At 61.6% G+C, this 114,067-nt stretch carries 89 protein-coding genes and 4 pseudogenes; 26 read left to right on the forward strand and 67 right to left on the reverse strand.

The window, feature by feature from the left end; translation table 11 throughout:
- A pseudogene (locus ACFPTO_RS18740) lies at positions 1 to 201 on the forward strand (IS6 family transposase); the annotation flags it as partial.
- 50 nt (positions 202 to 251) lie between these two features.
- Here ACFPTO_RS18740 and ACFPTO_RS18745 read toward each other — a convergent pair.
- From ACFPTO_RS18745 to ACFPTO_RS18755, 3 genes and pseudogenes are all read right to left on the reverse strand, one after another.
- A pseudogene (locus ACFPTO_RS18745) lies at positions 252 to 362 on the reverse strand (NAD-binding protein); the annotation flags it as partial.
- 5 nt (positions 363 to 367) lie between these two features.
- Positions 368 to 1,894, reverse strand: a complete 1,527-nt coding sequence (locus ACFPTO_RS18750) for a CoA-acylating methylmalonate-semialdehyde dehydrogenase (protein WP_377713601.1) — start codon at positions 1,892 to 1,894, stop codon at positions 368 to 370.
- Between the two features lie 82 nt (positions 1,895 to 1,976).
- The gene (locus tag ACFPTO_RS18755; RefSeq protein ID WP_377713759.1) at positions 1,977 to 3,281 is read right to left on the reverse strand and encodes an MFS transporter; all 1,305 of its coding nucleotides are present in this window, start codon (positions 3,279 to 3,281) and stop codon (positions 1,977 to 1,979) included.
- A gap of 152 nt (positions 3,282 to 3,433) precedes the next feature.
- Between ACFPTO_RS18755 and ACFPTO_RS18760 the strand changes: the two genes are divergently transcribed.
- Both ACFPTO_RS18760 and ACFPTO_RS18765 read left to right on the forward strand, forming a co-directional pair.
- Positions 3,434 to 3,640: a LysR family transcriptional regulator gene (locus ACFPTO_RS18760; protein ID WP_377713603.1), complete on the forward strand. Its 207-nt coding sequence runs from the start codon at positions 3,434 to 3,436 to the stop codon at positions 3,638 to 3,640.
- Positions 3,641 to 3,936: 296 nt separating this feature from the next.
- Positions 3,937 to 4,407: a DUF6789 family protein gene (locus ACFPTO_RS18765; RefSeq protein WP_377713605.1), complete on the forward strand. Its 471-nt coding sequence runs from the start codon at positions 3,937 to 3,939 to the stop codon at positions 4,405 to 4,407.
- A 299-nt stretch (positions 4,408 to 4,706) separates the two neighbouring features.
- Here the strand turns inward: ACFPTO_RS18765 and ACFPTO_RS18770 are convergent, their stop codons facing one another.
- The 3 genes and pseudogenes from ACFPTO_RS18770 to ACFPTO_RS18780 all read right to left on the reverse strand — a co-directional run.
- Positions 4,707 to 5,252: an acyloxyacyl hydrolase gene (locus ACFPTO_RS18770; RefSeq protein WP_377713607.1), complete on the reverse strand. Its 546-nt coding sequence runs from the start codon at positions 5,250 to 5,252 to the stop codon at positions 4,707 to 4,709.
- Between the two features lie 631 nt (positions 5,253 to 5,883).
- Positions 5,884 to 7,317, reverse strand: coding sequence for an outer membrane protein assembly factor BamB family protein (locus ACFPTO_RS18775; RefSeq protein ID WP_377713609.1), 1,434 nt, complete (start codon positions 7,315 to 7,317; stop codon positions 5,884 to 5,886).
- 250 nt (positions 7,318 to 7,567) lie between these two features.
- A pseudogene (locus ACFPTO_RS18780) lies at positions 7,568 to 7,745 on the reverse strand (porin); the annotation flags it as partial.
- Positions 7,746 to 8,343: 598 nt separating this feature from the next.
- Between ACFPTO_RS18780 and ACFPTO_RS18785 the strand changes: the two are divergent.
- A complete protein-coding gene (locus tag ACFPTO_RS18785; protein ID WP_377713610.1) occupies positions 8,344 to 9,243 on the forward strand; it encodes a pirin family protein in 900 nt (299 codons plus the stop codon).
- Between the two features lie 18 nt (positions 9,244 to 9,261).
- On the opposite strand, the pseudogene ACFPTO_RS18790 reads toward ACFPTO_RS18785, so the two are convergent.
- Positions 9,262 to 9,366: pseudogene (locus ACFPTO_RS18790) on the reverse strand (LysR family transcriptional regulator); the annotation flags it as partial.
- A gap of 86 nt (positions 9,367 to 9,452) precedes the next feature.
- Here ACFPTO_RS18790 and ACFPTO_RS18795 point away from each other — a divergent pair.
- Entirely contained in the window at positions 9,453 to 10,373 is a 921-nt protein-coding gene (locus ACFPTO_RS18795) for a LysR family transcriptional regulator (protein WP_377713612.1), read from the forward strand.
- 103 nt (positions 10,374 to 10,476) lie between these two features.
- Here ACFPTO_RS18795 and ACFPTO_RS18800 read toward each other — a convergent pair whose 3' ends face one another.
- The 6 genes from ACFPTO_RS18800 to ACFPTO_RS18825 form a co-directional block, all read right to left on the reverse strand.
- Positions 10,477 to 11,982, reverse strand: coding sequence for an alginate export family protein (locus ACFPTO_RS18800; RefSeq protein WP_377713613.1), 1,506 nt, complete (start codon positions 11,980 to 11,982; stop codon positions 10,477 to 10,479).
- Between the two features lie 92 nt (positions 11,983 to 12,074).
- Positions 12,075 to 12,770, reverse strand: coding sequence for a YoaK family protein (locus ACFPTO_RS18805; protein WP_377713615.1), 696 nt, complete (start codon positions 12,768 to 12,770; stop codon positions 12,075 to 12,077).
- Positions 12,767 to 13,681 (reverse strand): VOC family protein, encoded by a 915-nt coding sequence (locus tag ACFPTO_RS18810; protein WP_377713616.1) that lies wholly within the window; start codon positions 13,679 to 13,681, stop codon positions 12,767 to 12,769. Before ACFPTO_RS18810 ends, ACFPTO_RS18805 begins: the two co-directional genes overlap by 4 nt.
- Positions 13,682 to 13,745: 64 nt before the next feature.
- Positions 13,746 to 15,635 carry an amidohydrolase gene (locus ACFPTO_RS18815; protein WP_377713618.1) on the reverse strand — a complete coding sequence of 630 codons (1,890 nt, stop codon included), beginning with the start codon at positions 15,633 to 15,635 and terminating at the stop codon, positions 13,746 to 13,748.
- Between the two features lie 28 nt (positions 15,636 to 15,663).
- Positions 15,664 to 15,831, reverse strand: coding sequence for a DUF1427 family protein (locus tag ACFPTO_RS18820; RefSeq protein WP_377713619.1), 168 nt, complete (start codon positions 15,829 to 15,831; stop codon positions 15,664 to 15,666).
- A gap of 378 nt (positions 15,832 to 16,209) precedes the next feature.
- The gene (locus ACFPTO_RS18825) at positions 16,210 to 16,896 is read right to left on the reverse strand and encodes a hydrolase (protein WP_377713621.1); all 687 of its coding nucleotides are present in this window, start codon (positions 16,894 to 16,896) and stop codon (positions 16,210 to 16,212) included.
- A gap of 281 nt (positions 16,897 to 17,177) precedes the next feature.
- Here ACFPTO_RS18825 and ACFPTO_RS18830 point away from each other — a divergent pair, with 281 nt between their 5' ends.
- The 4 genes from ACFPTO_RS18830 (at position 17,178) to ACFPTO_RS18845 (ending at position 21,805) form a co-directional block, all read left to right on the forward strand.
- Complete coding sequence (locus ACFPTO_RS18830) at positions 17,178 to 17,441, forward strand: XapX domain-containing protein (protein WP_377713622.1); 264 nt, start codon at positions 17,178 to 17,180, stop codon at positions 17,439 to 17,441.
- Positions 17,442 to 17,964: 523 nt separating this feature from the next.
- Positions 17,965 to 18,690: a gluconate 2-dehydrogenase subunit 3 family protein gene (locus ACFPTO_RS18835; protein ID WP_377713624.1), complete on the forward strand. Its 726-nt coding sequence runs from the start codon at positions 17,965 to 17,967 to the stop codon at positions 18,688 to 18,690.
- A 5-nt stretch (positions 18,691 to 18,695) separates the two neighbouring features.
- Positions 18,696 to 20,468: a GMC family oxidoreductase gene (locus ACFPTO_RS18840; protein WP_377713626.1), complete on the forward strand. Its 1,773-nt coding sequence runs from the start codon at positions 18,696 to 18,698 to the stop codon at positions 20,466 to 20,468.
- Positions 20,465 to 21,805, forward strand: coding sequence for a c-type cytochrome (locus tag ACFPTO_RS18845; RefSeq protein ID WP_377713628.1), 1,341 nt, complete (start codon positions 20,465 to 20,467; stop codon positions 21,803 to 21,805). The genes ACFPTO_RS18840 and ACFPTO_RS18845 overlap by 4 nt, the downstream gene beginning before the upstream one ends.
- A gap of 80 nt (positions 21,806 to 21,885) precedes the next feature.
- Here ACFPTO_RS18845 and ACFPTO_RS18850 read toward each other — a convergent pair whose 3' ends face one another.
- From ACFPTO_RS18850 to ACFPTO_RS18880, 7 genes are all read right to left on the reverse strand, one after another.
- Entirely contained in the window at positions 21,886 to 22,860 is a 975-nt protein-coding gene (locus ACFPTO_RS18850; protein WP_377713630.1) for a sugar kinase, read from the reverse strand.
- A gap of 137 nt (positions 22,861 to 22,997) precedes the next feature.
- Positions 22,998 to 23,795: a sugar phosphate isomerase/epimerase family protein gene (locus tag ACFPTO_RS18855; RefSeq protein WP_377713632.1), complete on the reverse strand. Its 798-nt coding sequence runs from the start codon at positions 23,793 to 23,795 to the stop codon at positions 22,998 to 23,000.
- Positions 23,796 to 23,815: 20 nt separating this feature from the next.
- Positions 23,816 to 24,991 (reverse strand): porin, encoded by a 1,176-nt coding sequence (locus ACFPTO_RS18860; protein WP_377713634.1) that lies wholly within the window; start codon positions 24,989 to 24,991, stop codon positions 23,816 to 23,818.
- Between the two features lie 294 nt (positions 24,992 to 25,285).
- On the reverse strand, positions 25,286 to 26,719 hold the full coding sequence (locus ACFPTO_RS18865; protein ID WP_377713635.1) for an MFS transporter: 1,434 nt from the start codon (positions 26,717 to 26,719) through the stop codon (positions 25,286 to 25,288).
- Between the two features lie 78 nt (positions 26,720 to 26,797).
- On the reverse strand, positions 26,798 to 27,682 hold the full coding sequence (locus ACFPTO_RS18870) for a shikimate dehydrogenase family protein (RefSeq protein WP_377713637.1): 885 nt from the start codon (positions 27,680 to 27,682) through the stop codon (positions 26,798 to 26,800).
- Positions 27,683 to 27,695: 13 nt separating this feature from the next.
- Positions 27,696 to 28,691: a 2-hydroxyacid dehydrogenase gene (locus ACFPTO_RS18875; protein ID WP_377713639.1), complete on the reverse strand. Its 996-nt coding sequence runs from the start codon at positions 28,689 to 28,691 to the stop codon at positions 27,696 to 27,698.
- An 86-nt stretch (positions 28,692 to 28,777) separates the two neighbouring features.
- Entirely contained in the window at positions 28,778 to 29,554 is a 777-nt protein-coding gene (locus ACFPTO_RS18880) for a glucose 1-dehydrogenase (RefSeq protein WP_377713641.1), read from the reverse strand.
- Between the two features lie 179 nt (positions 29,555 to 29,733).
- Here ACFPTO_RS18880 and ACFPTO_RS18885 point away from each other — a divergent pair, with 179 nt between their 5' ends.
- Positions 29,734 to 30,621, forward strand: a complete 888-nt coding sequence (locus ACFPTO_RS18885; RefSeq protein ID WP_377713643.1) for a LysR family transcriptional regulator — start codon at positions 29,734 to 29,736, stop codon at positions 30,619 to 30,621.
- A gap of 156 nt (positions 30,622 to 30,777) precedes the next feature.
- On the opposite strand, the gene ACFPTO_RS18890 is transcribed toward ACFPTO_RS18885, so the two are convergent.
- From ACFPTO_RS18890 to nosZ, 8 genes are all read right to left on the reverse strand, one after another.
- Positions 30,778 to 32,715: a nitric oxide reductase activation protein NorD gene (locus ACFPTO_RS18890; protein ID WP_377713645.1), complete on the reverse strand. Its 1,938-nt coding sequence runs from the start codon at positions 32,713 to 32,715 to the stop codon at positions 30,778 to 30,780.
- Between the two features lie 34 nt (positions 32,716 to 32,749).
- Positions 32,750 to 33,583, reverse strand: a complete 834-nt coding sequence (locus ACFPTO_RS18895) for a CbbQ/NirQ/NorQ/GpvN family protein (protein ID WP_377713647.1) — start codon at positions 33,581 to 33,583, stop codon at positions 32,750 to 32,752.
- Between the two features lie 154 nt (positions 33,584 to 33,737).
- Positions 33,738 to 34,013, reverse strand: a complete 276-nt coding sequence (locus ACFPTO_RS18900; RefSeq protein ID WP_377713649.1) for a cytochrome C oxidase subunit IV family protein — start codon at positions 34,011 to 34,013, stop codon at positions 33,738 to 33,740.
- A gap of 29 nt (positions 34,014 to 34,042) precedes the next feature.
- Positions 34,043 to 34,768, reverse strand: coding sequence for a cytochrome c oxidase subunit 3 (locus ACFPTO_RS18905; protein WP_377713651.1), 726 nt, complete (start codon positions 34,766 to 34,768; stop codon positions 34,043 to 34,045).
- Between the two features lie 207 nt (positions 34,769 to 34,975).
- Entirely contained in the window at positions 34,976 to 36,493 is a 1,518-nt protein-coding gene (locus ACFPTO_RS18910) for a cbb3-type cytochrome c oxidase subunit I (protein WP_377713653.1), read from the reverse strand.
- On the reverse strand, positions 36,490 to 36,951 hold the full coding sequence (locus tag ACFPTO_RS18915; RefSeq protein ID WP_377713655.1) for a c-type cytochrome: 462 nt from the start codon (positions 36,949 to 36,951) through the stop codon (positions 36,490 to 36,492). Before ACFPTO_RS18915 ends, ACFPTO_RS18910 begins: the two co-directional genes overlap by 4 nt.
- A gap of 784 nt (positions 36,952 to 37,735) precedes the next feature.
- Positions 37,736 to 38,218, reverse strand: coding sequence for a c-type cytochrome (locus ACFPTO_RS18920; RefSeq protein WP_377713657.1), 483 nt, complete (start codon positions 38,216 to 38,218; stop codon positions 37,736 to 37,738).
- A gap of 187 nt (positions 38,219 to 38,405) precedes the next feature.
- Positions 38,406 to 40,361, reverse strand: coding sequence for a TAT-dependent nitrous-oxide reductase (gene nosZ / locus ACFPTO_RS18925; RefSeq protein ID WP_377713659.1), 1,956 nt, complete (start codon positions 40,359 to 40,361; stop codon positions 38,406 to 38,408).
- A 555-nt stretch (positions 40,362 to 40,916) separates the two neighbouring features.
- Here nosZ and ACFPTO_RS18930 point away from each other — a divergent pair.
- Complete coding sequence (locus ACFPTO_RS18930; RefSeq protein ID WP_377713661.1) at positions 40,917 to 42,320, forward strand: aminotransferase-like domain-containing protein; 1,404 nt, start codon at positions 40,917 to 40,919, stop codon at positions 42,318 to 42,320.
- Positions 42,321 to 42,379: 59 nt separating this feature from the next.
- On the opposite strand, the gene ACFPTO_RS18935 is transcribed toward ACFPTO_RS18930, so the two are convergent.
- From ACFPTO_RS18935 to ACFPTO_RS18955, 5 genes are all read right to left on the reverse strand, one after another.
- Positions 42,380 to 43,846 carry an aminotransferase-like domain-containing protein gene (locus ACFPTO_RS18935; protein ID WP_377713663.1) on the reverse strand — a complete coding sequence of 489 codons (1,467 nt, stop codon included), beginning with the start codon at positions 43,844 to 43,846 and terminating at the stop codon, positions 42,380 to 42,382.
- A gap of 731 nt (positions 43,847 to 44,577) precedes the next feature.
- Positions 44,578 to 45,951 (reverse strand): sigma-54-dependent transcriptional regulator, encoded by a 1,374-nt coding sequence (locus ACFPTO_RS18940; protein WP_377713666.1) that lies wholly within the window; start codon positions 45,949 to 45,951, stop codon positions 44,578 to 44,580.
- Positions 45,941 to 47,812, reverse strand: coding sequence for an ATP-binding protein (locus tag ACFPTO_RS18945; protein WP_377713668.1), 1,872 nt, complete (start codon positions 47,810 to 47,812; stop codon positions 45,941 to 45,943). The genes ACFPTO_RS18940 and ACFPTO_RS18945 overlap by 11 nt, the downstream gene beginning before the upstream one ends.
- 91 nt (positions 47,813 to 47,903) lie before the next feature.
- Positions 47,904 to 49,232 (reverse strand): 2-hydroxycarboxylate transporter family protein, encoded by a 1,329-nt coding sequence (locus ACFPTO_RS18950; RefSeq protein WP_377713761.1) that lies wholly within the window; start codon positions 49,230 to 49,232, stop codon positions 47,904 to 47,906.
- Between the two features lie 419 nt (positions 49,233 to 49,651).
- Complete coding sequence (locus ACFPTO_RS18955; protein ID WP_377713670.1) at positions 49,652 to 51,667, reverse strand: sigma-54-dependent Fis family transcriptional regulator; 2,016 nt, start codon at positions 51,665 to 51,667, stop codon at positions 49,652 to 49,654.
- A gap of 556 nt (positions 51,668 to 52,223) precedes the next feature.
- On the opposite strand from ACFPTO_RS18955, the gene ACFPTO_RS18960 reads away from it, so the two are divergent.
- The 4 genes from ACFPTO_RS18960 (at position 52,224) to ACFPTO_RS18975 (ending at position 58,935) form a co-directional block, all read left to right on the forward strand.
- Positions 52,224 to 54,368 (forward strand): hydantoinase/oxoprolinase family protein, encoded by a 2,145-nt coding sequence (locus ACFPTO_RS18960; RefSeq protein ID WP_377713672.1) that lies wholly within the window; start codon positions 52,224 to 52,226, stop codon positions 54,366 to 54,368.
- An 11-nt stretch (positions 54,369 to 54,379) separates the two neighbouring features.
- Positions 54,380 to 56,704 carry a hydantoinase B/oxoprolinase family protein gene (locus ACFPTO_RS18965; RefSeq protein ID WP_377713674.1) on the forward strand — a complete coding sequence of 775 codons (2,325 nt, stop codon included), beginning with the start codon at positions 54,380 to 54,382 and terminating at the stop codon, positions 56,702 to 56,704.
- A 23-nt stretch (positions 56,705 to 56,727) separates the two neighbouring features.
- On the forward strand, positions 56,728 to 57,237 hold the full coding sequence (locus ACFPTO_RS18970; protein WP_377713676.1) for an acetone carboxylase subunit gamma: 510 nt from the start codon (positions 56,728 to 56,730) through the stop codon (positions 57,235 to 57,237).
- 138 nt (positions 57,238 to 57,375) lie between these two features.
- Positions 57,376 to 58,935, forward strand: a complete 1,560-nt coding sequence (locus ACFPTO_RS18975) for a class I adenylate-forming enzyme family protein (RefSeq protein ID WP_377713678.1) — start codon at positions 57,376 to 57,378, stop codon at positions 58,933 to 58,935.
- A 139-nt stretch (positions 58,936 to 59,074) separates the two neighbouring features.
- Here the strand turns inward: ACFPTO_RS18975 and ald are convergent, their stop codons facing one another.
- From ald to ACFPTO_RS19055, 16 genes are all read right to left on the reverse strand, one after another.
- Positions 59,075 to 60,190, reverse strand: a complete 1,116-nt coding sequence (gene ald / locus ACFPTO_RS18980; RefSeq protein ID WP_377713680.1) for an alanine dehydrogenase — start codon at positions 60,188 to 60,190, stop codon at positions 59,075 to 59,077.
- Between the two features lie 448 nt (positions 60,191 to 60,638).
- Entirely contained in the window at positions 60,639 to 62,207 is a 1,569-nt protein-coding gene (locus ACFPTO_RS18985; RefSeq protein WP_377713682.1) for a methyl-accepting chemotaxis protein, read from the reverse strand.
- Positions 62,208 to 62,356: 149 nt separating this feature from the next.
- Entirely contained in the window at positions 62,357 to 62,653 is a 297-nt protein-coding gene (locus ACFPTO_RS18990) for an EthD family reductase (RefSeq protein WP_377713684.1), read from the reverse strand.
- Positions 62,654 to 62,839: 186 nt separating this feature from the next.
- Positions 62,840 to 64,441, reverse strand: coding sequence for an FAD-dependent oxidoreductase (locus tag ACFPTO_RS18995; protein ID WP_377713686.1), 1,602 nt, complete (start codon positions 64,439 to 64,441; stop codon positions 62,840 to 62,842).
- A 14-nt stretch (positions 64,442 to 64,455) separates the two neighbouring features.
- Positions 64,456 to 65,049 carry a hypothetical protein gene (locus tag ACFPTO_RS19000; protein WP_377713688.1) on the reverse strand — a complete coding sequence of 198 codons (594 nt, stop codon included), beginning with the start codon at positions 65,047 to 65,049 and terminating at the stop codon, positions 64,456 to 64,458.
- Positions 65,046 to 65,246 carry a hypothetical protein gene (locus ACFPTO_RS19005; RefSeq protein ID WP_377713690.1) on the reverse strand — a complete coding sequence of 67 codons (201 nt, stop codon included), beginning with the start codon at positions 65,244 to 65,246 and terminating at the stop codon, positions 65,046 to 65,048. Before ACFPTO_RS19005 ends, ACFPTO_RS19000 begins: the two co-directional genes overlap by 4 nt.
- Positions 65,247 to 65,390: 144 nt before the next feature.
- Positions 65,391 to 66,113, reverse strand: coding sequence for a hypothetical protein (locus ACFPTO_RS19010; protein ID WP_377713691.1), 723 nt, complete (start codon positions 66,111 to 66,113; stop codon positions 65,391 to 65,393).
- Positions 66,110 to 66,577 carry a hypothetical protein gene (locus ACFPTO_RS19015; protein WP_377713693.1) on the reverse strand — a complete coding sequence of 156 codons (468 nt, stop codon included), beginning with the start codon at positions 66,575 to 66,577 and terminating at the stop codon, positions 66,110 to 66,112. Before ACFPTO_RS19015 ends, ACFPTO_RS19010 begins: the two co-directional genes overlap by 4 nt.
- Before the next feature lie 29 nt (positions 66,578 to 66,606).
- The gene (locus tag ACFPTO_RS19020; protein ID WP_377713695.1) at positions 66,607 to 67,554 is read right to left on the reverse strand and encodes an electron transfer flavoprotein subunit alpha/FixB family protein; all 948 of its coding nucleotides are present in this window, start codon (positions 67,552 to 67,554) and stop codon (positions 66,607 to 66,609) included.
- A 16-nt stretch (positions 67,555 to 67,570) separates the two neighbouring features.
- Positions 67,571 to 68,320 carry an electron transfer flavoprotein subunit beta/FixA family protein gene (locus ACFPTO_RS19025; RefSeq protein ID WP_377713763.1) on the reverse strand — a complete coding sequence of 250 codons (750 nt, stop codon included), beginning with the start codon at positions 68,318 to 68,320 and terminating at the stop codon, positions 67,571 to 67,573.
- 40 nt (positions 68,321 to 68,360) lie between these two features.
- The gene (locus ACFPTO_RS19030; RefSeq protein ID WP_377713765.1) at positions 68,361 to 68,777 is read right to left on the reverse strand and encodes a MaoC family dehydratase; all 417 of its coding nucleotides are present in this window, start codon (positions 68,775 to 68,777) and stop codon (positions 68,361 to 68,363) included.
- A gap of 11 nt (positions 68,778 to 68,788) precedes the next feature.
- A complete protein-coding gene (locus ACFPTO_RS19035; protein WP_377713697.1) occupies positions 68,789 to 69,229 on the reverse strand; it encodes a MaoC family dehydratase N-terminal domain-containing protein in 441 nt (146 codons plus the stop codon).
- A 10-nt stretch (positions 69,230 to 69,239) separates the two neighbouring features.
- On the reverse strand, positions 69,240 to 70,424 hold the full coding sequence (locus tag ACFPTO_RS19040) for a lipid-transfer protein (protein WP_377713699.1): 1,185 nt from the start codon (positions 70,422 to 70,424) through the stop codon (positions 69,240 to 69,242).
- A 182-nt stretch (positions 70,425 to 70,606) separates the two neighbouring features.
- Positions 70,607 to 71,641, reverse strand: coding sequence for a CaiB/BaiF CoA transferase family protein (locus ACFPTO_RS19045; RefSeq protein WP_377713701.1), 1,035 nt, complete (start codon positions 71,639 to 71,641; stop codon positions 70,607 to 70,609).
- On the reverse strand, positions 71,638 to 72,789 hold the full coding sequence (locus ACFPTO_RS19050; RefSeq protein WP_377713703.1) for an acyl-CoA dehydrogenase family protein: 1,152 nt from the start codon (positions 72,787 to 72,789) through the stop codon (positions 71,638 to 71,640). Before ACFPTO_RS19050 ends, ACFPTO_RS19045 begins: the two co-directional genes overlap by 4 nt.
- 13 nt (positions 72,790 to 72,802) lie before the next feature.
- Positions 72,803 to 73,636: an SDR family NAD(P)-dependent oxidoreductase gene (locus ACFPTO_RS19055; RefSeq protein ID WP_377713705.1), complete on the reverse strand. Its 834-nt coding sequence runs from the start codon at positions 73,634 to 73,636 to the stop codon at positions 72,803 to 72,805.
- A gap of 237 nt (positions 73,637 to 73,873) precedes the next feature.
- Here ACFPTO_RS19055 and ACFPTO_RS19060 point away from each other — a divergent pair, with 237 nt between their 5' ends.
- Complete coding sequence (locus tag ACFPTO_RS19060) at positions 73,874 to 74,869, forward strand: AraC family transcriptional regulator (protein WP_377713707.1); 996 nt, start codon at positions 73,874 to 73,876, stop codon at positions 74,867 to 74,869.
- Between the two features lie 110 nt (positions 74,870 to 74,979).
- Here the strand turns inward: ACFPTO_RS19060 and ACFPTO_RS19065 are convergent, their stop codons facing one another.
- From ACFPTO_RS19065 to ACFPTO_RS19095, 7 genes are all read right to left on the reverse strand, one after another.
- Positions 74,980 to 77,007, reverse strand: coding sequence for an acetoacetate--CoA ligase (locus tag ACFPTO_RS19065; RefSeq protein WP_377713709.1), 2,028 nt, complete (start codon positions 77,005 to 77,007; stop codon positions 74,980 to 74,982).
- Positions 77,008 to 77,016: 9 nt separating this feature from the next.
- Positions 77,017 to 77,880 carry a hypothetical protein gene (locus ACFPTO_RS19070; RefSeq protein ID WP_377713711.1) on the reverse strand — a complete coding sequence of 288 codons (864 nt, stop codon included), beginning with the start codon at positions 77,878 to 77,880 and terminating at the stop codon, positions 77,017 to 77,019.
- A gap of 9 nt (positions 77,881 to 77,889) precedes the next feature.
- Positions 77,890 to 80,133, reverse strand: a complete 2,244-nt coding sequence (locus ACFPTO_RS19075; RefSeq protein WP_377713713.1) for a hydantoinase B/oxoprolinase family protein — start codon at positions 80,131 to 80,133, stop codon at positions 77,890 to 77,892.
- 28 nt (positions 80,134 to 80,161) lie between these two features.
- Positions 80,162 to 82,291 (reverse strand): hydantoinase/oxoprolinase family protein, encoded by a 2,130-nt coding sequence (locus tag ACFPTO_RS19080; RefSeq protein ID WP_377713715.1) that lies wholly within the window; start codon positions 82,289 to 82,291, stop codon positions 80,162 to 80,164.
- Positions 82,288 to 82,737 (reverse strand): acetone carboxylase subunit gamma, encoded by a 450-nt coding sequence (locus ACFPTO_RS19085; RefSeq protein ID WP_377713717.1) that lies wholly within the window; start codon positions 82,735 to 82,737, stop codon positions 82,288 to 82,290. Before ACFPTO_RS19085 ends, ACFPTO_RS19080 begins: the two co-directional genes overlap by 4 nt.
- 9 nt (positions 82,738 to 82,746) lie before the next feature.
- On the reverse strand, positions 82,747 to 84,669 hold the full coding sequence (locus tag ACFPTO_RS19090) for a hydantoinase/oxoprolinase family protein (RefSeq protein WP_377713719.1): 1,923 nt from the start codon (positions 84,667 to 84,669) through the stop codon (positions 82,747 to 82,749).
- Positions 84,670 to 85,178: 509 nt separating this feature from the next.
- Positions 85,179 to 86,534, reverse strand: coding sequence for an aminotransferase family protein (locus ACFPTO_RS19095; RefSeq protein WP_377713721.1), 1,356 nt, complete (start codon positions 86,532 to 86,534; stop codon positions 85,179 to 85,181).
- 401 nt (positions 86,535 to 86,935) lie between these two features.
- Here ACFPTO_RS19095 and ACFPTO_RS19100 point away from each other — a divergent pair, with 401 nt between their 5' ends.
- Positions 86,936 to 89,665: a winged helix-turn-helix domain-containing protein gene (locus ACFPTO_RS19100; RefSeq protein WP_377713723.1), complete on the forward strand. Its 2,730-nt coding sequence runs from the start codon at positions 86,936 to 86,938 to the stop codon at positions 89,663 to 89,665.
- A gap of 158 nt (positions 89,666 to 89,823) precedes the next feature.
- Here ACFPTO_RS19100 and ACFPTO_RS19105 read toward each other — a convergent pair whose 3' ends face one another.
- The 4 genes from ACFPTO_RS19105 to ACFPTO_RS19120 all read right to left on the reverse strand — a co-directional run bounded on the left by ACFPTO_RS19105 (position 89,824) and on the right by ACFPTO_RS19120 (position 96,606).
- Complete coding sequence (locus ACFPTO_RS19105; RefSeq protein ID WP_377713725.1) at positions 89,824 to 90,804, reverse strand: WD40/YVTN/BNR-like repeat-containing protein; 981 nt, start codon at positions 90,802 to 90,804, stop codon at positions 89,824 to 89,826.
- An 80-nt stretch (positions 90,805 to 90,884) separates the two neighbouring features.
- A complete protein-coding gene (locus ACFPTO_RS19110) occupies positions 90,885 to 93,245 on the reverse strand; it encodes an efflux RND transporter permease subunit (RefSeq protein ID WP_377713727.1) in 2,361 nt (786 codons plus the stop codon).
- A 76-nt stretch (positions 93,246 to 93,321) separates the two neighbouring features.
- On the reverse strand, positions 93,322 to 95,166 hold the full coding sequence (locus ACFPTO_RS19115; RefSeq protein ID WP_377713729.1) for a DUF1302 domain-containing protein: 1,845 nt from the start codon (positions 95,164 to 95,166) through the stop codon (positions 93,322 to 93,324).
- Between the two features lie 75 nt (positions 95,167 to 95,241).
- Entirely contained in the window at positions 95,242 to 96,606 is a 1,365-nt protein-coding gene (locus tag ACFPTO_RS19120) for a DUF1329 domain-containing protein (protein WP_377713731.1), read from the reverse strand.
- Positions 96,607 to 97,220: 614 nt separating this feature from the next.
- On the opposite strand from ACFPTO_RS19120, the gene ACFPTO_RS19125 reads away from it, so the two are divergent.
- The 8 genes from ACFPTO_RS19125 (at position 97,221) to ACFPTO_RS19160 (ending at position 106,641) form a co-directional block, all read left to right on the forward strand.
- Positions 97,221 to 97,952 carry a GntR family transcriptional regulator gene (locus ACFPTO_RS19125; protein ID WP_377713733.1) on the forward strand — a complete coding sequence of 244 codons (732 nt, stop codon included), beginning with the start codon at positions 97,221 to 97,223 and terminating at the stop codon, positions 97,950 to 97,952.
- An 88-nt stretch (positions 97,953 to 98,040) separates the two neighbouring features.
- Positions 98,041 to 99,360, forward strand: a complete 1,320-nt coding sequence (locus ACFPTO_RS19130; protein WP_377713735.1) for an NAD(P)/FAD-dependent oxidoreductase — start codon at positions 98,041 to 98,043, stop codon at positions 99,358 to 99,360.
- A 125-nt stretch (positions 99,361 to 99,485) separates the two neighbouring features.
- Positions 99,486 to 100,817: an MFS transporter gene (locus ACFPTO_RS19135; RefSeq protein ID WP_377713737.1), complete on the forward strand. Its 1,332-nt coding sequence runs from the start codon at positions 99,486 to 99,488 to the stop codon at positions 100,815 to 100,817.
- A gap of 81 nt (positions 100,818 to 100,898) precedes the next feature.
- On the forward strand, positions 100,899 to 101,807 hold the full coding sequence (locus ACFPTO_RS19140) for a dihydrodipicolinate synthase family protein (protein ID WP_377713739.1): 909 nt from the start codon (positions 100,899 to 100,901) through the stop codon (positions 101,805 to 101,807).
- Positions 101,807 to 103,309: an aldehyde dehydrogenase gene (locus ACFPTO_RS19145; protein WP_377713741.1), complete on the forward strand. Its 1,503-nt coding sequence runs from the start codon at positions 101,807 to 101,809 to the stop codon at positions 103,307 to 103,309. Before ACFPTO_RS19140 ends, ACFPTO_RS19145 begins: the two co-directional genes overlap by 1 nt.
- A 131-nt stretch (positions 103,310 to 103,440) precedes the next feature.
- Positions 103,441 to 104,367 (forward strand): aromatic amino acid DMT transporter YddG, encoded by a 927-nt coding sequence (gene yddG, locus ACFPTO_RS19150; RefSeq protein ID WP_377713742.1) that lies wholly within the window; start codon positions 103,441 to 103,443, stop codon positions 104,365 to 104,367.
- Positions 104,368 to 104,486: 119 nt separating this feature from the next.
- On the forward strand, positions 104,487 to 105,527 hold the full coding sequence (locus ACFPTO_RS19155) for a type I glyceraldehyde-3-phosphate dehydrogenase (RefSeq protein ID WP_377713744.1): 1,041 nt from the start codon (positions 104,487 to 104,489) through the stop codon (positions 105,525 to 105,527).
- A 295-nt stretch (positions 105,528 to 105,822) separates the two neighbouring features.
- Positions 105,823 to 106,641 (forward strand): FkbM family methyltransferase, encoded by an 819-nt coding sequence (locus ACFPTO_RS19160; protein ID WP_377713746.1) that lies wholly within the window; start codon positions 105,823 to 105,825, stop codon positions 106,639 to 106,641.
- Positions 106,642 to 106,681: 40 nt separating this feature from the next.
- Here the strand turns inward: ACFPTO_RS19160 and ACFPTO_RS19165 are convergent, their stop codons facing one another.
- The 5 genes from ACFPTO_RS19165 to ACFPTO_RS19185 form a co-directional block, all read right to left on the reverse strand.
- Entirely contained in the window at positions 106,682 to 107,512 is an 831-nt protein-coding gene (locus ACFPTO_RS19165; protein WP_377713748.1) for an alpha/beta fold hydrolase, read from the reverse strand.
- A 91-nt stretch (positions 107,513 to 107,603) separates the two neighbouring features.
- Positions 107,604 to 108,752: a pyridoxal phosphate-dependent aminotransferase gene (locus ACFPTO_RS19170; RefSeq protein ID WP_377713767.1), complete on the reverse strand. Its 1,149-nt coding sequence runs from the start codon at positions 108,750 to 108,752 to the stop codon at positions 107,604 to 107,606.
- Between the two features lie 65 nt (positions 108,753 to 108,817).
- Positions 108,818 to 109,462 carry an RraA family protein gene (locus tag ACFPTO_RS19175; protein ID WP_377713749.1) on the reverse strand — a complete coding sequence of 215 codons (645 nt, stop codon included), beginning with the start codon at positions 109,460 to 109,462 and terminating at the stop codon, positions 108,818 to 108,820.
- Positions 109,462 to 110,142 (reverse strand): RraA family protein, encoded by a 681-nt coding sequence (locus ACFPTO_RS19180; protein ID WP_377713751.1) that lies wholly within the window; start codon positions 110,140 to 110,142, stop codon positions 109,462 to 109,464. Before ACFPTO_RS19180 ends, ACFPTO_RS19175 begins: the two co-directional genes overlap by 1 nt.
- A 28-nt stretch (positions 110,143 to 110,170) precedes the next feature.
- On the reverse strand, positions 110,171 to 110,830 hold the full coding sequence (locus ACFPTO_RS19185; RefSeq protein ID WP_377713753.1) for an RraA family protein: 660 nt from the start codon (positions 110,828 to 110,830) through the stop codon (positions 110,171 to 110,173).
- Between the two features lie 194 nt (positions 110,831 to 111,024).
- On the opposite strand from ACFPTO_RS19185, the gene ACFPTO_RS19190 reads away from it, so the two are divergent.
- Positions 111,025 to 111,945 (forward strand): LysR substrate-binding domain-containing protein, encoded by a 921-nt coding sequence (locus tag ACFPTO_RS19190; RefSeq protein WP_377713755.1) that lies wholly within the window; start codon positions 111,025 to 111,027, stop codon positions 111,943 to 111,945.
- 121 nt (positions 111,946 to 112,066) lie between these two features.
- On the opposite strand, the gene ACFPTO_RS19195 is transcribed toward ACFPTO_RS19190, so the two are convergent.
- Together ACFPTO_RS19195 and ACFPTO_RS19200 are read right to left on the reverse strand one after the other, a co-directional pair.
- Positions 112,067 to 112,270 carry a cold-shock protein gene (locus tag ACFPTO_RS19195; protein ID WP_293040414.1) on the reverse strand — a complete coding sequence of 68 codons (204 nt, stop codon included), beginning with the start codon at positions 112,268 to 112,270 and terminating at the stop codon, positions 112,067 to 112,069.
- A gap of 1,083 nt (positions 112,271 to 113,353) precedes the next feature.
- The coding region (locus ACFPTO_RS19200) for an AMP-binding enzyme (protein WP_377713757.1) at positions 113,354 to 114,067 on the reverse strand (714 nt) is incomplete at its 5' end.

Below are 114,067 nucleotides of genomic sequence, written 5' to 3' on the forward strand. Positions count from 1 at the left end.
CGCAGGCGCGAGCGCCAGATGTGTGGTTTTCGCGACGCATTTCGCACACAGGCCTTTCTCTCATGTTTCGGACCGATCCGGCAGCACTTCGCATTGCCCAGACATCAGATGAACGCGGTATGTCATCGCACCATACTCAATAAACGCCTCGCCGTCTGGCATGGTTGGACCGTCGACTCTAAATCCGATCATGCCATCTGATCAGGATACCTACGTTTAGCCAGAAACATAGACTGTGCTCGTCAAGTTGACAAAGCCAGTGCCACACCGAGCGTCATGGCTTCGGAAACCCCTGCCATCGTGACACCAGGAATCAGGTTATTGCAGATCTTCGCTACCTGCCCCGTACCCACATCCCCACAACCGGTCAACGCAGGCTGATAGTGGTGTTGACGCCCTCGTTCACCGTTGCGTCGTCGAACCAGCGCGCGGTGACAGTCTTGGTCTGCGTGTAGAACTGCACAACCTGCTTGCCGTACGGGCCGAGATCGCCGAGCTTCGAACCGCGTGAACCGGTAAAGCTGAAGTACGGGACCGGCACAGGAATCGGAATATTGATGCCGACCTGGCCGATATCGATCTCGCTCTGGAATTTGCGAGCGGCCGCTCCGCTCTGCGTGAACAGGCCCACACCGTTACCGAACGGATTGCGGTTGACAAGCGCAATCGCCTCGTCAAGCGTAGCCACCTGGAGTACCACGAGCACCGGTCCGAAGATTTCGGTCTTGTAGATATCCATGTCGGTCGTGACATCCGAGAAGATCGTCGGCCCGATGAAGTTGCCGTCTTCGTATCCCTTGACAACCACGTCGCGGCCATCCAGCAGCAGCGTCGCGCCCTCCTTCACACCCGTTTCGATCAGGCCCAGCACACGTTGCCTTGCGGCCCGCGACACCACCGGCCCGATGTCCGTATTCGGTTCGCTGCCTGCATTGACTTTCAGCAGCTTCGCCTTTTCGACCAGTTCCGGCAGCCATTGCGCGGACGAACCGACTAGCACAACGACCGAGGTCGCCATGCAGCGCTGCCCCGCAGCGCCAAAACCCGCACCCGCCAACGCGTTGAGCGTGTGTTCGCGATTGGCGTCAGGCAGCACCACGGCGTGATTTTTTGCGCCCATCATCGACTGCACCCGCTTGCCGTGCTCACTGCCGAGGCGGTACACGTGCGTGCCCACTGCGGTCGAGCCGACGAAAGACACCGCCTTCACATGCTCGTGCGTGCAAAGTGCATCCACCACTTCCTTACCACCGTGCACGACGTTGAGCACGCCCTTCGGCACACCGGCCTGCAGCGCAAGCTCGACCAGCATCATGGTCGACAGCGGATCCTGTTCCGACGGCTTCAACACGAACGTGTTGCCGCACACGATCGCCATCGGAAACATCCACAGCGGAATCATCGCCGGGAAGTTGAACGGCGTGATGCCGGCGCAGACGCCGACCGGTTGGCGCAGCGTATACGTGTCGACGGCGCCCGCCACGTTCTCCGAAAATTCGCCCTGCTGAAGCGTTCCAATGGATGCCGCATGTTCCACCACCTCGAGGCCGCGGAAGACATCGCCTTCGGCATCGGGAATGGTTTTGCCCTGCTCCGCGCTTAGCGTTACCGCGATCCGTTGCAGGTTCTCCCGGATCAACGCCTGAAGCTTCAGCATGATCCGCATGCGGGTGCCGATCGGCGTCTTTTTCCAGGTGGCAAAGGCAGCGTGTGCCGACTGCACGGCCGCCTCGATCTCTTCCCGCGTCGCAAAAGGCACGTATGCCAATACCTCCTGCGTTGCAGGATTGGTGACCTCTCGCCATTCCGTTGTTCTGGAGTCGACGAACTCTCCGTTAATCAGCAGTTTTACCTTCTGAATACCTGCATTCAATTCTTTTGCGACTGCGTTCATGATTGACTCTCTTTGCGCTTCGGTGGCGAGACGGTGCCACCGATATTGACGAACAACTAAAGGGAAGCGGGAAATTCTGATGTCAGCGCGACGGCGTGCTGTGCGTGCCGACCCGCATGCAGAGGGTGCAGATAAACGCAATCACTCCCAAAGCGATCATGTAGGCGACAACGTAATGAGGACTACCGCCACCGGAGGCCAGCAGTGCCGTTGCAATCATCGGTGCGATTCCCCCACCCAGGACACCCGCTACCTGGACGGACACGGAAATGCCGCTGTACCGGATTTCGGCCGGAAATTGCACGGCAAAAAGCTGCGACTCGGGTGCATAGAGAATTGGAAACACGACGCCGACGCCGAGGACCATGGCCCACCAAACCGTCGTGTGGTCGCGCGTTTCGAGCATGGTGAAGAACGGCGCGGCGAACAGGCACATCAGCACCAGCCCGATCATGAATAGGCGCTTTTGTCCGATCTTGTCGCTCAGGTATCCGGCGAGTGGCATCGTGACAAGCGATAGCACGGCACCCGCCGTAATGGCGTGGAGAACGTCCGTTTTCGGGATCTTCAGCTGGTTCGCCGCGTAAGCAAGTGCAAAGGCAACGACCAGATAAAACCACGTGTTCTCCGCGGTACGCGCCCCGATGATCAGCAGCAGCGTGCGAGGGTACCGCCGGATCACGTCGACGACCGGCGCCTTTACAGGCGGCCCCTCACGCTTCATCCGCTCGAAGTCCGGCGATTCAGGAACCTTGGCCCGGATAACCCAGCCGACCACCAGCAGCACGACACTCGCGAGAAACGGAATGCGCCATCCCCACGCCAGCAGATCCGGTTCGGGCAACACGGCAACCGCCGCCATGGCCACCGAGGAAAGAATTAACCCGAAGCCCACACCCGCTTGCGGCAGGCTGCCGAAGAAGCCCTTCATGCCTGGCGGCGCATGCTCGACGGCCATCAATACCGCCCCGCCCCACTCACCGCCCACCGCCATGCCCTGCAGAAACCGCATCGCGACCAGCGCTGCCGCTGCCCAGTAGCCAATGCTCTGATATGAAGGGATCAGGCCAATGGCAATACTCGGCCCCCCCATCAGCAGCAATGTGGCCATCAGCATCGACTTTCGGCCAATACGATCGCCGAAATGACCAAACACGATGCCACCCATCGGCCGTCCGATAAATCCAACGCCATAGGTCCCGAAAGCGGCGAGAGTTCCGAGAATCGGATCCAGAGTTGGAAAGAAGACCTTGTTAAAGATGAGCGCGGCAGCCGTCCCATACAGAAAGAAGTCGTACCACTCGATGGTCGTGCCAGCCATGCTCGCCCAGCCAGCGAGCACGTAGTGCCTCACCGATTTGCGTGAAGCCGGCATGCTTGCGGGCATGCTCGACTCGGCGGAATGAAAGTCCATGAAGTCTCCATAATTGTTCGATGTACGTGCATCGATCTCGTTGGCGCCGGTCCTTCAAGCTCAGCGTGTGACCGAGTATAGTTTCTCGAATTTCCACGGGAAATGGACTTAAAAGCCCATCCGATATGCAAAAATCCACAAGCGATTTTCAGGGAGTCAATTGGGACGATCTGCGCTGCTTTCTCGCTTTGGCGCGAGCGCGCACGGCAAGTGCCGCCGCGAAGCGGCTTGATGTGGACCACACCATAATTGCTCGCCGCATTCGCGAACTCGAAGCGTCACTCGGCACGGTGCGATTCGAGAAATCACGATCGGGCGGATTACCGGTTTAATTCGGATATTTGACGATTAATCTGCCAGCGAGCATCCAGAAGAGAAGCGTCGTCCTTGAGCCTCACTCTGGTGCGATCAAGCAGCCACGGTCGCACGCACGTCGCTGACACCTCCGGCCCCGGTGGACCTGATCGAATACGCCGAGATGCTCCGCGGCACCAACGCAGCGTAGCAATTTAGCGAACCCCGCGAACCGCTTTCGCAATTCAGCGCCTCTATAGGGCAAGTGGAAGCCAGAAGCGCTTCCATCCCAACCCGGGATCGCCAGTCCCTAACCAGGAGGAACTTGAAAATCATGAACCGCTACATTCGCTCGATGACGGCTGGCTTTGTCGCCACGGCGGCACTGTCGCTGCTGATGCTGATGAAGGGGGCCATGGGTCTTATGCCCGCATTGAATCCGATCGCCATGCTCACCGACATGGCGCACGCGCAAATGGGAATGCCGGCCTCGCCGATGGTCGGCTGGGTGGCGCATTTCATGATCGGCACCGTCGCGTGGGGCATCCTGTTTGCGCTGCTGTTCGACAAGCTGCCTGGCCGCAGGGCGTCGGTCAAGGGTATGTCGTTCTCCGTGCTGGCCTGGCTGACGATGATGGTCGGGCCGATGCCGATGGCCGGTGCCGGCCTGTTCGGGTTGGCGCTGGGCATGATGGCACCCGTCATGGCCCTGGTGATGCACCTTATTTGGGGTGCCGTGCTGGGATATGGCTACGGCCGTTTTCAGTCGAATACGGGTGCCGGGCACTCTGCCATCTTCTCGTAAGCAGCAATTGCCGTAATAGCCGGAGGACAGTGGACCGGGGATCGGAAAAGGAATGACGGCCAAGGTTGCATCACCGCCGAGAAAGTCCTGATGACCTTGCCATCACGCCAACGATGAAAGCGCAGCCCTGGTTGCGCGTTCATCGTTCCAGGAGCCGGTCGGTTGGGCAACCGCCCGTAGCTGCAGCATCATGGATCAGCGCCGATGGCGCGATGGGATGCAGCAGAGCATCAGCCGCTGTGGAAACTGCCGGGATACTCCCCGATGAACAGGCTCTTCAAAGGTCAATTGAACGACAATCAGAAGTTGTATTGGAAATACACCTGGCTGAAGTTGGCGCCCGGATTGGGATGTTTGAGGCCAGCATTGGATACATGCTGAAATCGCAGCCCAACAAGGTAGTTTTGGTGTGCACCGCACTGCGCGCCGACGCCAACCATGTCGGCAAACTGAAACGATGAGGAGAATGTACGGTCATCCGTCTCGCGGACATGTGAAAGAAGGCGGACACCCACGCCGGCTTCGACATAGGGGCGAATCCACCCTGTAGAGCGGACGAATCGAAATACCGGTGTGGCGCCGAATTCCCAGATGGCTGGATTAACGGAATGACTTTCGCGAACGTTCCAGTAAGCCACGTGAACTTCAGGCACCACCGTGAAGTGCCAGGCTCCGATCTGCCACCACTGCAGGCCCGGGTCCCATGCGATTCCGAAATCGGTCTTCCTGACGTCATGGTCGGCGACACCTGCCGCGACCTGTACGCCGAATGTGTCGGCGGCCGCGTCTGCCGAAGCAAGCGAGAGCGCACAAAAGGCGGCGATTAATACGAGTGCGTCTTTCAACTTCTTTTCTCACGCAGTAGCGGGTGGCCCGTTAGCCTGTAGACGGATTGGCCGCGAGGGATTTGGCGACCGGATATCGCACAGTAGTCCGCGTGCCTTGCTGTTCCGAGGCGCCATTTCCGTTCACCGAATTGGCACTTTCCGCATTCGACCCGCAGGACGGCTTGACAGTGTAGGGTGAAGGATCGTCGATGAGTAGCAGGCAATATTGAAACAGTGCTTTTTCATCGACGAAACAGCGCTGTACTCACCACACCCCGATCTCGATATCGCACCCGGCAAGCCGGGCGCGAACCTCGGGCAATAACGCCTTCGCACATCGACATCATCCGGAAGACGGGCATCATCGGTTATGCGCCGAAGTTGACGCCTGCCCCGAAGCGTTCATAACATCTGCAGCGAAAGCCCGATTACCCGGTCAGGCCTTTACCGTGCAAATCGTGTGAGTCAAACCAGAAACCCCAATACAAATCCACCGTAGAAGTTATCCAGGAATCGGCCGGCCCGCTAAAACGTTGGGCCGGCCGATTTTCCGCTCTGCTAGCGAAGTCTCATCCTGTGTGCCAGATCTTTCTGGTAATCCGGTTCAGCATTCGAAAAATGTCACCGGCGAATTGGACTTCGTTCGACGCTACTGTTTTGCTACGGCAAATGCGTAAAACTTGTGCTTGTCTCCGGCATAAGGAAGTCCGAGGATCTTGGTGTGATACCCCGTTCCCCAATACACCGTTCCGTCGACGATCGCCGCACCGGCAACGACAGCACCGCCGCTCTCGAAGCTCCACTTGATTTCACCGGTGGCCGCATCGAGTGCATACATGTTCGCGCCGCTGCCTGCGAGCGAGCCCGCATAGACCACGCCGTTGGCCTCGGACATCGCAACGGTGTCCATCATCTGCTGCGGATCGGCCGTGCGCCAGAGCACTTTGCCCGTCGCCGCATCAACGGCCGCCCAGATTCCGCCCTTTGTCGTCGTCGTGCCCTTCGGTGAATCGACAGTGATGGATTCCTTGTTCAGGTTGCCAATCGACACATAAATCCGCTTGCCGTCGGCCGCGGTCCCCCACAACATCCCGCCGAGCAGACTGCCGGGGCCGACCTGGGCATGCCACACGACCTTGCCGCTCTTCGGATCGAGCGCCCAGTAGGCGCCGCTCTTCTGACCCGCGCCAACCAGCGTCCGCTTATGTCCGCTGATCGTCGTCGTGAACAGGTTGGGCCCCGAACCGAAATCGTAATCGGGGCCATCCTTGTGGTCGAAGTTCGTCGACATGTCGGCGGGCAGCGTGCGTGTGGCCCACGCGATTTTTCCGGTCTTCAGGTTGAGCGCCACGAAGCTGTCGATGTGATTATCGGGCGCATCCGTGGTGCAGTTCTCTTGTGTCGGATATCGGCAAACGCCTTCCGGGACCGAGAAGTTGTTGCCCGTCGTGACGTACAGCAGGCCTGTTTCGTGATCGATAGCGGGCGTGTTGCCCCAGACCGAACCGCCCGTATAGCCTTCGGGCACCATGTACGTTTTCCAGAGCAGCTTGCCGGTCGTTGCATCTAGCGCGACGACGCTGCCGCGGTAGTGCGGTGTTTCGTCCAGTGCCTCGGCCCGCGACGACATCCCGGCGTAGACGACACCATTGTCGACGACGGCCGAACTGGTGACGATGGCGGTCGGCTCCGTTTCAACCTGGGTGCGCCACAGCAGTGAACCGTCATCGGCCTTGACCGCGATGAGGTAGGCCCCGGTCTTGTTGTTGGCGATCTGCGTGCCCTGGCCGATCACCAGCATGCCTTTCCAATACGCGGGCGTGGTGCGCGATGCGTCATTTGGAATGCCGCTAAGATCGCTGACCTTCTTTTTCCACTTCACTTGCCCGGTCGCAGCATCGACAGCCCAAAGCGTGCCGCCAAAATCCGGAAAATAAACGACGCCATCGACCACCGCCGGCGTAGCGGACACGTTTCCATCCGTGTCGAGCGTCCAGCGCGGAGCGAGTTTCTCCACGTTGTTCAACCCGACCGCGCGCTCGCCCGATGCGCTGCGCGTGTTGTAGGCAGTCCGTCCTGCCATCGGCCAGTCGTTTGCACTTTGCGCCGAGGCGGGACCTGCTGCCATGACGCCGCCCATCAGCACGACTGCAGTAACAATGGATGGGTTTCTCCAGCGAAGCCACGAATGCCGCTGAGTGCCTTTTCTGCTGAGCTCGTTTTGCATTTTGCCTCTCCGTGAAGCGATTGATTGCTGACCGGTACAAAACCGATCCCCCAACAAACGCACCGACCCACTGCATCCTTCAAAGTATTCCTTGCGACCATGCCATTCAGACTACCTGGAAGCGGTCGAGCATACCGATCTGCACACCACGCACCGGCGCGCCGGGCCACGTCGGCGGCAAGCCGGTCACGTTCACCCCGCGCAATGTGAATCCCTTTCCCCGAACGGTCGCGCACATATGCGTAGCCGAGCGAAGCGTTAAAGGCCGACGTGAACGCGTAGCGCCATCATCACGGTCGCATCGAATCCGGCGATATGCGGCGACAGATACGTGATTGCATTGCTAACGTATGGCGTGATCCTGGAAAATGCTTACAGACCTTCCTCAACGAAGAATACACGAGCAACATAAATGCGGTGATAGGCATTCGTCGAACGCGGTGTTCGATAAAACAGAAATATGCATTGCAGTGAAAGATCTGAAATATCGCGTGCATCGTTTCACTGAAGCGAACCGCGTGTTTGTGCTTTTGAACCTTCTCAGCAGGTGAACGATCGAAATAACCTGCCGGACATAGACCAACCGAGTCGTTTCAATAAAGGAAGACGGGAAACGAATGATAACTTTGGGAAGATGTACATGGAGCAGCGCCCCTGAATGTCCGGAAACAAGTCACCCGCTTAAACCAACGGGTAGGCGTAAGACTGTGTTTTCGACCAATGCATGAGGCCACCCCAAAACAATCGAGGCGTCTGGCGAAGCGACTGTATTACCGCACCGCACTGTTGCAGCAGGCCTCCTTGTCTCAACCGTCGCTCGACTCTATCTTCTCCGCATCGAAGCGCTTGACGCTCGGCAATCAATGATTTCTGGAGATGGCCATGAAGAAAATCCTCGGTGTCCACAACGCGCCGCCGCAGCATTGGGTCGGTGATGGTTTCCCCGTGCGCTCGCTGTTCAGCTATCAGGACCTGGGCAAGGCGGCTCTTAGCCCGTTCCTGCTGCTCGACCACGCCGTACCGACCGAGTTCGGCCCAGCCGCCCATCCACGTGGCGTCGGCCAGCACCCGCACCGCGGTTTCGAAACCGTGACGATCGTGTACCAGGGAGAACTTGAGCACAAGGATTCGACCGGTGCCGGTGGCCTGATCGGCCCCGGCGATGTGCAGTGGATGACGGCCGGCGCCGGCATCCTCCATGAGGAATTCCATTCCCACGCGTTCACAAAGCGCGGCGGCACCATCGAAATGGTCCAGCTGTGGGTGAATCTGCCGGCCGTAGACAAGATGAGCGCCCCCGGCTACCAGACCCTGCTCAATGCGGATATCCCGTCGGTGGCGTTGCCGGAGCAAGCAGGCCAGCTGCGCGTGATCGCGGGCGAATTCGCTGGCAGCCTCGGCCCCTCGCATACGTTCACGCCGATCGACGTGTGGGACATTCGCCTGAACGCGGGCCATACGGTCCGGTTCGAAGCGCACGACGGTCACACGCTTGCGCTCGTGATATTGCGCGGCACGGTCAAGATCAACGGGGAGACAGTCGCGCGCGATGGGCAGCTTGTCCATTTCGATCGCACTGGCACCGTGGTCGAGATCGAGGCAGACGGCGAGGCAGGCGTGCTGTGGTTGTCCGGCGAGCCGATCGACGAGCCCGTGGTCGCTTATGGTCCGTTCGTGATGAACAGCGAGCGGCAGATTCACGAGGCGATGGCCGATTTCAATAGCGGCCGCTTCGGCGAACTCACTGGCGCGAGGGATGGTGGCTACACGCGCCGCAATTGAGCAGATCGGCTCGCACCGCTCTACGCGAATGCGCTCCACCCAATAGTCGCTTAGCAGACGCACGTTCGGTAGCAGGCCCCGGCGCGACGGGAATACGGCATGAATGATGCCGCCCGCCGGGGCTCATGCAAATCTTCAGCATCGCGATACCATGAGAACCCTCTTCAAGTAACATCGAAAAAACGAAATAGCATTAATTCTATTTTTATATGCAAACACTCCCTGACCTTGAAGCGTGGGCAATCTTCGCGCGCGTTGTCGAAGCCGGTTCTTTCGCCAAAGCCGCAGACTCGCTTGGCATCTCCCAGCCAACGGTATCAAAAGCCATTTCCCGTCTCGAGCGCCGGCTTGGCACGGCACTCCTCTACCGCAGCTCGCGCCAGCTTTCTCTGACGCCAACGGGTGAACTTGCCCGAGCACGGGCCCTGCGCATCCTGACCGAAGGCGAAACTGTGGAAGCCGAGGCGTCCGCGCAAGCGATACAGCCGCGAGGCATGGTGCGCATTACCGCGCCGATGTCATTTGGAATCCGGTATCTGGCACCGCTGATCCCCACGTTCCTTGACCGCTATCCAGAAGTGAATGTCGACCTCTCCCTGACCGATCAGATTGTCGATGTGATGGCCGGCGGCTTCGACGTAGCCATCCGCATCGCGGAGCTTGGCGATTCGTCTTTGCGCTCACGCCGGCTCTGCGTCGTTAATCGACCGCTGGTAGCCGCCCCGGAGTATCTCGAACGTAGCGGACGACCCGTACATCCACGAGACCTCGCACAACACGAGTGTCTTATCTATACGAATCTGCCCACGCCCGAGTCATGGCAATTCCGGCATGTATCCGGCGAGGAATGTTGCGTAGCGATAAAGGGCAGAATTCGTAGCAACAACGCGGACGTGATCGGTCCAGCACTTCTGGCGGCCCAGGGCCTCGCCTTACAACCTGAATTTCTTGTATGGGACGCGATCAAACAGGGGCAACTGATCGATGTGTTTCCAGACTGGAGGATCAGTCAAATTAACGTGAATCTCGTGACTCCGCCGAACATCCTGCGCCCAGCACGGGTCACCGCGTTACTGAATTATCTGGCGGAGTGCCTCGCGGCGGCGCCATGGGCTCACGTTGACGCGTGACGACCACCTGGCGCCCGTGTCGGGAAGTTTGCACAATCTCGATCTGCACGTCCAATGCCCCGCCAGGAAAATAGCTCTGCCAATGCTCATGCGCTTGCGGGGCTTACCATCCATATTTCAGTTCGAATCCGGCGTAGTCGGCGTTGTGCCCGCCCGCCTGGCGGATCGCGTTGCCCACCTGGAAGTGCACGGCTTCGACCGATCCGATCAGGTTTGCCGCAATCGTCCAGTCCGCACGCAACTGCACGTACATCCCGGTCCACAGACTGCCCTTGCCAGCGGTACCCGGCACGGCCTGATTCGCCTGCTGATAGACGGCGTCGCCGGTCGTCTCGCGCCACTGAAAACCCAGCGCGCCGAGTAGCGCGAGATTCGCCGTCGGCTTGAGTGTGATGGACGGCTTGATGTGAACAAGATTCGAATAGCCGGTGTAGCCTGCGAGCGTGAAATAATAGCCGTTCGAAAACAATGAGTTGAACGTCTCCACACGACCATCGTGCGGATGGCGGTCGCCCGAAGCCGCGTCGATCTGCAGCGCGACGTGTGGCGACCACGGCAGGTCGAGCGTGTAGCCCGCAATCGAACCCATTGCCCACGCAAGGATTGTGTTGCCGCCCACGGTCCCTGTCTGAAGCATGCCCTCGACGTCCCAGTCGAAGCGATCACGCGTACCGGAATAGCGCATGTCCCAGACGTCGCGGCGCTCGACGCCATTCGCATCGAGAAACCTTGCATTGCTACGGTTGTAGCGCGACCAGTAGCCCGACAAATCGCCCGGTCCCACCGACTGGCGCTCGAAACGCACTCCGCTGAACGTCAGATCGCGGTTCGACACGTCGTCGAACGCCGTTTCATCGCGGTTCTGCACAGGCTGTGTGGCGTAGGCGATGAAGCGCCACTTCTGGTATTCATAGTCTGCCCAGATTGCGTCATACGCCTGACGCACATTCGGCCCGTCGCGCACGGAAATGAAGCGCTGCAGATCGAATGCCATTTGCTGGCGGCCAACGCGAAACTTGAATGTGCCGCTGCCGAGCGTGCCCGTATAGGTCACGAATGCCTGCTCCAGATCGAGCGGATTCTTGTCCACCGGCGTGACCATGTTCTTGCCAAACGCGCGTGCATCCTGGAGTTGCACGAAGAACTGCCAATGCTCGGCGAGATGCGCGTCTGCATGGACTTCGATGCGCTGGATCAAATATGTGTCCGACTGCGCGGTGCCGATTCCGAACAACGGCGCATTGTTGGTTTCGACGCGTTCGCGCAGATTCACACCCAGAGACAACCAGGAAGCACGGTCCTCGCCGAGGGGGACGTACTTCAGACCGTCCAGCGGCTCGCGGGGAACGCAGGGATCCGCAAGAACCGACCAGTCTTCCTGCCAGCGATTGAACAGCACGGCAGGGCGTTTGACATCGCACACGGATATCGATGTCTCCGTGCCCGCCGAAGCACCTGCACCCGTATCGTCCGCGAGGTTCATCGCTGCTGCGGGTGGTGGAACCGTATCCGCGCGTGCGACGTCAGTCCCTGCCAGCAGCACACCGGCGATAGCAGTAACGCTCGCCGCTTTTTCGAATCGGCGCCCGTACCTCGTCGTTGACGCCATGATTTCCTCTGCCGTTGTGGGTACGTGGTTATATTTGTCCGTCATTTCGTGCGGCTAATGAAATCGGGGCGGCTCCTCCCAGCCCCGCAAAATCATGCGCGCCGCGGTGAGGTCGCGCGATCGTGCTCTCCGGTCATCAGCACCAGCCCCAGGAGTGCGCAGGCAGGTGCGAGCAACGCCCAGAAGCCCAGGTAACGCAGACTCAGCGCGCCTGCGACCGCGCCCGTTGCGAACGCAACGATAGCTGGCATCATGCTGGCGAATCGCGCGCGTGCCGCCGCGCGCACACCGGCCTCCGTGCCCGTGGACAGCAGGTCGACTGCGTCCAGGATCGCCTGTGTGACGTTGCCCGTCATCACCGTATTCGGCACGCCGGGGCGCTGGATCAAACGCGGATGCGCGTTCTGCACGCCCATCGCGATCGCCCCGACCATGCCCGCCATCATCGCCGGCAGACTGTCGGGCTGGCTGATCGGCGTCGCCCAGACACCGGCGAAACAAAAGCCGAACATGAGCACCGCCTGTACCGCATGCAGCACGCGCGCACCCTGGCGTGCATGCCGCTCCGACAGCGACCGCACGAGCAAACTGCTGAGAACGACTCCGACGATGAAAGCAGGAAACACCATCAGTTTGAGCAGAACGCCCCGGCCGAAACCTGCAACGCCAGCGCCAATCAGCACGAAGTTACCCGTCACGTGCGCGGTGAACAGTCCGAACAATGCAACGAAGCTCAGCGTATCGACAAAACCGGCAATGGCGGCAAGGACGGTGTCCTCGGATTTCATTTCGCCATGCCAGCGTGGATTTCAGCGATGTAACCACCCGGGAACCGGACAATCGCGGCTTCGCGTCCGTCCGATGTGAACGGCGGCACCAGTACGCTCACGCCGGCAGCCTTCGCCTTCTGCAGCGTCTCGTCCAGATTCGATACTTCGTAGCCTGTCGTTTCCCGCCCGAACGGGTACGGCAGATGGCCATCCGTCACGAGAACGGTCATCTTGCCGAAGCCCGATTCGATTCGAATGCGGCGATAGGTATCGCTCGGCCGCCCGATTTCGATGCCGGGTGCGGCGGGCACATCCGAGACCACCTTGCCGTGTGAAAACTTGACGAAATCGTGAACCAGCTTGTGCAGGTTTTGCGGTGAAACGTAGACGCGGTTCTCGGGAACGGTCTGAAGCGCATCGTAGTGCGGCGCCTGGGTATGCCAGTAGAGCTGCATATTCATGCCGCCCGGCCACTGGATAATCGCGTCGCGGCCGATCGGGTCCGGAAACGGATCAACGATCACGTCCGCGCCATTCGCACGCGCCGCTTTCACGGCTGCGTCCATGTCCGTGACGAGGTAACCCGTACGTTCCGTTCCGAACGGGTACGGTATGGGCGTCTTGAAGCCAAACACGGAAATCGTGCCCACCGGCGTGAACACGAGTTGCGACATCGTCTGACTCGGCGTGGGCGTAACCTGGAAGACACCCTGCTTCGATTTGCTGCCGCCGAACGTCGCGACAACACTGTCGGTGAAGCGGTCATAATCCTCTGGCGAGACGTACACATGCGTCGTGTCGTATTGCGGCCCCACGGCAACGGATGGCGTCCCGGCTGCGATCGCCGGCGGCTTCGCGAACGCCACCGGCACGGCAGCGAGTCCGCCCGCGATCATCGCGGCAACCCATGCCGCGCGAATTGTCTTCATAACTGAATTCCCTTGTTGATTCATCGTACTGTTTGGTCGATCGGGCACGGCCATCGCCGCCATATCAGATTGCCCAGCAGGAGCAGCCCAACGCCCCCCAGAAACCATTCACGTCCGACGTCGGCAATGCACTACTCCACGCACCCGCATGTGCGTGACCATGCACATTGCACGCGCTTGCGCATCCGCACATCGCCGCCGCAGCGGCACGCTGCAACGGCGCGCCGTTGCGCTGCGTCGCGCCCCAGCCGCCGTAGCCGCCATACTGTCGCACCGGCGACCAGTCGGGCATCGCAGGCGGAATCGGTGCGTCGTATTGCGAGAACGGGCCGGCACCCCAGACGATTCTTCCGCCAACGACCGTCAGCAATGCGGTTGTGTCTGCAATATCGTCCTCGGGACACGAAAAGAAGTCGCGGTCCGGCACGATCAGATCGGCTAGCTGCCCGACCGCAATGCGCCCCTTCTTGCCTTCTTCGTTCGAGAACCAGGTCACGTACTCCGTCCACATGCGCAGCGCCGTCTCGCGGTCGAGCAGATTACGTTGCGGATACATCCGCATTCCGCCGACCGTCTTGCCGCTCACCAGCCACGCAAGCGACACCCACGGGTTATACGAAGCCACACGCGTCGCATCGGTGCCCGCGGAGACCTTCAACCCCTTTTCCAGCATCTTCGCGACAGGCGGTGTCGCTTCCGCCGCGACCGCACCATATCGCTCGACGAAGTATTCGCCCTGATACGCCATCCGGTGCTGAACCGCGATGCCGCCGCCGAGCGCCGCGATGCGGTCCATCGAACGTTCGGAGACAGTCTCCGCGTGATCGAAGAACCAGTTGATGCCGTCGAGCGGAACGTCCTTGTTGACCGTTTCGAATACATCGAGTGCGCGACTGATGGTTTCGTCGTAGGTGGCGTGCAACCGCCAGGGCCAGCGATTCTGCGCGAGCACGCGCACCACGCCTTCGAGTTCGCCCTCCATCTCCGGCGACAGATCCGGGCGCGCAACACGGAAGTCCTCGAAGTCGGCCGCGGAAAACACGAGCATTTCACCGGCGCCGTTATGGCGGAAGTAATCCGTGCCATCGTGATACTTGACCGTGCGGGTCCAGTTCACGAAGTCCTCTTTCTCTGCCTTCGGTTTTTGGGTGAACAGGTTGTACGCGACACGCACAGTCATCTCGCCCGCCTCGTGCAGCTTGCTGATGACCTCGTAATCCTCCGGATAATTCTGCGAACCGCCTCCCGCGTCGATCGCGCCGGTTACGCCCAGCCGGTTGAGTTCACGCATGAAATGCCGGGTCGAATTGTATTGATACTCCAGCGGCAGCCTGGGGCCTTTCGCAAGCGTCGCATACAGGAGCGCGGCATTCGGATTAGCCAGCAGCAGGCCCGTGGGATTGCCCGCCGCATCGCGCAGAATCTTGCCGCCCGGCGGCTCCGGTGTGTCCTTCGTGTAGCCGACGACGCGCAGCGCGGCAGCGTTGAGCAGCGCACGGTCGTAAAGATGGAGGATGAACACGGGTGTATCGGGCGCGACCGCGTTGAGTTCCTCGATTGTCGGCAGGCGTTTTTCCGCGAACTGGTGCTCGGTGAAGCCACCGACCACGCGCACCCATTGCGGCGCAGGCGTGATCGCCACCTGCTGCTTGAGCATTTCCATGGCGACGGCGAGCGAGCGCACGCCATCCCAACGCAACTCCATGTTGTAGTTGAGGCCGCCACGAATCAGATGCAGGTGATTGTCGATCAGGCCGGGCAACGCAGGACGACCACCGAGATCGATGCGCTTCGTCGCGCCGCCCGCGAGCGGCACGATATCGGCATCGCTGCCGACGGCGACGAAGCGGCCATCGGCAATCGCCACTGCAGTGGCACCCGGATTCGAGCGGTCCAATGTGGTGAACCGTCCGTTATACAGAATGAGATCGGGTTGGGCTGCGATTGTACTCATGGGGGTGTCCTCGCTTCGCTCATTTCGTTTAAAGACCGACCAACGGCTTGAGACTCGGAATAGCCTGCACGCCGATCAACATGCCGAGCAGGCCAATGAGGGCAACCAGTGGCGGCGCGGGCGAGCGGACCTTCAAGGCGCTGTAGATCACGCCTATCAGCACGCCCGCACCAAGCGATACCAGATACGATTTCATACGATCATTCCCTCCGGGGAAGCTGGAAAACGGGTCATTGCATCCCTGCTCGCTCAACCTGCATCTTGATTCGATCCGTAATTGCTTAATTTTGCAGTGCTACGTGATTGGGAAAATGCCTAGCCATTTGATGCTTATGTTGTCGACGTGCCGATCTTCTCAACCGGAAATCGTGACCTGTATTAGGGCGGCGCTGCCGCAACGCGTGTCGCGGCATCACAAGCGAATGCCTTGCACGGCATCCGGCCGGTGCGCCTCGCGCAACGTCGAGGTGCCCGTCACGAAACGGCAGACAGTCTCAGCCGACGCAACGCCTTCGCCAGGAAAACGCCGAATCGGCTATCGACAAATCAACCTCGGAAATCGCCGTGAGCGCAATCAGATCGCCGGCACGGCGGGAAGCGCCTCGTGCGATGTGGCGGCACGCTGCGGGGCTTTGTGGACCATCGTGTAGGCATAGTCGATTCCCATGCCATAGGCGCCCGAGTGCTCCTTCGCGATTGCCATGACCGCATCGTAGGTTTCCCTGCGTGCCCAGTCGCGCTGCCATTCGAGCATGACCTGCTGCCAGGTGACGGGTACGACCCCCGCCTGGATCATGCGCTGCATCGCATAGTCATGCGCTTCTTTCGATGTACCGCCCGACGCATCGGCCACCATGTAGATCTCGTAGCCGCCCTCCAGCATTGCGCACAGGGCAAACGTGTTATTGCAGACCTCCGTCCAGAGGCCCGACACGACCACCTTCTTGCGGCCGTTCGCAGCAAGCGCGTCGCGTACCTTCTGGTCGTCCCACGAGTTCATCGACGTACGCTCAAGCAGTTTCTGGCCCGGGAATACGTCAAGCACTTCGGGATAGCTGAACCCGGAGAAACTCTCCGTCTCGACCGTCGTGATCGTAGTGGGGATATCAAACGCCCTGGCCGCCTTGGCCAGCGCGACGACGTTGTTTTTCAGCGTTTGCCGGTCGATTGACTGCACGCCAAAGGCCATCTGCGGCTGCTGATCGATGATGATCAGTTGGCTGTTTTGCGGAGTGAGTACTTCAAGCTTCGGATTGCTCATGACGAATATTTCCTTTGATCCGCAGATAGAGGTATGCCGTCACTCCGGAGTAACCGGAATGAGTCGAGTGGGTAATACGCCGGGAATTGCGTCCTCCAGCCGTAGTCATTTAACACGCAAATTCAAAAAATGAACATCGAACAAATGGAATTCAAGCGATGCCTGGATTTGCATGTTTAAACGGATGTTTGCCCTTTTTTTATTCCGTCAAACCCGATACGCTTCCAGAACATTCACAGTGTTCTGTCTGTCGCCGGTCGACCGTTAATGGAACCCGCATCATGAAACCTTATGTCTATTCACTGCTCACTGGCATACTGGCCGGTGTGGTCTACCATACGATCGGCGTTAATTCCCCTGCTCCGCCCACCATTGCGCTGGCCGGCCTGCTCGGCATGCTGGCTGGCGAGCAGATCCTTCCCGTCGCGCGCCGTATGATGTCCGGTATCAAGCTGAAAGCAGCATGGCGCGAAGCGAAATGCAGTCAGCACATGTTCGGTTCTCTGCCGTGCGCCAAGCTGCCGGATGGATCCGCAAAAGACTAGCGACGATCCTGATGCACCATCGCCGGTAGATGGATGAACAACCTTGAATTCTTTCAATACCTGCCGTTGTTGAATGATGGCCCTGCGCAACGCGCATGTGACCACCTTCCAACAACGTGGCAAAGCCTATACCCTTGCACATACTGTTATGTGCCGCCCCAAGGGTACTCGTCCGGCAAGCTTCGAAGCACGTCTCTTCGACCATGGCTAAACTCCAGGGCACGGTCGACACGGTTTGATCTGTTGAACTCACGATAGCTTCTCTGCCGATCAGCAACCGGGATGCCGTATGCATTTCTGCTTGCCGATGAGTTTCTTTGCGAGCGAAAACCGCGCTGAAACAGCAAACAGCTCGCCTTGTCGAAGTCATCCCGCATACCCGATACCGACGCCACGTGCACATGGAAACCGACAAACTTAAATTCCTGCTGCACAATGACGTCGCGCAAAGCGACGTCGCACATGCGCCGCGACCGGCGCCGAATGCTCCTGCTCCCCCGATCACAACAGGAGGACACGCTCCATGTCCGATCAACCTGACGTCAGCCGGCGCCGTTTCCTTCGCTCCTCCGTGGCCATCGTGCCGGTCGCCTCGCTGGCGGCTTGCGAACCGCGCTCATCCACCTCGTCCGAAGCGTCGCCGTCAGGCGCATCGGCCGCCGTGGCGGCTACGCCATACAAGCCGAAGTTCTTCGACACGAACGAATGGCGCTTCATCAACGCAGCCGTGGATCGCCTGATTCCACACGACGACGAAGGTCCCGGCGCGCTGGATCTCGGTGTGCCCGAGTTCATCGACCGGCAGATGGACACGCCCTACGCGCACGGCGCGACCTGGTACATGCAAGGCCCGTTTCAGCAGGGTGCACCTGAACTCGGCTATCAACTGAAGCTCGTACCGCGTGATATCTACAGGCTCGGCATCGCCAGTGTCGATCGCTATTGCATCAAGGCGCACGGCGAACCGTTCGCCGCGCTCAATGACGCCACGCGCGACACGGTGCTCGCCTCGCTGGAATCGGGTCAGGCCGACCTCGGCGACGTGCCGGCCGCTGCATTCTTCGGGCAGTTGCTTCAAAACACGCGCGAAGGCTATTTCTGCGACCCGGTGCACGGCGGCAACCGTGGCATGGGCGCGTGGAAGATGATCGGTTTTCCCGGCGCGCGCGCCGATTTCATGGACTTCGTGAACCAGAACGGCCAGGCCTACCCGTATGGCCCGGTTTCCATCAACGGGGAGCGCACCTGAGCATCATGGAAAAGAAACCGCATGTCGATGCCGTGATCGTCGGGTTCGGATGGACCGGTGCGATTCTCGCAAAGGAACTCACCGAGGCCGGGTTGAAGGTCGTGGCGCTGGAGCGCGGCGAATACCGCGACACCTATCCGGACGGCGCGTATCCCAACACGATCGACGAACTCACGTACAACATCCGCAAGAAGCTCTTTCTCGACCTCTCGAAAACGACGGTATCGATCCGCCACGGCATCAACGACACCGCGCTGCCATACCGCCAGCTGGCCGCGTTCCTGCCCGGAGAAGGTACGGGCGGCGCCGGGCTGCACTGGTCCGGCGTGCACTTCCGGATCATGCCCGAAGAACTGCGGCTACGCAGCCACTACGAGGAACGTTACGGCAAGAAGTTCATTCCCGCGGGCATGACGATCCAGGACCACGGCGTGAGTTACGAGGAACTGGAACCGCATTTCGACTTCGCGGAGAAAGTGTTCGGCACCTCGGGCCAGGCGTATCGTGTCGGCGGAAAGATCGTCGGCGACGGCAACGTGTTCGAGGCGAACCGCAGCAGTCACTTCCCGCTCCCGGCCCAACTGAACACGTACTCGGCGCAGCGCTTTCACGATGCGGCGAAGTCGCTCGGCCTGCACCCGTACCGGATGCCGTCCGCGAACACGTCCGGACCGTACACGAACCCTTACGGGATGCAGATGGGGCCGTGCAACTTCTGCGGTTACTGCAGCGGATACGCGTGCTACATGTATTCGAAGGCGTCGCCGAACCTGAACATCCTGCCCGCGCTGAAGCAGGAACCCCACTTCGAACTGCGCTCGAAATGCCACGTGATGCGCATCGAACTCGACGACACGAAAAAGCGTGCGACCGGCGTCACCTACGTCGATCCAGCCGGGCACGACGTGTTCCAGCCAGCGGACCTCGTGATCGTCGCCGCATTCCAGTATCAAAACGTGCGCCTGCTACTGCTCTCGGGCATCGGCAAACCGTATGACCCGGTATCGGGGGAAGGTGTCGTCGGACGCAATTTCGCGTATCAGAACCTGTCCACCATCAAGGCGTTCTTCGACGCGAACACCTGGACGAACCCGTTCGTCGGCGCAGGCGGCAACGGAGTCGCGGTGGACGATTTCAATTCGGACAACTTCGACCACGGCCCACTCGGCTTCGTCGGCGGCTCTCCGCTCTGGGTCAACCAGTCGGGTGTCAAGCCGGTGAGCGGCATCGCTACACCGCCAGGCACACCCGCGTGGGGCAGTGCGTGGAAGAAGGCAGTCAAGGAAGCGTACGCGCATACGATCTCGATGGATGCCCATGCATCGAACATGGCGTACCGCGACGTCTACCTCGATCTCGACCCGACTTACCGCGACGCATACGGCCAGCCGCTGCTGCGCATGACGTTCGACTGGAAGGATAACGACATCCGGATGGCGCAGTACGTCACCGCACAGATGAAGAAGATCGCCGAGGCGATGGGTCCGAAAGCGATCAGCGTATCGACACGCCAGTCCGGAGCGCATTTCGATTCCCGCGTCTATCAGACGACGCACCTGGTCGGTGGCGCGATCATGGGCCTCGACCCGAAGACGAGCGCGCTGAACCGCTATCTGCAAAGCTGGGACGTGCACAACGTCTTCGTGATGGGCGCGTCCGCGTTTCCGCAGGGCACGGGCTACAACCCGACCGGCATGGTCGCGGCGCTCGCCTACTGGTCGGCGAAGGCCATCCGCGCGCAGTACCTGAAAAATCCGGGCCCGCTGGTGAGCGCATGAACAAGATCCTCTGCAAACTGATCCTGCCTGCACTGACGGCAGCCTGCGGCGCCAGCACGGCAGTCGCCGCAACCGCGCCGGTTGACGCGGCGCTCGTTCAGCGTGGCGAGTACCTCGCGCGTGCGGGCGACTGCATCGCCTGTCACACAGCGAAGGACGGCAAGCCGTTCGCGGGCGGGCTAAAGTTTGGCACGCCGATTGGCGCGATCTACTCGACGAACGTCACGCCCGACGCCGACACCGGCATCGGCGCGTGGACGCTCGACGAGTTCGGCCGCGCAGTGCGGGCGGGCGTACGCAAGAATGGCGACACGCTCTATCCCGCGATGCCGTACCCGTCGTATGCCAACCTGACTGACGACGACGTAAAAGCGCTCTACGCATACTTCATGCACGGCGTCGCGCCGGTGCAGCAGAAGAACCGCGCAGTCGACGCCGTCTGGCCGCTGCAGATGCGCTGGCCGCTGTCGTTGTGGCGCTGGATATTCGCACCCGCGCCGAAGCCGTTCTCGAACGCGTCGTATCCGGACCCTCAGCTCGCACGCGGCGCGTACCTCGTGCAGGGCCTTGGCCACTGCGGCGCGTGCCACACGCCGCGAGCGGCGACGATGCAGGAGCGGGCCTTGAGCGATGCGGACGGCCTCGACTACCTGGCAGGCGGCGCGCCAATCGACGGCTGGGTGCCGACGAGCCTGCGCGGCGAGACGCGCACCGGTCTCGGCACATGGAAGACCGAGGACATCGTGCAGTTCCTGAGAACCGGCCGCAATGCGCGTACAGCCGCGTTCGGCGGGATGACCGACGTGGTCGCGCACAGCACGCAGCACATGAGCGACAGCGACCTCGACGCGATTGCACGCTATCTGAAAACGCTGCCGCCGAAAGCACAGGGCGAAACGCCCTACGTCTACGACGCGAAAATCGCAACTGATCTACGCAACGGCAACGCCGGAGCGACCGGCGCCGCCGTCTATCGCGACAACTGCATGGCCTGCCACCGCAGCGACGGAGGCGGTTATACGCGCGTGTTCCCGGCGCTCGGCGGTAACGCCGTCGTCCAGAGTGCCGATCCGACCTCGCTGATTCACGTGGTGCTCGACGGCAGCGCGCTTGCCGGCACGCACACGGCGCCTTCCACGTTCACGATGCCGCCGTTCGGCTGGCGCCTGTCCGACCAGGAGGTCGCGGACGTTTCGACCTTCGTGCGCAATAGCTGGGGCAACAAGAGTGCCCCTGTCACGGCACAACAGGTCGCGGCAGTACGCAAGAACGTTCCCGCGCGCGCGCCGGCGCCACCGCCCGGCGCGAGTTGGGCGACGACGGCCCCGGGCCGCTGACTGACGAGAATCGCGCTCTGCTTCATCTTCCGGACGGTTGTGATGCCGGGAGGCTCGGCGAGCGCCTCCCCGTTCTCCGCTTATGCGGCGGCATCTCTCGCGGCATCGTGAACATCGTGAGCGTCGAGCTGCGTGCGCGTGGGCAGCCCTTCAGAATCGCCGATCACCTGCACGGCGAGCGCGCCGATGCGGTTGCCGCGCGCCACGGCGTCACACAGCGTGCGTCCTTCGAGCAGCGCGCTCACCACGCCCACCGCGAAGCCGTCACCGGCGCCGACCGTATCGACGACGTTCTCCACCGGATATGCCTTCACGTGGCCGCGCTCGCCTTCTTTCGTCGCGAAGTACGCGCCCTCCGCGCCGAGCTTGACGATCACGCCACGCGCGCCGCGCCCGAGATAGAAGGACGCAATCGTTGCGGGGTCATCGGAACCCGTGAGAATGCGGCCCTCGTTCACGCCGGGCAGTACCCAGTCGGCGAAGCGTGCAAGCTCATTGAGCGTTTCGACCATCTCGGCTTCGGAGTCCCACAGCTTCGGGCGCAGATTCGGATCGAAGGAGATCGTGCGCCCCGCCTCGCGCATTTCGCGGGCGAGCATGAAGGCGAGTTCGCGCGAGCTTGCCGAGATCGCGGGCCCCACACCGCTCAGATGCAGGTGCCGTGCGCCGAGCACGTAGTCGCGGTTGAAGTCGTCGACCGAAAGATGGCTCGCCGCCGAGCCGCAGCGAAAGTATTCGACGGTGGGGTCCCTGCCGTCATCGTTCTTCGACTTGAGCTGGAAGCCCGTGGGATAGCGCACATCGGTTTGCACGCCGTGCGCATCGATGCCCTCTTGCGCGAGCACGCCGCGCACGAACTGGCCGAACGAATCGGCGCCCACACGGCTTATCCAGCCCACCTTGAAGCCGAGGCGGGCGAGGCCCGTCGCCACGTTGAGTTCCGCTCCAGCGGCGCGTTTCGTGAAATGCGCGACGTCGGCGAGCGGTCCGGTGTCGAGGGCCACGAACATCGCCATGGCCTCGCCGTAGGTGATGACATCAAGTGAGTGCGTCATGGGATGCATTCCTGAAAAATCGTATTTGAGTGGCGCGGGCGCGGGCGTTTCCCGCCGTGCTGCTCCGGCGCATGCGCTAACAGATAGCGCTCGGTAGCAACGACCGGTGCGACCGTCATGTCACGGAAGTCACGCAGTCAAGCAGTGCCGAGCCACGCCACGTAGCGCACGGCATCCTCGGTCACGCACGCGGCGTCGAACGGAAATTCGATGCCGCGCGGCACGTCCGGCGGCAGGCGCGCGAATGCGGCGCGGCACAGCGCATCGTCGGCAGCGGGCGCGCAGGCGAATCGGCGAGCACCCGCGCCATCCACTGCCTTGCAGTGGATGTATTCGACGTACGGCGCGAGCGCGACGGCGGCCATCAGCGGCGGTTCGCCGGTCCAGTGCCAGTTGCCGATGTCGAAGGTCATACCGATCAGCCTGTCGAATCCAGCGTCGCGCAATGCGCGAAAGAGGCCGGTGAATTGCACGAGCTTGCCACCCTGCTCGATCTGGCCGTTTTCGACGACCACGCGCGGCATCTGTGGCATCTCGCCGACCTGCGCGCCCGCCTCGCTCGGTTCTTTGAGCACGGCCGCGAGCCGTGCGGCCTGCGCGTCCCCGGCAAAGCCACCCAGTTGCAGCTTGACGAAACGCGCGCCGAGCGCGTGGCCGCAGGCAACGGCGGAGCGCAACGCAGCTTCGTCGAGTGCGCCGTCTTCGCCGTACAGCGTGTCCGGCGTCGACCAGACGGGCCACAGGCCCTCGCGTACCAGCGCTACGCCGAGCGCGCGCAGCGCCTCGGGCTGCGCATCGGCGTCGTGCATCAGTTCGCGCCGCACCTCGAATGCGCAGGCGCCTGCCTCTTTCGCCGCACCGATCCACGCTGCATGTCCGTCACGCCGGATCGCTCCGGCGCCAAACGCACTTGCCACTATCGCTACTTCCGCCATCGTCTTCTTTCCTGTTCTTCTTAAAACCGGTGGCGCAAGGCTGCACGAACAACGAACTGGTGATTGTTGGTTGAATCGCCAAGATTTCCTATATTCGCAACCGCAGTCGCACCTGTCGACGAGGCTCCGGAAGCACGCTGCCACGCGCCTTCCAGATACACGTCCGTACGTTTCGAGAGAAAGTAGTCGCCCATGACGCTCACCTGGTTGTAGTGCTGGTTGCCAACCGTTTCCCCGTTGGTTTTCGTCACGCCGGTCCCGTTCAGGTAATCGTAGGCGGCCATCACTGCTAACGCCGGTGTGACCATATATTTCGCCGTGACGTCCACGTTGTTAAACCGGGCCGTCGCGCCTGAAAAACCCGCGCCCAGATTTCCATACTGGATGTTCGTGTACGAGGTCGCGAGTGAAAGAGAGCCGATCGTGTAACCTGCGCCGGCACCGATGACCTGATAAGCCGTGGCGCTCACGTATCCCTTGTTGAGCGAGTAAGCCAGTTGCGAGCTACCGTTCGCGTTGTCCGTGAAGAAGCCCGAACCGGCCGTCGCCGAAGTCGGATTCTTGAAGTATGCATAGGCGGCGCCAAAACTGAATGCGCCGGTCGAATAGGCCACGCCAGCCGAATAACCACTGTTTGCGGTTGTGTTGCCTGCCACGCCGCCAACGCTGTATTCGCCGCCGAACGTGAATCCGCCGTAGTTCCGGCTCATGAAGCTCACTGAGTTATTTACCCGCAGAGAGTTGCCCGTATTGTCGAGATCGCCCGGATGCAAAAATGCCGCCGAACCGGCCTGCGGACCTTGCGACGTCAGGGGCTGCAGGAAATACGCGATCGAATCGTACTGCCGTCCAAGTGTCACGCTTCCTAGCTTGCTGCTGCTCAACCCGACAAAGGCTTGCCGCCCGAGGAACGTTCCTCCTTGTGCTGACTGGCCGTTGTTGAGATTGATTCCGCCCTCCAGTGTGAAGATGGCCTGAAGCCCATCCCCCAGGTCCTCGGAGCCTTTGAATCCCCAGCGGCTGCCGTTAATTCCATTGGTCGAATCAAGAGAGATTTTCTTTCCCCCCGTCGCCCCGCCGCTGTTGCTCAAATACATGACACCTTCGTCGAGGACGCCGTACAGCGTCACGCTGCCTTGCGCGTATGCATACGGAACCGCCATGCCAAACGTTGCAAGTGCGAGTATCTTTTTCATCGTTCAATCTCCATATTTTTTAATTTATTTGTTTTTTCGTCGCCAGCCGGTTTGCACCATTTTTTAATTCAATCGTTTCGCCACGAACCCGGGTACATCTCAAGTTGGCAGACGCCGATGAGGCCACGAGCATAAACAATAGGACTGCTATTGTTGACCACACCGACCTGACCTCCCGATCTGGAGGGAAAAATTGCGGAATCGACGGGGAAGGCCTCCGCGGCGCGAAGCTCGGGCGGCGGCGCTATAGGGTTGGCTGTTGAACACTGGCCTGGCGGCCAGCGTATCTGTCACTCATGGGCGGGGGGCAGCGTCGTGGAGATCGTCGAGATCGCGTCCCCGCGTTTCCGGCAAGTAGAAAGTCGTGACCACGCCGATCAGGCTCAGAATCGCGACGTACGCTGCAAGCGGAATCCACGAAAGAATCGTCCCGTCCTTTCCACCCCAATGGTTGGTTGCCCACGCGATGATCGACGCGCCGATGAGCGGCGCCACGCCGCCCGCGACGACGGCCGACAATTCGCGCCCAACGGCCACGCCCGCATAGCGATGCTGTGCACCGAAGAGTTCGGGAAGCAACGCGCCCTGCGTTGCGAACATGCCCCAGACACCGGCGAGCGTGACACACAGCATCGTGATGCTCGCAGTTGCATTGCCGAGGCTCAGCACCCACCAGGTCGGAAACGCGAGAAGGAGTTGGTAGAGCGCAAAGGCGCGATAGACGGGCACACGCCCGAAGCGGTCGCTCAGGATGCCCGCCAACGGAATGATGATCGCGCCCGACAAACCGGCCAGCAGCAGCGCCACGGCACCGATCTGTCCGTGCAGGCCGGTTGCGGTGGCGATATAGCTGATCGCAAGCGACTGGTAAATCGACGAGCCGCCATTTTCAGCCATGCGCAGCCCGATCACCTTCAGCACCATCGGCTTCGAGTGTCGCATCAGATGCGTGAGCGGGCTGTCCTTGACCTGGTTCCGGGCTTCGAGCTTCGAAAACGACGGCGATTCCTTGAGCCGCAAGCGGATCCAGACTGCAATCGCAATGATGACCGCGCTCAACAGAAACGGAATGCGCCACAGCCAGGATTGCGAAAGGTCTTCGACGCGCACCAACGCGAAGTAGATCGCCGCCGCCATCACGGTTCCGAGCAGCACGCCCATGAACGGCAGTGCGGCGAAGTAGCCGCGACGCTTTGCAGGTGCGTATTCCGCCATCAGTACGGCTGCGCCCGCTTGCTCCGCGCCGGCGCCGAGCCCCTGCAACAGACGGCAGCCGATGAGCAGGATCGGCGCCCAGATGCCTGCGCTCGCATAGGTGGGCAGAACGCCGATCATCGTACTGGCGATGCCCATCAGCAGAATCGTTGCCATCAGCACGAATTTGCGTCCGTAACGATCTCCGAGCGCGCCGAATATCACCCCGCCGACAGGCCGCACCGCAAAGCCGAGAAAGTACGCGCCGAAGCTTGCGATCAAACCAATCGCGGGATCGCTCGACGGAAAGAACAACCGGCCGAATATCAATGCGGACGCCAGGTTGTACAGTGCGAAGTCGTAGTACTCGAGCGCACTGCCAAGCGAGGCAGCCCACGCAGCCCGATAAAGATCGGCTGTCGTCACGCCACCCGGGTTTGCGCTTTCCCTGGCCGTCGCCAGGCGCGAGCTGACGGCCGGTTCGGCCACCGACTCGACCGCCGATTCGACCGCAATAGTGTGCTGATGCTTCATTTTGTCTCCTTCAGATCTCCAGGCCGAAACCGCGCGATGTAGCCCGTGCGGATCGTCGTCTACGGTGTTGCCCAGCCCTCATCTGCCGTGAAGTTCTGGTTGTCTCCCCTCTTTCTGCTTCGCTTCTCGCGCGCTTGACGCTTCGTGTGCCTCGACTCGCGCTATCTCGTCGAGCAGGGCGGCGCTCATGGCGTCGAGCGGCGCCGGCTTGCCGGTGTACAACTCAATCTGTCCGCAGAACTGATGCAGCAACATGCGCGTTCCGTCGACGACGCGGCATCCGATGGCAGACGCATCGCGAATCAGTTTTGTGCGCACCGGCAGGAACGTCGCGTCCATCACGAACAGATGGGATTGAAGCTGCCGCACCGCTAATGGATTGATGTCGGGCGCGCGAAAGCCTGCGGCCGTCGCGTTGACTACGCCGTCGAAATCACCCGGTTCGAAGTCTGGAAGACCGCCGCCGAATGCAATGCCGAAGTCGCTGGCGAGCGCCTCGCCGCGGGACGCCGTCCGGTTAAATACCGTCACCGTGGCCCCCGCTCGTTTCGCGCCCCATGCGATCGCGCGCGCAGCGCCGCCCGCGCCGAGCAGCGCGATACGTTGCCCCGCAAGCGGTGTCACCTCTTCGAGCGCGCGCACGGCGCCCGCGCAGTCCGTGTTGTAGCCCGTGAGATAGCCGTCGCGGTTGTCGATCGTATTGACTGCGCCGATTTCGCGCGCGGTCTCATCGAGCGCGTCGAGGTGAGCGATGACCGCCTGCTTGTGCGGCATCGTCACATTCATACCGCGTATGCCGAGCGTGCGTATCGCCTGAACGGCGAGCGCGGCATCGTCCACGCCAAAGCTCACGAACGTATAGTCGACGCCAAGCGCGCGATAGGCTGCGTTATGCACCTTCACGTTGAACGTAAACGGCTGGCCCGCGAGCGAGCCGCACAGTGTGGGAATCGAATGAGGCATGATGATTCTTCAGTCAGATTTTCGACAGGTCGAATGCCGCAACAGGCGCCGCGCCATCGAGCACGCGCAGCAGGTTTTCAGTCGCGAGTTCCGCCATCGCCCGGCGCGTCTCGTGTGTGGCCGAGCCGATGTGAGGCAGCGCCGTGACCTTTGGATGGTTGCGAAGCGGTGAATCGGGCGGCAACGGTTCGACGGCGAACACGTCGAGCGCGGCCGCACGCAAGTGAGCGCTGTCGAGCGCAGCGAGGAGCGCGTCCTCGCGCACGATCGGGCCACGCGAACCGTTGACGAAGATCGCGCCAGACTTCATCTTCGCAAAGGCCTGGGCGTCCATGAGACCGCGTGTCTCGCCGGAAAGCGGCAGTGTCAGCGCCACGATATCGGCGCGAGCCAGCAGGTCGTCGAACGACGCACGCTGCACGTGTCCGGCAAGGGTTTCGGGCACGGCCACGTCGAACGGATCGTGAAAAATCACGGGCATGTCGAATCCAAGCGCGGCGCGCCGGGCCACGGCCTGGCCGATCCGGCCAAAACCCAATACACCGAGCGTCTTGCCGTGGACATCCCATCCGAACAGATCGTCCCCGATGTTGCGCGTCCAACGGCCTTCGCGTACATGATTCGAAAGCTCGACAAGCCGCCGCGACGCCGCCATGACGAGTGCGAATATCGTGTCGGCCGTCGTTTCCGTCAGCACGCCGGGTGTATGGCACAGTGTGATGCCCCGTTGCTTGAGAAAGGGCAGATCGTAGTTGTCGACGCCTACCGAAATACTCGAAATGACCCGCAAGTCGTGGGCTTCGCCGAGTTCGGCAGCGCCGAGCCTGAAGCTCGAACCGATGAGGCCGCTTGCCGTACGCAACGCATCGCGAAAGCGCGGAAACTCGTCGGCACGTCTAGGGTCGGCGACAACTACATCGTGTCGTGTCGCGATGCGTTCGAGCAGATCGTCGGGAATCTTGCGGAACACGACCACGTTTTTTCGTGCGGCGTTCATCGTGAAATGCATGGGTGGCGTCTCCTTTCCTTGTTGTTCGTCGATGACTTTCGTCTTTCTCGTCTTTCTCTTCCGCCGATTTCGCTTCGTCACGTTCGTCAGACCACGCTGGTGAGGCCGCCGTCGACAAAGAGTGTCTGCCCGTTCACGAAACTCGATGCATTGGATGCGAGAAAGACGGCGGCGCCGCACAGTTCATCGACATCACCCCAGCGTCCGGCCGGGGTCCGCTTGCAGAGCCACGCCGAGAACTCGGGATCGTCGACGAGCGTGCGATTCAGGTCGGTCGCGAAATAACCCGGCGCGATGGCGTTGACCTGAATGCCGTGGCGCGCCCAGTCGGCGCACATTCCTTTGGTCAGCATGCGCACGGCGCCCTTGGCGGCGGCATAGGGCGCAATAGACGGCCTTGCGAGTTCGCTTTGCACCGAACAGACGTTGATGATCTTGCCGCGCCCGCGCCGCAGCATGTGACGCGCGACAGCCTGCGAGACATGGAATACGCCGTCGAGATTCACGCTCATGATTTCGCCCCAGTCGTGTGTCGAAAACGACTCAAGCGGTGCGCGACGCTGGATGCCCGCATTGTTCACGAGAATGTCGATGGGGCCCGTTTGTGCCTCAAACGCATCGATCGCGGCCGCGACATCGTCGGCCCTCGTCACGTCGAAAAGAACCGCCGTTGCATCCAGCCCTTCTTCGCGCAAAGCGCTTAGCGCTGTTCCGGCACTGTTACGATCGCGAGCATTGATGGCGACGGCCGCACCCGCCCGGGCCAGGCCGCGCGCGAGCGCGAGCCCGATGCCGCGGCCCGATCCGGTGATCAATGCGCGCCTACCGGCCAGATTGAAGAGCTCGAGTAGTCCATTCGTCATGACTTATGTCGCGCGCAACATCATGGCGTTCGCGCTGTTCCTCCATGACGTGTAGTTCACCGCAACGGCAGGAAGAGCGCCAATAGTCTTTCGTGACACCGTTATCATGAAACGTGATAACCGTGCGACACTGTCGGCGATTCGGGGCACGCGATCCCGGCGGACGATTGGAGGGGACGATGGAACTGAAACATCTGCGTGCATTCGTTGCGCTGGCGGAAGAGTTGCATTTCGGCCGTGCGGCGGAGCGACTGTGCATCGTGCAACCCGCGCTCAGCGGGCAGATCAAATCGCTTGAAGAAGAACTTCAGGTTCGTCTGTTTGAGCGTGACCGTCACAAGGTTGCGCTTTCGGAGACAGGTGCGCTATTCCTGCCCGAAGCACTCGCGACACTTCATCAGGCACAACGTGCGGAGCAGACCGCACGCCTCGCGGCTCAGGGTGAAATAGGCACGCTGCGGATTGCGTTCGTGTCGTCCGTGCTACCGAAACTGCTGCCCGCGCTCATTTGCGCGATGCATAAGCGCTATCCACGCATTACGCTGGAACTGAAAGACATGCCCACGCCCGATCAGATTGCGGCGCTTCAAGACAACAAGCTTGATTTCGGCCTGATACGGCTCCCCGCGCACGCTGCAGGCGTTGTAACACGCACGGTGATGCAGGAGTCGTTCGTCGTGGCCATGCCGGCGCGTCACGCGCTTTCACGCTTGAAGCGCATACACCCCGACAATCTGCGTGACCTGCCCGTCTTCATGCTTGCGCGCCGATATGCGCCCGGTTTTTACGACGAGATTCTCGTTGCATTCAGTCAGCAAGGCGTGACCCTGCAGGTCGAAAGGGAACTCGGGGAATTCACGACGATGCTGGCGCTTATCGCGGCAGGGCTGGGGATTGGCGTGATCCCGGCGCAAGCAGCCATCGCGCTGCCGCCCAACGTCACAGCGAGGCCCATCGAGCTGGACAATCTCCATACTGGTATTGGACTTGCCCACGTGCATCTCGACAACGCGGTGAAGCGTGCAATTATCGATGTGATCGAAACGTGTATCGATGTTCCGTCGTAGCCGGCATTAGTGGGCGCCGTCGCACTGATGATCGACTTGCCGTTCGTGCCAGGTGTCTGACCATTCGCGTGCCGATAAGCTTCGACCATCGGAGGCGGCACGGTCGTACCATCACGTGCGGCCCTGCGCCCCGCTTCTACCCCGAAACCTGCCGCATCACCCGTTCTGCGACAGCGCCGCATAAAGTCTGGTCAACACATGCGGCAGGCGCGTCGCGTCATGGACGACCACGTAGTTGTGGCTGCCAAAGAGGTGTGGGAGGTAGTCGCCCGCCTCGCGGTCGATGGTGACGCAAAACGGCACCAACCCCGCCTGGCGCGCCTCGATCACGGCCTGCCGGGTGTCTTCCACACCATAGCGGCCTTCGTAGTGGTCCAGGTCGTTGGGCTTGCCGTCCGTCACCAGCAGCAGCAGACGCTTGTGCGCGGGCTGTTCCTTGAGGATACGGGTCGAGTGGCGGATAGCCGCCCCGATGCGGGTGTAGAAGCCCGGGCGCAGCGCCGCAATGCGGCCCCGTGTGGTTGCATCGTACGGTTCGCTGAAGTCCTTGAGCAGCAGGAACCGCACTTCCTTGCGCCGCAACGATGAGAAGCCGTACAGACCAAAGCTGTCGCCCGATGCCTGCAGTGCTTCGGCAAACAACATCAGGCTGTCGCGGATCACGTTGATGACGCTGCTGGCCTGCTCGCCCCGGCCCACCCACGCCTCGGTGGAGAGCGACACATCCGCCAGCAACAGGCACGCCAGACTGCGCTCGCTACGGGGCCGATCGACGTACAGGCCGCCATTCGATTCCGCCTGACCCGCCTTTACGTCCGTAAAGAAGCGCACGACGCGATCCAGATCCAGATCCTGCCCGTCCACCTGCCCAAAACGGCGGCTGCGCTGGGGCATCAGCGCCTGGAATTGTCGCCGCAAGCGGTGCGTGGCCCGGATCAGGTGTTGCGGAATCTCGCAGGGTCGCGCATCGTGCGGCAGCATGGGCTTGATCACGCAGTAGTCCGGCAGGAGCACCTGCTGGCGAAAATCCCACTCCGGCACGAGGATGCCGGGACCGATGGGCGTGCCGTCTGCCTCCGCACCCGGCAGATCCAGATCGAAACGCAGCCGCGACGCCCGCTTTTTGGTGTCACGCGCCACGCTCAGGGTGTCCATGTCGTCCGCCGGGCGAGTGTCGTTGTCGCCGTCGTCCTCGTCGCTGCGATTGATCTTTAGATAGTTATCCCAGGTAAAGATGGATTCCGCGCGAAAGACAATCAGCGGGCCGTTTTGCCGCTCGTCAGGCGCGGCCTTCTGCGCACGGTAGCGGCGACGCTTGCGGGTGTCTTCGGACTGGTGCTGGTCGTTTTCGCCGTCTCGCCCGCTACTTTCGTCGGATGCGGCCTGCCCTGCATGCGCGGGCGGTGTGGGGTGCATCCAGAGATGAACGGGCGTGATGCCGACGGTCTTTTTGCGTGTCTTGCTGCGTGTCTTGCTGCATGAGCCGGCCTGCGCAGCCGTTTCCACCACATCCGTCATCTCCGCAGCGGCAGGGTTTTCGGGGTTCTGCAGCGTTTGCCGGATGTGTTTTTCTATCTGCTGCTCCTGCGCCGACAAATCCCATAGCGCACCGCGCAGCGGAATGTACTCGCGCACCAGCAGGGCGTATATCTGCCCCAACCCCGGCATCGCCCGCAGGCAGCGCACGGTGGCGATCCGGTTGCGCTCGAGCCAGTCGGCCTGGGCAAATTCCGTATCGGCAAGTAGCGCGGCGTATTCGGCGCTCAACGCCAGCAGCCAGAAATAGAGTTGTTTGTTGCGTTCCTTGTCCGGGAAGAGGTCGATCTTCTCCGGCAAGTAGAGTGACCTGGCATCGCTCCACGTCAGTTCCAGCGTGGTGTTGGTGCCCGCTATCCGCTCCAGCAGGCTGCGTCGGCCTGCGTGCTCCGTGCCAACCGTACTACGCAGCCCCAGGCCCGCCGCCCCCCCCATCGCGCGGAAAAACACGGGCGCGAGCTTGTCGATGTCCGCCAGCTGCACGGCAGCCCGCGGATGCCCGCGATACGCCGCCTTGCGGATCAGCACGTCCCACCAGCCGCCTACGGTATCTTCCATGAAGTGCTTTCTTTCGTGCGATATTGCGCCTGGCTCACGCCGGGAACTGCGTATCCACCACCGCCATCAGCGCGGCGATCGTCCCGGGTTCGTCCGATAGCGGCTCCACGACGGCAGAACGGCAGGCCACGCGCGGGTCCATGCCGGCAGCAATAAGCTTGGCTGCGTAGACAAGCAGGCGCGTGCTGACCGCTTCGTCCAGATCCACGCCCGCCAGGCGACGGATGCTGTTGGCCAGCCCCACCAGGCGCTCGGCCATCCCGGAGGCCACGCCGCTTTCGTTCACCACAACGGGGGCTTCCACCTCGGGGCGCGGAAAATCGAACGTCATCGCCGCAAAACGCTGGCGCGTGCTGGGCTTCAGGGTTTTGAGCACGTGCTGGTAGCCCGGGTTGTACGAGACAACCAGCATGAATCCGGGCGGGGCCTGCAACACCTCACCCGTGCGCTCGATCGGCAGGATGCGGCGATCGTCAGTCAGCGGATGCAGCACGACAGTCGTGTCCTTGCGGGCCTCGACGACCTCATCGAGATAGCAGATGCCGCCTGCGCGCACGGCCTGCGTCAGCGGCCCATCCACCCACACCGTGCTGCCCGCGGTGATGAGGTGGCGGCCGATCAGGTCGGCGGCGGTCAGGTCGTCGTGGCAGCTCACGGTAAAGAGCGGCACACCCAGCTTCGCAGCCATATGCGCCACAAAGCGGGTCTTGCCGCAACCGGTGGGGCCTTTGATCAGCACGGGCAGCTGTTGCTGCCAGGCTTGCGTGAAAAGCTCGCGCTCCTGCCCTTGAGGCTGGTAGTACGGGACTTTTCTATCGGCGCCGGCCTGTATGCCTCCGCCAGAGGCGAAACTGTATTCGGTTCTCATGCTTTGCTTTCCTGCTCGTTTTTCACGCCCAATCAGTACAGGTGAATCGTCATCTTTTGCAGCCGGGCAACTTCAAGGTCCGCAATAAATGGCCCTCTGGAACCAGACCACGGTAAAAATCGCAAAGGGGCGGTTCCTCGATTTTCCCGGAACGTCATGTCAGAAGGCTCAGTGCCAGCCCGCCGCACACCAATGTGGCCCAGCCCAGCACCACCAGCCGGGGCAGCATCGGTGCATGGCGCAGTTCCATGAAGTGGTCGGCAACCATCACACACTTGCCCCACGCCAGCGCCAACGCCACCACGCCCAGCCAGCGGCCGGCGACTGCCGGGTGTGCCGTCAGCCACGCCATCGCCACCGTCAACAGCAGCAGCACGCCCGTTACCTTGAGCAGCGTATGAAAAGTGCGGGATTGAATCGGGGTATCCATCATGCAAATCCTGAAATCGAATGCGATGCCTAGCGTGCGATGTACACCAGCGCGAACAGCACCAGCCACACCATGTCCACCATGTGCCAGTAGGAAGCACCCGATTCGACCGCATGTGCCTGTTCAACCGTACAACCCGCGCCGTCCTGGCCCGCCGACTTGCGCAATGGCCAGTACACGTACAGCAGGATTACCATGCCGAGCAGCACGTGCATAAAGTGGAAGAAGGTCAGCGAGAAATAGAACATCCAGAAGTCGTCGCTGTCCACATCGTGCCCCGCCTTGAGGAGCAGGCTGAAGTCCGTGAGCTTGCACACGACGAACACCAGCCCGAAGGCACATGCCGCCAGCAAGCCGCGCCGCGCCAGACGGAGTGCCCGCGCCGTGGCTTGCGTGCCGTTGCCGGCCACGGCAATCGCCGCACGCGCCTGCTGCGCAGCCGTGGCGGCGCACAGCCCGCCCAGGATCAGCACGACGGTATTGAACGCGCCCAGCCCGATGTGCAACTGCGCCTGTCCGCGCGTGAACACAGATGGCTCATTCGCCCGATGCCAGCCATAAGCAATGAAAAAGCAGGCGAATACCAGCAGTTCCGCCACGATGAAGAACCACATGGCCACATCGCCTGGCAAGTACCGGTCATGCGGAGTAGCTTCGGGAATGGCGGATACCGTCACGGGAGGCGCATCCTGGGCGGAGATGGATGCGGATGCAACGGCATCGGAAGATGCAGTAAAACGCTCGGCGGAACTCATGGTTTGACGGATCAGGCTAGCGCTTCCGCCCGGGTTGACGATCGGAAAATCCGAAAGACTTTCTCCCCCCAACCCGGGTAACACGGCAGCGTGAAGGGATTCCTTGAAGAGGAAAAATCAGGAAAGGAAGTGCATCGATAGGCACCGAACGCCGGAACCGGCTTGCGCAGGCTCCGGCACCTTTCCTCACGGAATCAGCGCATCTGTTCAGCGGGACTGCAACCGTCCAGCTCCCCGGTTATCCACGAAGAAGCTCGAAATATAGGTCAGCAGCCCGATGAAGAACATTACCCCCGAAGCCAGACGCATCCAGAAGAAGAACGAGATCCGGTCGACCACGACCATGAACGGCAGCGGATCGGGGCTGTAGCGTTGCAGCCAGACCTGCAGGATGCCTGCTCCGGTCAGGGCCAGCGTGATCAGCACCATCCCGATGGTCATGAGCCAGAAGCCCCACATTTCCACTGCCTGCGATCGTGCGCTGTTGGCCTCGCGTCCGCGCATGATCGGCATCGTATAGGAGATCATCGTCAGCACGACCATGGCATAGGCGCCGAAGAAGGACATGTGCCCGTGGCTGGCGGTAATCTGCGTGCCGTGCGTGTAGTAGTTCACCACCGACAACGTGTGGATGAAGCCCCATACGCCGGCGCCCAGGAACGCCATGACCGAGCAGCCCAGCGCCCACAACACGGCGGCGCGATTGGTGTGCTCGCGGCGGCGCTTGTTCACCACGTTGAACGCAAACAGCGTCATCATGAAGAACGGGATCGGTTCAAGCGCCGAGAAGATGGAACCCCACAGGCGCCAGAACGGCGGCTGTCCCGTCCAGAAATAGTGGTGGCCCATGCCGACCAGACCGGCGATCAGGGTCATCGCCACGATCACGTACAGCCACTTCTCGATCACTTCACGGTCCACGCCGGTCACTTTCACCAGCACGAACGCCAGCATCGCGCCCATGATGAGTTCCCACACGCCTTCCACCCAGAGGTGGACGACCCACCACCAGTAGAACTTCTCGCGCGCGAGGCTGTCCGGGTTGTAGAACGAGAACAGGAAGAAAATCGCGAGACCCCACAGGCCGATCATCATCACGAGGCTGATGGTCGTCTTGCGGCCCTTCAGCATCGTCATGGACAGATTGAAGAGGAAGGCCAGCGCCACGACGACGATGCCAACCTTCGCGGGCAGCGGCTGTTCGATGTAGCCACGTCCCATCGTTGCCAGAAAGTCGTTGCCCGTAAGGTGCGCCAACTCCGCATAAGGCACCAGCAGGTAGCCGAGAATGGTGAGCACACCAGCGACAAGGAAGACCCAGAACATGGCCCGCGCCAGCCTGGGGCTGTGCAACTCATGCTCGCATTCTTCGGGAATCAGGTAGTAACCCGCACCCATGAAGCCGAACAGCAGCCACACGATCAGCAGGTTGGTGTGAGTCATGCGGGCGACGTTGAACGGAATATAGGGGAACAGGAAATCCCCGATTACGTACTGCGTGCCGATGATGAGACCAAAAACGATCTGCCCCACAAAGAGCGTGATCGCGACGATGAAATACGGCTTGGCCACCGCCTGCGAGGCGTATCGCAGGCGGGCGGGCTTGGGAGGCAGATGGGTTGCCGCGGAAGCGGACAATTGCCCATCGCTCAGAGGCGCAACAGAAGTCATGAAATTCTCCGGAAATACATTTTCGACTCGCCGGCAGCAGAGTGCGGGAATCAACCTTCCTTGTTCGGCGGCCAGTTGCCGCTATTGATGCCGTTGGTGTACTTGAGGAATTCCACCAGATCGTCAACCTGCTGTTCATTCAGATTGAAATTGGGCATCTGGCGGCGATGGGTGTGAACAGGGCTGGCGGCGCGCGCCTTGAGCCACTGTTCATTAGTGGGGCGGGACATGATCCACATCTTGATGAACGCAGGACCACGGCGCGTATAGACGTTGCCCAGCTCGGGCGCGAAGTAGGCCCCTTCACCCAGCAGCGTATGGCAGCCGCCGCAATTGTTGACCTCCCACAGCTTCTTGCCTCGAATCGCCGCCGGTGTCAGGTTGGCTGAGTTGTCGTATTTGGAAATGGTGCGCTCGGTCTGGAACGTCATAGCCAGAAACACGAGCACGAAAAACAGCGAGCCACCGTAAAAGATGTTGCGCGCCGTGGACTTGGTAAAACTGGCAGCCACGAAGCCTCTCCTTTTTATAAAAAAGCAAACTAATAAACCGGATAACGATAAATACGTATCACCTTGGCTGACCTTGGCAGAAGTCGAGCGAGTAGACTATTTTCGTACGTCCGCACGCGTTTCTTTGTGCTCCAGCCCGCTGCTTGAAGCGGGGCTCAAGCATGTTGCAAATCGAGGTGCGTTGATGGATAACGGACGATTGACGGCCGCCCGGGTTTTCAGCGAGCACCCCCGGTATGGTCCGCCCTTGCGGAGATGGCGTCTAGAAGCAGGCGATGAGAAATTCACCGCAGCAGATTAGAGGTCACGGCTCTGGCGTTCTTGCTACAGCCATGAAAAAACGGCCCCGACGCTTGCGTGTCGGGGCCGAAGGCTTGCCGTTTTACGGACAGGCCGCTACGGACGAGTGAGAATTTCAACCACTGCGGGCCTGGGTGGCCATTCAGGCACTCACCCAGTCATCCCGCAGCATTCCGGCGAAAGAACCACGGAAGTCAATACTCATAGGTATTTATGATCCGCCCTTGCCGGGATGGCGTCTAGAAGCAGGCGATGAGAAGTTCACCGCAGCAGATTGACGTTCGGGACCACTCGGGCATGTGAAAAAGCGAACCGCATTGCGCCGGGCTTTCCCTGAACGCTGCGCCCTGATAGCGAACGGCTCCTTTCATCGAATAACCCGACGTTTGCGCCTGCCCGATTCTTCAGAGACCCGCAACTGCATCACGTCCCTCCCATTCCGGTCGTACGCCAGCCGATCAGAAGCGCGGTGTTGTGGCCGGTTTTACTGTGCCTTCGCAACCATGTAGTCGACGGCTGCCTTGACTTCATCGTCCTTCAGGCTCGGGTTGCCGCCGTGCGCGGGCATCGTGCCGTTGTTGCCGGTGAAGCCTTCCAGCGCGTGCTTGTACAGCGTGTCCTTGCCCTTCGCGATACGCGGCGCCCAGTCTGCCTTGTTGCCGAAGAGCGGTGCGCCGGCAGCGCCGGTCTGGTGGCACATAAAGCAGGTGCCCTTGAACGTCTTCTCGCCAACCGCCGAGTTGTCGCCACCGGCTGCGGCAGTCGCCACAGCCGCAGCGGGTGCTGCGTCGCTGGCGGCTGCCGCTGCGGGCGCTGCGGACGCCTCGACCGCGACCGACGCGACAGGCGCCACTGCCGCCGAAGCAGCGCTGGCCGATTGCGAAGCATCGTCACTCTTGCCGCAGGCCGAGAGGCCGAGGGTCAGTGCGAATCCAAGTCCAACAAGCATCAGGTTACGGGTCTTCATGGTCCTCCCTTATCAAGAATCTTCAAGGTGCGTCCGTTTGCGCGCCCTCGGGGTAGAGGCGCAAACGAAGGCGTCCAGCCCAGCAACGGTTGCACGGGCAACCGTTCGATCGGCGGGCGAACGTTACGCCACGGTTCGGCGCCGATCGCGTAGAACGCCTGCTTTGCACGATATGCACGTTGACGCGTTACTTTTCGACAATCATCCGGGAACGCATTTCCAGGTGCAGCGCGTGGCAGAAGTTCAGGCAGTAACACCAGTACACACCCGGCTTGTCAGCGATGAACGTGACGGACTGGGTCTGCTGCGGATGCACGACGAAGGAGATGTTGTAGAAAGGGATCCCGAAGCCGTGCGTCAGATCTTCGACCTTATCCAGGTTCGTGAGAATGATCGTGACTTCGTCGCCCTTCTTCACCGTCCATTCGCGCAGACCGTACGCCGGCGCCTGCGAGGTCAGATGGATCGTGACCTTCTTGCCGTTACGCTCGATGCGGTTGTCCTTCACGCTCTTCGTCGCGAGCGGGAAGTCGTCCAGGTTGTAGATCTGCCGGGTCTTGATGATGTCGCGGCGAACGATGATCGAATCGTGCGGCTCCGGATAGGCAGGGTGATCGGCGACGAGCAGCATCTTCTCGCCAGTGATGTCGATCAGCTGCGAGCTGTCCGGGTGCAGCGGGCCGACGGGCAGGTAACGGTCCTTCGAGAACTTGTTATCCGAGAGGAAGTACTGGCCGTCCGGCTGATTCGTCTCGCCCATCGACGTGAAGCCGTGTCCCGGCTGATAGTGAACGTCGATACGGTCGATCACGACCTTCGCGTTCTTGTCGCCCTGGTACGCCTTCTTCGCAGCTTCGAGATCCCATTTGACGATCTGGCTGTCAAGGAAGAGCGTCGTGTAGACAAAGCCCTTGCCGTCGAAGGCCGTGTGGAGCGGCCCAAGACCGATCTCCGGCTCGGCGACGACCGTGTCGCGCGGGTCTTTCAGACCACCCTCGAACCACTTCAGCACCAGATCGTGCTGGATCAGGGTGGCGGTCGGCGACAGCTTGCCCGAGCACGCGTAGTACTTGCCGTCCGGCGAAATGTTCACGCCGTGCGGGTTCTTCGGAACCGGGACGTACAGGACGAGCGCCGTCTTCGGGTCGGTGTTGCCGGCCTTCGTGCCGTCGACAACCGGCACCTTCGAATCGCCGATGTGGATGAACTTGCCAGCCTTCACGGCTTCTTCGATACGCGCAACGTTGAAGAACACGCAAGAATCGCGCTCGGCGGCCATCATTTCTTCGTAGTGGACGCCGTTCTCGGTGTTGTACTGGTTCGAGCATGCGATCTTGCCGTCGTACGAGGTCGCGACGAGGTCGATGTTGCCGTCGATCTTGATCTGCCAGCGCGTCTCCATCGTCTGCGTGTCAACGCAGGTGAACAGGCAGAAGTATTTCGACGGATCGTTCACATCGCGGCCGTCGTTCGGCTGCGGAATATGGAATTCCATGCCGCAGAACACGCGGGTCGTGTAGTTGATCTTCTCGTCGATCGGGTCACGCTTGTCCGGGAAATTGCCGTGGTACCCCTGCACGTTTGGCAGTTGCGTGATCTTGTCGCACTCCATCGTGTCGAGCCGCACGCGCGCAATACGAGCATTGAGCTTGTCGTTGACGAAGATGTACTTGCCGTCATAGACGCCGTCCGTGTACGAGCCGTGGACGTGGTGGCTATCGCCATTGGTGTAGTTCAGCTGGCCATTCGGCTTCGTGCCGATGATCGCGCGCGATTCGTTCGTGATACCCCAGCCGGACATGCAGTCGACGTTGAACACCGGGATACGGCGGATTTCACGGCCGGACGGAATGCCGTGAATGCGCACGTCGCCGGAGTGGCCACCGCTCGAAATGCCGTAGTACGTGTCGAGCTTGCCGGGATGCACCTCGTACTTCTCCCAGTTGATGCTCGCCTGCGGATCCGCACCGCTTGCCGCACTCGCGGCACCTGATGCCGGGGAAGCCGCTTCGCTGCTCTTGTTGCAACCAGCCAGGCCCAGCGACAGGCTCGCACCTGCGAGACCCGCCACAGCGGACGACGCCAGGAAGCGGCGACGGCCCGGGACTACGGTTTCTTCAGTTTTTACTTTTGCATTCGTCATGACACTCTCGCTCACCAAATCATTTCAACGCCACGCAACCGTCAGTTTTCTCCCGGCATCGGAAAAATATCTCGCGCTTACGAGGCAACTCGCCGCACTGGGGAGTCAATTCATAAACTCCGGCTGCAGCGCAAAAAATATCCCGCTTGACGACCCCTTAGGTGTTTGAAGCTTTGTTTTGATGGCTTCCTCTTGATTTGAATGAAAGACGCTACATATGGCCGGTCGGTTTGCAATCGGACTACTAAACACCGATGATCGCATCGATGATTTGAGGATCTTGCCTATTAGCCGATGTGCGACCCGGAAGCAGCCGTGGTTTTTTGCAAGCCCGCGGCCGGAATGACCCGCACGCATTGCGCCATATGTAAGTACCCGCATTTATTAAGTGCAAATGCTAAGGTAAGACATCGCCCATACAAGGCCGTCGACGCCCCCATTTTTGCGCGTCATCTCGCCGCATCGTAGTCCGGCTCGAAATAGCGCCATATGTATGCATTCATTTCTCTTAACTACGCGTGCTAAAGTGAGCCACCGCCTGTGCAATCAAAAACGATGCGTAATTTCCATAAAGTGCCCGTCGACTCCCCTCCTTCCTGGGCGTCACCATTCCTGGACGCCGATGGTCCACGCTATCTGCAAATCGTCGGTTTTCTGGAGCGCGCGATTACCACCGGCATGCTGAATTCGGGGGACCGCTTGCCACCCCAGCGGCAACTCGCTACGCAGTTCGGCGTCGACCTCACCACCATCACCCGAAGCTTCAATGAAGCGCGACGACGCCATTTGATCGAAGCCCGCGGCGCGCTGGGCACCTTCATCGCGATGCCGAAGGCCGAGTTTGCGCAACGAATCGACTTGAGCATGAACATTCCGCCACCACCTGCTGGCGTGGATCTGAAAAGTCTTCTGCGAAACGGCATTTCACAGGTCATGATGCGCAGCGACACCGATCTGCTGATGACCTATCATCTCGGCGGCGGAAGCGAGGCCGACCGCGAGGCCGGCGCGAAGTGGCTGGAGCCGATGCTTGGCTGTGTCGACAGTGCGCGCGTCGTCTCCTGTCCCGGTACGCAAGCAGCACTGGCCGCACTGATCCTCGCGTTGACCCAGCCAGGTGACGCGATCCTGACCGAACCACTTGTCTATCCGGGTCTACCGCTCGCCGCCGAACAACTGGGGCGCCGCGTCGAAGTTGTCGCGGCGGACGCGCACGGCATGCGTCCTGACGCACTGGAAGCGGCTTGCCGCCAGCATGACGCAAGGCTTGTCTACCTGAATCCGACGCTCCAGAACCCCACCGCAGCGACGATACCGGAGGCTCGACGGCACGAGCTTCTGGCGGGTGCCGCGCGCTGCAACTTGAGGATTATCGAGGACGACCCATACTGGCTCTTTGCAGATGATCCACCGCCTCCGTTTGCATCGCTGATGCCCAATCTGGTGTATTACCTGTCGACAATGTCGAAATGCCTGACACCCGGTTTGCGCACGGCGTTCCTTGTGCTGCCCGACTCGCGGGATGCGGATGGTTTTCTTACCGTACTGCGCTCGTTTTCGCTAATGTCGACGTCGTTGACAAGCGCGCTCGTCACGCAGTGGGTGCACGATGGCTCGGCCGCGCAAGTGCTCGCGGGCGTCAAGGCGGAGGCGGAGGCACGTCAGGACCTCGCTGCACTGTTGCTGACCGGAAGAGCGCGCCCTTCCCCTTGCCGTGGTATTCACGTCTGGCAATTACTCCCCAGCTACTGGACCCCGAACGATCTCGCAGCGGCGGCGAGAGAAGCAGGTCTCGTCGTCGCGCCATCGACGGCCTTCCACCGTGGCACGAATCCGCCCAATGCGGTCCGTATCTCCCTTGGCGGCAGTGCGGACCGATCACAGCTCAGCACGGCTTTGAAAAAGCTTTCCGCACTCCTTGCGCAGCCTTCTCCGGCCCGCCAGCGGATCCTCGTCTAACCGGGTTGCCGACGGCGCGGCGCTTTATGCCTTGACGAAAAAACGAGCCATCGCAGTCGTCAGTTCGAGTCAATGTCGGGAGAGGCATTGTCGGACCACGTGCTCGCGGCAGACCTGCTGGCTGCGGGCACAAGCTCGCCCAGTTCGCGGATCGCCGTCTCGATTCGTGTCGACCACGGATGACCGTAGTTGAGCCGGATGCAGTTGCGAAAAGCACGGCTCGCCGAGAAGATGGCGCCTGGCGTAATGCTGATTCCCTTGGCGATCGCAAGCCTGTGCAACGCCATCGCATCGATCTCATCCGGGAACTCCAGCCATATGAAGTATCCGCCGTCCGGATATGAACGTACGACCGCTTGCGGTAGCCAGCGACGGATCGCGATCCGGATCAGGTCGCGCTGTGTGCTCAGGGCACTACGTACCTTGCGTAGATGGCGGTCGTACCCGCCGTGCTGCAGATAGTCCGCAATACCCACCTGGGCAGGGATGCTCGCGGAGAGGGTCGTCATCAGCTTGAGCCGCTGGACCTCCTGCGTGTATCGCCCGGCTGCCGCCCAGCCGATCCGGTACCCCGGCGCAAGCGTCTTGGAGAACGAGCTGCAATGCATTACCAGGCCGTGACGGTCGAATGCCCGAGCCGGCAGCGGATAGTCAGCCTGATAGTGCAGCTCGCCATACACGTCGTCTTCAATCAGGGGCACCTCGTTGCGCGCGAGCAGTTCGACCAGCGCCTTCTTCTTTTCCGTCGACAGCGTGACGCCAGTCGGATTCTGAAAGTTCGTCATAAACCAGCACGCCTTGATCGGATGGGTATCAAGCGCACGAGCCAGTGCATCGAGATCGAGACCCGTGACGGGATCGACTGGAATTTCCACGGCACGCAAATCGAGCCGTTCGATCGCCTGCAACGCAGCATAAAAACCCGGTGCTTCCACCGCAACGACGTCGCCCGGCCGCGTCACCGCCATCAGGCACAGGTTCAGCGCTTCGAGCGCGCCGTTCGTGACGACGATCTCCTCCATCGGCTGGGAAATGCCAATTCCCATGTAGCGGAGCGCGATTTGCCGACGCAGCTGCTCATTGCCCGGAGGCAGATCTACAACGGTGCTCCACGGGCTGATCAGTTTCGCGGACTGCGCAAGTGATTTGGCGAGCCGCCGCAATGGGAACAGGTGTGGCGAAGGAAATGCAGATCCCAGCGGCACGATGCCCGGGTGCTTCGCCGCGTCGAATACCGAGAAAACGAGATTACTGATGTCGAACTTTCCGGATTCGAAGTCCGGCCGTACTTTGCGTTTGACGTCGACCGCAATCCCCGCGCCCTGCGTGACGTAGTAGCCGGAGCGCTCCTGAGCGCGCACAAGACCCCACTCTTCCAGCAGGTAGTACGCATGTGACGCAGTCGACTGGCTCACACCGTGCTGGGCAATCACGTGACGCAACGATGGCATCCTTGCTCCGACCGGAATGTTCCCGGAGCGGATTTCCTTGGCCATCGTATGTGCGAGGGTTTTGTAACGCGTCATTGGCGTGGATCCACGCACGCAGCAACTGCTGCGATAAAAAATAAATTAACTGCTGCTCGTTCTTGGCGACTTATTGTCGTATGGTTCGTGCGAGATGAGAAGAATAACCCCTTTGACTGCACTACCGTTTCACATTTTCGACGCAACCTGCCGATTTCCGGATAATGCATCGCCCGGAAAAAGACGGCGAGCGGACAAATCCGCCGCCAGCAAAGCTGGAGAACGTCAGTCTAAGGCGGCGCTACGCGGAAATAGGAAACCGGTAAATCAGAAGCGCGTGCGGATACCCGTCGCCACCTCAATCTGGTTGTTGTAGCCAAAGGCTCCAGCCACCGTATAAACACCGCGCAGCTTTATGTAGTCGGCTGAAAGATACTATTTCATAATCCATCAGCCCATGCGGCGCGAGCCTGAATGATACCGCCCATGCGTTGTCCTGGCGATCCGGCAGCGCGACTTGTTTACCCGTGCAATGGAAATAACCGGCGTTGACGCGGCTCATGCCGAAGCGATACGGGCCGGCCGAATGAAAGATCCGTTATCGGATCGCCCTGAACAGCGGGGTTTTAGAATAATTTTTTGTCATCCTGATCGATCGCCATTCACGGCGATACGAATGGCCCGGTCAGCTACGATTCTTCCGGCACGAACCGATATTCAGGTTTCTCAGGGACGATGTGCATAACCGGTCGCGCCGGTCCGATGTGAAGCCCCAGCCGCCGCTTGCGTGCTCAGACCTCCTTGTCGCCGTCCTTCTCCTCGCCATGCGAATCGCGGGCCGCGATCTTCAACTGGCGCAGCTTGTGGTAAAGGGTCTTTCGTGGCATCCCAAGTTCGGCGCTCGCGTCCGCGACGTTGCCGTGATGGCGCTGCAGCGTCGTCTCGATCAGCATCTGCTCGAAGTGTGCAAGCTGCTCCGCAAGCGTGTCCCCTCTCGGCGAGATGGCGCGCGCGGAGAACAGGCTGTCGCCGGTTAGCCCAAGCACGAAACGATCGGCGACATTTTGCAGCTCACGCACGTTGCCGGGCCACGGGTGCGTCATCAGTTCGGATATCTGCGCGGCGGTCACGACCGGCGCAGCGGTGCCAAAGCGGCGCGCTGCCGCGAGCACGAAGTGCTCGAACAAAAGCGGCACGTCCTCACGACGCTCGCGCAGCGGCGGCAGCTCGATCTGCGCAACGTTCAGGCGATACAGCAGGTCGGCCCGGAAGCCACCGTTGGCGGACAGGCCGACGAGGTCGGCCTTCGATGCGGCAACGAACCGGCAGTCCACGGGAATCAACTCGTTTGCGCCAAGCCGCTCGACCACGCGCTCCTGCAGCACGCGCAGCATCTTGACCTGAAGCGGGATCGACATCGTCTCGATTTCGTCGAGAAAAAGCGTGCCGCCATTCGCCCACTCGATCTTGCCGATGCGCTTTTTGATCGCGCCCGTGAATGCGCCCGCCTCGTGTCCGAACAGCTCACTCTCGAACACCTGCTCGGGGAGGCCGCCGCAATTCAGCGCAACGAAATGGGCGTCACGCCGGGCGCTGAAATCGTGCAGGCTGCGCGCGATCAGTTCCTTGCCCGTGCCCGTTTCGCCGGTGATGAGCACCGACACGGATGTGTCTGCGAGGCGCAGGATTTTCTTGCGGACTTCCGCCATCGCAGGCGAATTGCCGAGCACCAGCGCCTCGATCCCCCGCCAGTTGTGCAGCGACGCACGCAGGCCCTCCACTTCGAGCGTGAGGCGGCGTTTTTCGACCGCGCGGGCGACGCGGCCCGCAATCACATCGGACGAAAACGGTTTTTCGATGAAGTCGTAGGCGCCGACGCGCATCGCACCGACCGCCATGGAGATGTCCGCGTGGCCGCTGATCAGCAATACCGGAATCTGCGCGTCGACGGACATCACGTGGTCGAGCAGTTGCAGGCCGTCGATGCCCGGCATGCGCACGTCCGAGACGATCACGACCGGCGCGCCGGGCGCGACCTCGGCATAGGCGTCAGCGGCGAAAGCGTACGCTCTCACCGGGAAGCCTGCCAGCGCGACCGCCTGCTCCACGCCAATGCGGACATTTTCGTCGTCCTCGACGACCAGCACCCGAATTTCATCTTTCATGCTCTGTTCCTGGCGGCTCGGCAGCCGCGAAATCGATCGTGAAGCGCGCCCCGCCTTCTTCGCGGTTGGCTGCCGCAATCCTGGCGCCGAAACCGTCGACGATGCGCGACGTGATCGCGAGACCCAGTCCGAGACCTTGCCCACGGGGCTTTGTCGTAACGAACGGCTCGAACAGGCGGGCGAGTACGTCCGGCGCGATGCCAGGGCCGCTGTCATCGATCGTGAAACGCAGGCGGCCTTGCGCATCGGGCTCGCTCGCCTCCATTGCGATCACGCGCGTGCTGGCGCCGCGCACGGCGTCGAGCGCATTGCCCAGCACGTTGACGATCACCTGCTGCAGCTGGCTCGATTCCGCGTAGACGGTCGTGCCGGGCGCAATTCGAACGTCGAGGCGCACTGCCTCGTCGCGGATACGGGATGCGTAGATGACCCGTGCGTGCGCAACCGCCTCGCCGAGCGATACCGCCACGAGTTCGACGTCCGGCTTGCGCGCGAACGCCTTCAGCTCGCTGGTCAGCACGGCCATGCTGTCCACGAGGCGCCCTACGCGCTCGAGATTGGCATTCGCCTGCGCGCTCTGGCCGCGCTCGAAGAACGTGCGGGCATTGTCGCAGAGCGTGCGGATCGCGACGAGCGGCTGATTCAGTTCGTGCGTGAGCGCGGCCGCCATCTGACCGATCACCGCGAGCTTGCCCGCATGCACGACTTCCTGCTGCGTTGCGCGCAGGCGCTGCTCGGTGCGCTCGCGCTCGGCAATCTCGCGCTGCATTTGCGTGTTTGCTTGCGTGAGCGCGGCGGTGCGCTGCGCAACCGTGGTTTCCAGTCGATCGTTCGCGCGGCGCAGCGCCTCCTGCGCCTTGAGCTTCTCGACGATCACGCGGCGGCGCTGTGCCGCGTACAACGCATAGAGCGTGGCGATCAGGAATATGCCCGTCACGAACGCGAGTGCGATGCGCTGCTGCCGCCGCGCGCCGACGGTATCGAGCAGCACCATGATCGTGTCGTGTCCCTGCGGCGCTGGACGCGACATCACAAGAAAGCGGGCCGTGCGGCCCTCGTGACCCGGATCGGGAAAGACGCCGAACCACGCGGCGTTGTTCCAGTCGCCACGGTGCCGGTACGGCAGCGCCTCGACGACGCGGCCCGCGTACTGTCGCGACGCCTGGATCTCAAGTTGCTGCTGGGCGGTCATCGCACGCATGGCGGTAAATTTCCATTGGCGCTCGGTCGAGATCACGATCACGCCGTTGCCATCCACGACGAGCGCCACCTCGCCAGGCGTGCGCCACGCCGATTCGAGTGCGTCGACGCTGACCTTGACGGCCGCCGCACCCATCGCCGTGTCGCCATCATTAATTGCGTGCGCAAAGTACAGCCCTGGAATGCCGGTGTTCGTGCCGATGCCGAAGAAGCGGCCGCGCCCCTGAGCGAGCGCATCCTTGAAATACGGGCGATACGACACGTTGGTGCCGATAAAACTGAGCGGCTGGTTCCAGTTGCTGGCCGCGATCACCGTGCCGTGCGCGTCGATCACGTCCACGGCCCCGCTGCCGACGTCACGGTTCACCGCTTCGAGATAGGCATTGACGGTGGGCAACAAGGCGCGCGCTTCGTCGGGCGACGCTTTCAGCAAAGCACGCACGCTGCCCTGCCGCGCCACGAGCGCGGGCACCATCTCGAAGCGTCCCAACTCGCTCGTCAGGCTCGCCGCGTAGAAATCGAGCCGATGCGCGCCGACGTCGGCCAGCACATCGATCGCGCGGTTCCACGCGAACTCCACGGCGACGGCGGCCGCGACGACATACAGCACGGCCGCCGCCACCCATCCCCACCATGGAATGCCTTTGTAACGCTGGTGCACGTTCGCCCTCGTCGATGGTCCGCCGCCAGGCGGCAGGATACGCGAAAGTCTCACGTCGAATGCGCCGCCGCAAAGGGGCGTGCGACGCACGTCATGCGCCGAAGTGCGCGAGCACGATAAGCGTCACGGTCACGACAATCGCCCCACCAATGCGCGTGGCGATCTGCGCGAACGGCATCAGTTGCATACGGTTCGCCGCGGTAAGGATCGCCACGTCGCCCGTGCCGCCCTGACCGCTATGGCAAGCGTTCACGATTGCGATGTCGATAGGGTACATCTTCATCCGGCGGCCCACCACGAACCCAGTGCCCATGAGCGTCCCGACGGTCGCGGCGATTGTCACGACGTTGGCGAGCGTAAACGCGGCCATGAGCTTGTCCCACGGCGTCATCGCCACGCCGATTGCGAACAGCAGCGGGTAAGTCACCGCGGTCGAGAAGAACTTATAGACGACGAACGCGCCTTCCTGCAGCGGCGGCGAAACCGCGCGCGCGAGCTTCACGAGCACAGCGAGGAACAGCATGGCAACCGGTGCGGGAAGACCGAACAGCTTGTGCGCCATCAAGCCGATCAGGTACAGCGTGATGGCCGTGATGCCGGCTGCGGCGATATGGCTGACGTCCACATGTCCACGGATTGCGTCGTTCGACGACGTCAGTTCGTCGGTTGCGCCCACTTGCAGGCGGCCATTGCCGGTCAGGTGCGGGAGGCGCTTACCCAGCATGTCGAGCATGCCGGAGAGAAGGATCGCGATGAGACTGCCGAGCATCACGGGCGGCAGCACCTGCGCGAACAGGTCGCCATGCGCCACATGCATGATTTCCGAATACCCGACCGAGAGCGGAATCGCACCTTCGCCCACGCCGCCCGCCATGATCGGCACGACGATATAGAGCAGCGTGTGCTTAACGCCGAGGCCGAGCGCCGCGCCAACCGCGGTGCCCACGATCATCGCGGCAACCGTGCCCGCGGCAAGCGGGATGAAAATCTTCAGGAAACCCTGAATCAGCACGCGCCGGTCCATGCTGAGAATGCTGCCGACGATGATCGACGCGATGAAGAGATAGAGGAAGTTGGTTTGCTTCGTGAACTCGACCGTGAGGTGCTTCACCGGCACGGGCAGCACGTGGTAGTACACGAGCGCGGAAGGCACGAAAGTCGCGAGAATCGCGGCGGCGCCGATATTGCGCAGGAGCGGCAGGCGCTTGCCGAGTTCGGCGCACGTGAAGCCGCAAAATGCGAGCACCGCGATCGCCATCGAGATATCTCCGGGCATCTTGCCCGTGACAGCGAAGCCGCCGATCAGCGCGAACAGGATCACGTAGATCGGCAACGGAATGATGCCGATGCGGATTTCCATCAGCTTCCACCAGCCTTCCGGCCAGAAGCGGGTTTGTTTCGTCGAGGACGGCTCGGTGATTGCCGGGGATGAGACGGGGGCTGCCGCGGAGGCGGATACGCTGTTCTGCACGGGATGTCTCCTTCGTTTTCGCTACCGGATTGCTTCGCGTCTCCGGTGCGCTTTGAATAACAGTGCGACCCAAAAAGTCGCAGGGCATCATTGATGCAGCAATCGTGCCAACGTCCGAGCCCCCGATAAAACCGGATCAACCCCTTGATTTATCGACACTTCACGTGTGAAACACCGAACGCAGATTTTCCGCCGATCCGAAAACTCAGAATTGGCACAGCGCGCCGGCTGAGATTTCGGCCAACGAGCCGTCGCGGCTCCCCGGCATGACGCGACCGGTTTGCCATCGGCGCTGGAGCGCAGATGGCAAACCAGCCGGAAGGGCAAAGTCAAGTTGAGTGCGCAAAGAAATGCAGGCACGAAGAGGATCAGGTCGCTCTATCGCGGTTTTCGTTTTTCGGCAGCGATTCGGGTTGAGCACGGATCGCGGCAAGCTTGACGTACAGCGTGCTCCTCGAAATCCCCAGCGCCCGGGCGGCCATGGACATATTCCCGTGAGCATTCGCAATCGCATCGCGTATCGCCTGCCGCTCCATTTCCTTCAGGTTTCCGAATGAAATGGGCATGGCTGTCGAAGCCGACATGTCGGCTGTCCGTGCGATGGCCGGCGGGAGCAGCGACGTATCGATGATGCCGCCTTCGGTCAGCGCGAACATCACCTCGAAGACGTTGCGCAGTTCGCGCACGTTGCCGGGCCAGCTATAGCCGAAAAGCGCCTCGCGCGCATCCGGATCGAGCTGCTTGGGCTCGCAGCCGTACTTGCGCGCCATCTCACGGTTCAGGTGATCGATGATCAGCCCGATGTCCGCGGGACGCTCGCGCAGGGCCGGCAGTTGCAGGCTGACGACGCAGAGACGGTGGTACAGGTCTTCACGAAAACGTCCCGCGGCGACTTCCTTGTCGAGATTCCGGTTCGTCGCCGCGATCAGACGCACCGACACGCGCCGCTCACGCGTATCGCCAAGGCGGACCACGACGCCATCCTGCAGAACGCGCAGCAGATGAGGCTGCATATCCAGCGGCATTTCTCCGATTTCATCGAGAAACAGGGTGCCGCGGTCCGCCTGTTCGAACTTGCCCGGCAGACCGCCTCGGCGCGCACCGGTGAACGCCCCTTCGGCATAGCCGAACAGTTCGCTGGCCAGCAGTTCCCGCGTCAGCGCCCCGCAGTTGACGGCGATGAACGGGCCTTCGGCGCGATGCCCCGCCCGATGCAGCGCGCGTGCGAAAAGCTCCTTCCCGGCGCCGGTTTCGCCGAGCAGCAGGACGGGCAGATCCAGACGGGCGATGCGGCGCGCGCGCGCCTTGGTCGCCTCCAGCGCCTCGCTCTCGCCGATGATGTTGCCAAACGCATCGTCGCCTGCCGGCATCGTCACCGCTGCCGGGGGCAGCGAGACCGCCGTCCGCCTGTTGCCGCCAGCCCCGAGCGGAATCACGAGCATCGTCCCCAGCATGCCGTCGTGATCCGTGACCGGGTGCAGCCATTCGGCGCGGAGCCAATCCGGATACTGGCTGCGCCGGTTCGGCTCCGGCAGGGCAAGGTCGAGCCCCGGCAATGGACTGCCGACCTGTACGGGAAATCGCACGCCATACAGATCGCGCATCGCCTGCGCATCGCCGTTGATGCGCACGACGCGGCCCCGGCCGTCGATCAGCACGACGTAGTCGCTGGCGTAACGGATGAAATTGTCGATCGCACGGGTCAGAAGCCGTTCGTGGAGCGCCGCGTCGCGGCGGCTCAGTTCGCACTCGATCTGCCTCGCGGCGGCCATCACGAGGCCTAGCGTGTGCCCATGAAGCGTTTCCTTGACGCCGGAGACATCCACCACGCCCAGCAAGGTGCGGTCAAAAGGATCGAAAACCGGCGCCGCAGCGCAGGTCCAACGCTTGACGTCCAGGCAGAAGTGCTCATTGGCATGGATCTGAACCGGGGCCGCCATCGCAATGGCGGTGCCGATGGCATTGGTGCCGATGACTTCCTCGTTCCAGCAGCCCCCGGTGGCCAGGTTGATCTCCTCGCCGACGCTGCGCACCCGCGTTTCGCCGTTGAGCTGAAGTATCGTGCCGCTCCGGTCGCCGAGCATGATGAGCGTGCCGCATTCGCGCAGGATGTCGCGCAGATCTTCGAGTGCGGGACGGGCCGCATCGCAGAGATCCTGGTTTTGCCGCTGCAATTGGCGAACATATTCGGCGGCGGTCCCGGGGGCGAAGTGCGTACCCGGATCGACAGCGTCGGAACGGCATCGCTGCCAGGACGCAAGGACGACTTTGCGCACACCGTCCGCGGCGAGCGGCTTGTCCTGCACGAAGCGCTCCCACGCCGACGCCACGACGGGTTCGTCGCCGATGTTGGGAATCAGAGAGTCGCAATGAAAAAACCGCATGGGACGACCATCCTCAAATGATGAGGCGACTGGAGCGTCGCATCATCATCAAGCAGCCAATCTCGTTTACATGAACGGCTTGCGCCGCGCAGTCTGAAAACCGGCCAACGTCACCGCCGGAAGGATCGAACGGGTTCGAACACAGCATCCGTGACTAAACCGATGGGAGAGAACAACCGCGCCGCGCGTGGTTTCAAGCTCGCCCACTACCTCTGCCTGTCTCCGGGCCGCCGCGGCACCGCTAACTCTAACGCGAAAATTCGCCGGATTGCCCCAGGGGCAACCATACCCGGCCAACGCGCGATCGGCGTCCGCACGGCGCTGCAACGAGGCCGGGACGTGTCCGGTTTCCGGACACGTCCGCGTGAGCGTCTGGAATCCGGACGGCGACGGCGAACCGCGCGCGACCGGCGGCGCGTCCAGGACTGGCCCCTAACCCGTTGATTCGAATCACATATCGAGTCCTCCCACCGGTGCCAGGCCGTCCTGGCATATCCATTGCCCTATGTCAGGCGTGGGACACCCCACCATGACCAGAGCAATGACAGGAGGCAATATGCAGGAGCAATCCACCGTACAGGTGATGGGCATCGATGCCGGCGGCACGATGACCGACACCTTCTTCGTCCGCTCGGACGGCCGTTTCGTGGTCGGCAAGGCGCAGAGCAATCCCGGCGACGAATCGCTCGCCATCTTCAACTCGTCGCAGGATGCCCTCACCCACTGGGGCCGGTCCGTCGACGACGTCTACCCCGAACTGGCGACCTGCGTCTATTCCGGCACCGCCATGCTCAACCGCATCCTGATGCGCAAGGGCCTCGACGTCGGCCTGATCTGCAATCGCGGCTTCGAGCAGATCCATTCGATGGGCCGTGCGCTGCAAAGCTATCTCGGCTACGCCCTCGAAGACCGCATTCACCTCAATACGCACCGTTACGACGAACCCCTCGTGCCGGTCTCGCGCACCCGCGGCGTCACCGAGCGCACCGACGTGCAGGGCAAGGTCGTCATCCCGCTGCGCGAAGAGGAGGTGCGCGCGGCCACGCGCGAACTGGTGGAGGCCGGTTCCCAGGCCATCGTCATCTGCCTGCTGCAATCCCACAAGAACGAGGCGAGCGAGCTGCGCGCCCGCGACGTCGTCAAGGACGAACTGAAGAAGCTGAAGGTGGACATCCCCGTTTTCGCGTCGGTCGACTACTACCCGTCGCGCAAGGAAAGCCACCGCATGAACACCACCATCCTCGAAGCCTACGGCGCCGAACCCTCGCGTCAGACGCTGAAAAAGGTCAGCGACCGCTTCAAGAAACACGGCGCCAGGTTCGACCTGCGCGTGATGGCGACGCACGGCGGCACCATCAGCTGGAAAGCCAAGGAACTGGCGCGCACCATCGTCTCCGGCCCGATCGGCGGCGTGATCGGCTCGAAGCTGCTCGGCGAAGCGCTCGGCGACGAGAACATCGCCTGCTCCGACATCGGCGGCACGAGCTTCGACGTGGCCCTGATCACGAAGGGCAACTTCGCGATCAAATCCGATCCCGACATGGCCCGCCTCGTGCTCTCGCTGCCGCTCGTGGCGATGGATTCGGTCGGCGCCGGCGCGGGCAGCTTCGTCCGCCTCGACCCCTACAGCAAATCGATCAAGCTGGGCCCGGACAGCGCGGGCTACCGCGTGGGCACCTGCTGGCCCGAGAGCGGCCTCGACACGGTTTCCGTGTCCGATTGCCACGTCGTGCTCGGCTATCTGAACCCGCAGAACTTCCTCGGCGGCGCGATCAAGCTCGATGTCGAACGCGCGCGCCAGCACATCAAGGCTCAGATCGCCGATCCGCTCGGCCTGTCGGTCGAGGATGCCGCAGCGGGCGTCATCGAGCTGCTCGACCTGACGCTGTCCGAGTACCTGCGCGCCAACATCAGCGCCAAAGGCTACAACCCGGCCGAGTTCACCTGCTTCTCGTACGGCGGCGCCGGCCCGGTTCATACCTACGGCTACACCGGGGGCGTCGGCTTCAAGGACGTCGTCGTGCCCGCCTGGGCAGCCGGCTTCTCGGCCTTCGGCTGCGCCTGCGCCGACTTCGAGTACCGCTACGACAAGTCGGTGGATCTCGGCGTCGCCCAGCACGCTCCGGCCGCGGACAAGGAAACCGCCTGCAAGACCCTGCAGGAAGCGTGGGGCGAGCTGGCCGTCAAGGTCATCGACGAGTTCGTCCTCAACGGCTACAAGGCCGAAGACGTGCTGCTGATCCCCGGCTACAAGATGCAGTACATGGGTCAGCTCAACGACCTCGAAATCGTTTCGCCGGTCGCCCGCGCCGCCAGCGCCTCCGACTGGGACCAGATCGTCGAGGCATTCGAGAACACCTACGGCCGGGTTTATGCCAGCTCCGCCCGCTCGCCGGAACTGGGCTTCTCGATCACCGGCGCCATCCTGCGCGGCACCGTCGTGACCCAGAAGCCGGTGCTGCCCGAAGATCCGGACGCCGGTCCGACGCCGCCGAAGGAGGCTTACCTCGGCACCCGTCCTTTCTATCGCCATAAGCGGTGGGTCGATGCCGCGCTCTGGAAGATGGAGGCGCTGAAGGCCGGCAATCACATCGTCGGCCCGGCCATCATCGAATCGGACGCCACGACCTTCGTGGTACCGGACGGTTTCGAGACGACGGTCGACAAGCACCGCCTGTTCCACCTTAAAGAAGCGAAGTAAGGAGACAAGCCATGAACGTATTGAGCAACAAGGAGCTCGGCCTTGCCGACCTGCTGAAGACCGGCCAGACGCTCAAGCAGTACCGCGACGGCATCATCGAGCGCACGAAGGCCACCGGACACTACAACGGCCTCGACAAACTGGAATTCCGCGACGGCGACCCGATCGGCTACGAAAAGCTGTTCTCGAAGCTGCGCGGCGGCCTGGTGCATGCGCGCGAAACCGCCAAGAAGATCGCCGCGAGCCCGATCGTCGAGCAGGAGGGTGAACTCTGCTTCACGCTGTACAACGCCGCGGGCGACTGCGTGCTCACGTCGACGGGGATCATCATCCACGTCGGCACGATGGGCGCGGCGATCAAGTACATGATCGAGAACAACTGGGAAGCCAACCCCGGCATCAACCCCGGCGACATGTTCACGACCAACGACTGCGCCATCGGCAACGTTCACCCCTGCGACATCGCCACCATCGTGCCGATTTTCTGGGAGGACCGGTTGATCGGCTGGGTCGGCGGGGTCACGCACGTCATCGACACGGGCTCGGTAACGCCGGGTTCGATGTCCACCGGGCAGACCCAGCGCTTCGGCGACGGCTACATGATCACCTGCCGCAAGACCGGCGTGAACGACGAACCGCTGCGCGACTGGCTGCACGAGTCGCAGCGCTCCGTTCGCACGCCGAAATACTGGATTCTCGACGAGAAAACCCGCATCGCCGGGTGTCACATGATCCGCGAACTCGTGGAGGACGTGATCCGCGCCGACGGCATCGAGGCTTACGAGAAGTTCGCGTTCGAAGTCATCGAAGAGGGACGCCGCGGCCTCGTCAGCCGCATCAAGGCCATGACCCTGCCGGGCAAGTATCGCAAGGTCTCCTTCGTCGACGTGCCCTTCAAGCACCCGGACGTGCAGGTCTCGAACGCCTTCGCCAAGCTCGACTCGATCATGCACTCGCCGTGCGAGATGACCATCCGCCCGGACGGCAAGTGGCGTCTCGACTTCGAGGGTGCGAGCCGCTGGGGCTGGCATACGTTCAACGCGCACCAGGTGGCCTTCACGTCCGGCATCTGGGTGATGATGTCGCAGACCCTGGTGCCGACCCAGCGCATCAACGACGGCGCCTACTACGCCACCGAGTTTCGTCTTCCCAAGGGCACCTGGTGCAACCCCGACGATCGCCGCACGGGCCACGCCTATGCCTGGCACTTCCTCGTCTCCGGCTGGGCGGCGCTGTGGCGCGGCCTCTCGCAGGCGTACTTCAGCCGCGGCTACCTTGAGGAAGTCAACGCGGGCAACGCCAACACGTCGAACTGGCTGCAAGGCGGCGGCATCAACCAGGACGGCGAGATCCACGCCGTCAACAGCTTCGAGGCCAGCTCCTGCGGTACCGGTGCCTGCGCGATCAAGGACGGCCTCAACCACGCCGCCGCGATCTGGAATCCGGAAGGCGACATGGGCGACATCGAGATCTGGGAGATGGCCGAGCCGCTGCTCTACCTCGGCCGCAACGTCAAGTCCAACTCCGGCGGCTACGGCAAGTACCGCGGCGGCTGCGGCTTCGAGACGCTGCGCATGGTCTGGAACGCGCAGGACTGGACCATGTTCTTCATGGGCAACGGCTTCATGAACAGCGACTGGGGCTTGATGGGCGGCTACCCGTCCGCGACGGGCTATCGCTTCGAGGCCCACCAGACGGGGCTTGACAAGCGCATCGCGATCGGCGATTCCCTGCCGCTCGGCGGCGACATCGATCCGGGCAACCCCGATTACGAACGCCACATCGACGCCACCGCGCAGGTCAAGCGCGACAAGCAGTGCATCACCACTGAGGACTGCTATGCCAATCACGACCTCTACCTCAACTATCTGCGCGGCGGCCCCGGCTTCGGCGACCCGATCGACCGCGATCCCAAGGCCATCGAGGCGGATCTCAACCAGAAATTCCTGCTGCCGGAATACGCGCAGAAGGTATATGGCGCCGTCTTCGAACAGGACGGGAAAGGCGTGTTCACCGTGGATGCCACGAAGACTGCGGAGCGCCGCGGCAAGATGCGCGTGGAGCGCCTCGCCCGCTCGCTGCCGACGCGCGAATGGATGAAAGAGGAACGCGAACGCATCCTGAGCAAGCATGCCGCCCTCCCGGTGCAGCACATGTTCGCCACGAGCTTCGCGCTGTCCGAAAAATTCACCCGCGAGTTCAAGGCGTTCTGGAGCTTGCCCGACGACTGGCAACTGCTGGAGGACGAACTCGGCGTGCCGTCCTATGGCTCCAGACACCGCATGGACCTGTCGCTTCTGCCCGACGTCACCACCGTCGTCCAGGTCGAAGAGTAATCACCGAATCGAGGAATCGAAACATGTCTACCTACACCAACGAACAGGTCAGCCACCTCGTCGAAGGCACGCTGGACTGGGAAACCACCTTCCGCATGCTGTCCATGCCCAAGGACGACAGCCGCTTCGAGCAGTACCTCGCGGCCCTGCAGGCCAAGGTCGGCTTTCCGGACCGCATCGTTCTGCCGCTGGGGCCGCATCTGTACATCGTGCAGTCGGCCAAAACGAAGCAGTGGGTGACGCAGTGCGACTGCGGACACGCCTTCTGCGACTACCGTGAGAACTGGAAGTTGCATGCCGCCATCTACGTGCGCGACACGGAAGAGTCGATGACCGAGGTCTATCCGAAGCTGATGGCCCCGGACACCCAGTGGCAGGTGTATCGTGAGTACTATTGCCCGCAGTGCGGCGTCATGCACGACGTCGAGGCGCCAACGCCGTGGTATCCGGTGATCCATGACTTCGAGCCGGACATCGAAGCGTTCTACAAGGAATGGGTCAACCTGCCGGTGCCGGAGCGCGCCGCGGACTAGCGCCGCTTGCGCAAGGGGAGCGGGCATAGCCTGCTCCCCTGTTGCAACGAAGACGGCGGCGATTTGTGCAACTCGACGCTCGCGTGCCTATCGTCGCCTCCGTGCACCAAAGGCTCCTCGCACGAAACAAGACTGGACATGAACCCCAACCTCGCACACACGCTCGTTCTCGCGGCCGAGGCCAGCCCCGATCGGGTTGCAGTCTTTCATGGCGCGGGCACGTTCGCCACCTTCGCCGAACTCGCCGACCGCGCCGCGCGTGGCGCCCATGGCCTGCGCGAGCAACTCGGGCTCAGCGCCGGAGACCGGGTCGCCCTGGTCATGAAGAACTGCCCTCAATACGTCGAACTGCTGTACGCAATCTGGCACGCCGGCCTTTGTGCCGTGCCGGTCAATGCAAAGCTGCACGCGAGCGAAGTCCGCCACATCGTGGCGGATAGCGGCGCCCGCGTCTGTTTCGTCAATAGCGCCCAGAACTTTCCCGACACCGTGACCATTGTTGCTGGCTCAACGGAATACCGCAGCCTCTTTGCGACGCCGGGCATGCCGTTGGCCACCGTCGACAGCAATACCATGGCATGGCTTTTTTACACCAGTGGAACGACGGGCAAGCCCAAAGGCGTCATGCTCTCGCACGGTAACCTGGCTGCCATGTCGCGGGCCTATTCCAGCGCTGTCGCCCGGATCACGCCGGGCGGCTGCCTGATCCACGTGGCGCCGATGTCCCATGGCTCGGGACTTTATGTCATCCCTTACCTCGCCAACGGTGCGAGCCGGGTCATTCCGCTCTCAGGCGGCTTCGACGCAGCCGAGCTGGCCGGTCTCATCGCGGCGCACAGGCATCCGGGCTTTTTTGCGGCGCCGACCATCCTTAACCGCCTGGTCGAACATGTGCGGCGAACCGGGGCTGATCTGTCCAATCTCGCGGTCGTCGTCTGCGGCGGCGCACCGCTCTACCTCGAAGACGAAATTGCCGCACTCGACTGTCTCGGTGCGAGGATCGCCCAGATCTATGGTCAAGGCGAAAGCCCCATGACCATCACCGCACAGGCGCCTGCGGAGATTGCAGCCGCCCATGCCGATGGCGACCTCAAGGCGTTGTCGTCGGTCGGACGCCCCTTGCCCGACGTCGAAGTTCGAATCGCCGATGCCGAAGACCGCCCTGTGCCGTCGGGCGAAATCGGCGAGGTGCTCGTGCGCGGCCCCGCCGTCATGCAAGGTTACTGGAACAACGCGCCCGCCAGTGCCGCGACGCTTCGCAACGGCTGGCTGCACACCGGCGATGTCGGGTGCCTGGACGAGCACGGCCGGCTCGTACTAAAAGACCGCAGCAAGGACGTGATCATCAGCGGAGGCTCCAATGTCTATCCCCGTGAGGTGGAAGATGTGCTGCTTGCGCATCCCGCGGTGAGCGAGGTTTCCGTGCTCGGGCGCAGTCATCCTGAGTGGGGAGAAGAAGTGGTCGCCATCGTGGTGCCGATCGCGGGGGCCCAATTGAGCGCCCCGGAGCTCGACCAATGGTGCCTCGACCGCATTGCCCGCTTCAAGCGTCCGAGAGCCTACCTGTTCGTCGAAGCTTTGCCGAAGAACAGCACCGGTAAAGTGGTCAAGACGGCGTTGCGCGACCTCCTGGCCCGATCCGGACCGGAAGACAACGCGAACGCCAGGACCTGGCGCTGGAGCCTGGCCGGACAGTGAGTCCGTGAAGAACCGAAAAAAAGCCAGCATGTGCCCTCCGTCAAAGACACATGCTGGCCGCAGATCATCGACAGTATCGCAACTGCCCCGGTGCGCTTCAGCTGCAAGAAGTGCGTGAATCAGATGCGATTCACACCCGTCAGCCGAGCACCTCGCTCGCCGGTACATACGGGTAGCCAAGATCTCTTGCCACCGCTTCGTATGTCACCTTGCCCTCGCAGACGTTCAATCCATGACTCAGATGCACGTCGTCTACGAGTGCTTTCTTCCATCCCTTGTCAGCCAGGGAGATCGCGTGACCAATGGTTGCATTGTTCAGCGCAAAGGTTGAGGTTCGCGCGACGGCGCCGGGCATGTTGGCCACGCAATAGTGGACTACTCCGTCGACGAGGTACGTGGGGTCCGCATGGGTCGTTGCGTGCGACGTCTCGAAGCAGCCCCCCTGGTCGATCGCCACATCGACCACGACCGAACCTGCCTTCATCTGTCCGATCATGCTTCGCGTAACCAGTTTGGGCGCAGCGGCCCCGGGAATCAGCACGCCGCCAATCACGAGATCCGCGTTCGCCACATTCTCCTCGATGACCTGTGCATTCGAGTACAAGGTGCGAATGCGGTTTCCGTAGACAAGATCGAGCTGCCGCAAGCGATCGATATTCTTGTCGAGCACCGTCACCCTCGCGCCAACGCCGACCGCCATCTGCAAGGCGTTGGTCCCGACCACGCCCGCGCCGATGATGACCACATCGGCAGGCGCCACACCGGGCACGCCTCCAAGCAGCAGGCCCTGGCCGCCTTTGGACTTCTCCAGATGCGCGGCGCCGGCCTGAATTGCCATGCGGCCAGCCACTTCGCTCATCGGCGCGAGCAAGGGCAACCCGCCGCCCGCCGACGTAATGGTTTCATATGCGACGCAGACGGCACCCGATTTCACCAGCGCCGCGGTTTGCTCCGGATCCGGCGCGAGGTGCAGGTAGGTGTACAGGATCTGGCCGGCACGCAGCATGCCGCACTCGACTGGCTGGGGCTCCTTGACTTTGACGATCATGTCCGCGCGAGCAAATATTTCCGCCGCGCCGTCGCACATCACAGCCCCGGCGGCACGATATGCATCGTCGGACAGACCGATCGCCGTGCCGGCCGACGTCTGCACCACGACCTGATGCCCACGTGCAGTCAGTTCGCGCACGCTTGCCGGGATCAAACCAACGCGATACTCGTGATTCTTGATTTCCTTTGGAACGCCAATCAGCATTTTGTCTCTCCTCGATATGGAGATGCCCCACCCATTCAGGGATCGGGACACCGGGACTTGCCTTTGTCCGGCGAGCTTTATAGCTTTGTCGACGTTTCGTATAACGAATAAATTAGCTACTGCCGAAGCGTCGTATGGCCGTCGACAGGCGCGTTGCAGACATCGGCGATCGTAAAGATGGCCACAGATACGCGCAGTCTTTAAACGCGTCAGGACTTTATGCTGCGGTCCGCGCGAATTTCTTGTTCTGCGCCCATGCTAGTTCAACCACAGTAGCTGACATAACTGTTTTTCTCGTGAAAGCAGTATTTTTTCCTGTTTAAAGGATCCCGGCTTGGACTAGCGCAAGCCGCCGTCTGTTCACGCATCGACTGCCGGTTGCGCTGAAAACTGAACGCGCCATCGCCAGCGCACGCGCGATCTTCGCCATGCGGTCCATTGGCGATGTTCAGGCCGACGACGGTTCCGTTTGCGAATGGATCTCGAATACGGCAATGGCGCGCCGCTGGGCGGCCACCTGCGCGTTCAGCGAGGCCGCCGCATCTGCCGCCTGTTGAACGACCACCGCGTTCTTGCGAATCACCTGGTCCATACGACTCACGGCCTCGTTGACCTGCCCGATTCCCCCGTGCTGTTCTTCTGAAGCGTCGAAGATGTTGCCGTTGATCTCAACCACGCGCTTGATTGCCCCGCGAACGTCCACCATCGCCTGCACGACGTGGTCAGCGTGCACGGCGCCCCCGGAAATCGCCTCGGCCGAGGTCCGGACCAGAACCTTGATCTCCTTCGCTGCGATAGCTGCGCGCTGCGCGAGGCTACGGACTTCTCCGGCGACAACCGCAAAACCCCTCCCGTGCTCGCCCGCGCGCGCAGCCTCAACAGCCGCATTCAGCGCCAGAATGTTGGTCTGAAACGCGATTCCTTCGATGAGCGCGGTAATCTCCACGATCTTCGCCGAGCTTGCGGAGATGTTGTCCATCGTGCCTCTCATCTGCTCGACTGCGGCCATACTGGTATCGGCCGCGCGGGACGTCGCATTGGCAAACTCCGCTGCCTGGCGAACGTGATCCGAGTTACGTCGGACCGACAGGATGAGTTCGTCCATGCGTGCCGCCGTTTCCTCGATCGACGCGGCTTGCCGCCTCACGCCTGCTGACAGATCGGTGCTACCGTCGGCTATCTGGCTGGATGCATTCAGAATTGCGTCGCTTGATACCTTGATCGTCTGAACGGTCCTTGCGAGATGTCCGTCCATCGCCTGGAGCGCCAGGAGCAACTGCGCGAACTCACCGCGCAAGCTGATCCCCTCGGCGTCACCCAGCCGGCCTTCGGCGATTCGCCGGGCTACGCCAAGTGCGGCCTTCAAGGGACGCGTAATCGCCCATACCAGCCACGCGGTCGCGGCACAGGCGGCTGCCATACCCAGAACGATTGCGCCAAGCACCGTCCATCGCAATGTGTTGAACGTGGCGTTGCCCCGTTCAGCCAACTGCCGCGCCTGCCTCGCGCTCAACGCAACGTCGCGACCGATCGCGTCGGACACCGCATCGCCGATCTCCGTGAGTTCATCGATCGTGAATGCCGCCGTGTCCAGATTTCCGCCGCGCAGCACCGAGACAACGTCGTCCGACTGCGTCCGGAAGACCGCGAGCTTCTTCGCCACCTGATCAGCCAGCCGGCGCTCGTCGGGCGTGGCAATCTTCGCCGGGTAATAGTCATGCCAGGCCCGATCGAGCTTTTGCTGTTCTTCGCCGATGCTTGCGACGAGCTCTGCAGCCTTATCCTGGTCATGCAGCGCCTGGATGTAACGCATCTGAAGACGAATCTTCAGCGCGGCCGCCTGTACCGCGGCAAGATCTTCGATTGCCACCGTGCTCACCGAATACATGCTGCCCATATCCGCGCTGAGCCTGGCGAGACCGAGAAGGCCCATCAAACCAATGGCCGCCATCAGCGCGACACAAACGCCCAGCGCCAGCATGATCTTGAACCGGATCGTGCCTGTGAATGCCCTCATTCGACAAATCCTTTAATCCATTAGCAACTTCCAGAGGAATGCGAATCAGCCTATCTCATAGGGCAAGTTGATTCTTCACGCTGGCATCGGTCGTCGCAAGGATTGCCGGCCTGACGGCAATGGCGAAGTCAGGCCAGCCGCGTAATCGGTCAGTCGTCCGCGCAGAACATCGTCGGCGTGATATTGGTGAAGTTCTTCACATCGCCAATGATCTCAGCGGTTTTGGCCGACGAAAGAGCCGCATTGATTGCGACCGGATCGATGAAACGCAGTATCGCTACGCATGCGAAGGGCTGCTGACCGGGTGATGGAAACAGGACCTCGGCTGATTGCAGGCCAAACTCACTCCACGCAGAGCGGACAAGTGGAGCATGGGTCGAAAGGTAGTACTCGCGGTCAAACGTCCCGCCTTCGGTGCTCGGGTAGCTCACGATCAGAGTAGTCATATTCGGTTCCGTGTTGAGATGTGTCTGGGCGTTGCATTAGGTGGATGCGCGCGATTCGTTTGAATGGCGTGCGGCGTGAATTGCACGCTTGCGCGAACAACATCGCATACGCGATCGACGCGGCAGGAGCGTCCGCGGCATCGGCCAGGCTGCGGACGCTCCTGCGTGTCACTGGCGCACTGCCGGTCAGCTCACTGACGAACCCGGCAGATCGGCCAGCTTCTTGCCAAGCGCCGCAGCCACATGGGAAGCAGCGATATAGCTAAAGCTCATGATCGTCTCGCTCGGGTCCACCGCGGGCCCGATCGGGAACACCGAAGGATCGGACACGAACAGGTTGTCGAACCCGTGCACGCGATGGCTGGAATCGGTCACCGAGGTCCTCGGGTCCGTGCCCATGCGGCAGCCGCCGAACGGATGGGCCCCACCGAGGAACAGGCTGCCAGGCTTGATCTCGATGTTGTCGATGAGACCGATCTGGTCCACCGACTTGAGCTCCGTGCGGCGCATGTCGGGAATCATCACCTTGGAGGCGCCGGCCTTGAAGAGGATGGTCGAGATCTTCTTCAGCATGTCGCGGAGCATCTTCTGCGTGGTGGGGCCATATGGATACGACAGATCGCGCTGCCCCCTGGAGTCGAGCCGGATTTCGCCGAGTTCGTCGGGATGGTCGTCGACAATGCCGATCGCGCCGCCCACGTGCGAGAAGTTCTCCATCCAGTCGGCGCCGGCGGCGTCGAAGCCGCCGATCGAGTACCCCAACATGGCGGGATGGAGCTGGTCGGGCACCAGCAGATAGCCGCCTTCGACGTATTTGCCGTTGGCGTCGTAGCGGGCACGGCTGAAGCCATCCACGCCAAAGCAGGCCGGGGGCTTGCGCCACATGACGATCGGCTCATTGAACATGGCGTGTGCGAACCCGACCGGATTCATGCCAAAGTGCTTGCCCAGCGCCGGCAGCGAGTCGCGCAGGCGAGGCTGCGACAGCATGAAGGTCGGCGTGTTGAAGCCGCCCGTCGCAACGACGAAGTGCTTGGCCTTCACCGTCACCTTCTTGCCGCTGGGCCGGTTGCGCCGGCGGTCGATCACGCTGGCCGACAGTTGCGTCACGCGATTGCCGTCGAAGGTGAACTCATCGGCCCTCAGGTCCGCATAGACGCGCGCGCCCAGCGCCATCGCCGACGGCAGGCTGGTGACAAGCTGGCTCTGCTTGGCGTTGACCGCGCAGCCCTGCATGCAATGGCCCGAGCCCGCGCAGCCGTTCCTCGCCTGCTTGATCGGCATGCTCTGCCAGCCGAGCGCCTGCACCGCGTCGCGGAACAGCTCGTTCATGCGGTTGTGGTATTTCGGATCCATCTCGGCGATGTGCAGGCGCCGCTCGATGTCGTCGAAGATCGGCGCGAGATCCCTGGCGCTGTGCCCCGTGACGCCATAGTGCTCGCTCCACAGCGCCAGACGGTCGTCCGGCGTGCGAAAGCTGTCGGCCCAATAGTGCACCGAGGTGCCGCCGACCAGTTCGCCATAGTACAAATACGTCGAGCCATCGGTCGAGGAAGCAAGGCCGCGCTCGGCATCGACCTTGCCGGACTGGTTCAGCTCGCGATTGTCGAAGGTCGACGCCGGATAATAGCCGCCTTTCTCCAGGACCACCGTGTCGATGCCCGCTTCGGCGAGCTTGTAGGCCATGGTGGCGCCGCCGCAGCCGGATCCGAGCACGCACACCTCGGCGGTGATCGTGTCGAGCGTGCCGTAGTCGGTGTATTCGTAGGGTTTCGTCGTTGCTGTCATGTTGCGCTCCATCCTCAGTCTTGTGACTTGCGGCCGACCAGCTCAGCGTAGTACACGCGCTGCTCGCTGCGTTTTTCCGGCAGGTTCATGAACGGGCCGTCATAGCCGATGGCATTCCAGCTCGATGGATGGCCGTAGTAGTACCAGCGCATCATCGCAGGCAGACTGAAGATGACGACGCGCTGGGCGTCGTCGGTGGTGTCGCTGGCCTCGATGAGGAACTTGCGGCGATCAGCCAGCGAGAGGCGCGAGAAGCGTGACATGTAGCCCTTGGCCAGCGGCAGCATCTCGAGCATGTAGAACGCGGCACGCAGGTCGCTGCTGATGCCGTCGCTGACGAAATACATCTCCTCGTCCATGCGCGTCACGATCTCGGCCTGCTCGACGCTCGGAAATCCTGGGCGATCCGGCACGCTGACCTCGGCCAGCGTGTGCACGATGTCGGCCAGGTGGCCGTCAAGCGACAGCAGCTTGCCGTAGCGTTCACGATAGCGATTCGTCATCGTGAGATAGCCGAAGCCACCGGATGCCACTGCAACAGCGCCGCCGATACCGAGCAACGTCAACTTGAGAAAGCGCCGCTTCGCGAAAAAGTTTGTGGTATTCACGCCTTGCCCTCCAACTTGAATGGCCGACCGGCCGGGATCGAATCGTCCTTGTTTGCGGCCTTCCCGGCACCGAACGGCGTCAGTTCGTTTCCCGGCTTTGCAGCCTCCTGTGCTGACACTGTGGCCTGGACGCTGCTGAATGCGAACGCGCGTAAACCGGCGACCACACTAGCGCGCCCATTGATGCTTTGCTTCATGGCGCAGTCTTCCTCCAAAAATATCGATGCCGCCTTGCTGAGCGCGGCTTTATTGAAATGATCGAGTCAGAGACCGTTCATAGATGCATCCATAGGGAACCTAAACATTGGAATATGAAATGTAGCCGGGCGAGACCTGGATGCTCAGGCCAGGGTCGGACTCGACTCGACCCGGGTACCCGGGCGGCGCAGCAGTTGCCAGCCGAACAGCAGCATCCACGCGGGCAGCACCAGTACGCCAATCATCTCGCAGGTGCTCGACACCTCTTCGAGGTCGAGGAAAAAACCGAACACGAAGAAGAGCCCGTAGAACCCGCTGGCAATCTTCAGCAGAATCGTCCCTTTCCAGCCGTTTTTCTTCAGCACGCTCGCGATGATGGACCCGAAGAACAGTACGAGCGGACCTTCGATCCACCACAGCCCGTTCTGCGCGGCATGGGAGACGGCCGTCCACGCTGCGGCCGCGGCCACCCTGGTGGCCTGATCGCCGCCTGCGTATAAATCTGCAAGCGGGTGGATGATGCCCGCCTGGGTAAGTGCGCCGGTCACGCCCACCATGACGTAGAGAACGATGGCGAATGCCACCATCGTGACCAGCGCGCCAAGCTCCTCGCGGAAGGCGTGCAGGAAGTACCCGCCGATGACCAGGAACGGCAGGTAGAAGCCGAACGTGTCGGCAAGCATCGACCAGCGATAAAGCTCACGCATATCGGCCGGCAACGCCAGCATCGCCGCGCCGTTGACAATCATTCCAGAATCCGAGCCGGTCGCCGTCAGCAGCAAGCCCATGGTCAGGTAAGCCAGGATGCCGCCAATGATGGCGCTCCATGCCGTAAAGCGCACCACGTTGCCGGATGGTTGATTCATCTTTGTTCTCCATGAAAAACGTCCGTCTCAAACGAATTGACGAAGACCGGGTGAGCGGAAGGAATCGCCATGCTTGAGGCCCTCAATAAAGCATTTCGACAAAGCGTGGAGCGTTCTATCGGCTCGGCGGGTACGGTACGGTCACCGTCGATGACGCTGATATTCGTCAGCGTGCTCCCGTGGTCGATATTGATGAGCTCGCACATGGGTCTCTTTTCCGGGTATTTGAGGGGACTGTACAAGCAATGCGTCTTTCCGCCACCCCTGCCGCTGGCAGGGGAAATGAGGTGGGGGGCGGAGTTGGATGAAAACCGATGAACAGCACCGGGCGTCGCAGGTGCAGCTATTTTTGTGTCGCGCAAAATGCGGATAGCCACGCGCGCGCGAGGCGCGCAGAAGACCAGCGCCAAATCGAAGCGTCTTCCCAATCCGTCCAGCTTTGTCGTACCGGATTGGATCACCACGAGTAAGGAATCTCTCCGGCGGAGCCGCCTTACGCCAGTTGCGCCACCAGTTCGGGAATTTCCTTGAACAGATCACCGACGAGGCCGTAGTCGGCCACGCTGAAGATCGGCGCCTCCGGATCCTGGTTGATCGCGACGATCACCTTCGAATCCTTCATGCCCGCGAGGTGCTGGATCGCGCCGGAGATGCCCACCGCGATGTACAGATGCGGCGCGACGATCTTGCCCGTCTGGCCGACCTGATAGTCGTTCGGCACGTAGCCCGCGTCGACCGCCGCGCGCGATGCCCCCAGGGCAGCTTGCAGCTTGTCCGCCAGCGGCTCCAGCACCTTCGCGTAGTTCTCGGCGCTGCCGAGCCCGCGCCCACCCGACACAATGAACTTCGCGCTGGCCAGTTCCGGACGATCCAGCCAGGTCACTTCACGGCTGACGAACTGCGAGATACCCGAATCCGTTCCCGCTTCGATCTTCTCGACCACCGCACTGCCGCCTTCTCTTGCAACCGGATCGAACCCCGTCGCGCGTACCGTGATCACCTTGACCGGATCGCTCGATTGCACCGTCGAAATCGCGTTGCCTGCGTAGATCGGGCGCTCGAACGTGTCGGCGCCGACAACAGCCGTGACGTCCGATATCTGCGCGACATCGAGCTTCGCCGCGATGCGCGGCGCGATGTTCTTGCCGTAAGCCGTTGCGGGCGCAAGGATGTGCGAGTAGTCCTTCGCGGTGTTCAATACAGTCGCTGCGACGTTCTCCGCCAGGCCTGCCGCCAGTTGCGGCGCGTCGGCTACCAGCACCTTCACGACGCCGGCGAGCTTCGTGGCTTCGTCCACCGCATCCCGCGCGTTGTGGCCCGCGACCAGCACGTGGATGTCCTCGTCGACGAACATGGCAACGACAGCCGCGGCCGCCACCGTGTTCAGCGTCGCCGACTTGATCGACGTGTTGTCGTGTTCGGCAATAACCAGAATCGTCATTTCTTTCCGCTCCTTCTTACAGCACCCTGGCTTCGGTCTTCAACTTCTCGACCAGCGTCTTCACGTCCGGCACCATGACGCCGGCGCTGCGCTTCGGAGGTTCCACGACTTTCAGCGTCCTAAGGCGCGGCGCGACGTCCACGCCCAGGTCTTCCGGCTTGATCGTATCGAGCGGCTTCTTTTTCGCCTTCATGATGTTCGGCAGCGTCACGTAGCGCGGCGCGTTCAGGCGCAGGTCGGTCGTGATCACGGCCGGCAGCGTCAGCGACAACGTTTCCACGCCGCCGTCGATTTCACGCGCGACCATCGCCTTGCCGTCGGCAATTGTCACCTTCGATGCGAACGTCGCCTGCGGCAGACCCGCAAGCGCAGCCAGCATCTGGCCGGTCTGGTTCGAATCGTCGTCGATGGCCTGCTTGCCGAGGATCACGAGCTGTGGCTCTTCCTTGTCGACCAGCGCCTTCAGGAGCTTCGCGACCGCGAGCGGCTCGACGCCGTCGTTCGATTCGACGAGAATCGCGCGGTCCGCGCCGATCGCGAGCGCCGTGCGCAGCGTTTCCTGCGCTTGCGCGACACCAACCGACACTGCGACCACTTCAGTCGCCACGCCCGCCTCCTTCAGGCGCACGGCTTCTTCCACGGCGATTTCGTCGAACGGGTTCATCGACATCTTTACGTTCGCAAGGTCGACGCCCGTGTTGTCCGACTTCACGCGGACTTTCACGTTGTAATCGACTACGCGCTTGACTGGCACAATCACCTTCAATGTCGTCTCCACAACCTGGTCATCTGCGGCCACCATGAAATTAAAGCGCCACCACGGCCTCACCAACAATCTTCTGGATGCCAAACTGATTCACGGTATGAATCTCCAGACGAACGCGCCGCTCACCATTGGCCTCGAATTTCTCGGCCACCCGTCCGCGGCAGGCGATCGTGTTACCCAGGTGCGTGATGCCCTGGAAACGCACATCAAAGCGGCGCAGTCGTGCCTGCGGCACCCACTTCGTCAGCAGGCGGCCAAGCCACGCCATGCCGAGCATCCCGTGCGCAAACACATCCGGCATGCCGGCGCGACGAGCGAAGTCAGTGTCAATATGGATCGGATTATGGTCGCCCGAGGCGCCGCCAAAGAGCGCGAGCGTCGTGCGATCGACTGGCGCAAGCACCAGTTCCGGAAGCAGATCGCCGACCCGCACCGTATCAAAACCGGGATTCGTCATCACAGGACCTCTCAGTTGCGGCACACCAACACGGTGCGCAGTTCGGCGACAAGTTCGCCGCGCTGGTTGGTGGCGCGCGATGTCTTCTCGACGAATTCAAGCGCGCCATTCTTCTTGTCGTAGATATCCTCGATAACCGAGCGCACCGTGATGGTGTCGCCCACGCACGCCGCGGCGTGATAGGTGAAGCCCTGCTCGCCATGCAGCAGCTTCGCAACAGGCACCCCGAGTTGTTCCAGAAGCTGGTCGATGGCGCCTGAATCCAGTTCGGCCGCAAACAGGAAGGTGGGCGGCGCCGGCAAATCCGGGTAACCGGAACGCCGGGCGGCTGCGTCATCGATATAAACCGGGTCGGTCTCGCCGATGGCCCTGGCGAAGAACTGCAGGCGGGAGCGCTCGATGGGCAGCACCGACGGCGGCAACTCGTGCCCGACCCATTTTCTGTCGATCATGACAACCTCCTCAAACGCGCTCGTACAGCGTCACCACGCAGGCGCCACCGAGGCCAAGGTTGTGCTGCAAAGCCAGACGGGCGTTCGCGACCTGGCGCTTGTCCGCAGTGCCGCGCAGTTGCTGGACCAGTTCCGTGCATTGCGCCAGTCCAGTCGCTCCGAGCGGATGTCCCTTGGAGAGCAGACCGCCCGACGGGTTGGTCACGACCTTGCCGCCGTAGGTATTGTCGCCATCGCACACAAATTTCTCGGCCCCGCCTACCGCACACAATCCGAGCGCTTCATAGGTAATTAGCTCGTTGTGGGCAAAACAGTCGTGAAGCTCGACAACGTCCAGATCTTCGGGACCAACTCCGGCAGCCGCGTACACTTGCCGTGCCGCCTCCTGAGCCATACTGAAGCCCACCACTTCACGCATGTCATGTGCTTCGAAAGTGACAGGACGATCGGTCGTCATGGACTGGGCCTTGATCCGCACCGTGCGATTCAGGCCATGGCGGCGAGCGAAATCGTCCGAACAGACAATGGCTGCTGCCGCGCCACAGGTGGGGGGGCAAGCCATCAGGCGGGTCATCACGCCGGGCCACACTGCAGGCGCGGCCAGCACCTCTTCTTCGGTGACTACCGTACGAAAGAGCGCCACCGGATTGTTGGACGCGTGGCGACTCGCCTTGGCACGGATCTTCGCAAAGGTAGACAGTTGCGTGCCGTACTGCTGCATATGCGCCAGGCCCGCGCCCCCAAAGTAGCGCAGTGCCAGCGGCACCTCGGCGTTACCGACGATTTCGTCCGTGGCCTGCTCGAAGCGATCGAACGGGCTCGGGCGGTCGTCGAACCAGGCACCGAGTGCGCCCGGTTTCATCTGCTCGAATCCAAGTGCCAATACGCATTCGGCCGCACCGCTGGCCACCGCCTGGCGCGCCAGGAATAGCGCCGTCGAACCGGTCGAACAGTTGTTGTTGACGTTGACCACGGGAATGCCAGTCATGCCCACTTCGTACAGCGCGCGTTGACCCGCAGTCGAATCCCCGTACACATAGCCGATGTAGGCCTGCTGCACTTTGTCGTACGGAATGCCCGCGTCGGCCAACGCGGCAGCAGTGGCCTTGGCCGCCATTTGCGGATAGGGCTCGTTCATCCCCGGCTTCGTAAAGGGGATCATTCCGACACCGGCAACAACGACATGGTGAGTCATAATTTGCTCCAACGTAAAAGCAGTAAATATGTGACCAGGGAGGCCCGGCGTTTGTGTGCACGCCAATCGGGTTCCCGTGGGGCGGCCTTATAAATTTCTCCGAATCCTGCCATTGACAGGGATTCGATCAAGCTCACGCTGCCCGAACAACTTGCAGCCTGCGATCAGCGTCTAACGAGTCGCTACGCCGAATCCAGCGGCGTAAAGCGTGGTGCTCCGACGACATGAATTCCGCCGTCGACCCCGACGCTGTAGATTCCACGCGCCGCGTTGTGTGGATGCACGGCTGCCTCGGCAACACTAAGCACCGGCGCATAGCAGACGTCGCTACCTTCCAGCAGCGTGTCCCAGTACGCACGGGGCTGGCTGGCGAACAGCGCGGCGAATCGCTCCTTCAGCGCGGGCCAGGTCCGTACGTGGTATTGGGCCGACGGCTCGACGTCGCTCAGACCGAGCTTTTCCAGCAGCAACGCGTAAAACTGCGGCTCCAGCGCACCGAGCGTGATGAAGCGGCCATCGGCGCAGGCATAGACGTCGTAAAACGGGGAATCGTGGAACGGGCTCGGCTCGGCGCTATCCAGTTGCCCGCTGCGGCGGACCCATTGCGCGATGGATCCGAGCATCGCCAGCACATCGACGATGGCGCCGTCCACCACCCTCCCGCTGCCACCGCCGCGCACGTCGAGGAGCGCGCAAACCATGCCGAAAGCGAGCCCCAATGCACCGGCGGCATCGCCCACTACGGTAGGCGGCACGATTGGCCGCTCGCCTCGGTGCGCGGACAACGACAGCAAGCCGGTCAGCGCCACGTAATTCAGGTCGTGCCCGGCCGCCATCGCCAGAGGCCCTTGCTGGCCCCAGCCGGTCATGCGGCCGTAGACCAGCTTCGGATTGATCCTGGCGCATTCGGCAGGACCGAGGCCCAGCTTTTCCATCACGCCTGGCCGGTTGCCTTCGATCAGCGCATCGGCGCTGACCAGCAGTTCTCGCGCCTTGGCCCGGTCTTCGTCGCGCTTGAGATCGAGCGCGACGATGGTTTTGCCGAAACGCAGCGGATTGCCGCCGGTGCCACCCAGTAGTTCGGTCACCGCGCCTTTCTGCGGGCGCGCAATGACCGTCACCTGCGCGCCCATGTCCGCGAGCATGCGGCCCGCCAGCGGACCCGGACCGAGTCCCTCGAACTCGACAACGCGAACCTCTTTCAGCGGCGGATTCATTGCGGCAGCTTCCGGGCGATCAGTTCTTTCATGATCTCGTTGGTGCCGCCATAGATTTTCTGAATGCGGGCATCCGCGTACAGGCGGGCGATCGGGTACTCGGCCATGTAACCGTAGCCGCCGAAGAGCTGCAGACACTCGTCGGTCACGCGGCACTGCTGCTCCGTGCACCACCACTTGGCCATATAGGCCGCAGTGTCGTCGAGCTCGCCGTCCAGCAGGCGCTGAATACAGTCATTGACGAACGAGCGCACCACGTGGGCCATCGTCGCGCATTCCGCCAGCTTGAAGCGGGTGTTCTGGAATTCGTAGATCGACTGGCCGAATGCCTTGCGTTGTTGCGTGTATTCGAGCGTCAGTTCGACGGCACGCTCGATCACTGCCGCGGCCGGCACAGCGAGTAACAGGCGTTCGTACGGAAGCTGGCTCATCAACTGCGCAAAGCCCTTGCCCTCGACCTCGCCGAGCAGGTGATCCGCCGGCACGCGCACACCGTCAAACGAAAGTTCGGCCGTATCGGATGCATGCTGGCCCAGCTTCTCCAGCCGTCGCCCAACCTGGAAACCCTTCAGGTTCTCGGTTTCAAGCACAATCAGCGATACGCCGCGGCTGCCGGCCTCGCCGGTGCGCACCGCCACCACCAGCAAGTTGGCAGTAAAACCGTTAGTGATGAAGGTCTTGGCGCCGTCGATGACATAGTCATCGCCCTCGCGCCGGGCACGCGTACGCAGCGCCTGCAGATCGGAGCCGCATCCCGGTTCGGTCAGTGCGATACCGGCCAGCATCTCGCCGCTGGCCAGCTTGGGCAGCCAGCGCTGTTTCTGCGCTTCGGTACCGTAATCGAGGATGTAATGCGCGGCGATCGTGTGGACCGCCGTGTTGGCGGGCACTTCGGCCTTGGCCAGTTCGTCCTGCACCACCAGCTGGTACGCGAGATTGGTGCCCACGCCACCGTAGGCTTCGTCGATTTCCGGCAGCATAAAGCCCATTTCCCCGAAGGGGCGCCAGACTTCGCGCGGAATATAACCCTGGCGGCGCCAGCCATCCAGTTGCGGCGACAACTCTCCCGCAATATATCGACGCACCTGCTCGCGAAAGGCTTCGATGTCCTCATCCATCCACGGCTGGCGGAGCAATTTCGGCATCATGGTGACGTCTCCTTTAGATGCCGGTCAGGCCGCCGGTACACAGCAGCGTCTGTCCGCTCACATAGTCAGACTCGGGGATGCAAAACAGGTATACGGCGTCGGCACCCTCTTCCGGCGTACCGGCACGACCCAGGGGAATGCCCCGCTCCATCGCGGCCATCAGGTCGGGATTCACCCCAACCTTGATTTCGCGCCCCTCGATATTGGCTGTCGCGTTGTTGTCAGCCGTCGCTTCAGTCAAACGCGTCTTGATCAGACCATAAGCCACGCAGTTCACCGTGACGTTCATGCGTCCCCACTCTTTCGCCAGCGTCTCGGTCATGCCGATGATTCCCGCCTTGGCAGTCGAGTAGTTGGTCTGGCCGGCATTGCCAAAAATCCCGGCGACCGACGAGATGTTGACCACCTTGCGCATCACGCGTTTGCCGGCTTCGGTTTCAGCCTTCGACAACTGCCGGATCACCGGCTGCGCAGCCCGAAGAATACGGAAGGGCGCAGTCAGGTGGCAGTCGAGAACGGCGTACCACTGTTCGTCCGTCATTTTCTGGATGACGTTGTCCCAGGTATAGCCGGCGTTGTTGACGATGATGTCCAGACCTTTGTATTCACTGACGGCAGCGCCAACAAAACGCTCTGCGAAATCCGGCGCAGTGACCGAGCCGGCACAGACCACGGCCTCACCGCCTGCCGCGCGAATTTCGGACGCCACTTCTTCTGCGGGAACGGCATCGAGATCATTGAGGACCAGGCGCGCGCCCTCACTGGCGAGTTTCAGCGCGATGGCGCGGCCAATGCCGCGACCCGATCCGGTGACAAGGGCGACCTTGCCTTCGAGCTTGCGATTCATGAACTTTGTCTCCATTTAATGCTTCGTATCTATCCGCACCGCACTACCCGCCTGGCACGCTGCCGGGTCGAAGCAGCGGGAGGGCTCGCCGAGCCTCGCTGCTGGGAAGTGCGGATTGATTGCGCGGTGTTGGTCATGTTAAAAACACCTCCTTGAACCAGCAATTGCGCATTGCATCGATCGCATTGCAGAAAACCTCAACATTGGAGGTAGCACCGATTGGCGCCGCAATCCCCTGTGACGATACCGGTCGCATTCTTGCTCGGACTGCTCTCAGGACTGAAGGCGCGCGGCAAAGGGTATGACGACCTGTTGGCCGAGGCGGGCATTCCTCTCGCCCTGCTTGAGCACCCAGGCGCACGCATCACAGCGCAACAGTACGCGCAGGTATTCCGCGGTGCGATCGAACGCTTTGGAGACGAAGGTCTAGGTTTCTTCTCCAGGCCGCTGAAACTCGGCAGCTTCGCACTGCTGACAAGAAGCGCCCTGGGCGCGCGGACCCTGGAAAATACCATCCAGCGAATGTCCCATGTGTTCTGGCTACTGCAAGACGACGTCGCCCTTGAATTGCATCGCGAAGCCGACTCGGCGTGTCTGGTTTTCCGGTTCAGCAGCCCGCAGGTAGCAGAGCAGACGTTTCTCCACGCGCTTTTGCTACGGGTTTTCTGGCGCCTGCTTGCCTGGCTCGCGGGCGGACGCATGCCTGCTACGCGCTTTGACTTTCCCTTCGCTCGCCCGCCTTATGCCGGCAACTACAGCAAGGCCTTTCCCGCCGATATATCGTTCGAACAGCCACAGACAGCATTCTGGTTCGATGCTACGTGGCTGCAGCGCCCGGTACGGCGCGAGGAAACCGCGCTACGCCATTTCCTCGCCGACGCACAGGCCAACATCATTCTGCCGCGCCGGTCGGACGATGTCGTCAGCGCGCGCGTGCGTAGCTACCTGCATATTTGCCAACCCGTTTGGCCGGACCTTGCCACCACCGCCGAATCGCTGCACGTTTCCGTCGCAACGCTGCAAAGGAAACTTGCCCAGGAAGGCACTTCCTTTCAACTGCTGAAGGATGATCTGCGACGCGACACAGCCATTGTTCGATTGAACACAAGCTCAGTGTCGCTCGCAGAGCTGGCGCGGGAGCTCGGATTCACGGACAGCGCCGCATTCCAGCGTGCTTTCAAGAGCTGGACCGGCACCGCGCCGGGAACGTATCGTCGAGGCAAACAGGATTAGCCGAATCCGATGCGTCTTCAACCATGTTGCGCACTCAACGGGTGCATTGACACGCCGCGCCTGCGGTAAGCCTCACACGCGCGGCGCGTGCCGCCACCTCTTCGTCAACTTCAGGCTGCTGCGGCCCGAGCCTTCCTGAGAACCTCCTGCCAGCGATCATCCTTCCCTTCCGCGGCAAAGCGGATAAAGAAATCCAGTGCTGCCGGGTTGGCCATCGCATCCCGATTGGCGGCTTTTTCCGGCGACCAGCCCATCAGAATCTTGCGCACCGGCACTTCCATCTTTTTCCCGGTCAGCGTGTAGGGAACCGCTGCCACCTCAAGAATCGCATCAGGAACGTGACGCGGCGAGCAGTGCTCGCGCAATGCCGAATTGATGCGCGCAATCAACGCCGCGTCCAACGGCACGTTCTCTTTGAGCTTGACGAACAGCGGCATGAAGAACCCGCCGTCGGGCAGCTCGCAGCAGACGATCAGACTGTCGGCCACGCCTTCAACCCGCTCGACGGTCCGATAGATTTCCGCCGTGCCGATCCGCACGCCATACCGGTTCAAGGTCGAGTCGGACCGGCCGTAGATGTAGCAGCCTCCCCGCTCGTTGATCTTGATGAAATCACCGTGGCGCCAATAACCCGGAAAATAGTCGAAGTACGACTCGCGATAGCGCTCACCGGCAGTATCGTTCCAGAAGCCGATCGGCATGGACGGAATCGGATTGACGCAAACCAGTTCCCCGACTTCGTTAATAACGGGCTTTCCGTCATCGCTCCATGCCTGGACGTCGCGGGCCAGCATCCGGCACTGGATCTCACCGGCGTACACCGGCAAGGTAGGCGACGCGCCGACGAAACCACTCGCAATATCCGTCCCGCCGCTCTGCGAAGTGACCCAGAGATCTTCCTTTACGTCCCGGTAGAACCATGCGAAGGTCTCGGGCGTCGCGGGCGAACCGCCGAGCAGGACGGATTCGAGCTTCTCTAGGTTATATGACGCTCGCGGCTTGATCCCGGCCTTTTCCATCAACTGAACGAAGGTGGGGCTGGCGCCGAACATCGTCACCCCGGCTTCCTCCGCGAGTTGCCAAAGACGATCGGGCGCAGGAGCGGCCGGATGACCATCGAAGAGTACGGACGAGGCTCCCGTGAGCAACGCGGACAGCACGAGATTCCACATGACCCAACCCGTCGTCGTGTAGAAGAACATCCGCTTGCCGGGTCCCATGTTGCAATGGAACCCTATCGTCACGGACAGCTCCAGCAGCGCGCCGACGTGGGAATGCACGATCGGCTTGGGCAGCCCGGTGGTGCCGGAGGAATACACGATCCACAAGGGATGATCGTAGGCCACGCGCTCGAACGCGAACGCGTCCTTCCCCGGATCCGCGGCCTTCAACATATCCGGCAACAGCACCGCGCCAGCCACCGGACACACCGCCTGCTCGTCGAGATACGGCATCCAGACCACGTGTTCCAGGGTCGGCAGGCCCGCGACGAGCTTCTGGACTTCTTCACGGCGGTCGAAATGCTTGCCGCCGAAGCAATAGCCATCCGCCGCGAACAGCAGCTTCGGAGCGATCTGCGAGAAGCGGTCCAGCACCGTCTGCACGCCGAATTCCGGCGGCGCGCTGGAGCAGATCGCGCCCACGGCGACCGACGCCATGAAGGCAACCGCCGTCTCCACTATGTTCGGCATGTACAGCACCACGCGGTCGCCCGGTACGATGCCGAGGCGGCGCAGCTCGCTCGCCACCGCGCGCACGGCGCGGCGCAGCTCGCCTCGCGTCATGTACGCGAGCGGACGCGTTTCCGAGAGGTGCGCGAACGCAATGTCATCATCGCTACCACGATGCAGCATGTGCTCCGCGAAGTTGACGCGGGAGCCCTCGAACCACTTCGCGCCGGGCATTGCCGGGCGATCGATCACGCGTTCATAGGGCGTATCCGACACTATGCCGAAAAACTCCCAGCAGTCAGCCCAGAAATCTTCGTAGTGCGCGACGGACCACTGGCGCAGGGCCTCGTAGTCACCGACGAAATTCAGGCCGCGTTTCTTTTGCAGCCATTTGGAAAAAACCGTGATGTTCGCGCTCTCGACCCGCTCCGCGGAGGGCGCCCACAGCAGTTCGCCTTCTGAAATCATCTCTTCTCCCTATGCAGGATTCCCGGTGTGCGCGCGCAGCTCCGAGAGGCGTTCGAGCACGCCTTCCGGCCGCGCCTGCGGCGGCACCACAACGTAGTGGAAGCAACCCGTGCCGAGTGCCGGTTCTGCCCTTCCGTCAAAAAACGCCTCGTCGAGCACGCGGCCGGCCATCCCGCTGTCGTCCGGTGCGTGCGTGATCACCGCATCGAGGTATTCGCCCCGCTGCGGCGGCACCGTCGCGCCCGTATCCAGCAGCCCGATTTCCCACCGATAGTGCCGCGCGGCATTGAAGACGGACTGATAGGCCTCCAGCATTTCGACATCCGCGGGCGCTTCGCCAGGCGTCTGCGCAATCAGCAGGATGTCGACGCCGCTCTCGGCAAAGACCCGCAGGAAGTCGGCGACATAAACCGACGCACCGTCGATCTCGTCGATATCGCGGGCGATGTCCTCGCTGGGCGGCTCGCCTCTCGCCGCCTCGTAGGTCAGCGCGAACCAGCGTCGCGGAGACGGAATGACGAGTGCGAGAGGCGACGAGGCGCTGGCCGCGCGCAGCACGACCAGCAGGCTCGTGACGGCGGCTCTCAGACGCTCGTCTTCGAGCAGCCGTCGCAACGGATACGCGGCGCGCGCCTTGGCCGCCATTTCCTTCGCCAGGCCGGGCTCGCTCACGAGCAGCGCCGCCGCGACTTCCTCTACCGGAAGTGCGACGACGTCCGAGCGCAGCAAGCCCTGCATCTTGCTGTGAAACGCGGAAAAAGCAGCCTGGTCGAGCCATGGCACCGAGGTGCCAAACAGCGCAGCGCAATATTGATAGCCGTCGATCCAGACAGATCGCCCTTCGGCTATGGCTTGCCGCAATGTATTTCCCATGGCTTTCTCTTATTCGTTGGCCTTCGCTTCGAATTCGGCGATGCGCGCCTTCAGGCGTGCGTTCTCAAGCATCATCGGGTCGGGCATATGGAGCGGCGGGCAGGCCTCGGTGGATGCCACCGTGCCGTACGGGCCGGCATAGACCTCCGGGGCGTCGTTCCACACACCGAAGTACTGGACGCCCTCGGGCGGGGCGGGGCGCACGTGCTCTCGCACGAAGTCGTCCCACTTCATGCCCTGCTGCTTGCGCTGCGCACGGATCGCGGCGCGCCTGGCCTCGGTCGCCACCGGGTCCAGCAGGAAGGTCTGCTCGTCGCAAATCACGCCATACAGCTCGCGCGCCGTGTACATCGACACCAGGCCCTCCTCGAGATCCTTGACGACGCGCGCCGGATCGCGCTCCAGCACGTCGCCGTAACCGCCGCCGCCGCCCTGGCTCATCATGAACAGCTCGCCTTCCTTGTACAGGTCGAACGGCACCGACATCGACTGGGCGGTATACGTCGCGCCCTCGAACGGGCGGTTGTTCATCAGGTCTTCGATATTGGCGTTAAACAGATGCGGACGGTCGCGCAGGTCTTCCAGCAGGTTCTTGCCGCGGATCGTGCAGACCGAATACACCGGGCACGCATAGCCGCCGAACAACCCCGAGGTGGACGGGAAGTACGACCCGCCCACGAAGGTCTGGAAGCCGAACGGCATGGTGCCGGCGCGCATGAAGCCCATCTGGTAGCCGGCGCCGCCGCGATGCTTGCCGAAGCCGTGGTTATCGGGCCACAGGCGCTTCGAGATCACGCTGATGTACGGCAGGTTCTGCTCGGTGTGCTCGGCTTCGCCGAGGTCGGTGTAGGCACCGAAGTTCGGGCTCGGGCTGTGCTCGCCGTCCTCGTCGCACTTGGCGCCGCCGCCCATGCCGTTGAGGTCTGCGCACGCGTTGCCGACGGTATCGAAATGCTGCGTCAGGCCGCCGTAGATCACCATCTGCGGCTGGTTGAACCAGGCCGCCTTGACCTTGCCGTAACGCCTGGGCACGCCGTAGTAGAACTTGGAGAACGCCAGCTCGTAGGAGCTGATGGCCTTGAACGCCGCCATCATGCACAGCGCCACAGGCACTTCGTTGTCGCAATCGAGCAGCGAGTTCTTGTCGGTCAGGACATCGACGCAGTCGACGAGCGCCGGCCCCGCCTGCAGGTCCGGCCAGACATGGTGGGACAGCGTGATGGCCAGCGAGATCAGTTGCGTCTGCAACAGGCTGTTGATCGAGCGGTTGGCAAACTGCGGGCCGCAGCCGCGCATGTCGATCACCAGCCGATCGCCTTTCTTGTTGAACGTCAAGGGAATCTTGGCGATCATCGGCTCGCGCGTGGTCTCGTCCATGAACATGCGCACGCGGACCGTGCCGTCCGGCAACTCGCGCAGGCGGCGCTTGACCTCATCGCGCAACAGTTCGATCGAACCGCGCAGGAAGCCGACCATGGTCGCTTCGCCATGGCGGACCACGGCCTCTTTCATGCGCTTTTCCAGCGTGCGGCAAGCGGCCAGACGCGCCTTGATGTCGGCCAGCATCACGTACGGCTCGCGCGAATTGTTCTGCACCAGCGTCAGCACGTCGGTCTTGATCCGATAGTTCTCGACCAGCTTGAGCGGCGAACCCTTGAAGCCCTCGTCCCACTTGCTTTCGATCATCGGGCCCATGCCGCCCGGCGTGCGGGCGCCGACCTCGCCTTCATGCAGGGCGCAGCACACCCACGAAATTAGCGTGCCGTTCGAGAACACCGGCATGAACAGATGCTGGTCGGGGCTGTGGATGCCACCGTAGCGGCAATCGTTGATGAGAAAGGCATCGCCCTCGCGCACACCCACCGTCGGGTCATTTTCGAAATATTTGGCGATGAAGCGGATCGGATAGTGCAGGCAGGCCGAAAAGCCAGCCACGCCGCGATTCGAGCAGATGGCCATGTCGCCCTTCGCGGTGAAGATGGCCGTGGACATGTCGCCGCACTGCGCGGCCGGCGAAGCCACGGTGAGTTCTGCCAGGTCGAACGTTTCGTCAAGCGCGGCCTGAAGCTGCGTGCGGATCTCCGCATACAGATCGGTGTTCATGCCCTGCGCGAGCGCCTCCTCTTCCCACGCGCTGCGCGGCGCGATGTGGTGGTTACGCATAATCTCCGGGTCCGGCGCGAGGAAGGCCTTCTTGCCCTCCACGAACTCGCGGACGATGTCCTGCTCGCTCTTTGCTTGAATGCTGCTCATGAATTTGTCTCCAGATCCTTGCCTTTAATCAGGCGTTCTTGATGAACCACACCGCGCCCTGCGCGGCCGATTCGAATCGCCAGCCCGGCTCGACCAGATAGGTCGTTGCACCCGGATTCACGATCGCGGGACCTTCGATCACCACGCCCGGCTCGAGCGCAGCGCCGTCGTACACAGGCGTCTCCATCGCACCATCGTGGCCAGGGAAATGGCACTGACGGGTCGTCACCGGCGCAGGTGTCGCAAGCTTCCTTGCGGGAGGAAGCATGTTGTCGAAACGCAGCGCGTCGCTGCGGACAAACGACACCACCCGGACAGCCGTCACCCAGATACCCGATTCGGGCGACACGGTGTCGGCGCCGAAGCGGCGCGCGAACTCGTCGTTCATGATCTGGATCATGTCGAGCACGTCGGTCTGCGACTCGATGCGCAACTTCGGGGCGACCAGCGCGATCTCCATGCGCTGCATGCCGTAGCGCATATCGAGCTCGAGGCGGTGTTCGACGTCCTCGGCGCGCACGCCCTGGCGAAGCAGATCGCGGCGGCCACGGTCTTCCAGTTCTTCGACGATCGCGTTGAACGTGGGGAAATCCGAGAACACCGTCTGCAGCAGCTTGTGATAGAAGGCCAGCGTGGTGTTCTTCTCGTGGATGTGCATCTGGTTCAGGCCCGCGCCGCCGCTGGCCGAGAACACCGAGCTGTACGGGGGCGCCAGCACGCGGTCGAAACCGCCCTGCGCCGCGATCCCGCAGGCATGCAGCGGACCATTGCCGCCGTAGGCCAGGAACACGAAGTTATCGGGCTTGTAGCCGCGCTGGTTCAGTTCGCGCACGAGGCCTGCCGCCATGGACGCATCGGCCAGCAGCTTGATGCGCCTGGCCGCCTCGATCGCATCGCAATCGAGCGTGTCGCAGATCTCTTCGAGCGCCTGCTTCGTGCGGCGCACGTTGAGCTTGATGCGCCCGTTGGCGTAATTGGCCGGGTCCAGATAGCCCAGCAACAGATCTGCGTCGGTCACCGTGGGCTTCAGACCGCCCCGGTCGTAGCAAGCCGGACCCGGATCGGATCCCGCCGATTGCGGACCGACCTGGAGCGCCTGGAACACGGTGTCGTAGCGGGCGATCGAACCGCCGCCGGCACCCAGCGTGACCAGGTGCACCATCGGCACCGATACCAGCCAGCGATCGACCACCGGATTAAAGTCGTAGTGCTTGTGCCCGCCCTCGGCCACGATGCCGATATCGAACGACGTGCCGCCCATGTCGCCGCAGATGATGTTGCCTACCGACCCTTGCTGGCCGAGCGTTTCTGCTGCGTGAATACCGGCCACCGGACCCGAGTGCACGGTCTGCAGCGCGTCGGTCGAGTTAAGCTGGGCCATGCCGCCGGAGTTGTGCACCAGCAGCATCGGCTTCGAATAGCCGTTGTCGCGCAGGTTCTGCTCCAGCGAGGTCATCGCGAAGTACATGGTCGAATGCAGCATCGCGTCGATGATGGCCGACGTCGCCCGCACGTACTCGCCCTTGCGCCCCACCACCTGGTGCGACAGGATCATCGGCACCGCCCCCAGCATCTGCGCCGGATATTCCTGCAGGAACAACTCCAGCACACGCAACTCGTGCGCGGGGTTGTCGGTCGAGTTGACCAGCGCCACCACGATGGCCTGCGCACCCGCGTCGACCAGTTCGCGAATCGCGCGGCGCGTGGCTTCCTCGTCGAGCGGCATCACCACGTCGCCCTTGTAATCCACCCGTTCGCGCACGTGGCGGATCAGGGGAATCGACACCAGCGGCTCGGGCCGCCTGGCACGGGTCAGGTCGCGTGCCTCGCTATAGGGCAGGCCGTCGGCATAGCCGCGGCCGCGCGACAGCGGCACCGTCGAATCGAAACCCTGCGTAATCAGCAGGCCCACACGCGGGCCGCTGCGCTCGATCAACGCATTCGTGCCCAGCGTCGTGGCGTAGCGCACCGAATCCACTTCCGACAACACGGTGCGCCGATCGACGTTCAGCTCCGCGCAGGCCTCATCCAGTGCTTCATTGAAACCCAACGCCAGATTCTGGTGCGTGGTCAGCGCCTTGGACTGGATGAACCTGCCGCCCCAGCAGACGAAGCAGTCGGTGAATGTCCCGCCAATATCGACAGCGATACGCTTCATGCCTGACCTCCGTGCTGGGCGTGCGAGTGGCCATGGTGATGGCCGTGCGTGCTGCAATTCGCCGGCCGCTTGTTGTCAGGGCCGGTGCCGCCCTCGGTAATTTCCTCACGCGTGGACCATTGCACCTTCAGCGCATCGATGTCGTATTCGATGTCGTGCAGCGGCATGTGGCCAGGCACGGTGTACTCGGCTTCGATCATGGTCGCGCAGTCCGGACAGTAGTACTCGTAAATCGCGCACACCTTCGGGTCCGGCGAGAAGTTGTACGCCGGATACAGCTCAGGGTTGAGCAGCGGGCGATGCACTTCCTGCGGATTGCGGGCGTGGATCAGCATGAACTTCTTGTAATTCTCCCGAGCCGGACCATGTACGCGGCCACAGTGCCGGCATTCCCACTGCTCGGTATCGAGATCGATCCTCAGGTATTCGGTGATCAGAACTTTCATTGCCTGCTCCTAGATTGCTTCCCGACGGAAAACGATGTCTCCGTTCGCGGTAAATTCGTAGCGCCAGCCCGGCAGGACAGGACACGTCCAGAATGCTTCTTCCATGACCGCCGGTCCCACGCCTCGCGTGCCCGGCTGCTGATCCTCGACCCGGACCAGTGGCAAGCTCTCGTGCGTGCGGGAACGCTTGTCCAGCAGACGGCGAACGCCCACTTCTTTCGGGTGAATCGACGACAGGTCCACCACCGCGGGCAGATGCATGTGCGGCAGCGATTTACGGGCCCGGACAACCAGCATCACGTCCCCATCGACGTTCGAGGGCCATTCCGGACGAACAGGATTCAGTGCGGCGCGAACTTCACCCTGTTCCGTCCAGACCTCGAGTACGCATTCATCGGCCTCGCACCCCTCTGAGAACATGTCGCGCAACACCTTTTCGCGCAGTGCATCCAGCACGCCCTGGCAAGCCTGCGGATCCGCGCCCGGCAAGCGGGCATCCGCCGTATGCGCGATGTCGGAGAAACCAATGCCACTGGCGCTAAAGACGGCGGCCAGCCGCGGCACCAGAACCGTGCTCAGACCCAGGGCCTGCGCCGTCGCGAGCGCGGCCATCGGACCACCGCCGCCAAACGCCATCAACACCATGTCCGGGGTGATTTTCGTGAAGGTTTCGATACCGCGGGCAATCGCGTCGATCCACGCTTCGTACATGGCATGCACGGCCGCAGGCACGTCGATGCCGAGGGGCGTGGCGATTTTTTCCTCGATCACAGCTTCGGCGCGTGCAGCATCGAGCTTCATCTTTCCGCCGAAATAGGTCGCGGGGTCGATCAGGCCCATCAGCAGCAACGCATCGGTAATCGTCGCCTGCTGTCCGCCGAGCCCGAAACAAGCCGGCCCAGGCGCTCCGCCCACCGAATCCGGGCCCACGGTGATGCGCCCTTCCTTCGCCCGGAAGATCGAACCTCCACCTACACCGATGCTGACGATGTCGCACAGCGGAAACGAGCAAGCGACACCTTCGATATCGCCACGGTCCAGGCTTTTGATACCGCCGTTCTCGATCAGGCCAATGTCGGTCGTGGTGCCGCCGACGTCGAACGAGACGAGGCTCCTGAAGCCATAGTGCTGTGCATAGGCCAGCGCGCCTTCCATCCCGCCGCGCGGGCCGGAACTGTACGTGCGCAGTGCCGTCGTCTTGGCAACCCGGCCGGAGAACCCGTCATTGCGATAGATCAGGAGCGGCTGGCGCATGCGGTACGGGCGCAGCAGGTTTTCCGCGTGATACAGGAAGCGTTCCATCGCCGGATGCAGGAACGCGTTGTTCAAGGCCGTCCACGTGCGTCGGCCCATGTCGAAATCACTCGACAGAGAGCTGGCGTAGAGAATCGGCACGGCGCCCAGCAGATGGCGTGGGAACAGACGCAGGATCTCGTGACCGAACCTGGCCTCGCGCTCCTCACAGTTTTCACCGGAAAAACTCACGACGATCCGCTGAGCGCCATCGGCCGTCAGGCGGTTAACGGTCTCTACGATAGCCACGGTGTCGACACTTCCGTCCTGATCCGCGTCGATCTGCGCAAAGCGCTCCCCGACCAGCGCCGCAAACATTTCATCTTCTTTCGGCGTACGCCGGAAGAGTTGCATATCGGCAGCGCGATCGGTAATCAAGCCGAGCCGCTGCCCCTTCTTCTCTACTAGCGCATTCGTACCCTGCGTCGTGGAATAGCGGATATGCGCGGTATCCTTCAGAAGCGCGACAAGATCCTCTTCGCCAAAGAGCTCTTGCGATGCCTTCTTGAGGCCGTCGATGAAGCATTTCGACAGATCGTAGGGGGTGGTGATCGTCTTGGTATGGACGATACGGTCACCGTCGATGACGCAGATATCCGTCAACGTGCCCCCATTGTCGATGTTGATGAGCTTGCTCATGTCTCTCCTTTCAGGGTGTTTGAAAAGACTTTACAAGCGATACATCGAAATTCCCCCCTGCCAATGGCAGGGGATCGAGGCAGGGGATAGTGGGGCTAACCAGAACGGTACGGTGCAGGACGATCAAATCCGATATAGCGACCGCGAAGCGTGCCCGTTGGACGGCACTGGCACGCGTCGACAAGGACGTCTTAATGAAATCGTCGTAACGATTAATTGCAGGGAGCACTGACTGTGGCGGGCCGTTGACCGGCACGGCGCCGTGCGCGACATACCGGGCGGAGCCGTCGCAATCGCGCAGCTATGCCGCGGCGAACGTCGAAGTGAGCCTGAGCGTCAAGCACAGGGGGCACAAGAGGCTGAACAACCGGGCAGAGAATTCGCATCGGCCAACCCGGATGCGTGAGCCGGTGAGACGGCGCTGCGAATCAGCGCGACTGGCGAATATGTTGACAATGCCACCAAACCTTGACGTGGCTGCCGGAAATCAGCAGCCACGTAGAGGCGCATTACAGCATTGCGGCGTTGATCGCACTTTCGAGGATCGTCATACTCTCGTCGATTTCCGCAGCGGTGGAAATCAACGGGAACAGTAGCCCGAGGACGGGATCCATGGGACGCGTCACGAGACCCCTGGCGAAAGCTTCGAGCGCAACTTTTTCACAAAAGGCCGTCTGTTCTGCCAAAGAATTGCCGTGACAAAAATCCAGTGCCGCCATGACGCCTATGGAACGCGCCTCTCCCACCGCCGGATGTTTCGCGAGTTTTTCCATCCCCCGCCTCAACGCCGGTTCGATTGCATTCTTCACGTTATCGAGCAGGCGGTTCTCCTCAATAACCTCGATGTTCGCCAAAGCGACAGCGGCTGCGACCGGGTGACCGCTGTTTGTGAAGCCATGCACGAACTCTTCGTTGGCTGTCGAAAGAACATCCGTAACCTTCTGGCTCAGACCGACCGCAGAAAGCGGGTAATACGAAGACGTAATACCCTTTGCCATGGTGATGATGTCCGGCTTGAACTGATAATGCTGGTATGCAAACATCGATCCTGTCTTACCAAAGCCGGTAACAACCTCGTCGGCAATCAGCAACACACCGTGGCGGTTACAGATTTCCTGCACGGCCTGCAGATAACCCCGTGGCGGCATAATCAGGCCGCCCGCGCCCTGAACCGGCTCCACGAAGAACGCGGCGACATTTTCCGGCCCAATCTCCCGAATTTTTTCTTCGAGCGACTCAGCGAGTTTGCGCACATACTCGGTCGACGTCAGGCCCACCCCGCAGCGATACGCATACGGTGCCTCGACGCGTGTGACAAGGTTGGCGAGAGGCAAGTCGAACTGGAAATGATAGTGCTCGATTCCGGTCAGCGCAGTGGCGAGCACCGTATTTCCGTGATAGGCGTATTCGCGTGACAGCAGCACCTTACGTTTCGGCTGCCCTTTCAGTCGCCAATAGTAATAGGCCAGTTTGACCGCCGATTCATTCGCGTCGGAGCCTGTTGAAGCAAAGAAGAATTTATCGAAATCGTAATTCGTTAATTTTGCCAGCTTTTCCGAAAGCTGGGCAACGGTCTTGCTGGTTTGACCCACGAAGCCGTGGGAAAACGAGAGGCGTTTCATTTCCGTGTACGCCGCTCGACACAACTTCTCGTTTCCGTAGCCAACGTTCACGCACCCCAATCCGGAAAGACCGTCAATGAGTTTTTCCCCATTGAGGCGAACGTAGACTCCCTCTGCGTCGCCCGCGAGGATGGGTCCCAATTTCTCCAGGGTTTGCGGATTCGTCACTGGGTGCAGGTGATGTTTGACATCCGCGATTAAACAATCGGATTCGATCTGCGCGTTGGCATCGATCTGGTTCATCTTTTCGTCTCCTGGAATTAACCGGTCATCGTATTCAAATGGCAACATGCCACCCGCAAGGTCGCGCATTGGTTCGCGCTCGCTGCATCGATCGAGTGAAGCGGCCGCTCGTTCCTGTATTTCCGGAAATCGCAAGCCTGCTCATGTGTTTCCCTTCCGGGTGTTTGAGGAGACTTTACAGCCGATGCACCCTGCCGTCCCCCTGCCGCTGGCAGGGGAAGGGAGGTAGGGGGCGCAACAAGCAGAGAATCGATGAACTACGCCGGGCCGTGCTGGCGCAGCGATTCTTGTGCGGCGCAATATGGGGATAGCCACGCTTGCGAGAGCGTGAGCCTTGCGTTAGCTTAGCTAACCTTATTTCTCTTTGCCGACGACGGCGTGACTGTGAAAAGCCGTACCCCATGTCCAACGCGTTTACTTCCCTCATTTCCACCCGGTTCGCTCCGCCCGAAGGTAAGGGCCTGCTCCCTCGTGAACGACTTCTCGTCTGGCTCGAAAGTGAACGTCAACGCAAGCTGATACTGCTTTCCGGACCCGCTGGATCCGGAAAAACCAGCCTCGCCGCGCTCTGGCGAAAGAGTCTGATTGCCCGGGGTGACAGCGTAGTCTGGTATAACGTGAGCGCCGACGACGATCCGGTTCAATTTGCGACCTATCTCGCTGCCGGGCTCGAATCGCTGGACGGCCACGTTGGGCAGGATGCGAAATCCATTCTTAATCGCTTCGGCATCGGCGCGTTGGACGCGTTCGCCGCCGCCGTCATAAACGATCTGCATCAATTCTCGAAGCCCGTGTATCTGGTGCTGGAGGACTTCCATGAAGTCGCCGCAACGCCCATCCGGCACCTTCTTGAAAAACTGCTGGCATGGGCGCCATCCAATCTTCATGTCGTACTGACTTCCCGCCTGGCCCAGCCTTTCCCACTCTCGGAACTTCGGGCGCACGATGAAATAGCCGAACTGGATTTCACGGCGCTGCGCTTCGATCTTTCCGAAACCGAGACATTTCTCCGTAGCCAGGGAGTGGGTCCGCTCGATATAGCAACGGTCCGCGAAGTACACGATCGCACCGATGGTTGGGCGGCCGGTGTGCAGCTCGTCGCATATTCCATCCGCAATACGCGCAATGTCCGGCCTGGGTCACTGTCCATCCCCGCCCGCCCAGTGTCACGCAATGGTGACATTGTTGACGACTACTTCAATCAGCTCGTCAACGATAACCTTTCGCCGGAAGAGCTGGCTTTCCTGGTTCATACAGCGGCCTGCCGCCTGTTCAATCGTGGATTGTGCGAAATCATTACGGCGAATCCGCGGGCCGGAGAACTGCTCCGGAAGTTCGAATCTGAAAATCTGTTCATCGTTCCAATCGAATCTCAGGGCGATGCGGAACCCTGGTACCGTTTTCATCCCCTGTTTGGAAAATATCTGAGGGATCGCTTGTGCCGGCTCCCCGAAGACGAATTGATTAACATCAATGTCGCAGCTGGGCGGTGGTTTGCGGGTAAAGGCCTCTATGCGCAGGCCATCCGCCACTCACGCTATGCCGGTGACATGAACCTGTGCGTCGAACTCGTCGAGCGCGTCGCCCGCCCGATGGTCGTGCAAGGCGAATATTTCCAGTTGCGGAAATGGATCGGCGCGTTGCCCCGAAACACCCTCCTGACTCGCCTGGAATTGCTGCTCTGCGCGGCGTGGGCGGAATTGGCCTGCGGTGATCTTGACGCAGCCCGTCATCTTCTCGCCGACATCGAAGCGCATCCCCAAAACTCGACCGTCGACACATTACGTGAATCTGCGTTGCTGCGCAGTTGGTGTCTGTTGAAACAGGACGATACGGCAGCAGCTCTGGATGTCCTTTCGCCCTACGAATCTCTGCCCGCCACGGTCGATCCGCTGGTTGCATTCGGTATACGAAACGTACTTGCAGCCGCGCTCGCACACGCTGGCCAGTTTGAGCGGGCGCGAGATGTGCTGATGCCTGCCGGGCGGATGATGTCAGCGGAGCAAACCATCTTTACGCCAGTCGTCGCTCGTGGCGTAGTCGCGCTTACCTACGTCATACAAGGCGCGTATCGGCAAGCCAGCGATGTGATGCACAAGGCTATCGAAGAAATCGAAGCAAGGCGCACCGGAAAAGCGGAATTCGACGGCATCACAGCTGGCTTCGCCATTGCTGCTGCATACGCGAAGAATGACCTCGTCGAAGCTGAATCGATGCTGCTCGAACATTTGCAGCTGATCGAATTGATGTGCATTCCCGACTGCATCATCGAAGCGCATATGGCACGAGTCAAGATCCTCAGAGCTGAGAATCGACTTGACGATGCATTGCGCGTTCTGAATCGGGCCGATGAGCTGGCCGCCCGGCTCAGCCTCGACAGACTGTATGCAAGGGCATTGGCGGAACGTACCTCCGTTGAGATCGATCGAGGCAATCGCCCTGCCGCCCGCCAGGCACAAAGGCAATTGCAACAACTTGCGGCGGAGTACAAGGAACAGGCCAATTGTGCCTGGGCAGAAATCGGCTTCTACGCCGCATCAGGCGAAGCCATGCTCGCCATGATCGATGGGAACTTCGACCGCGCGCTGGACCTCTGTCGGCAACTGCTTGAGACGTCCGTCGTGCATGGCCGGCTGGGGCAAACCGCGGCGCTCCATGTGCGCGAGGCCATCGCGCTCTGGTCGCTACACCACGAACAGGCGGCCGTAGCCGCGATGCGGCAAGCTGTCTCCATCGCCGCGCCCCATCGCATGGTGCGCCACTTCCTCGATGAGGGCGCTATTGCGCTGCGCCTGCTCGAACTCGTGAAATCCCGCTCGGATATCTCCGCGGACGAGTTCGATTTCATTGCGCAGGTTTTAATGGCTGGCGCTTCAGGGCAATCATATTCGGAGTCAACGGAGGCCCGCACAAAGCAGCCCGCGCATTCGAACGTAGTCCGACTTTCGCCGCGCGAGCTTGAGATCCTTACGCTCGTCTCGAATGCTTTCTCCAACAAGAGCATCGCTAAAACGCTGAATTGCTCCGACCTCACCGTAAAGTGGCACGTGAAGAATATTTTCACGAAACTTGGCGCGGTTTCCCGGGAAGACGCTTCGGTCAAGGCCCGCGAACTGGGACTGCTGCGTTAGCGACCATTGACGTCAATCGCGATGGGACTGCGACGGCTATCCTAACCGGCCAAAAAAAGACGGAGATGGGGAAAGTCTCCGTCGAAATTACTACACTGAGGACGCGACAACATCCGGTCCGCGTCGCCAATCGCGAAACAACCCGGTCAGTGCACCATTCAGTGCGTGACCAGCACGCCATCCTCCGAGACCAGAACCGGCTTCCCGCTAGCGGCAATCACGGCAGCCGTGACTGCCGCCCGGTCCGCGCGCTGATGGATCTCGAACGACTCACTACCCTCGCGTTGCTGGAACACGAGCCCGTTGAGCCCAACGCCCAGCAGCCCGTTTCCGCTTGTAACGAGATCGGTAATCGAGCTCTTCGTCCCCGGGTTCAGCGGCGACCACGTTGCCCCGCCATCGCTGCTCTGGAACAGACTGCCAAGCAGGCCGCCTACCACGATTCGCCCGTCGGGCATCGCCACGCCCGACCACAATGTGCCTTTACCACCCGTGGCGAGGTAATTCCAGTTCGCGCCATCGTCGGTCGATTTCAATACCATCCCCTGCTCCGAGTCGATGTACAGCGCCCCCTGCCGGTCCGCAAAGATGTGATAAAGATTGCGGTCCGCCCTGCTGCCGCCGGGCGGCTTCGGCACCGTCACTTTGGCCCACGTCTTGCCGCCGTCGTGCGTTGCGAGCATCAGCGACCACAGGCCCACCGCTATCCCGTCCTTCCCGCTCGTAAAGAGCACCGAGAACAGCGGCTGGTCCACCGCGATGTCCATGCGTTGCTTCTGCCACGTCTCACCGCCGTCGGTCGTCGCAAGAATCACACCCCATTGACCGACTGCCCAGCCGTGCTGCGTATCGGCGAACGTTACAGCCGACAACGTCGCCGAAACCGGCACTGTACGCGCCTGCCGGAACGACTTGCCGTCGTCGTCAGACAGCAGAACGAGGCCGTGCTCGCCGACCACGACGATGCGCGTGCCGGCGCGCGCGGCATCCATCAGCATCATGTGGGTCGGCGCTACCCACGCGTGCGCCGGCCTGGCGGACCAGGCCGCGACCGTTCCTTCGGATTGTGCGAGCGCCGCTGGCGCCGCACAGACTGTGGCCGCGCAGAGCGCGATGCCGGTAACAAGCGTCTTGATCATGGCTGAATCTCTGTAATGGTTCCTGCGGGTGTTCACGACTGAATTGCTGTCATTGCACCCGCGAATTGCACCCGCGATAGTCAGTGGCTGAACAGGCCCGGCGCGCGCGCCGGCTTGCTGCGCGGGAACCAGCGTTCGAGAACCGATGCCAGCGCGGGCAATGCGGTCATCGCCATCAACAGATTGACGAGGAACATGAACGCGAGCAGCTTGCCCATGTCGGCCTGAAACTTCAGCGCCGAGAAGCTCCACGTCGCCACGCCGATCGCCAGCGTGATCGCCGTGAAGATCGTGGCAACGCCGACCTCCAGCATCGCGTGCTGAACCGCCTTCACGATGTTCTGGCCGCCGGCCAGATGCACTTGCAACCGGTTATAGATGTAGAACGCGTAATCGACGCCGATGCCCACCGCAAGCACCATGACGGGCAGCGTGGCGACGGTCAGCCCGATCTTCAGTTCCTTCATGAACCAGTAGCCGATGAAAGTCGCGACGGACAGCGGCACGCAGCAGGCCAGCATCGCGCGCCAATCGCGGTATGCGAGGAACACGAGAATCAGGATTGCGGCGTACACATAGAGCATCATCGGCAACTCGCTGGTCGCCACTTCGTCATTGGTGGCGGCGAGCACGCCCGCATTCCCCGCGGCGAGACGGACAGTGATGCCCGGGAACGGGTGCGACGTGCGGTATTGCTTCACGTCGTCGAGAATCCGGTTGATCGTCGTTGCCTTGTGATCGGTCAGGTACAGATGGACGGCCGTCATGCCGCAGTCGGACTTCATGTATCCCTTCAAACGCCCGACATCAACCGACTCCGCGCCATAGTTTTCCGCAGCGACCGGGACGACGTTCATCTTCGGGTAGTCTTCGTTGTAGCCCGCATTGTAGGTGCGCAGCATCGCCGAATATGACTGCACGGACACCACGCCCGGCTCGGTCCGCATCGCCGCCGAGAAATCGTCCTCATACAAGCCGACCGCCGGGTTGTCACACGCCGTTCCTTTCGACTCGATCGCGACCGTGAGCCAGTCGAGGCCCATGTCATAGTGGCCCGCGATCGATGTCGCATCGCGGTTGAATCGTGCGTCCGCGCGCAACTCCGGCGCGCCCGGCTGCAGCGTGCCGATCACGCGGTCACGGCTTTGCCAGGCCGCAAGTGCGAACACCACCACAGTCAATGCGAGCGTGACAGCCGCGAACTTCGGCTCGGCCACCCGCGCCAGCGGGCGCAGCCACGCCGAGCGACGCTGGCTGCGATCGAGCGATTTATCCGCGTAGGCTTTCGAGAAGTTGAAGCACGACGCTGCGACCGGCAGCAGGATCAGGTTCGTCACGATCTTGTACGCAACGCCGAGCGATGCGGTGATCGCCAGCTCGCGCACCATCGGAATCGGAATGAGCAGCAGCGTGATGAACGACACGAATGCGGTCACGAGCGCCAGCACGCCGGGGATGAGCAGGCCGCTGAAACTGTGACGCGCGGCGTCGAACGAACTATGTCCATGCGAAATCTCGCGCACGATGAAGTTGACCTGCTGCACGCCGTGCGACACCCCGATCGCGAATACCAGGAACGGCACCAGCACCGCAAGCGGATCGAGGCCGAAGCCCAGCAGCTTCAGCGTGCCGAACTGCCAGACGAGCGACGTCAGCGAGCAGGAGATCAGCAGCACCGTGAAGCGAACCGAATGGCAGTACCAGTAGACCGCGAGCGCGGTCAGCAGCAGCGCGATCCCGCAAAAGCCGAGCACGGCCGTGGCGCCATCGGCGATGTCGCCGATCTGCTTCGCGAATCCAATGATCTGGACTTCGTAGCCGGCATCCTCGAACGGCTTGCGAATCTTCGCTTCCAACAGATGGTTGAACGCGACGTAATCGAGCGACTTGCCGAAGCGATCGCGCTCGTTCAATTCGGCCGTGATCATCGCGCTGTCTTCTCCATGCGAGACGAGCGTACCGACATAGCCGCCGAGCGTCGTCGCATGACGGATCTGCGCGACGATCTCGGGCGTCAACTGGTCGGGTGTGATGTTGCCCGAGATGATCGGTTCCGCGCGAAAGCCTTCGTCGGTAATTTCATTGACGAACGCGTTCGGCGTCCACAGCGACCGGACACCGACCCGGTCGACGTTCGGCAGGTACGTGACGGCCTGAGTCACCTTGTACAGACGCGTCAACCCCTCCTTCGACCAGATGGAACCCTTTCGGGCCCGCACGACGAAGGTGATCCGGTTCGCACCGAGCAGATCGTTCCGGTATTGCTGAAACGTCTTGATGTATTCATGGCCGATCGGCATCTGCTTCTCGAAGCCGGCGTCCATCCGCAACTGCACAGCAAAGACCGCCATGACGGCGGTAAACAGGCCGATCACCACAAGCACGATCGCTCGGTGGCCGAAGAAGCCTTTTTCCAGCCGGCTGACTAGACGATTGAGCACGACATTACCCCTTCAAGTATTTCAGCGGCGCACCGTGTGCGCCGCGCCTAACAGGTTCACCCAACGGGTTCACCCGTCAGAAATTTCGAGTCACGAACAACCCGACAAAATTCCGGTCTGCATACGGCTGTCCCACCGTCTGGTGCCCGCCCCAGAACATCGAATAGTTGATGCCCGCCTGCCAGACGGTCGGATTCTGGTTGAACAGCAAATAGAGGTTCAGCGACTTTGCACCCTGCAGGTAGTTCGCGGTGAACGTCGGCGTATAACCGTAGAGCGCATCCGAGAACGTCACGCCGGGCGTGACCTGCCAGCCCGGAATCAGCGTGCCGTCATAGGTCCAGTTGAAATCGACCGTCGCGCCGACCGAACTCGACGTGCCCTTCGACATCGCGATGGGATAACCGAGACCCGAGTTATTGTTCAGCCACGGCAGATAGCCGGCCGCCGGCACCTGCGTAACCGTCTGCCCGTTGATCGTGCGCGTGACGCCGCTCGAACTCAGGCCGGGGTAATAGATCCACGTCAGTTCCCACGTCAGGGCAGCCGAATCCGCGCCGAGCAGCTTCAGGAACGGATACTCGCTGCGCGTCAGCGCCAGCAGGCCGTTGAGGTCGAACTGGAACTTCTTCTTGTCGACCCATTGCTGACAATCGACGCCCGCTACGCCATTCGTGTTCAGGTCGAGCGGACCGCCTGCACCAAAGCAGCTCGACAGCGCCACCGCATCACGCGGGCGATACGACACCTCGGCGCCGATCGCCCAGTCGCCGAGCCCGAAATTGGTACTGGCGCCGAACAACTGGCGGTTCCCGAGATACGAAAATTGCGTCGTCCCGTTCGCCAACGACGTGACCACTGGGGATTTGTCGATGTAGTTCTCGTAATACAGTGCGAAGTTCGCGCCGATGGAACTCGGCGCAAAGTTGAATTTCACACCGAACTGCGGCCGATACTTCGCGGGCAATTTCGTCGCGGACGGAAGGCCGATATCGAAAAACGGCGGCCCCGCGAATGCGCCGTTGACGAGACCTTCCTTGATCGCGTTCAGCGTATTCTGATTGCCTGCTGCGCCCGGCCCCCCCATCGCGTTTGCAATCGTGCCCGCGCTCGGGCCGGCCACATTCAGGTTGTTCGTGTTGAGCGTGAACGGCTCCGCGCCGCGGCCAAAGCCGTTCGTGGTCGACCAGAAGGTGCCGACCGGCGGGTAGCGGTTGCCGTTCCACTGAAACTGGTAGTAGCCCTCAGTGCTGAACCCGTGGGAAAGATCCCCGGCGAAGCTCAGCATGGGCGCCGGGAGCAGCGCCTGCTTGAGTTGCGCACCCGGAATCAGCAGCTTCTGGACGTCGAGCGAATTCGTTACGTTGATGCCGCTCTGCGCGAAAATGCTCTCGCCCCAGTTGATCACCTGGTTGCCGAGTCGCACGTGAGCGGACCGCCCGGCAAGCGTGAAATCCTTCTCGCCCCACAAGTCAAGCAACTGCGCGTTATAGACCACCTGCGCCGCCGCGGTACTCGATAGCGGCGTCCGGTTCGTGTCCTTCGCAAGGAAGTCGTACATCCCCGTGCCGCGGACCATGAACTTGAGCCCCTCGCTCGGCATCGTCAGCAGCAACTCGCTGGTCGCACTCAGGTAAGTGCTGAATGGCTGCCCCTTGCGGTAATTCAGGTCGCCGTTGTCGCCAAACCCCCATTGATTGACGTTGGCCGCGCCGTCGCAGCCGAACGCGTTCGGATCGCCGGTGAGCGAACAACTCGGACTCCTGGTCCGAATCCCCGCACCCGCCGTGAGGTTGGTCACCCACGAACCCTTCAGATCGTTGAATCCCGTCGTGAAATCGTATGCGTACGCGCTCGATGTGGCAGCGCTCAGAACTGCGAGCGAAATCGTTGTCCGCCCGATAATTTTCTTCGTCTCCATCACCCCTCCGCCTCTCCTCTGGATGCCGGCGGGCGCCATCGGCGCACGCCGGCCCGGTCAACCAGACATCACGCTTCAGCGCTCGCTGACCGACCGCAGTGACTCGGAAGTGTAGAAATCAGGCTTGAATCGCGGATCGTCGATCTTCTGATACCAGCGAATATCCTTGCCCTGACCGATCGACGACTGATCGAATACGTAACGCCCGTTGATCACGTCGTACTGCACGAACGGCTCGTTGTCGCAGGCGCCGCCCAGCTCCCAAACCGGGATCGGATAGCTTTCCCGCGCCTTCCACAGCTTGCCCTGTGCATCGAAGTCCTCGCCGACGAGCGCCAGCCAGCTGTCCTCGTCCAGATAGAGGACTTTCTTCGAATCGACGTGACGTGCGCTGGGCTTCACCGTCGCCTCGACGACCCAGACGCGGTGCATCTCGTAGCGCCGATTGTCGGCAGCGATACCGTCAGGCGTGGCGACGTCGTGCAGCTTGCTCTTGAACTTGTACATGCCGAACGAGTTGTACGGCACGATCATTTCCTTCTTGCCGATGAGCTTCCAGTTGAACCGGTCGATGGAGCCGTTGAACATATTGGCCTCGTCGATCAGGTACTGGTTTTCGAAGCCGATGAGCGGCGCATCGTGCGTATACGCCGGCATGCGTCTCACGCGCCGCTGTCCAGGGAAGTAGTAGAAGGTTTCGGGTGTCTTGTCGAAATATTGCCGCTGCACGAAGGCCTGGCCGGCCAGCGCCGCGGGCGACTCCATCGCGAAGTAGGCGGCGAAGTTGAGCTGGTCGACGTCCTGCGGCGAGGTCTTGCCTTGCTTGCCCGCGGGAACATAGAAAACCTGGGGACCGACTACGTCGATCCACTCAGTGCTGCCCGGACGTGGGGAAATCGTCGTGATGTATTGCGCCCACTCAACCCCTACGCCACGGTACCGCGTTTCGTAGTTCAGGATGGCTTCGGCGCCGTTTTTCGGCTCCGGGAACGCCACGCCCGGGAGCGCCGCAGTCTGGATCACTTCGCCGGATGGATCGAGCTTCGCCGAAGTGAGATTCGCCTTTGAATTCTGTTGGGCGATTTCCGGGAGCTGACATTCGCGATGCGACGGATAGACGTCCATCCGGTAGCCCTTCAGCTGCTTGAGCAGCTGAACCTGGCCCGGTGAGAGCTTGTCCGCATATTTGTCGACATTCGCTGCATTGATCGAGTAAAGGGGCTTCTCGTTCTTGTGTTCCCAGAAGTCGCCGCGGTACTTGCCCCACTCCCATCCCGCCGGAGTTGCCCCCCCGCTGGAAAAGGCCGGCACGAGGCCATCCTTGCTGGCCCCACGCTCGGCGCCTGCCGGCGTGAGATCGTCCGCGGCGGCTGCGCCAGCCACGAGCGTCAAGGCGGCCGCGATTGCTGACACGGCACCCACTGTGTGCTTCCTCATCATGTCTCTCCTTGCGATTTCTACGTCGTTCGTGGTGCGTATTGCGAAAAACTCCGGACTCCTTTCTTGTAGATTTTTTCTCAACGGCTTCCGGCGGCATTCCGCCTGGAACACGCTGGCAAAGTCCGCATAGCGATGAAATCAGGAGAAGAGGAAAGACAGGCGATCGTCCTGGTATGAACGACACGGCCGCCGTTGATGACGCGGATGTCCGTCAACGTGCGCCGTTGTCGATATTGATGAGCCTGCTCATGTGTCTCCTCACTGCATCTGTGAGGTGACTCTACAAGCGATGCGTCATAACGCACCCCCTGCCGCTGGTAGGGGACGGGGGTAGGGGGCCCGCGGAGTCAACCGATCACCGGCGAGCTGCGCCTGACGTTGCAGGTGCAGCCACTTTTTGTGCGGCGCAATACCGGAAACGTTTGTCTGGGCGAATCCGTCCCGTTCACGTACTCTGGAACCCGTCGTCGCCCGGGTGAGCACACCGTGTCGCCGAACCGCCATCAGGCACCCTTTAGCCGGAACCCGGTCAAGCCACGGAGCGCGTAAACCCTTATTTTTGTTCGAACTATCATTAACCTATACTTTGTCTACAGTTTGTAGACACATGAGCCATGGCAAAACCCAAGCTTCAACTGGCAGCCGCAGACACCGAATCGGGCGCGTCAGCAGATCGTAAAAACGTGATGGCGGAAACGCTTCGGCGCCGCATCGTGAGCATGGAGCTCGCTCCGGGCGCCGTAGTCGACGAACTCGCCCTGAGCGAAGAGTTCGGTCTCTCCCGCCCGCCGGTACGCGAGTTGATGCGCCAGATGGCGGCGGAGGGCTACCTGGAGCTTGAGCCGAACCGGCCGGCCCGCGTTTCGCCGATGAGCTACCAGTCGTTGCGAAGCTTTTTCCTTGCGGCGCCGCTCATCTACGTCGCAACCACGCAAATGGCAGCGAACAATGCCACGCCCGAGGACGTGGAGCGATTGAAGCAGATTCAGGCGCTCTTTCGCATCTCGATCGAGGAGAACGACCTTCAGTCGCGCGTGCTGCACAACGACGCGTTTCACTTCGAAATCGGCCGGATCGCGCGCAACGCGTATCTCATGCCCAGCCTGCGCCGCGTGTTGATCGACCATGCGCGCCTCGGCAAGATTTTTTACCGCTCGCCCACCACGAGCGACATGCAAAAAGACCTGGAAAAGGCCGTTGAGCAACACGACCAGATCATCGAGGCAATCGCGCTTCGCGATGCACAGAGCGCCGGCGAACTGGTCCGCAGCCATATGGAGTTGTCGCGCCGGCGCATGGCGGAGTATGTGATTCCCGAAGGGTTGAACGTACCCATCCAGTTTTAAGGGCCGCGCAGGGGGGTGCACGCATTTTTCGGTGCCCCCCGCCGTCTGAGGGCGCGGCGCGAATTTATATGCGATCAAGGAATTAGGAATGCTTAATGTGACATCGCTCCCCGCGGACGACAAGATGTGCGGCTGGTATCACACAAGCCAGCCTCGCGAACCGAGGCCGCCTCATGCCGGGGAATCAAAGGCGCGCTGGGCCGTTATCGGCGCCGGCTTCACGGGTCTTGCCGCCGCCCGGCAGCTTGCCCTGAATTTCCCCGACGATGAAGTCATTCTCATCGAGGCCCAGGAGGTCGGCTTCGGCACCTCGGGGCGGAATGCAGGTTTTGCGATCGACCTGCCGCACGATATCGGCGCCGACGACTACATCGGCGATATCGCGACGGCAAAATCCACGCTCAAGCTGAACCTGCTCGGCCAGACGATCTTGCGTGAGCTTGTCGGCAAGCACCGCATCGATTGCCATATGACCGCGTCCGGCAAATACCAGGCCGCCGTTGAAGAGCGCGGCGTGGCCGTTCTCGACGCCTATCGGCGCGGCCTCGACAAGCTCGGCCAGGCGTACGAGGTGATCGAAGGCAAGGATCTGCCCGGGCACATCGGCACGTCGTTCTACCGCAAGGCGCTGTTCACGCCCGGCACCGTGCTCGTGCAACCCGCGGCGCTGGTCAAGGGCCTGGCCGACAGCCTGCCGCCCAACGTGAGGTTGTACGAGCACACACCCATTACCGATGTCGACTATGGCGAAAAAATCGTGCTGGCGCATCGCGGCGGCCGCATCACGGCGGACAAGCTCGTACTGGCGAACAATGCCTTCGGCATGCGCTTCGGCTTCCTGCAACGCACGATGCTGCCGGTTTTCCTGTATGCGAGCCTGACCCGGCCGCTCACCGCCGCCGAGCAGGAGCAGCTTGGCGGCAAGCCGTTCTGGGGCGTCATCCCGGCGGACCCGTTCGGCAGCACGCTGCGCCGCACGCACGACAACCGCATTCTGGTGCGCAACAGCTTCAGCTTCAACCCGGACGGACGACCGAAGGAACACTATCTCCCCCGCTTCGCCGAACGCCACCGGCTCTCGTTCGAACGACGCTTTCCGATGCTGCCGAAAGTGGAATTCGAATACACGTGGAGCGGATCGCTCGCGCTCTCGCACAACCACAAGGGATTTTTCGGGCAGCTTGCGCCCAATGTCTACGGCGCATTGTGCTGCAACGGCCTCGGCATCACGCGCGGAACGGTGACGGGCACGCTGCTCGCCGACTGGCTCGCGGGCAAGCGCAGCGAGCAGATCGATTTTCTGCTGGCTACGTCGGGACCCGACAAGACCCCGCCGGAGCCGTTCCTCTCCATTGGCGTCAACGCCACGCTCTGGTGGGGGCAGCGCAAGGCAGGTCTCGAAAGTTGAGGACGCATCGGTCGGCGTAGCGCATCAGCAGATCGGCCGAAGAAACTTACACAAGGGATGCAGACACAACACCCATGGCGCTCGCCAGGACGTGTCGCGCCCGATTACATGGAAGGAGACAGACGATGTCGCAGAATCACTTGACTATTGAGGACGTGCCGCTCAATGGCTTTCACCAATTGCTCACCATTCGTTCGAGCGGCGGCTGGCTCATGGACGGCTACGTGCTCAGCATTATCGGCGTGGCGATGGTGCAGTTTTCCGCCGCGCTCGGCCTCACGAGTTTCTGGGAAGGCATGGTTGCCGCATCGGCGCTGATCGGCATTTTCTTTGGCGGGTTCCTCGGGGGCTGGCTGTCCGACCGTATGGGGCGCCAAAAGCCCTACTTCTTCGGGCCCGTGATCTTCTTCGTGTGCTCGCTCGCGCAACTCTGGGTTCAGTCGGGTGAAGCGCTCTTCGTTTTACGCTTCCTCATTGGTATTGGTGTGGGCATCGAATATCCGGTGGCCGGTTCGCTCCTCGTCGAATTCATGCCCCGCAAATATCGCGGCCCGCGCCTCGCCCTGCTCACGATTATCTGGTTCCTCGGTGCGGCGCTCGCCTATATCGTCGGCAACCTCATTTTGAGCAGCGGCGCGCAGGATGCATGGCGCTGGGTGCTCGCGAGCCCCGCCGTCATCGGTATCGTGCTGTTTGTCGTGCGCATCGGCACGCCCGAGTCGCCGCGCTGGCTGCTCAGCAAGGGCCGCACCGCCGATGCCGAAGCCGTCATCAAAAAGGTTTATGGCCCGTCGTTTTCGCTGAAAAATCTGCCGGAAGAACAAACCGAAAAGAAAATCTCGCTCTGGTCGCTCCTGCATTCCGGCTACGGCAAGCGCATGCTCTTTGTTTCGGTGTTCTGGAGCTGCTCCGTGATCCCGGTCTTCGCGGTCTATTCCTTTGCGCCGCGTGTGCTCGAGGCACTTCACTTGACAGGAAAGTGGGAATCGCTCGGCTCTGTCGCGATCACGTTGCTCTTCGTCGTGGGCTGCATCATCGCCACGCGCATCATCAACGAACTGGGCCGCCGCGCGATGGTGATTCACAGCTTCCTGTGGTCGGGTCTTGCGTTGCTGGCGCTGGGTGCGTGCTCGAATGGCCCGGCGGTATTGATTCTGGTGCTGTTCGGTGCATATGCGGTACTGATCGGCGGCGCGCAGGTGCTGCAGCTCGTGTACCCGAATGAAATTTTCCCGACCGACATCCGTGCATTCGCCGTCGGCATGGGTGCCTCCCTTTCACGCATCGGCGCCGCAATCGGAACGTGGGCGGTACCCATCGCCCTGCAGACCGTCGGCATCGGCAACACCATGTACGCAGCGGCGGCCGTCTCGTTCATCGGCCTCGCAGCCTCGCTCGCCCTCGCGCCAGAAACGCGTTCGCTGAGCCTGCAGGAAGCGGCCTCGCTGAATCACTGAAACCCACTACCTGCGTGCTGCCGTCAATGACGGCAGCAGCACACCTTCCGTCAAAACACTCGCTCTCTCTGGAAGAACATCATGAAGTTTGAAGGCATTTACACCCCCGCCATCACGCCCTTGAACGCCGAAGGGCAAATCGACAAGACGGCATTTGCCGAGGTGCTCGAATCGCTGATCGCGGCCCGGGTCCACGGCATCATCATCGGCGGCTCGACCGGCGAATACTACGCGCAGAGCGCGCAGGAGCGTTTCGAGCTGGGCGCCTGGGCGAAGGAAGTGATCGGCTCGCGTTTGCCGCTCATCATCGGCACTGGCGCGGTCCGCACCGAGGATTCTGTCGAATACGCGAAAGCGGCGAAGGCCATCAGGGCAGATGCGATCCTGGTCGGCTCGCCGCCCTATGCGCTGCCCACACAGCAGGAAAACGCCGCGCACGCGCTGGCCGTCGATCGTGCGGCGGGCCTGCCCATCATGCTCTACAACTACCCCGGTCGCATGAGCGTCTCAATGGGCCGCGAGTTCTTCGATACTGTGCTGAAGGCTTCGAAGAACTTTGTGGCGATCAAGGAAAGCTCCGGCCAGATGGCGCAATTGCACATGCTCGCGCGCGAGTTCCCGAATCTCAGCGTCTCGTGCGGTTGGGACGATCAGGCGCTGGAGTTCTTCGCCTGGGGCGCACGCAGCTGGGTCTGCGCGGGCTCGAACTTCCTGCCCGCCGAGCACATCGCGCTTTACGAAGCGTGCGCGATCCAGAAGGATTTCGACAAAGGCCGCCGCATCATGTCCGCGATGCTGCCGCTCATGGATTTCCTCGAAGAAGGCAAGTTCGTTCAGGCCATCAAGCATGGCTGCGAGATCGCGGGCCTTCGCGCTGGCGGCGTGCGCGCGCCCCTGCAAGGACTCGACGTGCAGGAAAAGGAGCGGCTCCAAAGCATCGTTGCCGAACTCAAGCGTAATGTCGCATCGGTCACCGGGGGCAAAGCCTGATGGCTCATCTGCTCACTGCATCGGAGTACGCGGCGATTGCCGTGGAATTGCGGCTGCCGACCCAGACGTTCATTGGCGGCGCGTTCCAGCCTTCGCATTCCGGCGACACCTTCACAACGATTAACCCAGCGACCGGCAAAGCACTCGGGAACATTGCGGCCTGCAATGCCGCCGATGTCGATCTTGCCGTTGCGAGCGCAAGGACTGCATTCGAGGACGGACGCTGGCGCAATCTCGCGCCTTCGCGCCGAAAGGCCATCCTGCTGCAGTTTGCCGATCGGCTGGAGCAGCACGCGCACGAACTCGCCACGATGGAGAGCCTCGACAGCGGCAAGCCGATTCGCGAATGCCAGAACACGGACATTCCGGAGGCGATTCACACAATCCGCTGGCACGCCGAGCTGATTGACAAGATCTACGACAACGCCGCTCCCACCGGCGCGAGCGCGCTCGCGCTCGTCGTGCGCGAGCCCGTTGGCGTGGTCGGCCTCGTCCTGCCCTGGAATTTTCCGTTGTTGATGCTTGCGTGGAAGATTGGCCCATCGCTCGCGGCCGGGTGCTCGATCATCGTGAAGCCCGCGAAGGAAACCTCGCTGACCGCCCTGCGTGTTGCAGAACTGGCTCACGAAGCGGGCGTGCCGGCCGGCGTCTTCAATGTTTTGCCGGGTGGCGGACAAGAAGTCGGCGAACCGCTGGGCAGGCACGGGGACGTCGATATGGTCAGCTTCACCGGCTCGACGGAAACCGGCCGACGATTCCTCCGCTATGCCGCCGACTCCAACCTGAAGCGCGTGGTACTCGAGTGCGGCGGCAAGAATCCCGCCGTCGTGCTGCGCGATGTCGAGGATCTCGACGCGGTCGCGCAGCATGTCGTGAACGGCGCGTTCTGGAACATGGGCGAGAACTGCTCGGCGTCGTCGCGCCTGATCGTTCATGCCGATATCAAGGACGCGTTGCTGCAGCTTATTGGCGTGCACATGCGCGAATGGAAAATGGGCGATCCGCTCGATCCGGCACACCGCATCGGCTCGATGGTCAGCAAGGCGCACTTCGAAAAGGTACGATCGTATCTCGAGCACGTAAAAGCAGAGCGTATGCGCGTGGCTTTCGGCGGCGACACGAAGAGTGGCATTTTCGTCGAGCCGACGGTGGTGGACGGCGTAGATCCGCAAAACCGGCTGTTCCAGGAAGAGATATTCGGCCCGGTCCTTTCTGTGACGACATTCACCGGCATCGATGAAGCCATCGCACTGGCGAACGATTCGGTCTATGGACTCGCCGCCTCCGTCTATACGAGCAACCTGAACCACGCCATTCGCCTGTCGCGCGAGATCCGCGCGGGCGTCGTCACCGTCAACTGTTTTGGCGAGGGCGACATCACGACGCCATTTGGCGGCTACAAGCAGTCCGGGTTTGGCGGCCGCGACAAGTCCGTCTGGGCGCACGATCAATACACCGAGATGAAAACCATCTGGATTGACGTACCCGCGAGCACCGCGTAGGCTCCCCGCACCACATTGCCGCACCGCGCCATCCGGCGTGGTGGTCACGGCGGGCAATTCAACCTTGCCGCGGCGGAACAGCACGACGGAACCTCGCGGCGGCATCGAAACATCGGAAGCGATTGACGAGTATGAAGAGCAAAAAGCAGGCAACGCTCATCGGGCTGATTGCGGTCCTGTTGTGGGCGTCCATCGTCGCCCTCATTCGGGGTGTCAGCGAAAGTCTCGGCGCCACCGGCGGCGCGGCGATGATCTATTCGGTGGCCTCGGTGTTTCTGTTCTTCGCGGTCGGTTTCCCGAGGCTCCGTGAATTCCCGCGAAGCTACCTTCTGTGGGGCAGCCTGCTTTTTGTCGCATACGAACTGTGCCTGTCACTGTCCATCGGCTATGCCAACACCGGCAGGCAGGCCATCGAAGTCGGGATGGTCAATTACCTGTGGCCGACCTTCACACTGGTCTCGGCCATTCTGTTCAACAAACAGAGGGCGAACCTGCTGGTCGTACCGGGTTTTCTGCTTTCGATGCTCGGCATTTGCTGGGTGTTGGGCGGAGAAAAGGGGCTGGATCTGCCGGGCATGCTGGCGAATATCAAAGACAACCCCTTGAGCTACGGCCTGGCGTTTTTCGGTGCGTTGATCTGGGCGGCTTATTGCACCGTGACGGCGCGTATTGCCCGCGGCAAGAACGGTGTCACGCTGTTCTTCATGCTGGTTTCTGTTGTGCTCTGGGGCAAATATCTCGTCGACGGTGGCGGTGCGATGGCATTCAGCCTCCACGCACTCATCTATCTCGTGCTGGCCGCCTCCGCGATGGGCTTCGGCTACGCCGCGTGGAATGTGGGAATCCTGCATGGCAATGTCACCGTACTTGCCGGAGCGTCGTATTTCATTCCCGTGCTTTCCGCAGCGTTCGCTGCCGCCCTGCTCCACGCGCCCTTATCTGTCCAGTTCTGGCAAGGCGCGTTAATGGTGTGTGGCGGTTCGATCCTGTGCTGGCTCGCCACGCGCAACCGGCAAGCGAGAATGGCATCCCCTGCCCAGACGAAAGAGAGCGCCTGATGCGACTGCCCTTCTTTCCCTTTCCTGGGTTATGCCGACATGCGTTAAAAAGAACGAACGCGTTCGACTTCAAGAGCGCGCGATAGAATACGGTTTCCATCTTTCGAAGGAATCACGCTGTGCCTGACACGCTCCCCGCGCCGCTGCGTATTGCAATCAACGGATACGGCCGCGTCGGCCGTTGCTTCCTGCGGGCAATCCATGAGTCGGACTTCCGTGATGCCTTCAAGATTTCGGCCATCAATGAACCGGCCGACCTCTCAAGCATGGCTTACCTGACGCGCTTCGATTCCACCCATGGGCGTTTCCCGGGGAAAGTCGAGGTTGGAGAAGGCACATTGCTTATCGAGGGCGAAGCAATCCCGGTATTCCATGAGACCACACCCGAAGGCGTCGACTGGCGTGGGCTCGAAATCGATCTGCTCGTCGAGTGTTCCGGTCGTTACGGCGATCGGGCATCGTTGACGCGTTTTCTCGACGCGGGCTGCACGAGGCTGTTGCTCTCGCATCCGGGTGACAGTGCCGCGGATGTCGACGCAACGGTTGTATTCGGGACGAATCACAGCCTTCTTTCGGGCAAGGAACGGCTCGTGTCGAACGCATCGTGCACGACCAACGCGGCCGTGCCGGTGCTTTCGCTCCTGCACCGCGAGTTGAATATCGAACAGGTGCAACTCACGACGCTGCATTCGGTCATGAACGACCAGCCGCTGATCGACGGCTATCACCATTCCGACCTGCGCAGGACACGTTCGGCAATGCAGTCGATCGTCCCCGTTTCGACTGGACTTGCGCGCGGCGTGGAGCGCCTGCTTCCCGAACTCAAGGGCCGCGTGCACGCCAAGGCGATCCGCGTGCCAACCCACAATGTGTCGTCGATCGACATGGTATTGTCGGTAGGACGCGACGTGAGCGCCGCAAGTATCAACGAATTGCTGAAAAGCGCGGCGGCCGGACCCTACGCCGGCCTCATCGCCTGGTCGGACGACCCGCATGCTTCGATCGACTTTAATCACGATCCGCATTCTGCAATTGTCGACGGCGCGCAGACTCATGTCAGCGGCGGTCGTCTGGTGAATCTGATGCTGTGGTTCGACAACGAGTGGGGTTTTGTGAATCGCTTGCTGGATACGACGCGACACTGGCTCGTGGCCGCTTGACGCCGGATTCGGAAACCGATCCACCAGATCCGCCCGGCGGGTCTGGTTTAACTATCCGGCATAAATATAGTTTTCCTCATTAAATTATTTTTGCGGCTGGGTTAAAGTCGGCTCAGCCGTGCCATCAAGCGCTCCACCTGCCCTACTGTCCCGGACACGGTTTCATCCGAAGGATTGCCTGGTCCATCGAGCGTCTGAACATCGGAAATTCCGGCTCACGTGCAATTGCTTTCGTTTCAGAAACACGCAGCCGCGTCGCGTTGAGGTTCTACCAGCCCGAAAAGGACACCTCTCCATGTCACGTCCAAGTCGTCCGGTCGCGTTCATACTCGCAGCTTCGAATCACGGCACCATGATCCTCAATCGCAACGATTACAACGTCTCCAGCTCCGGAGGCGTCTATGGCGTCGGGTATCAGATACTGGATCATTCGAGCTTCGACGCAAGTGAAGTGGGTTTCATGCTTGGGCTGCTCACCCGGCGACGACAGTATTTCGGCGATGGTGTAGTCGCGATAGACGGCGGGGCCAACATTGGCGTGCACACCATCGAATGGGCGCGGCAAATGCATGGCTGGGGCCGTGTACTCAGCTTCGAGGCCCAGGAGATCGTCTTCTACGCGCTAGCGGGCAACATCGTCATCAATAACTGCCTGAACGCGCGGGCGAAGCTCGGCGCGCTGGGTGAGCAAGTCGGTGAATTGATCGTTCCACAGCCAGATTATTTTTCTCATGCCAGCTTCGGCAGCCTCGAACTGCGTGAGCGTGCAAACACCGAAGACATCGGCCAGCGCATTTCATACACTCCATCGAGCGGAGTCACGGTACCCATGGTGAGTATCGATTCGCTGGATCTCGAACGCGTCGATCTCATCAAACTCGACGTTGAAGGTATGGAAATGGAAGTGCTGCGTGGTGCCCGAAAAACGCTCCAGCATCTCCGGCCGATACTTTCCGTCGAGGTGCTCAAATCCGATCAGGTCGCGATGGAGGAATTGCTCGGCGAGCTGGGATATTGCTTTTTCCCAGCCGGGATAAATCTCATCGCCGTACACACGGAAGATCCCGTGCTGCAACACCTAAGCCATCGCAATGGGGTGACATACCTGAATTGATCCAAGGCGAAGACGGCAGCCTTCGTACATAACTGCGTAACTATGCCGAGCCTGAGGCTTCACATTCACGATGAGCCTGATGGAACGCTGCAATCGCGCGCCACATCTGCACCGGATTCGAATACATCGGAAAGTGCCCGCAATCGGGGATTTCGGCCAGTGCGACACCTCGCTCGCGGATGTACTTCAGGTATGAAAGCGATGCGTTCTGCGCGCCATACATAAACATTCGCGGAAGCGGAAGACCAAGAAACTTGTTCATGAGGTCGCCGTTATCCGAAAGCTCGACCATCGACCTGAAGATCCCGCCTACCGCCCCTGCCCGCACCTTGTGACGCAGGCTCGCGGCATACAGCGCGCTCGCCCAGGCGGGCGCTTGCCGGGTTCGTTCGATAAAGTCTTCGAGGAATTGTTCGGCGCTCTCGCGCGGGTGGTCGACGATCTGCCTGCTGAGAAAGCAGTCCTCGGGCGCAATGTTGCCTTCGATGTCGACAAAACTGATGACCCGCTCAGGGTATCGTTGCGCCAGCATCAATGCCGTCAATCCACCCAACGAGTGCCCGACCAGGTGAAACCGGACGAAACCGACACGCTGCAGCATTTCGAGGGCCGTTTCCAGCAGAAACGGAATGCCCGGCTTCGTCAGATCGGAGCAAACGGTCTCTCCGCAGCCCGGCGCGTCATACGCAAGAAAGGGATGGCCCGCGAATTCGGCGTAACGAACGATATCGGCATAGTCCTCTTTCGTGGATCCAAATCCGTGAAGAAATACGATCGGCGCCTTCTCGCCGTCGCGATGGATGGCTGAAACATTCATGGCCGTACCATCGACGACAAGCGAGAACACCGAGCGCGTAAATTCCTGAGGCATGGTTTTCTGATCCGGAATAGACATTAATTTGCCGTGGCCCCGACGATAGAAGATCGAGGCCGTCGACACACGGGCGAGGCACCGGAGACGCTCACCCCAGCAACGTTCGGCAGAAGCTCTGAATTGCGATGCAGGCGCGCGACAACGACACGTTATCCAGCGCATACGCGACACGGATGTACGGCCCGAGGCCGAACGCGCTGCCGTGCACGGTCGCCACACCCGCTTCGTCGAGCAATGCATTGACCACGGCCTCGTCGCTGTCGAGACGCGTGCCGGCGGGCGTTGTCTTGCCGATCAACCCTTCGCACGAAGCGAAAGCGTAGAACGCGCCTTGCGGCATGGCGCAGTGCAGCCCCGGAGCCTGGTTGAGCAGTTCGTGCACCCGATCGCGCCGACGCTGGAAGACAGCCCGAGACTCCCGAACGAAATCCTGCGGCCCCGTAAGTGCGGCGAGAGCCGCATGCTGAGAGATCGTCGAGGCGCCTGACGTCTGTTGCCCCTGCAACTTCTCCATCGCCTCGATCAGCCAGCCCGGCCCCGTGCAATAGCCGATGCGCCAGCCGGTCATCGCGTAGGCCTTGGAGACGCCATTCATCGTAAGCACGCGTTCGCGCAGTCTCGGCTCCACCTGGGCGATCGTGACGAATTCCTGATCATCGAAGATCAGGTGCTCGTAGATGTCGTCGGACAGCACCAGCACCTGCGGATGCGCGAGCAGCACCTCGGCCAGCGCGTGAAGTTCGGCCCGGCTATAAACCGCCCCTGTGGGATTCGACGGCGAATTGAGAATCAGCCAACGGGTCTTCGGGGTGATGGCAGACTGGAGTGCCTGTGCAGTGAGTTTGAAACCGCTCTCACTGCCGCCCGGAACGATCACGGACTTGCCGCCGCAAAGCTGCACGATCTCCGGATAGCTCACCCAGTACGGTGCGGGCACAACGACTTCGTCGCCCTCATTCAGGGTCGCTGCGAGTGCATTGAAAATCACCTGCTTGCCGCCGCTGCAAACGAGCGTGTCTCGCCAATCCACCTCCAGTTCGTTTTCACGCCGGAATTTGGCAGCGATGGCTTCACGCAGTTGCCTCAGCCCTGCAACCTGCGTGTAGCGGGTGTGACCGGCCCGAATGGCGGCGATGCCGGCTTCGCGCACATGTTCCGGCGTGTCGAAATCCGGCTCGCCCGCACTCAGCGAGATCACGGTGGCGCCAGATGCGCGCCGTGCAGCCACGCGGTCCATGACCTTATAGGTTGCGGACGGTTTTGCCGCAGCAAGGAAACGATTGAGTTCGAAGTTCGATACGCTCACGACGCATCCCTCCACTGCGAGAGACCGAACAGATCCAGCGTGGTCCTGCCCTCCCGCAGACGCTCCATAATCCCGGCTTCCCTGGCCGCGCGAGCCTGCCCTTTCGTCAGCGTCGCATGAACCTGCGCGGCCGGGATGACCAGCACGCCGTCGTCGTCCGCCAGCACGAGATCCCCTGCCGCTACCGGCGTGCCGGTGAAACTGATCGGCTGCCCCACGGAAGGGACACTGGCTTTGATCGTGCCGCGCATCGAGATACCGCGCGCGAATACCGGAAAGCGCCGTGCCGTCAACGCGGCGATATCCCGAACGCCGCCGTCGATGACAAGACCGGCCACGCCGGCTGCTTCGGCCGCAACCGTGAGGACCTCGCCCCAATAGCCCGCAACGAAGCCGCCCGTCGAGATGACGAGCACGCTGCCACGCGGCGCTTTCTCCATCGCGACATGGATGGCCAGATTGTCACCCGGCGAACATTCGAGTGGAAACGCGGGCCCCGCGACGGATGCGCCCGGCCATACCGTGCGGATGGCTGGATCGACGGAACTGGTCGACAATCCGGAAGCTTCGAAGAGCGTAGAGGTGCCGAGCGTGCGCGCCAGTTCCAGCAGCGCCGCGGCATAAGGCTTGATCGTGGACATCAGCTTTTCCTTTGCAGCGTGTGATAACCGAGTGAAGTCCGCGCCTCGCCGAGCGTTTTACCTTTTGCGATCTGGTCGCGAATGCGCGATTCGGTTTCTTCGATCTTGCGGGCAGTCTCAGCCACGTCACGCGCGCGAGCACGCGGCACGATGACGACGCCATTCGCATCCGCCACCACGATGTCACGCGCCGCCACGCGCACGGTGCCGATGCCCACCACGGCATTCACCGACTCGACCTGCACGCGGTCCTTCCCGGTGCGCATGAATCGCCCGGCTGTGAAGAGCGGATAACCGTCCCCCAGCGCCTTGTTCACGTCGCGGCAGACGCCATCGATCACCGTGCCCGCGATGCCGCGCAGCCCGGCGTATTCGGTCATGATGTCGCCCCATACCGTGCAGTCGGTGCGGCCATCGTTGTCGATCACAACGACATCGCCTTGCGCCACATCGTCGATGAAATCGCCTACGGTACCCGGCGGCACGCTCGCGGGCACGTATTTGACGGTAAACGCCGGGCCAACGACAACCTTCGTGTAGTCGGCCAGCGGCATGATGCCCTGCACTTGCCCGTGAAGACCCAGCTTGTCCATGGCGTCGGAAACACCCGGTGTATCGAGGCCTGCGAAGAGCGCGACCAGTTCCCGGTCATCCGCGTTCGGCTTGAGAGGATTCGTCATATGCTGAATTCCTGAGGAAATAATCCGGTTACCGGGCCGCAATGGCTTCAAACGCTTTGTCGTGCATGACTTCCGCCACCGATCGGCCGGCGCGCACGGCTGCCAGCATGCCGTCCTGGCAGCGCGCGATGCGCTCGCCCAGATCGAGCACAGCTTCGATATGGTCTGCGGGGATGAAAACCGTCCCACAGCGATCGGCGATCACGTAGTCGTTCTCGTACACGGTGACGCCCGCGATCTCGACAGGCTTGCCCGAATCGATCTGGATCACGCGGTTGCGCGCGCTGATCATCGTGACGCCACGGCCATAGACCGGATAGCCGATCGACTCGCTGCCTTCGATATCGCGGCTCAAGCCGTCGATGATCGAACCGCGAATCTGTCTGGCCGTTGCTGCATTGGCGAGGATGTCGCCCCAGCACGAGATACCGTCCACCCCACCCGCGATCACGAGCACACGATCATCCGTTTTAACTGCGTCAATCACCGGCGAAATGAGGTGCACAGTCGGCGCGGTATCGGTTTTTGAGCCTAGCTGGATCGTGCTCGCCCGCCCGACGATCTTCGGGCAATCCCAGAGAGGGCGAAGACCATAAGTCGCGCCGGGCAGGCCGAGAAAATCGAGGGCGTCGGAAGCCGTATTGGTATCGAGCGCTGCGAGGCGATCAAGAAGCGAAGTCTGATTCATGACGCTGAGGTCCGTTAAAAGATGTGGCAATCGTGGCCCCGGCGGTCTGTTCTGTAAATTTCGCATTTCGTATCGCTCTGATACGATTTTCAGAACACAGAAAACGCGGAACGCGATGATTGCGCCCGCGATAATGGCGGCCGGTTGCGGCGAGCACCCGCATCAGCCTCAATCCGAAAGGAGACAGGATCAACATGAACAATACGATCGACTTCAGGCTAATCCGGCAGCTCTGGATGTTTCTGGCCGTCGCCGAGGAACAGCATTTTGGCCGGGCAGCCAGGCGCCTGAACATGTCTCAACCACCATTGACCGAGCAGATCAAGGTGCTTGAGCAGTCGCTGAAAGTGCAGCTATTCCATCGTTCCCGGCGAGGTACGCAGCTCAGCCCCGCGGGCGCTGCGATCCTGCCGGCCGTGCGCCAGTTCGCCGGCCAGGTCGAACGACTCGAACGGGTGGTGCGGGAGGTCGCTGCAGGACAGTCCGGGGTGCTGCACGTAGGCGCCATTACTTCCGCCATGCTGGAAACCGTTCCGCCATTGCTGGACGCACTCAGGCAGGCCCATCCGAATCTCACGGTGTTCGTCAATGAAATCGACAGCGTCGATGCGATACCGGCGCTGGAAGCGGGAGAACTCGATCTGGCGTTCGTCCGTATCGACGGTGAGGTGGGACGCGGAATCGCCGCCATGCCGCTCGCCAACGACCGGCTTGCCGTGGCGCTTCCCAAGGACCATCCGCTGGCCGCATTACCCAGAGTACGGCTGCGGTCGCTCGCCAGCGAGCAACTTGTGATGTCGTCGCGCCAGGTCAGCCCCGTGTATTTCGATACGCTTGTGTCGGTCTGCCGCGCAAACGGTTTGACGCCGCGCGTCACGCATGAAGTGCGTTCGGTTACGTCGCAGATCGCCTATGTCGGGTGTGGACAGGGCGTGGCGCTGGTCCCGTCGTCGATGCGCAAGCTCGCGCCGGAAAATGTGGTTGTGCGGCCGTTGAAGGAAAAAATCGAGGTGGTAACGGCCGCCTTGCTGTGGAATACGCAGCGCCATCACCCGTTAGTCGACGAAGTGATTGCATCGCTGGAGAAACGCAAGGGGCGACCGGCCTCGCGTTGAAAAGTGCGCCGATTTTTTACGGCGTCTGGCCAGACTCACCTGATTCTTTAAGTATCTGCCCCAAAAAAACGAATGGCCCGCAATGGGCCATTCACTTTGCTACAGGTAGCATCGAATCCGGTTACAGCGGCTGGATATTCGCAGCCTGCTTGCCCTTGGGCCCCTGCTTCACCTCGAAGCTCACACGCTGGCTCTCCTGCAACGACTTGAAGCCCTTCCCCTGAACTTCGGAGAAGTGCGCAAACAGATCGTCGCCACCTTCGTCCGGCGTAATGAATCCGAAACCCTTCGCATCGTTAAACCACTTCACTGAACCTGTCGCCATGTCTCTGTCTCTTCCCAAACCGGTTAAGTCGAACGTTAAACTTCGACCGGCAATTGCCGATCGCACGTGCGATGATGACTGGGCAAACACATCCGGGCAATAAGCGTTTTCTCTGATTGAGACGACATATCGTTGACACAATTGTTTTTTGGGTCGAGTAACGGAACCATACGCGGATTACCATGCGCTGTGTCGGCCGACGGGAATTATTGACGTTGATGGCTTCAGATCTACTGCCCTGATCATCACCTGCCATCGCCTGCATTTGCCGCTTTTTCGCGAGGTCGGCATGAGGTTTTTCACGTGCTTCTCGCCTGTTCAGGCGGGAAGCACGTGGGGTACAAATGCTTGATCACATCGAAGGTTAGAACGACGCGGGCGCATTATCGGCCGGACGCCAGTGCTCAGCGATTGCCTTATCCGGTATGCGAACGGTCGCAAGCAACGGCAAGTAACCGAGCAGTCTTGCCTCGCTTACCGCGAGTCTCTCAGAGCGAAGCAGTGCTCCCGAAATCTTCGTACCGTCCTGAGTTTCAATGCGGTAGCCATCAATCGGCCCCCATTGGCCCTTCGGCATTGGCTCAATATAAACGTGCGCCATCTCGTACCTCCACAGGTTTAAAAAACTGAAACGCACACACCTTACAAATTCAAACATTGCCGGTCTACGCGTCTTTTCCATGTATCAAGAGTATCGAGATAAGCGATGGTTGTGGCCGCAAAACCGCAGCCCAGTTTGCTCATAAAAACATTGCAAATTCAACGACATACATATCAACTTTCGCAATACGCAATTGCATTGGCCGATGCGCAATGCCGGAATGTTGCGTCGCGGCAGATGTTTCTGGCATATGCGACATTGTTTTACATTGTGAGAATTGGACACCGGGGCGGCATGCCGAGCGGTTTGATGCGAACGCACCGAAGTCGCCCCAAATCCGTCCAGCGAATTTTGAGCACATTCGGTCTTCAAGCATGATTTCTATTCAGCACTTCAACGTGAAAACGCCCCTGGCCCGATTGGTTCACAATCGGGCCAGGGGCGCGTTTCCCGCCTACATTACTGGTGCAAAAGAAACGTGTTCAGCGTGACTCGCCGAGCTGTTCGAGGATCGCGGGATTCTCAAGCGTCGAAACGTCCTGCGTGATCGACTCGCCCTTCGCGAGCGAACGCAACAGGCGCCGCATGATCTTGCCCGAGCGCGTCTTCGGCAGGTTATCGCCGAAGCGGATGTCGCGCGGTTTGGCGATCGGTCCGATCTCTTTGGCCACCCACGCACGCAGTTCGCTGGCAAGCTTCACCGCGTCTTCGCCGTGCGGACGCGAGCCCTTGAGCACCACGAACGCCACCACCGCTTCGCCCGTCGTGTCGTCCGGGCGGCCCACCACCGCAGCCTCAGCCACCAGCGGATTCGCGACCAGCGCCGACTCGATCTCCATCGTGCCCATGCGGTGCCCCGAGACGTTCAGCACGTCGTCGATGCGGCCCATGATCGTGAAGTAGCCGGTCTCCTTGTCGCGCACGCTGCCGTCGCCCGCCAGATAGAGCCGCCCGCCCAGTTCCTCGGGGAAGTAGCCCGTGCGGTAACGATCGGGATTGCCCCACACGTTGCGGATCATCGCCGGCCACGGGCGCTTCACCACGAGGATGCCACCCTGCCCGTTCGGCACGTCCTGGCCCGTTTCGTCGACGATCGCCGCCATGATGCCCGGCAGCGGCAGCGTGCACGAGCCCGGCACCAGCGGCGTCGCGCCCGGCAGCGGCGTGATCATGTGGCCGCCCGTCTCGGTCTGCCA

This window comes from Paraburkholderia denitrificans, assembly GCF_042655705.1.
Classification (GTDB): Bacteria; Pseudomonadota; Gammaproteobacteria; order Burkholderiales; family Burkholderiaceae; genus Paraburkholderia; species Paraburkholderia denitrificans.

Coding starts and splice junctions, on each gene's coding strand:
- ACFPTO_RS18855 (WP_377713632.1), bottom strand. CDS start 23,795: ATGGCGGAAGTAGCGATAGTGGCAAGTGCGTTTGGCGCCGGAGCGATC.
- ACFPTO_RS19190 (WP_377713755.1), top strand. CDS start 111,025: ATGAACAATACGATCGACTTCAGGCTAATCCGGCAGCTCTGGATGTTT.
- ACFPTO_RS18805 (WP_377713615.1), bottom strand. CDS start 12,770: ATGAAATCCGAGGACACCGTCCTTGCCGCCATTGCCGGTTTTGTCGAT.
- ACFPTO_RS19185 (WP_377713753.1), bottom strand. CDS start 110,830: ATGAATCAGACTTCGCTTCTTGATCGCCTCGCAGCGCTCGATACCAAT.
- ACFPTO_RS19180 (WP_377713751.1), bottom strand. CDS start 110,142: ATGACGAATCCTCTCAAGCCGAACGCGGATGACCGGGAACTGGTCGCG.
- ACFPTO_RS18975 (WP_377713678.1), top strand. CDS start 57,376: ATGAACCCCAACCTCGCACACACGCTCGTTCTCGCGGCCGAGGCCAGC.
- ACFPTO_RS18935 (WP_377713663.1), bottom strand. CDS start 43,846: ATGACGCGTTACAAAACCCTCGCACATACGATGGCCAAGGAAATCCGC.
- ACFPTO_RS18825 (WP_377713621.1), bottom strand. CDS start 16,896: ATGAGCAATCCGAAGCTTGAAGTACTCACTCCGCAAAACAGCCAACTG.
- ACFPTO_RS19115 (WP_377713729.1), bottom strand. CDS start 95,166: ATGGAGACGAAGAAAATTATCGGGCGGACAACGATTTCGCTCGCAGTT.
- ACFPTO_RS18835 (WP_377713624.1), top strand. CDS start 17,965: ATGTCCGATCAACCTGACGTCAGCCGGCGCCGTTTCCTTCGCTCCTCC.
- ACFPTO_RS19020 (WP_377713695.1), bottom strand. CDS start 67,554: ATGACGATTCTGGTTATTGCCGAACACGACAACACGTCGATCAAGTCG.
- yddG (WP_377713742.1), top strand. CDS start 103,441: ATGAAGAGCAAAAAGCAGGCAACGCTCATCGGGCTGATTGCGGTCCTG.
- ACFPTO_RS18815 (WP_377713618.1), bottom strand. CDS start 15,635: ATGAGTACAATCGCAGCCCAACCCGATCTCATTCTGTATAACGGACGG.
- ACFPTO_RS18810 (WP_377713616.1), bottom strand. CDS start 13,681: ATGAAGACAATTCGCGCGGCATGGGTTGCCGCGATGATCGCGGGCGGA.
- ACFPTO_RS18960 (WP_377713672.1), top strand. CDS start 52,224: ATGCAGGAGCAATCCACCGTACAGGTGATGGGCATCGATGCCGGCGGC.
- ACFPTO_RS19135 (WP_377713737.1), top strand. CDS start 99,486: ATGTCGCAGAATCACTTGACTATTGAGGACGTGCCGCTCAATGGCTTT.
- ACFPTO_RS18965 (WP_377713674.1), top strand. CDS start 54,380: ATGAACGTATTGAGCAACAAGGAGCTCGGCCTTGCCGACCTGCTGAAG.
- ACFPTO_RS18875 (WP_377713639.1), bottom strand. CDS start 28,691: ATGCATTTCACGATGAACGCCGCACGAAAAAACGTGGTCGTGTTCCGC.
- ACFPTO_RS19065 (WP_377713709.1), bottom strand. CDS start 77,007: ATGATTTCAGAAGGCGAACTGCTGTGGGCGCCCTCCGCGGAGCGGGTC.
- ACFPTO_RS18930 (WP_377713661.1), top strand. CDS start 40,917: ATGCGTAATTTCCATAAAGTGCCCGTCGACTCCCCTCCTTCCTGGGCG.
- ACFPTO_RS18970 (WP_377713676.1), top strand. CDS start 56,728: ATGTCTACCTACACCAACGAACAGGTCAGCCACCTCGTCGAAGGCACG.
- ACFPTO_RS18880 (WP_377713641.1), bottom strand. CDS start 29,554: ATGACGAATGGACTACTCGAGCTCTTCAATCTGGCCGGTAGGCGCGCA.
- ACFPTO_RS18870 (WP_377713637.1), bottom strand. CDS start 27,682: ATGCCTCATTCGATTCCCACACTGTGCGGCTCGCTCGCGGGCCAGCCG.
- ACFPTO_RS19035 (WP_377713697.1), bottom strand. CDS start 69,229: ATGATCGACAGAAAATGGGTCGGGCACGAGTTGCCGCCGTCGGTGCTG.
- ACFPTO_RS18750 (WP_377713601.1), bottom strand. CDS start 1,894: ATGAACGCAGTCGCAAAAGAATTGAATGCAGGTATTCAGAAGGTAAAA.
- ACFPTO_RS18820 (WP_377713619.1), bottom strand. CDS start 15,831: ATGAAATCGTATCTGGTATCGCTTGGTGCGGGCGTGCTGATAGGCGTG.
- ACFPTO_RS18895 (WP_377713647.1), bottom strand. CDS start 33,583: ATGAGAACCGAATACAGTTTCGCCTCTGGCGGAGGCATACAGGCCGGC.
- ACFPTO_RS19050 (WP_377713703.1), bottom strand. CDS start 72,789: ATGATGCCGAAATTGCTCCGCCAGCCGTGGATGGATGAGGACATCGAA.
- ACFPTO_RS19090 (WP_377713719.1), bottom strand. CDS start 84,669: ATGAGCAAGCTCATCAACATCGACAATGGGGGCACGTTGACGGATATC.
- ACFPTO_RS18845 (WP_377713628.1), top strand. CDS start 20,465: ATGAACAAGATCCTCTGCAAACTGATCCTGCCTGCACTGACGGCAGCC.
- ACFPTO_RS18800 (WP_377713613.1), bottom strand. CDS start 11,982: ATGGCGTCAACGACGAGGTACGGGCGCCGATTCGAAAAAGCGGCGAGC.
- ACFPTO_RS18860 (WP_377713634.1), bottom strand. CDS start 24,991: ATGAAAAAGATACTCGCACTTGCAACGTTTGGCATGGCGGTTCCGTAT.
- ACFPTO_RS18995 (WP_377713686.1), bottom strand. CDS start 64,441: ATGACAGCAACGACGAAACCCTACGAATACACCGACTACGGCACGCTC.
- ACFPTO_RS19140 (WP_377713739.1), top strand. CDS start 100,899: ATGAAGTTTGAAGGCATTTACACCCCCGCCATCACGCCCTTGAACGCC.
- ald (WP_377713680.1), bottom strand. CDS start 60,190: ATGCTGATTGGCGTTCCAAAGGAAATCAAGAATCACGAGTATCGCGTT.
- ACFPTO_RS18985 (WP_377713682.1), bottom strand. CDS start 62,207: ATGAGGGCATTCACAGGCACGATCCGGTTCAAGATCATGCTGGCGCTG.
- ACFPTO_RS18755 (WP_377713759.1), bottom strand. CDS start 3,281: ATGCCCGCAAGCATGCCGGCTTCACGCAAATCGGTGAGGCACTACGTG.
- ACFPTO_RS19010 (WP_377713691.1), bottom strand. CDS start 66,113: ATGAATCAACCATCCGGCAACGTGGTGCGCTTTACGGCATGGAGCGCC.
- ACFPTO_RS19195 (WP_293040414.1), bottom strand. CDS start 112,270: ATGGCGACAGGTTCAGTGAAGTGGTTTAACGATGCGAAGGGTTTCGGA.
- ACFPTO_RS19165 (WP_377713748.1), bottom strand. CDS start 107,512: ATGCCTCAGGAATTTACGCGCTCGGTGTTCTCGCTTGTCGTCGATGGT.
- ACFPTO_RS18955 (WP_377713670.1), bottom strand. CDS start 51,667: ATGCGGTTTTTTCATTGCGACTCTCTGATTCCCAACATCGGCGACGAA.
- ACFPTO_RS18865 (WP_377713635.1), bottom strand. CDS start 26,719: ATGAAGCATCAGCACACTATTGCGGTCGAATCGGCGGTCGAGTCGGTG.
- ACFPTO_RS18785 (WP_377713610.1), top strand. CDS start 8,344: ATGAAGAAAATCCTCGGTGTCCACAACGCGCCGCCGCAGCATTGGGTC.
- ACFPTO_RS19045 (WP_377713701.1), bottom strand. CDS start 71,641: ATGAATCCGCCGCTGAAAGAGGTTCGCGTTGTCGAGTTCGAGGGACTC.
- ACFPTO_RS19160 (WP_377713746.1), top strand. CDS start 105,823: ATGTCACGTCCAAGTCGTCCGGTCGCGTTCATACTCGCAGCTTCGAAT.
- ACFPTO_RS18830 (WP_377713622.1), top strand. CDS start 17,178: ATGAAACCTTATGTCTATTCACTGCTCACTGGCATACTGGCCGGTGTG.
- ACFPTO_RS18765 (WP_377713605.1), top strand. CDS start 3,937: ATGAACCGCTACATTCGCTCGATGACGGCTGGCTTTGTCGCCACGGCG.
- ACFPTO_RS18840 (WP_377713626.1), top strand. CDS start 18,696: ATGGAAAAGAAACCGCATGTCGATGCCGTGATCGTCGGGTTCGGATGG.
- ACFPTO_RS18905 (WP_377713651.1), bottom strand. CDS start 34,768: ATGAGTTCCGCCGAGCGTTTTACTGCATCTTCCGATGCCGTTGCATCC.
- ACFPTO_RS18920 (WP_377713657.1), bottom strand. CDS start 38,218: ATGAAGACCCGTAACCTGATGCTTGTTGGACTTGGATTCGCACTGACC.
- ACFPTO_RS19070 (WP_377713711.1), bottom strand. CDS start 77,880: ATGGGAAATACATTGCGGCAAGCCATAGCCGAAGGGCGATCTGTCTGG.
- nosZ (WP_377713659.1), bottom strand. CDS start 40,361: ATGACGAATGCAAAAGTAAAAACTGAAGAAACCGTAGTCCCGGGCCGT.
- ACFPTO_RS18760 (WP_377713603.1), top strand. CDS start 3,434: ATGCAAAAATCCACAAGCGATTTTCAGGGAGTCAATTGGGACGATCTG.
- ACFPTO_RS19030 (WP_377713765.1), bottom strand. CDS start 68,777: ATGACGAATCCCGGTTTTGATACGGTGCGGGTCGGCGATCTGCTTCCG.
- ACFPTO_RS19125 (WP_377713733.1), top strand. CDS start 97,221: ATGGCAAAACCCAAGCTTCAACTGGCAGCCGCAGACACCGAATCGGGC.
- ACFPTO_RS19105 (WP_377713725.1), bottom strand. CDS start 90,804: ATGATCAAGACGCTTGTTACCGGCATCGCGCTCTGCGCGGCCACAGTC.
- ACFPTO_RS18990 (WP_377713684.1), bottom strand. CDS start 62,653: ATGACTACTCTGATCGTGAGCTACCCGAGCACCGAAGGCGGGACGTTT.
- ACFPTO_RS19080 (WP_377713715.1), bottom strand. CDS start 82,291: ATGAAGCGTATCGCTGTCGATATTGGCGGGACATTCACCGACTGCTTC.
- ACFPTO_RS19100 (WP_377713723.1), top strand. CDS start 86,936: ATGTCCAACGCGTTTACTTCCCTCATTTCCACCCGGTTCGCTCCGCCC.
- ACFPTO_RS19005 (WP_377713690.1), bottom strand. CDS start 65,246: ATGAAGCAAAGCATCAATGGGCGCGCTAGTGTGGTCGCCGGTTTACGC.
- ACFPTO_RS19120 (WP_377713731.1), bottom strand. CDS start 96,606: ATGATGAGGAAGCACACAGTGGGTGCCGTGTCAGCAATCGCGGCCGCC.
- ACFPTO_RS19095 (WP_377713721.1), bottom strand. CDS start 86,534: ATGAACCAGATCGATGCCAACGCGCAGATCGAATCCGATTGTTTAATC.
- ACFPTO_RS18900 (WP_377713649.1), bottom strand. CDS start 34,013: ATGGATACCCCGATTCAATCCCGCACTTTTCATACGCTGCTCAAGGTA.
- ACFPTO_RS19170 (WP_377713767.1), bottom strand. CDS start 108,752: ATGGACCGCGTGGCTGCACGGCGCGCATCTGGCGCCACCGTGATCTCG.
- ACFPTO_RS19145 (WP_377713741.1), top strand. CDS start 101,807: ATGGCTCATCTGCTCACTGCATCGGAGTACGCGGCGATTGCCGTGGAA.
- ACFPTO_RS19055 (WP_377713705.1), bottom strand. CDS start 73,636: ATGAATCGCAAGCTCGAAGGCAAGGTCGCCCTTGTCACCGGATCGGGT.
- ACFPTO_RS18890 (WP_377713645.1), bottom strand. CDS start 32,715: ATGGAAGATACCGTAGGCGGCTGGTGGGACGTGCTGATCCGCAAGGCG.
- ACFPTO_RS19085 (WP_377713717.1), bottom strand. CDS start 82,737: ATGAAAGTTCTGATCACCGAATACCTGAGGATCGATCTCGATACCGAG.
- ACFPTO_RS18940 (WP_377713666.1), bottom strand. CDS start 45,951: ATGAAAGATGAAATTCGGGTGCTGGTCGTCGAGGACGACGAAAATGTC.
- ACFPTO_RS19175 (WP_377713749.1), bottom strand. CDS start 109,462: ATGTCCACGATCAAGCCTTATGCCGCGGCGCTGCTGGAACTGGCGCGC.
- ACFPTO_RS18795 (WP_377713612.1), top strand. CDS start 9,453: ATGCAAACACTCCCTGACCTTGAAGCGTGGGCAATCTTCGCGCGCGTT.
- ACFPTO_RS18885 (WP_377713643.1), top strand. CDS start 29,734: ATGGAACTGAAACATCTGCGTGCATTCGTTGCGCTGGCGGAAGAGTTG.
- ACFPTO_RS18775 (WP_377713609.1), bottom strand. CDS start 7,317: ATGGCAGGACGGACTGCCTACAACACGCGCAGCGCATCGGGCGAGCGC.
- ACFPTO_RS19075 (WP_377713713.1), bottom strand. CDS start 80,133: ATGAGCAGCATTCAAGCAAAGAGCGAGCAGGACATCGTCCGCGAGTTC.
- ACFPTO_RS18850 (WP_377713630.1), bottom strand. CDS start 22,860: ATGACGCACTCACTTGATGTCATCACCTACGGCGAGGCCATGGCGATG.
- ACFPTO_RS19130 (WP_377713735.1), top strand. CDS start 98,041: ATGCTTAATGTGACATCGCTCCCCGCGGACGACAAGATGTGCGGCTGG.
- ACFPTO_RS19040 (WP_377713699.1), bottom strand. CDS start 70,424: ATGACTCACCATGTCGTTGTTGCCGGTGTCGGAATGATCCCCTTTACG.